This window comes from bacterium SCSIO 12844, from assembly GCA_024397935.1.
Taxonomy (GTDB): Bacteria; Pseudomonadota; Gammaproteobacteria; order Francisellales; family Francisellaceae; genus M0027.
On record CP073743.1, the window covers coordinates 2,189,117 to 2,304,459 of the forward strand.

Genomic DNA, 115,343 nt, shown 5'->3' on the forward strand with positions numbered 1-115,343 from the left:
CTTGAAGATATTAATCATTTAAGGCTTTTTTATAATTCAATCCCAGAAGAAACAAAAAACACGCTAATTAATTTTGGTTACTTTACTCCCGATGTAAATGTTTCTCTCAAACAAGAAGAAAACACATGGTTAATTGACATTAACATTAAGTTAAATCAACCAACGATCATCAAGAAAATTCAAATTACAACAACACCAAAAATCTACCATTTAGACCAAAAGTTATTAAAATCACTACCAATAAAAGAAGATACAGTTCTAATTCAAAATGACTATCTATCTGCAAAAAGCCAAGTTTTAACAACGGTTAATGAAGCAGGTTATCTTGATGCTGTTTTAGATAGTAGCAAAATTCTTGTCAATAAAGATAATCATACTGCTGAAATAGATTTTCATATTACCTTAGGTAAACGCTACCATTATGGCAAAATTACAATTATCCAAAAAAAATATCTCTTTGATACTGATTTTCTTAAAAAATTCATACCAATTAAACAAGGGCAAACCTATGATGCCAGTCAAATTAATAAAACACAAAAACAACTTGATCAAAGTGCTTATTTTTCAAGTGTATCGGTTATTCCAAACTTAAAAAAAAGAAACTCACATACAGGTGAAGTACCAATTAGAGTTGAAGTGGTTGCTCGTGAGTCACAAGCTTATTCGATCGGTCTTGGTTATGGTACATTTACAGGCCCAAGAATGACTTTAGGTGCCACCTATCCACATTTATCAGCTGATGGTCATAATGCATCACTACAATTACAAGTCTCAAAGATTAATACCTCTTTTTTAGCTCAATACTTAATCCCTGGTAAAGATCCTGTTCATACTTATTGGAGTATTAATGCGCAGCAAAGCCTTTATGATTTAATTCCCTATCAGGCATTAGAAACGTTAATCGGCATTAACTATATCGACAATATTACTAAAAGCATTTCAGTTAATTTAGGATTACATGAATATATTATACGCTATACCACGCCATTAAATAGCGATACATCTTCTGCTAATTATTTAGTACCAAGTGTTAATGTATCATACAGTCACCGCCAACCTGACGGTTTTTTTGACAATGGCTTTATGTTTAGCGATCTTGTTCAAGCAGCACCATCCATTAATCATATTTCAGATGAAGCATTTATAAGAAATCTAGCGACACTAAGGATTGCTTTGCCTATCTATGCTCAATGGACACGGTTTATTTCCAGTTATAATTTTGGTGCACTTTCTACAAATGATATTACAACCATTGCGCCTGAGTTTCGTTTTTATGCGGGAGGCATTGGAACGTTACTCGGTTATGCTTATTTAAGCCAAGGCCCTGAATTAGATGGCAATTTAACTGGTGGGCGCTATTTACTAACTGCTAGTGCAGGTATTGAGCAACGCATCTATGGTAATTTCAGCACCGTTCTCTACTATAATGTAGGTAATGCTTTTAACCAATTTAATGATGTTAGCCCGTTGCATGCCGCAGGAATTGGATTGAGCTGGCGTTCACCTTTAGGGCCAGTTGTAGGCTATTTAACACGCACATTAAATAGTGGTGATGAACATTGGCGATTTGATTTTAGTATAGGAACTTATTTTTAAATGAAGAAAACCATTAAATACTCTTCAACAATATTACTTAGCTTTTTAATTGGTATTTTCATATTTGGCGTTATGCTTTTTTATACTCATAGTGGCTTAAAAATCATTATCGCAGGTGCTAACTTTTTCTTAAATTCACATGGCATTGAAATCCAAAGTAAAGACCTAAAAGGAACATTAAGTAACTTTTATATTAGTAAAATTAATGTTCATATCGATGAAACATCAGTGGAGATTAAAGGAGCACAAGTCAAATGGTATCCACAACTTTTAATTGCTGGTACTTTTAATATTAATTCTATTATTGCTGATAATGTTAAAGTAACCGTTAATACAGATCATCATGACGACGACAGTCAAAATAAAAATGACGATGATCATGATAATGATTTTAATTGGCCAACCTACGCCAAAAGTATTCGTATTAAAAATATACAAGTCTATGTTGATCAGCATACTACAGTCCATGCTGAAAATTTTTACACCAAAGCACAATTAGTAAACCACCAACTTCGCATTTCAAATGGATCATTTTTTTATAAAGACATACCAACAGATGCCTATTCTGTAAATGGGACATTATTTCTTAAGCCTCCATTTAAATTTAAAGCAAATTTAAATTTAAGACCTGAAATTAGCAACACAAACATAATTGCAAATGCAGAAATTGATGCACCGCTTAAACACTACTTTGCAGCAAAAGTTATTTTCAATGGTACTGTATTTTCACAAGAATTATTTGCTAAAGCATATCTTAAAGCTTCAGATAAAAATGTTAGACTAGATGTTAAACAGTTTAATAGCACTATTGGATTAGGAAATGCTATATTTAACTTTACACCTGATACTAATGTTTTAAAAAGTGACTTATCTTTAAATATACCCAGATATAAATTTCCCGCTCAATTAGATACAGTCCAATTATCTATGGCAGTTGACCTTAGCCACATTATTAATTATAAAATTGATCAAACACAAACGATGAGTTTTACTGATTGCACGTTAACTGTGAATCGATATCGTCAAGCCTGCCAGTTTAGATTAGAACAGGCAGGTAAAAGTATTTTTCTTAGTCATTTTCTTTTAGGTGATCATAACCAATATATTAAAGCAAATGGCAAAATATACCCTCTTTTTGATTTTTCTTGGCAAGCAAATATAGATAATGTTAATCGATTCTTACCTGATATATCCGGCCACTTACAGTCTGATGGTTATTTATATGGCACATTATCAAATCCAGGCCTATCAACCTTAGTTCAGTTTAATAATGCTAAATACCTTAAACATTCCCTTGGAAATTATGATGCACGCATTAGCCTTAGAAATAATTATTTGGACTCAAGTTTAAAAATAAACACACCACAAGGTTTAACAGCAAAGATCAACCTTAAAGGTGAAAAAAAAGATAATATTTGGTCTTTTAGTCTTTTAGATAGCAAGATCAATGATAAAACATTAGGCCAATGGTTGCTTTATCAAAGCCATGCAATAACTTTTAATACTGATAGAGCATATTTAAGGGTACCAAATGTTTGTCTTTTATCAGGCAAACAAAGTATATGTAGTACATTTAGTTTATCAAACTACTTTGTCAAAGCTAGACTTCAAACACATACAAAACCCGACCCTTACTTTAAACTGCTACTTCCCAGACTAGAAACTGAAAATGGCCTACTTAACACAAAGATATTTTATTATAACGTAAAATGGTTTCCTACTTGGCTAACGATGCAAGCAGACCTTGATTCAATCAATTTACGTTTAGGTTCTTTATCTGATGCTTTAATTCAAAAAGAAAAGTATACGACTATTGATTTTATTGACTTTTCATTTAGTCAATTTGACCACGCAGCAACGGTTAATACTCATACAAGCATCAACCATAAATCTAATGTCAAATTAGACCTGCTTTTAACCAATATTCATCATTTTAATCAGCTTAATGAAATTAGAATGAAAGGCACATTAAGTACAGAGATTAATGATCTTGGATTCTTAAACTTCCTAACTAAATATCCTGTTAATATCTGTGGTAATTTAAATAGTCAGTTAGCGTTAAGCGGTGTACTTTCTGATCCAAATATCTCTGGTGTTGCTAATATCCAAAATGCTAAAGTTCAACTGTATAATTACAATAGTGAAATTAATCAAATTACACTAAGAGCACAAGGAAAAAATAAACATTGGCAAGTAACCGGCAGTGGCTATAGCAAAAATAAACCACTTAACTTTAATGCTGATATTAATTGGGATAAACAACTAATCATTCAAAGTACTTTAAAAGGCAATAATATTGAAATCGCCAATATTCCTCCTATCCAACTAACCATATCCCCTGATCTTGCATTAATATATGATTATGATAGCGAGTTTAAATTAAGTGGTCACATTTCAATTGATCATGCTAAAATCCATGGTGATGACTTACCTAACTTATCAAGTGCTAATCAGATGCAAGCCGATGTTGTCTATGTGAGTGCTGATAATCGACCAGTTGCTATAACAACTAAAATTCCATTAGCACTTAATTTACAACTTCTTTTAGGCGATGACACCAAACTTTATGGTTTTGGACTTAAGTCCTATTTTACGGGAAAATTAAATATTCAAGCTCAACCACATCAAAATGCAGTTGCAGCAGGTAAAGTTCGCCTAAAAGATGCCGTATATACTTTCTATGGCAAGCAATTTATGATTCAAGATAGTTCCGCTGTCTCATTCACCAATAGCCCACTTGATAATCCATATTTGAATATTACAGCTAATTATCAAATTCCAGCACAACAACAATTATCATTAAATTCACCAGATGTTATTGGTGTTCATGTACTTGGCACATTAAAAAGTCCAATTGTTTCTTTCTTTTCAACCCCTGCTATGTCACAAGCTAATATTTTAAGTTATATTGTTTTAGGTCAATCATTAGATAATAGTGATAACTTTTCTAAAGAGCAGCAGCAACAACTATCATCTGCAGCACTCGCATTAGCACTTAATGGTGGCAGCTCTGTTATCCTTCAAGATGTTCAAAGTAAATTTGGTATTACCGATATTTCATTTGGTACAATTCAACAAGGACAAATCTTAACTGATCAGCTTCAACCTACATCACCTGCTGCTACGCAAACTGGTAATCAAAATAATACAGCACTATTTATTGGTAAAGCATTAACGCCACATTTATACATTAACTATGGTGTTGGTATCTTTACTGGTGAACAACTAGTACAAGCTATCTATCGCTTAGATAAAAATTGGCGACTACAAGCAGATTACACCAACTTAGATACAGGTGCAGATATTATTTACCAGTTCTTAGTAGATTAAACTTTTCAATAAAGATAAAAAGCCAACATTAATCATAGTATTTTTTCTAGTATCTCGTAAAATACCTTTATCTTTCATCAAATTTTAAGGAAATTTGACTATTATGAATAAACCTTATGAGTTACTTATCTTTGATTGGGATGGTACATTAGTTAACTCAAGAGCAAAAATTTTCAACGCCGTACGACATGGCTGTAAAATACATAATTATCCAGACCCTAGTGACGAGCAATTAGCCAACCAAGTTGGTTTAGCACTAGAAAAATCCTTTCAAAACCTTTATCCAGATGAGACTAACTTGCCTATTCAATCAATGATTGATGGCTATGAAGAATATTTCTATAATAACCCCAATGAATCTCAGTTATTTGAAGGCACCTATGAAATTTTAAAGCAACTTGAGACATCAGATTATTTGTTGGCAATTGCTACAGGCAAACGCAGAGAACCATTAGAACATGATCTAAAAAACTTCGGTATTGATCATTTCTTTACCATCACGCGCACACCTAATGAGTCACCGTCAAAACCAAACCCACAAATGCTATTTGACATTTTAGATTATACAGGTCTTAACCCAAATCAAGCAATTATGATTGGTGATAGTATTTTTGATTTACAAGCTGCTGAAAATGCCAATATGGATGCGATTGCTGTTAGCTATGGCATTAAATCAATTGATGTATTAAAAGATTATCATCATAGTTATGTTTTAGATAAAATTACTGATTTACCTAAATTACTTCACTCTATTAACAATTAAACTGTCTCTATATTTATAAAATTGAAATAAAATATATTAAAAATTTCATATAAGAAACTAATTTACAGCATATTTTTAAAACTTAAATTGATACAAACTATTACTTATCACACATCAATTAATCACATACAATATCTGAACTCTAAATAATTCAAAAGGTATTCCTATGGGTGGTCGCAAATTTAAATATAATAATTATCAAACTAAGCCTAGTTATCAAAATAACTGGCAAAAAAAACAAAGCCAAAAATATAACTCTAGCAAAACAAATCAACAACAATATAAGCATAAACTTTCAAAAGTAGTAAACTCTAGCAGTTATACTATAAATAGTGATTTTGAAGGACTTTTTGCAAACAATAGTTATCACAATCAGAATTATTATCATCGTGGAAGAAGTATTTCATTTTCAGGTAACTATTCTAAATATTCATTAGTTTTCTTAATACTTTTAATGCTTGCTGGCAGTGCTTATGCTAATGCAACTGTATCCCTACCTACTAATGCACCGTTAATTAGATTAGACTCCCCCTTAACCACATGTACAGTAAAATCTGATGGTGTTAGTGCTGGAAAGTTATGCACAATCAATAATAATCTATTCGTCTTAAAAGCCCTAGAACAACCAAAAGAATTACATGTCTCTCCTGATATGCTCCAAGGATTTCAAAATTTAAATTATTTAAAAAAATCAGGTATTTCAGTACCTGAGAACACTTTTATCTATGAACCCTCTGGAACGGTTGATCACAGCGGAAAAACAATAAAAGCTGAGTATTATTTAGGATCAAAATTTGAAAAGGATTTTACGCCGGCAAGTAAAATTTCTAAACGAATACGTTCAAACTATCTTAAAGATCAAAAAAAAGGCTTCACTATTTTATCTGAAGCTGAGTATACAAGAGAAACTTACCTATCTAAAATAAGTGGAGAAAAAGGCCTCGCACAATTAGCTGTATGTGGCACAATTTTTTATGACATTACTAATAATGGCGGAAATTGGGGGTTTGCTAATAGTCGTTTAATGATTATTGATGCAGATCTATCACCTAAAAGTGCTGGAGAGTATCATACACTAGCTGGAGGAATGCCAGTTAATCTTAGCAGTGAGTTTAAACTTTACTTTTCTATTGAAACCCTAACTGAAATGCAATCTATCTATGAAGATATGCTAACTATACATCAAAGCAATCAATTTTCTGAAGAAATAGCAATTGAGTATGATACCTATGGAGAAATTTTAAATAGTTATGTAGATATTATTACCAAAGCTATTAAAAAATTTGAAAATGATTTCGAATATAGTGAACCTACAATAGAAATTAACCAATATTTATCTAAAGAATTTCACCAGCAAGGTATTTTATTCAGACAGTCACTAGAAGAGCCTGAAACAACACAACAACAAAAGCAGCCTGAAACCCTATTCAAAGATCAATACTCAATGATAGCACCCATAAACTTTGAAAGAAATCAATGTAACATATAATCAGCTATTCCCGCTTAATTTTTCATTTAATTATTAATTCCATTAGCATTCTCATTGACAATACTTACCGCTACAGCATATGCACCGTATATTAGATTTTTATGTCTCATTAATAAATAACCGGGTATAGTTAAAAACACGATGTTCATGGCAAAATATAATTAACCAGTGTCGATGATCAATTGGGCTTTAACTTTTCCTGATAGGTGTAAATATAGCGCTTCCCAACTATTAATCTGTGCTATAAAAAAAGCACTTCTTATTCTGTCCCATAAACGACTTCTTGTCTCTAATTTTTTTAATGCCGACTTAAATAATGGACAGCATAGTTCTTGAATTTGATCTACCAAAAATGCCAATAGCATCAAAAAGCCAAATACTGTACATAAGTTGTTTGCTCCATGACCAAAATTGTGTTCAAAATTATACCCTTGATTTTTTAATGTATTAAATGTCTCATTTTCAATTTTCCAGCGTGCACGTGCTCCTGTCATTATTTTAAATACATTGTTTGAATTAAGATCAAGGTCTGTCACCCAAGTAAAATGCTGTACTTTACCTTTTTTATTTGTCTGTTTATAAGACAAAAAGTTAACCTTAATATCACTTCTAGTTTCATTTAATTCAGCTTGATTAACCCACTCAAATTCATGTTTAACACCCTCTAGTGACATCGACAAAAACTCGGATTTACTTGCTTTAACCCAGTCAAAAAGCCAGGTATGATCACTTGGTTTTACTCCTAGAATATAATGAATATTATGTTTGTTTAGGTCATCAATATGAGGGCCATTGGCATATAAGGCATCTTCAACAAAAATCATTGCTAAGTGCGGGTGTTCTTGGCGAAGACGTTTAATTAAACGTTTCGCTGCATTTCGCTCACAATCATTTTTCTTTGTTCCATCACTTTTAATAATTGGCTCAGGCGCTAATGGAATCACTTGCTTTATATCAGGATGTACAATCGAAGCACACAACATTTGATGATAATAAGTTTTTGTTCCATTACGGTGATGTTTTACACAGCAATTATCACAATGCACTTCATGTGATGAAAACATCCCTGTGCCGTCACTGGAAATCAAATAATAATCATTATAAAAACAATATTGCTCTAGAACTTTACCTCTTTGTAGATTGCTTAGTAATGCATTAAATGACTGACGTAATTGAAGATAATCAATTTCATCTAAACGTTCACGTAAATATGTATCACATGGCACTTTTTCAACTTTATATAATGAGCTAATATTATTTTTAACCAAACTGCCCTCTGATCGCATATCTTTATCAAATTTAAGTAATGAAGGATACTTCATTCCAAATACTGCCATGCCACACATCAAACAATCAACAAGTGAGTAAATGCTGGATGACTTCCTATCAGTAGCTTTTGCAAAGCTATTTCTTAATGTGTGTAATAAACCTGGTATAGATAGATGTTTTTTAAATTGATTGTTCATTGTAAAATAACTAGGTTACGAAAAATAAATATATGATCGGTCTAAAAGTCTTTATTTGCAACCCGTGTCATTAATAGCGGGAATTGCTGACATATAATAAAGATAAAAATCAAGATGAAACAAATTTAATCACATTATTAATATTACAATTTGTTTAATAATAAATGGTTTATATATAACTTAAATTAATAGACTTCAGAACTAAAAAAGCCCCAATGAAGGAGGCTTTTTGAATTAAATCCCCGGTAATGCCCTACTTTCACATGGCAACTGCCACACTATCATCGGCGCAAAGTGGTTTCACTTCTGAGTTCGGCATGGAATCAGGTGGTTCACACTCGCTATACTCACCGGGAAACTTTTTAGGTTTGACCCTTAACAATCTAGTCTACTGATATAACCAATTCACTCGAATCATTAGTACTGGTTAGCTTCATACATTGCTGCACTTACACACCCAGCCTATCAACGTCCTAGTCTCGAACGTTTCTTAAGGGAATAAATTCCCGGGATGTCTTATCTTGAGGGAGGCTTCCCGCTTAGATGCTTTCAGCGGTTATCCCTTCCGTACATAGCTACTGGGCAATGCATCTGGCGACACAACCCAAACACCAGAGGTACGTCCACTCCGGTCCTCTCGTACTAGGAGCAGATCCTCTCAAACATCCGACGCCCACGGCAGATAGGGACCGAACTGTCTCACGACGTTCTAAACCCAGCTCGCGTACCACTTTAAATGGCGAACAGCCATACCCTTGGGACCTGCTTCAGCCCCAGGATGTGATGAGCCGACATCGAGGTGCCAAACACCGCCGTCGATATGAACTCTTGGGCGGTATCAGCCTGTTATCCCCGGAGTACCTTTTATCCGTTGAGCGATGGCCCTTCCATACAGAACCACCGGATCACTAAGACCTACTTTCGTACCTGCTCGAGCCGTCACTCTCGCAGTCAAGCGCACTTATGCCTTTATACTCTTGGTATGATTTCCGACCATACCGAGTGCACCTTCGTACTCCTCCGTTACTCTTTAGGAGGAGACCGCCCCAGTCAAACTACCCACCATACACTGTCCTTGGTATTTCTACCTAAGTTAGAACTTCAACCATACCAGGGTGGTATTTCAAGGTTGGCTCCATATAAGCTAGCGCCTATACTTCTAAGCCTCCCACCTATCCTACACAGATAGGGTCAAAGTCCAGTGCAAAGCTGTAGTAAAGGTTCACGGGGTCTTTCCGTCTAACCGCGGGTACGCAGCATCTTCACTGCGATTTCAATTTCACTGAGTCTCAGGTGGAGACAGTGTGGCCATCGTTACGCCATTCGTGCAGGTCGGAACTTACCCGACAAGGAATTTCGCTACCTTAGGACCGTTATAGTTACGGCCGCCGTTTACTGGGGCTTCGATCCAGAGCTTCACTTACGTTAACCCCTTCAATTAACCTTCCAGCACCGGGCAGGCGTCACACCCTATACTTCCTCTTACGAGTTCGCAGAGTGCTGTGTTTTTAATAAACAGTCGCAGCCACCTGGTATTTGCAACCCACTTCTGCTTAGAGAGTAAATCTCATCACATAATGTGGGCACACCTTCTCCCGAAGTTACGGTGTCATTTTGCCTAGTTCCTTCACCTGAGTTATCTCATCGCCTTAGTATTCTCTACCTGTCTACCTGTGTCGGTTTACAGTACGGTTTCTTGTGCTATAAGTTTAGCTGCTTTTCCTGGAAGCCGAGCATCAATCACTTCGTAAAACCTAAGTTTTACTTCGTCTCGTATCTCGTCTATAACATAGCGGATTTGCCTACTATGCCAAACTACATACTTTCACCTGGATAACCATTCACCAGGATGATCTAGCTTTCTCCGTCACAACATCACTAACACAATAAGTACGGGAATATTAACCCGTTTCCCATCGGATTCGCCCTTCGGCTACTCCTTAGGGGCCGACTAACCCTACGTTGATCAACATTGCGTAGGAAACCTTAGACTTCCGGCCAATAAGAATCTCACTTATTTATCGTTACTCATGTCAGCATTCGCACTTCTGATACCTCCAGCATGCTTCTCAACACACCTTCATCGGCTTACAGAACGCTCCCCTACCCAGTACTTAAAGTACTGCCGCAGCTTCGGTTGTTTGCTTTAGCCCCGTTGAATCTTCCGCGCATGCCGACTCGACCAGTGAGCTATTACGCTTTCTTTAAAGGGTGGCTGCTTCTAAGCCAACCTCCTGGATGTCTCTGCCTTCACACTTCGTTTTCCACTTAGCAAACAATTGGGGACCTTAGCTGGCGGTCTGGGCTTTTTCCCTCTCCACGATGGACCTTAGCACCCACCGTGTGTCTCCTATAATTAAACTTCATCGTATTCTGAGTTTGCATCGGTTCAGTAAGATACGAATATCCCCCTAGCCGATACAGTGCTTTACCCCGATGAGTTACTTATAAGGCTCTACCTAAATAGATTTCGGGGAGAACCAGCTATCTCTGTGCTTGTTTAGCCTTTCACTCCTATCCACATCTCATCCCATAATTTTGCAACATTACCGGGTTCGGGCCTCCAGGTGGTGTTACCCAACCTTCACCCTGGACATGGATAGATCGCTACAGTTTCGGGTCTATTCCCAGCGACTTAGACGCCCTATTAAGACTCGGTTTCCCTTCGGCTTCACTATTCGCTTAACCTTGCCACTGAAAATAACTCGCTGACCCATTATACAAAAGGTACGCCGTCACATTTCTTAAAAATGCTCCGACTGCTTGTACGCAAACGGTTTCAGGTTCTATTTCACTCCCCTTAAAGGGGTTCTTTTCGCCTTTCCCTCACGGTACTGGTTCACTATCGGTCAATTGGTCATATTTAGCCTTGGAGGATGGGCCCCCCATCTTCAGTCAAAATTTCTCGTGTTCCGACCTACTTATTCGTATGCTTAGTTCCTAATCAATACTTTCGTGTACGGGACTATCACCCTCTATCGTTAAGCTTCCCAACTTATTCCACTAACATCAATTATAAATCATACAAGGCTAATCCCCGTTCGCTCGCCGCTACTAAGAGAATCTCGGTTGATTTCTTTTCCTACAGGTACTTAGATGTTTCAGTTCCCTGCGTTCGCTTTCCAATCAAAGATTAGAATATCCACCTTACAGTGGATGGGTTCCCCCATTCGGACATCAACGGATCAACGCTCTTTTGCCAACTCCCCGTTGCTTTTCGCAGACTTACACGTCCTTCTTCGCTTCCAATTGCCTAGGCATCCACCGTTTGCGCTTTTACCCTTGGCTATATCAGTAAACTAAATTGTTAAAGATCAATATTAAACTCTTGAAATAATTTGGTGGAGCCAAGGAGGATCGAACTCCTGACCTCCTGCGTGCAAAGCAGGCGCTCTCCCAGCTGAGCTATGGCCCCATGGTGGGTCTGAGTAGACTTGAACTACCGACCTCACCCTTATCAGGGGTGCGCTCTAACCAGCTGAGCTACAGACCCAAATTCTTCTTCAAGACATAACAGTTTCATATGTAAACACTTAACGTTCTTTTGTATTTTTACCTTTAAGGAGGTGATCCAGCCGCAGGTTCCCCTACGGCTACCTTGTTACGACTTCACCCCAGTCATGAATCACACCGTGGTGACCGTCCTCTAATAGTTAGACTAGCCACTTCTGGTGCAACCCACTCCCATGGTGTGACGGGCGGTGTGTACAAGACCCGGGAACGTATTCACCGCGACATGCTGATTCGCGATTACTAGCGATTCCGACTTCATGTTCTCGAGTTGCAGAGAACAATCCGGACTACGAACACCTTTGTGAGTTTCGCTCCAAGTCGCCTCTTCGCTTCCCTCTGTAATGCCCATTGTAGCACGTGTGTAGCCCTACCCGTAAGGGCCATGATGACTTGACGTCGTCCCCACCTTCCTCCGTGTTAACCACGGCAGTCTCTATAGAGTGCCCAACTCAATGATGGCAACTATAAATAAGGGTTGCGCTCGTTGCGGGACTTAACCCAACATCTCACGACACGAGCTGACGACAGCCATGCAGCACCTGTATCTGAATTCCCGAAGGCACCGATCTATCTCTAAATCGTTCTCAGTATGTCAAGGGTAGGTAAGGTTCTTCGCGTTGCATCGAATTAAACCACATGCTCCACCGCTTGTGCGGGTCCCCGTCAATTCCTTTGAGTTTTAGCCTTGCGGCCGTAATCCCCAGGCGGAGTACTTAGCGCGTTAGCTACGCCACAAGAACCTTAACACCGATTCCTACAGCTAGTACTCATCGTTTACAGCATGGACTACCAGGGTATCTAATCCTGTTCGCTAACCATGCTTTCGTCCCTCAGCGTCAGTATTCGGCCAGAAAGTTGCCTTCGCCATTGGTGTTCCTTCTGATATCTACGCATTTCACCGCTACACCAGAAATTCCCCTTTCCTCTCCTATACTCTAGATACACAGTTTCAAATGACATCCCAAGGTTGAGCCCTGGACTTTTACATCTGACTTATTTATCCGCCTACGGACCCTTTACGCCCAGTAAGTCCGATTAACGCTCGCACCCTCCGTATTACCGCGGCTGCTGGCACGGAGTTTGCCGGTGCTTCTTCTGAAAGTAACGTCACAGTATTTAACTCTTAATCTAATACCTTTCCTCCTTCCTGAAAGTGCTTTACAACCCTAAGGCCTTCTTCACACACGTGGCATTGCTGGATCAGGGTTGCCCCCATTGTCCAATATTCCCCACTGCTGCCTCCCGTAGGAGTCTGGGCCGTGTCTCAGTCCCAGTGTGGCTGATCTTCCTCTCAGAACAGCTATGGATCGCAGCCTTGGTGAGCCCTTACCTCACCAACTAGCTAATCCAACGCAGGCTCATCTCAAAGCGCCAGGCCCGAAGGTCCCCAGCTTTGGTTCGTAAACTTTATGCGGTATTAGCACGAGTTTCCCCGTGTTATCCCCAACTTTAAGACAGATTCCTACGCGTTACTCACCCGTCCGCCACTCGCCATCAATCTAGCAAGCTAGATCATGCTGCCGTGCGACTTGCATGTGTTAAGCATGCCACCAGCGTTCAATCTGAGCCAGGATCAAACTCTTCAGTTTGTATCTCTGTAATTCATTGACAAGAACGTAAGTGTCTACATATCAATCTATTTTTTAACCATCTTTGCCGCTGACCACTCTCAGGCGACAAGGGTGAATTCTACCGATTCTGTAGGCTTTGTCAACTAGTTTTAATCATTTTTATCACAAAAAATCTGGCTAATATTTTGAAAGCCTCTAGGTAATAGCTTTCCTCTTGCTGCTCTACGAGCCTTATATTCACTTATATCTTTATAATTCAAAAGTTTAAACCTTTTACCCACTTGAATTTTCAGCTGATCTTCTTCTCCAATAATAAATACCCACTCTAACAACTCACCTGTAACTGTCTGAGATGGTAGATTAATTAACTTATTACCCTTGCCTTTACTTAATACTGGTAATTCATTTAAAGAAAAACTTAACAGTCGCCCCTGGTTAGTAATGCAGACTAGTAATAGGTTATCCGTTAAACTTTTTCTCGTTACTGGCGCAACAACACCAAAATCATCAGGAACGGTTAGAACTTGTTTGCCTGATTTATTTTTAGTTAATATAGAGGATACTTCTGAAATAAAGCCATAACCTGCTTTGGATGCTAAAACAATAAAGCCTTCATTAGAGCTAACAGAGACATTTTGAATCACTGTATTTGTATCCATATTAAAACAGCCTGTAATTGGTTCTCCCTGACCTCTTGCAGACGGTAGGTCAGATGCACGAGTTGAAAATATCCGGCCTTGTTTATCTGCAAAAATAACTAACTCATTTGATTTGCCTTTGGCTGAAGCAAGATAGTCATCACCAGAACGATAATTCATTTCTTGTGGCTTAATATCATGACCTTTTGCTGCTCTAATCCACCCTAGTTTAGATAAAATTACTGTGACATTTTCAGCTGGCATTAACTCTGTTTCATCTAATGCTTTAGCTTCTTCTCTTAACCTAACAGCTGAACGCCTTTTATCTGCATATTTCTTTTTAATTAATTTCAGCTCATCTGCAATTAGTTGTGTCATCTTTTCTTGGTCATTTAGATGGCCTTCAAGATAATCCTTCTCTTTTAATAAATCATCTTTTTCAGCTTTTAATTTAAATTCTTCTAATTTAGCTAAATGCCGTAACTTGGTATCTAAAATACTATCAGCTTGTTTCTCTGTTATATTAAATCGCTCCATTAAACAGGCTTTAGGCTCATCTTCAGTACGAATAATTCTAATCACTTCATCTAAATTTAGATAAGCAATCAATAAACCATCTAATATATGTAAGCGTTCTAATACTTTATCAAGCCTACTTTCTAAACGTCGTGTAACACATTGCCTTCTAAAATCTAACCATTGTGTTAAGATTTCTTTTAATGACATTACTTTTGGCTTGCCATCTAGTGCAATCATATTCAAATTCAATCTTACATTACGCTCAAGGTCAGTTGTTGCATAAAGATGAGACATCAAACGATTAACATTAACTCGATTGGAGCGCATTGCTAATACCAATCGAATTGGATTTTCATGATCAGACTCATCTCTAACGTTCGTTAGCCAAGGCATTTTTTTAGATTGAATTTGTGACGCAATTTGTTCAATAAGTTTTGAAGTTGATACTTGGTGTGGTAAAGCTGTAATGATAACTTCATCATCATCGATTTCATAAATGGCACGCAACTTAATACTACCATTTCCAGTCTGATAAGCTTTTAAACGTTCTTTCTCAGGGGTAACAATTTCTGCACCTCCAGGAAAATCAGGCCCCGGTATTATTTTAAATAGTGATTCATCTGTAACATTGGGATGTTTTAATAATTTTAAGCACCCTTCTATTACTTCCGTCATATTATGTGGTGGAATATCTGTTGCCATACCAACGGCAATTCCCATACCTCCATTTAATAATATATTTGGTACTTGTGCTGGTAATACTAATGGCTCTTTTAGCGTACCATCAAAATTATCTCCCCAGTCAACTGTACCAAATTTTAATTCTGACAAAAGTAAAGCTGCATAAGGGGAAAGTCTTGCTTCTGTGTAGCGCATTGCTGCAAATGATTTTGGATCATCAATTGATCCCCAATTCCCTTGACCATCAACCAATGGATAACGATAAGAAAAATCTTGTGCCATTAATACCATCGCCTCATAACAAGCGCTATCACCATGCGGGTGATATTTACCTAGCACATCACCTACAGTTCTTGCTGACTTTTTATGTTTGCTAATCGCTGATAGGCCTAATTCACTCATTGCATAAATAATACGCCTTTGAACTGGCTTTAAACCGTCACTAACTGATGGTAACGCACGATCTAAAATAACGTACATTGAATAATCAAGGTAAGCTTGGCGAACAAAATCTTTAATTGGCTTGACTTCAATACCATCAAATACTAATTGAGATTGCTCCATAAATATTTATTCCAATTTATTTTAATTTAATTATTTAGATACTTTTGACCAACCAAAAGTAAAGCTTTACAAACTCAACGTCAATCAAATTGTGCTTTTTAATAAAATCGCTACAATATGCTTATTATCTAAATAATCCAATGATGATCAAAGGTAAGATCATGGCTAAACTTTATTTTTATTATTCCAGCATGAATGCTGGTAAAAGTACAACCCTTTTACAATCCGACTATAACTATAAAGAACGCGGTATGAATACCCTATTATTAACCCCTGAACTTGATCATCGAGCAGGCCAAAATATAATTGCCTCTCGAATTGGTCTTGAAGCTAGTGCCATCGGATTTAATGCTAAAACCAATTTACTTGAAGTAACACAACTACATCATCATAAAAATACTATTCACTGTGTTTTAGTTGATGAAGCACAGTTTTTAAAAAAAGATCAAGTCTATCAATTAACAGAAATTGTTGATCAGTTAGATATTCCAGTACTCACCTATGGTATACGTAATGACTTTCAAGCTGAGCCTTTTGAAGGAAGCCTATATTTATTAGCATGGGCTGATAATCTTATTGAGATTAAAACCATTTGTCACTGTGGTAAAAAAGCAACTCATGTACTTCGCCATAATGATAAAGGTGAAGTAATTGATGATGGCAGTCAAATTCAAATTGGTGGTAATAGTAGTTATACTGCCGTGTGCAGAAAGCATTTTAAATCAAAGAATCTTAACTAAAATAAATCACCCCCACCAAAGTCACCACCATCGCCAAAGTCTCCAAACCCACCACCTAAATCACCTTGATTGAGAAAATCATCACCACCTGCGCCAAAGCCATCAGCAAGGCTTTGTGGGTCGTTAATAAACTCTTGAGATTGATTCATCATATCAGGTGCCATACCAGAAGCCATATCAGTTGCATTAGTAACCGCTTCATTACCGCCTGAAAATAAACTACTTACCCCTTCAAAAAGTGCCATACCACCAGCAACACCTACAGCTGTTGTAGCCGCTGACCTTAAAAAGCTTGAACCACCACCATAATGCATTTGTGGTTGTTGATAAGCACCTTGATTAAAGTTATTTTGATAACCCATTTGATTTGGCTGGTTTTGAAAATTTCTATAATTTTGGTTTTGACCACCACCAAATAAATTACTAAAAAAGCCACGTTTAGGCTGTTGGACTTGCATTTGTAAGGCTTGAACTTGTTGTTGTAATACTTGAATTTGATTTTGTGCATTTTGCAATGCATGCTCTTGCAGTAAAACTGCTTGTGTTAATTGATAAACTGCATTTGGTGCGCTTTCAATCTCACCTTTAATAATAACTTCTACCTCTGGGTCTTTTTGCAACTGGCTATTACCTTGATGTAACCGTTGTGCCAAATTAGTAATTAGTTGTTTATCCTGTTGATTCATTACGCATTACTCCAATGATATTTTAATTAATAATTTTTATATTATTTAGATTAATATGGCGTTTAATTTTGCTGTTTTCAAGCACTAAAATACAAATGATTTACTACATTGCTTGATCAAGTTCTTTAATGACTTCTTTACTGGCTTGTGTTAATGAATAACGGCTAGTTGAAAAATAACTAAAAAACGGCAAATTAACCGTAACAGTATGAGAAAAGTTCGTTAGTTCTAAAGCAATTTTTTGATTTGGAATCCAAGGATAAATCGCTTCAGCAATTTTAAAATGCAAGTTATCATTAATTAAATCTTGAAAAGCATGCTCTGCAGCTAATATACTTTTTTTATATTCACCTTCAAAACCTTCTTCTTTCTCTATAGTTAAGCAATTAACGACAGTTGCTATCATATGATCACGATACTGTATAATTTCACTATCTATACTGGTTTGCTTTTGACTTATCAATGCAGTTACAGGCTCTAACATTTCAATAAATTTAGCTATTTTATCAAAAACATCACTTCTCTCTGCTTTAGTTAATTTCGATAAAAACTCAAATGCCTTTTCTGGACTAGAGGCATAATTTAATATTATTTCACAATTTAATTGCTCATGAAGTATTTCACAAATTGGCAATACATCAGGTATATCTTTAAAATTATCAGCGTCAACTGAATAATTTACTAGCGATGCTCTAATTTTGTGATATTGATCAAATACATTTTCAAAAATAAATGATTCTTTTAAAAACGCTATTAAAACAGCATTATTTGCTGCAAAAAGTTTTTGAAAATTGACTTCTGAATGTTGAAGTTTTTTATTTAACAAATAGTCTAATGTAATTTTAATTAACCTTTCTCGATAACTGATGATTTCAGAATTCTTTATCGCTGGATACAAATCAAATAAGAGCATAGCTGGCTCTAACCTTTTAAATAGTGCTGCAATTTTTCTGTAATGCTCATCCGCTTTTACTCTATCTGCTTTTGCTAAAGACAGCATATAAGTTTTGGTTTCATCAACCTTTGATGCATATTTCTCGATCAGACCATCATCTAAAATTTCTAATAGTGATCCTTGAAATGGGGCAAGCTTTGGAATTTCAGCCATATATTTACCTTCTGGTGCCCACTGAGAAACTGAGTGTCTTAGTTTATGATAGTATGGATATATATCATCAAATAAATGTTCATTTTTTAAATATTCAACCAAACCATCATTAATCTCAGGGATGACCGTTGAGAAATATTTTTCACTATAAGGCTCAATTTCAGGATGTTTATCTGAAATCTGTTTGGCAATTTCCTTATATATATCCAAAAATATCTCATTAACTTCATCATCATTATTAACTTCAGTATTCAATAAAAAGGTGATGATTTTTTGTTTTTTCTCTATAGATAACGGCATAATGATAAAACTCCATCTCTATCAAACTTACCCTTTATTTTATCAAAGATATTATTATTAGTTTTAAGAGAATTGTTACAGGTTAATCACTGCATATTTTGCGGTGATTAGAAGTGATATTCGCCGCATAAGTTAATTAAACCACTGTTATAAAACGAATTTTTTATTATAATATTTACATATTTAGAAGATTAGAATAATTACCTATATCAATTAATATAATACTCTCACCTTCTATTTTAACATAAAGCAATAAATCATCTGGTTTTAAATGTAATTCTCTTATTCCTTTAAAATTACCTTTTAATTCATGATCTTTATACTTTTTTGGGATAGGTAATTCATTAACTAATAATCTAACAACCTTTTCTAATTCTATTAATACAGGTTTATTTGAACGATATTTTTTAAGCGATTTAATAAATTGCTTTTTTCTTATAACATCAAGCATTATCAATCATTTCATTTAATTCCTTTAAAAAATCTTCTGCTGAAGAATGCACATCACCATCTGTTTCCTTGAGTGCTTTTTCCAATGCTGAAAGTCTTTTATTATAAGCACTAGTTAATAATATTCTTGTATAAGAGCTAATTGATAAGCCAGCTTTTTTGGCACTTTTTTTTAAATTTGATGCAAGCTTATCATCAAGCATAACTTGTATCTTTTGCATATTAATCACCATGATTCAAAATTAATCATATATGATTTATAACAAGAACCATCAATACTTGAAAGTTTTATGCCGTTTAAAAGATTAATCACCGTATATTTTGCAGTAATTAGAGATGATATTCGCCACATAAGTTAATTAATCTATTGTTATAGAATGCTATTTTATAACATATTACGTCAAGTTAAAAATTTTATTACTCATTATGCTGGATTAGGGCTAGGTATCGTAGTAGCTCCAACTTCTATTGATGAAAACGGTAATGGCACACTAATATTAATATCAGCTCCTTGGAAAGGAAGATTACTTCCTCGTTGGTAAAGCATTAACGGCGTACGCTCGCTCTCATATAATTGCTTTATTTTTAAGTGAATATCATTACCATAATTTAAGCTTAATTGTATTATACCATCCACATTAGTAAATGAAATTGGAACTGGCTTCCCATACTCACCAATTTCCCTTAAATCACTAGAGTTAACTTCCTTAATTTTTTCAAATAAAGCATTATATAAACTATTATTAGTATCATCCTTAACTTGAGATATCTTTTTAAGAAAATTATTTAATTGCTCTATCCTATATGTCGATTTTGATGTTGGATTTACAGTGTATGATATTTTACCATCATTCCCAGTATTAACACTAATTTCTATCTTAAACTCTTTTAATAACTCTTTTAGCATAGTATGATCAACCTTTTTCTCAGTAACACACTGCAATGTCGCACGAGTAAGAATTTGATTAACTATATCTGCTTCTTGATACTCTAATGCCTTTTTATAATAGTAATTTTTAAGGCCTACTTTTAGTTGATCAATATTAAACTGGCCGAAAAGATCTGGAGCCAATTGAATTTTTAACCTACCTTCAGATAAATACTGTGGTTTAAATATCTTTGTAAATTCCTCTTGAAATATATCTAGCATCTGATGATGCACATCAAAATCTTTAAGATCATAAAATGAATATTGATTATCAAATAATAACAACCAGTTATTTATTAGATTAACACGATCGCTTAAAGTTAAAGATCCAGGCCAATTGGACTTTAAATCACTATTTGATTCAATCAAAAATAATTGCATGTCGCCTAAAAGCGGTAGTTTTTTAGATATTAGAGAATAAAAATAATTCTTACTTTCCTTACCAATACTATTTAAACAATTGATCACCTTATTTATAACTTCATAAAGATCTTCACATAGTTTATGATTAATTTGACTTAATTCTTCTTTTAAGCCTTGGTTGATTTCATTCTTATCATCTATAAGAATACTTAACCATACCAAATCATTGACTTCTAAAGAATCAATTTCATTAATTTTGTGAGGATTTTTCATAGCTATACAAAAATTCAGTAAAGTAGGGAGAGCTCTAGCTTTCTGCATTACATCTATAGTTTCATATATGTTTTTCGTACTTAAATCTCCATTTTGGTATTTTTCCATAACATTTCTATAATCTAATGAATAATTACCACACATAATTTTATTAATATCTGATTTGTAAGGATCATTCAACGATTGCAATTGCTCTTTAGTAATCACCTTACCAAAGAACTCTTTTAGAAATTTATAATTTGCAGGAAGTAAATTTTGATTTTCTTCTAGCTCATCTTGCTTTTGTTTGCCTCTATTATAAATTTCCTCTTTTAAGAAATTAATAATATATTTATTGTTTTGTTTACTCTGGGGATTATTAAATTTATTGAATATTTTCCATAATTCGTCAATATTTTTAACCTTATTAATATTTTTTTGTACCCAAACTAATCTATTAACCTCTTTATTTTGTTCGTTATAATTAGTCATAAATTTTTCAGCATCATAACTAACGCTACCACTCTGAGGTAGTGCTATATTTTCTGTTAAGGATGGACTTGCTGTAGTTGTAGTTGTAGTTGTAGTTGTAGTTGGATCAAGATGAGTTTTAAAATCAGCATATGTTGATACTTTTTGACCTTTTATCTCACATCGTTTTGTATACTCTGTATCAACTGAAGAATTGAGTGAGCTATCATTTGAAGCAGAAATACTACCCTCATTACCTCCTAAAGTAACTTGATGGCTTCTACGTCTAAGGGTTAGAAATTTAGCTCTTTTTGACTTATGGCTATCATTTGGTGTCTCTTTTGGTTTTTGTTCCAGAGTTTTTGGCTTTTCATCTGCAAAAGTACTATTATTTAAACAATCATCATGGGCTATTATTTTATTTAAAAAATTACAGCTTCTAAATTTAGCGTTTATGTTATAATTCTGATTTTCAGCTCCAAATTCACAATTAGAAAATGTACAGTTTTCAAATGCCACATTTTCCATATTAGAAGAGAATTTGACATTTTTGAACGTACAGTTTTTAATAATATTTTTTTGAAAACCACAAGATTCAAAATCAACATTACTAAAATTATAATTGCTTAACTGATTTGGTAAAATTACACTTTTAAAACCTATATTAGTGAAATTATAATTTTTATTTAATCGTCTATCTTCTATATTCTTTATATATTCTCTAATTTCATTTAAGCAATTATCCCTATTTAAAATAGGATAAAATGGAAATATATTATTCCAGCAATTTAATGCGGCTACATTAGTAGAGGAACTATTCTCAGCCTCATTTAATGGAAATGCATTATTAAATTCAGCCAATTTATCCTGAATAGATAACTCATTTAAAATACTACTATTAGATAAAGGAACTCTAAGGTTATTATCATCTATCAAATAATTTAAATGCGCAGCTCTTAAATCAAAGTCATTTAAATCAAACTCTATACCCTCAGGTAGCGATACTTTAGCCCCAGCATTAACAAGCAACCAATGAACTAAATTAACTACTTCACTTTTTACCTGATTTATTTTATTCAGTTTGTCATCTAATGAGTTTAAATCAATATCATCAGAAGCTATTTTCATTGCTAAAAGCTGCCCTTTATATTCAGTAAAAATAGTACTTTCAATATCAATTTCTATAATATCATTTATGATATTATTAGTAATATCTATTTGTTGTCTGATATTTTTAAATATTTCTCCATGAATAAGTTTCTTAGCTTCATCTAAATCAACTAATTGACTAGTAATAGATTGAATTTTAATCTCTATTTCGTTTGTAACATCACTAATATACCCTAGGGAGTTTTGTGAAAAAGCCAATAGCTTATTAGATTCTTTTTGAAAACTAGAAATTTCCTTTGTAGTTCTATTAATTTTACCCACACTTTCCTTTATTTTGCCTTCATTCTTTAATAAAGTCACAGCTCTTTGTATTAACGGATCAGTTTTTAATGACTTAATTGCCATTTTTAATTGATTAACTTTTAACTCTTGGGTAATTATTTCTCGTTGATTATTATTTTTATCTTGATATCGTTTTTTTTGATTTTCAATTTCATTACTAGTGGTCTTAATTTCTTTAACTTTAGATAATAATTTAGTGTTAATCACAACACTTTTTAAATCATTAAATGTAAAAAATTCTGACAATTTACCTTTATTTTTAGCTTTTTTATTAGCTTTCGCATATAACTCTTCAAAATCACTTGAGTTAATATTTAAAGATTCAAGACTTTTTAATAACTTGGACTCACTATCTGATTTTCTGCCTTTATTTTTTTGTATATCATGCCAAGTACCTAATAGTTCATAGACCATTCTTTCATCAGAATAATCATCTAAATAATTAAAGCTTATAAATCCATCAAACTTTTGATATGCTTGATCACTTCCTTTTTTTCCTAAGTTAGAATATTCTTTTTTAGCATCTAAAACTAGCCCAACCAACTTATCCCATTTAGCGTACTGTTTGTAATGTTGATTTTTTAATGAATCTAAATTAGCTTGTTCAGTTTTTAATTCTTCGTTTTTCTCTATATACTCACTAACTTTCTCTATAATAGTTTCAATATTTTTTAATTCATCATTACTTTCTAAAATACCTGCAAGACTATTTTTTAATTTCTTTAATTTATTAAAGTCTGTTTCTAATAAATTAATTGTTTCATTACTATCAGAACCATCAACTCTTTGATTAATTAAGTCTGTCAAATATACTTTACTCGATTCAAGAGTATCCTTTAACTCTGCTATTTGTGAAATAATTTTTTTTTCCTTATCTGCTATTTCACTTCCCTTATATTTTAAAATTATTTTTTTCTGATCTTCTTTAGCTTCTTCATCATTACTTAGCATTGATAAGCGTTCAAAATCACCTCTAAGTTCATTTTTTTCTTCTTCTAGTTTTTCCTTTTGTTGTTCTAATTCATTCAAACGAACTAATTCATCTTGCTGTAATATACCCAACTCTACTAAAAGTGCATTTAATGGCATAACAATCTCCCCTATCTTTCATTTTTCAAGCAATAATTTAGCATTACACAATTGCAACGCAATGCGCAATAAAAAATGAAGCTTTGCGTAACATTTGATTATTTATGAAGCAATTCTAATTAACTAGACGTAAAATTTAACACATTGATTTAAAATAATTAATTTTCTAGTTTAATTTAAAACTATGATTGAAACAAAAGTTAAGGATTTTTTAAATACTTTTACTGTTAATAATAAATTTCACGTTTTAAGCAAACAAATTAAAAATAAAATCAGTCATAATACTTGCAATATTAAACGCACTGCGTTATATTATACATAAGATAACTTAGGGTTGCAGACACAATGGTTATAACAATAATAAAAAATAAAACAATACTTAAATTTTTATCGAGTCTAAGTCTATTAATACCAGCAATTAATTATGCAAGTGATGTTAATAACTATAAGCTCTACAGTATATTTAGTCTAACAGAAACGACAGATATCCTTCCTGCAAAAGTACTTGATGTTGGACTTGGTAATATCAGTATTCAACATTGTGGCCAAGTTCTAAAAAATCATGGTACAGGTATTTTCTATGGGCCATGCCCTAAGCTTATTGATAATACCCTGTTTGATGTTTACTTTACAAAAACAAGTATAAGTTGTCATATTACCATTGATAATTATAATGCTACTATTGAACAAATTAACTGTGATAATGAAACCGTTACCTCATATACAATTTATAATAAAAAAACATCATTACCCAATCATCAAAATATTGTTTTTTTATGTCAGCAAATCAATGGTCAATCTAATGCATGTCCTTGGGTTACCGAAAAAAGCAATTCATAATTCATAATTAACTGTATTATCAATATATTTTAACCCAAGACGCGATGAATCGCGTCTCTACAGGGTTTTTATTATTTATGACTCAATAACTCATTATTTTGTTTAATTAAAACTTTGATATTTGCATTTAGTAATGCAATTTCATCCATAATCTGATTTTGCTGCTGTAATAATAAATTACGCTGTTGTGCTGATTTAATCTGTAAATACATAATTGCAATTTCACTATCAGGCATAGAAGATACTTTGGATGTTACTTTTTTAAATAATTGATTAACATCATGATTAAAATCATTCACCTGTTTAACAAATAAATCACTTGGCTTCTCTAATAATTGACTAACTGGCTTTACTTGAACCTTCGGTGCAACATTTACAGGTTCAGTTGAAGCCATTTGCTCATTTAAGCTTGATTGACTTTCACCGGATAACAAAACTTTTGGTTGTGGCGGTTGATCTAGCGCCCAAAGCGTTGATGTTACTAAAGTAAATAAGCAAAATAATGCTATAAATAATCGCTTCATTTAAGACAAACTATCCCTATTTTATAAAATAAGCATAGCATCACCATAACTGAAAAACCGGTATCGCTCAAGGACTGCATGTGCATAAGCGCGCTTTATTCGATCAGTACCAGCAAATGCACTGACTAACATAATTAAGGTTGATTTTGGTAAGTGAAAGTTAGTAATCATTTGGTCAACAACATGAAACTTTTTCCCTGGATATAAAAAGATATCGCTCTCACCCATAAAAGGTTTAATCTCACCTGATATTGCTGCTGTCTCTAATGAGCGTACTGTTGTTGTTCCTACAGCAATTATTTTATTGCCACGCGCTTTAGTTTCCCTAATTTTTTGACAAACATCTTCTGATACTTCAATTACTTCACTATGCATTTTGTGAGATGAAATGTCATCAACTTTAACTGGTTGGAAAGTACCAGAGCCAACATGTAATGTGATATAGGCTGTATTAACACCTTTTGTTTGTAATATATCTAACAGCTCATCTGTAAAATGAAGCCCTGCAGTCGGCGCAGCAACAGAACCTAATGGTTGACTATAAACTGTTTGATAACGCTCTTGATCAAGCTTTTGGTCTTCACGTTGCATATAGGGTGGTAATGGCATATGACCAAATAAATCCATCACTTGCCAAATTGTTTGAATTTTATCTGTCGGTATTAATTTTAATTTAAATAAAGTACCAGAAGTATGGCCTAACATCTGAAACTTTGTATCCTTATCCAAAAATATAAACTCACCAACTTTTGGCTTTCGTGATACACGAAGATGTGAAGAAATTGTCAAATCATCTATTATACGCTCAATCAATAATTCAACTTTACCACCTGTTTGTTTATGAGCAAATATTCTAGCTGGCATCACTTTTGAATTATTAAAAATAAGTAAATCACCTGAGTTAATCAATGAAGGCAAATCAAAGAAATGTTGATCATTAATTTCATTAGATTGATTCGTATTTCGATCTAAAACTAATAATCGACTGTGATCACGCTTATCTGTTGGATACTGCGCAATTAACTCACTCGGTAGTTGATAATTAAAATCATCTGTTTTTATCATTTATAGTAAACCTTTTTTGCCCATAGCTTGCGTCATAAAAAATCGTTTCAATAACGCCCTCCTATCAACAAAAGAAAGTCCATTTCCTCTTAAAAAACCTAAAAATTTTGACTCATTTGAAAAGCCAGATTTAAATGCAGCCATCATCCAAATCAATAATTGATTATGCCAACGTCGCTCTCTTTCATATTGCTGTAATGTCGAAAGATCACCTAAACTTCGCCCTTTTTGATGTGCGTTTGTTAATACATTAATCAATGAGCTTACATCTTTAAAACCAAGGTTAACACCCTGACCAGCCAATGGATGAATAACATGTGCAGCATCACCAACTAAAACAACACCATCTTTAGCATAGCGTTCAACATGCTGCTCAGTTAATGGAAATTTGACTCGCTTAGATTGAACTTTACAAATTCCTAAGTGATGATTAAGTGCATTCGTTAACTCAATATTAAATGCCTCATCATCTAGTGCAAGTAAACGTGTTGCCTCATGCTCTGTTGTACTCCAAACAATTGAACAGCGAAACGGATCAGCCAAAGGTAAAAATGCTAAAGGACCTGTTGCTAAAAAACGCTGAGTTGCACAATTTTTGTGTGAAAGTTCAGTCTCAATTTCAGCCACAATAGCATACTGATGATAAGCTCTTTTTTTTACTTGAAACTGACACTGATTACGTAACCAAGAGCTTGCGCCATCAGCACCAATGAGTAACTGTGTTTCAATTTTTCTACCATCTGACAGCGCTAATTGCCATTGATTGTCAAAACGATCTAACTTTTCGATCGTACATGGCACATAAAGTGCAGCATTTTTATTCATTAATGCTTGCCATAATGTTTTAACAATAATACGGTTTTCAATGATAAAACCAAGCTCACGCTCTGCAATTTCTGCAGCATCCATTCGAATTTGTCCCGAACTACCTTCATCAAACACAAACATTTGATTAAAGGCTGCAATTTCATGCTGATTGATTGCCTCCCAAACATCTAAATTATCTAATAATTGTTCAGAAAATCGATTAATCGCACTAACTCTTAAATCTTTGTCATTATTTGACCAATGTAATTTAGGTTGATTTCGTTCAACGATTGCAATATTAAGCCCTCGATCAATCAAGCCTTTGGCAAGCGCCAAACCAACCATACCGCCACCAACAATAACAGCTTGATATTCTTTTATATTTCCCATTGATGAATCCTTTGTTTTGCAAGCGATGGTAATTGATTCATATCGCCCATCATCATTCGATTAATCAAAGATTTACCAATAGGTAGACGTTCGGTTAAATGAAGTCCAAGACTGCGTGATACTTTGATCATTCGTTCGTTATTAGAAAATAAATTAACCAATTGATCACTTACCCAAGTTGTTTGCTTGTGATCTTTAAGCCTACGTTGTTCAAATGCTTTAAGTAGTTGTTCATTATCATCAGAAATTCCATAACAACTCACTAAATCTGCAAATACAGCAATATCACGTAAACATAAATTAAAGCCTTGTCCTGCAACCGGATGTAGTGAATGTGCAGCATTACCAAATAATAAGGTATTAGCTAAATAGAGTTTTTTAGCTACCATTAAATGTAATGGAAAAATATCACATTTACCAATTCTAATAAATCTGCCTAATCGATAGCCAAATAATTTTTGCAAATAGCCACACAACTCGTCAGCATTCATTAGAGCAATTTGTTCTTTTTGATCCTTTTTAAATGTAAATACACAGGCACTTCGATTGCCTTTCATCGGCAGCATTGCAACAATACCATCATCATAAAAACGCTCATAAGCATAGTTTTGATGTGAGCGCTTTAACTCAACATTACAAACCAAAGCATAGGATTGATAATCTGTATGTTCAACTTCAATACCAAGCTTACTACGAATAGCTGATCGCGCACCATCACAAGCAATTACTAGCTTTGCTGATATCTCTATTACATCTTTTGCTTGATTACGTACAGTTAATTGATTTGTTGCTGTATCTAATGAATCTAACTCAGCTGGTGCTATTAACTTTATGTTTTCTTTAGTTAATAACTTTTCATGCATTGCTGAGTAAATTCTTGGAAATGCACAAATTGCACCTAAGCAGGGCTTATGTTCTTTTTTATGATCTAATACAACTCGACCCAATAAGCCTTTATTAGAGACATGAACTCGATGAATAGGTTCACAATATTCGCTTAGCTCATCCCATAAATCTAAACCCTTTAAAATGCACAATGCATTATATGCTAAAGCCATTGCTCGCGCATCAAAGTTATCTAATGCCATCTCTTTTAAATCAATGCGGTCAATCAGTACAATTGACTCAACATATGGTGAGATTGCCAAAGCCAATGCTTGTCCAACTAAACCACCACCGACAATCGCAATCTCCGTTTTAATGTGTTTAGATATGGTTTGATCTGTAGCTGTCATATATTTATTCAAATTAATTGATTAATCATCTGTTAAATCACGCGCACTATGCAATGGCTTTGCCTTTGCTTGATTTAACGCACTTAATTCTGCATGTAGCAATAATGCTGCAACTTTTGCATATTCAACTAACTCATTATATGCTTTTTCTGACTCTTCATCACCTTCTTCTTCTTCATCATATTGTAATGCTGACATTTTAGATAAATCAGTAATTGCTTCTTTTATCTCTTGACTATGACTGGCTTCAAAAGCAAATCCCATTAAACCTAATCCAGATAAAAAACCCTGACACCACATAGCAAGGGCGTCAATACGCTGATGGAAACTAGTTGAATCATCCGGTAATAACAGCTCTAAATCATAAAAACCACTTTGGTATTGATTTTTAGTCGCTTCAAATACACCAGCAAGTACCACTAGTGCATTTTCAGCCATTATATCACCTTCTTCAACAAATGTTGTCAGCATTGAGTCAACCCAAGCACTGATGCGCACATCAGCTCCGCCACTGAAAAGTGCGCACAAAAGCCCATGGGATTCAGCAACTTCAGTCATTGCTTTTAAGTGTTTCAATGCCTTTGCGACCTCGTCAAACTCTGGCATTTTTTCTTCTTCATTAGACATTATTTTATTCACATTATCTATTAATACGCCTATCCTACCATTTTGTTACTAATTTGATAAATTAAAATGCAAGTATTTTTTTAAACTATTTTATTCCTGCATTACTTGCCTTTTAGGGTAAATTTATCATATAGTTCTTATTAAGAAGTTTGCTGCCTGAATTGTGCGCCAGTCTCTACAGTCTTGAGCCGATGCTTATAATTACGGGAGCTTAATTGAATGCGGGAGTGCAAGCTCGTCTATGATCGAGAAGCCCGATGTGTCCATGTAGCACCCACCTGGTTCTTGAGGGTTCAAGAGCCTTGTAGACAGCGCCAACTTTGGGTAGCTTACTTCTTTAAAAATCATATCTCAAAAACTATTGGTTAGCCATCAAATGGATGATAAAGTAAAGATTCGTAAAGCCATTCGTAAAAAACGCCGACAACTAGAAACCGTTGAACGATTTCAATTAAATGAAAACTTACTAAAAAATGCACTTGATATTATTGATAAAAACCAACCAAAATCAATCGCTATTTACTTTCCTAATGATGGTGAAGCTGATTTATGTAATTTAGTTGAGTACGCTAATTTTAAAGACATTACCCTATATTTGCCAGTTTTACATCCGATTATCAAACGTGGGCTTTGGTTTGCTAACTATAACCAAAATGAAATGCTTTATACGAATCGTTTTGGTATTTATGAACCTTTTTTTAATCTTGATTCACTAAAAGCACCCTGGGAGATGGATTTAGTTTTTATGCCTTTGGTTGCATTTGATTTAAATGGCAATCGCATTGGCATGGGTGGCGGCTTTTATGACTACACATTCCAATTTAAGTCAAATGTTAACACACCCACATTAGTTGGCTGTGCTTATGAATTTCAACAGATTGATCAATGTCCTAATGAACATTGGGATATGCCAGTTGATGGCATATTAACTGATGCTAAAGCGCGATGGTTTTAATCATTTCTCTATATTAACTAAAATTTGTTTGATTATTTATTCAAAAATATTCTATCATCTTATATTAAATGATTTACTAACTCAGAAGGATGCTGGTTATGTATGATGAAAAAGATAAAGATGAACATTTAAATATTGATGAAGCATATCAAGCGTTTATGTCATCCTGTATTGAAATACACTCAAAGGATGAAATACAAGCTCAAAAACAAGGTTTAGAAATCAATGCTGGCCATATAAATGATTTCTCATTAGTTGAAATACCTTTAAAAGAAGGCTATATTCTTCCTGCTGTGTGTAAAAAAACAAATGCAATTGAACCATTAGGATATCTTGAAATTTGGTTAAAACAGCTAACTTCTGGTTCATCAGATATCACAGCAAAGCTCTTTCAGTTTCAAATTTTTCAAAAGTCAAAAGGTAAACATAAAGAAAACCAATTACTATTAGACACACAAGATACACTCATTTATCTTACAGATGACAGTTTATTAAAAACAATTGAATTATTAATAGAAGAAATAAGACAACTGCATACTACATATAGTGATGACTTAATATTTTACATTTATATAGAGCAGCTTATTGATTTATCTAAAAATAGTCTTGAAATACCAAGTGTAGACGCTAAAGTAGGTAATAAAACTTTCTCTGATGATGAGGCTGACTATAATCAATTAAAAAGAAAAAGTTTAATCAATAAAACTCAAATGACATTAAATGAGTCATCTGCAAGGTGGGGTGGCGCAGAGAATTTTCAAATAGCTAACTCTAGCAATGTAGTTGTAAGATTATTTAATTACTCATCTAGCCTAAGCACATTAAATCGTTATTTTAATCAATTCAATACTGAAAAATTAAACATAATTAAAGAACAACTTAAAAATATCGCTTTATTTATATTTCACCAAAATATTGCAGCAATTGGTGCTAGTTTATATTATTTCGGGAATAATGTAAGGTTAATTGACCTTGCTCATTATATGTCTGCTGATCCAATTACTTCAGTTACTCAAGATGAAGTAAATTTAAATTACTATCATAAAAATTTACTAACTGCGATCAATGAACAAATAGATATTATTGATAGCGTTATCTCAAAAAAGCAATCAATCATTGAGCATGTACATACACAAAGCGAGCCACAATTGCCCTTCCAAAAGCTAGATACAAATATCGAAGAAATTAATAAAGGAGGTAATGATACTACTTGTAGCCTTGATTAGTCATTTAACACTTTAAGCCTTGGAAGAATTAACATTTGGTGATACCATCAAATTCTTAAGTTAAAGGATTTCCATGATGGTCATTATTTTATCAATCTTAGTTGGTTTTTTTGCAAGTTTTATGTCGAGTATTTTCGGCGGCGGCGCAGGTCTCATTTCAGTACCTGGAATCTATTGGATTGTGGTGCATTTTTATACTCATACTGATGATGCAATGCAAATGACTTTAGCTACAGGTAGCGGCATGGCAATTCCATTGGGTCTAATGGCAACATTAAGACAAAGAAAGTATAAAAATATTGACTATCCACTGTTAAAAAAAACCATCTGGTCAATGAGCATCGGTGGTGTATTAGGTGCACTTGTAATATCAAATATAGCAAGTGATTATGTAAAACTCTTTTTTGGCATTATGATTCTTCTGACTGCTATTTGGATGTGGCGTTATAAAATTAACCTTTCTAAAGCCTGGAATCCACACCCAATCACTTATAATCTATCAGGTGGCATTATTGGCACTATCTCTACAGCTTTAGGTGTTTCAGTTTTTACCGTACCTTTTTTATCTAAAGCAGGCCTTGATATAAAAAAAGCCATCGGGACATCAACAACCATTGTATTTACTTATTCAACCCTAGCTGGTATTGCCTTTATTATTATTGGAATATTTAAAACTGGTACATCGTTATCACATATCGGTTATTTAAATACTACAATTTTTCTATCTGCTGTTATTCCTTCTTTAATAGGCAGCATTGTTGGTGTTAAATTAGTGCATATCTTACCGCAAATTGTATTAAAGCGCTTATTTGTACTAATGATGTTTATTGTGGCGACTTTGATGTTGATACCTAAGTAGTTTTTATTCAAGTAACTCATGAGGCATTAAAGGTAATTTATCACCTAACTCTTGATGTAAATCTATAGATTTTTTATAAAATTTATAAGTTTGATATTCTCTTTGTGGATCAGAATCTCTATGTTTATGGTATCGGGTTAATACTCTATTCCACTCATCATCAGTCACCTGTAACAAAATTCTTGCTTTTTCAAAGTCTTCTTTTGCATGCATATAAGTTTTTGATGCAAATAATCCATTTTTATGGTGCATAGACCTAGCCGCATTTTTTAAGATAATTCTAGCATCATCTATAGTATTAACCTTATCTAATCGTCTTAATAAATATTCAGCAATTGTAGATTTAACTATATTATTTTTTTCATGAGCTTTATCAATTGCTTTATTTAGGCCTTTTTTTATTGCATCAATTATTTTATTTAACTCTTGATTATACTTAAGACGCTCCCTATAGTCATAATACTTCAAAAAGTATTTCTTATCATCATAATCAATTACAGCTAAATCATCTGGTTCACAATATTCAAAACCTTTAATCTGGTCCATTATGATTTGATAGAGTTCTATACAATCCTCTAGAGAAAAATTATAATCTTCATTTACTACATCAATTTCAAAGCTTTCATTAAGTGCTTGGGATACCATTTCAGCAATATTTTTAGGTAAAATACCTCTAAGCTTATCTTTTGTGATCTTATCTTCTTGAACATAATCATTACATAGAACATTTATAATTTTTCAGCAATTCCCGCTATTAATGACACGGGTTGCAAATAAAGACTTTTAGACCGATCATATATTTATTTTTCGTAACCTAGTTATTTTACAATGAACAATCAATTTAAAAAACATCTATCTATACCAGGTTTATTACACACATTAAGAAATAGCTTTGCAAAAGCTACTGATAGGAAGTCATCCAGCATTTACTCACTTGTTGATTGTTTGATGTGTGGCATGGCAGTATTTGGAATGAAGTATCCTTCATTACTTAAATTTGATAAAGATATGCGATCAGAGGGCAGTTTGGTTAAAAATAATATTAGCTCATTATATAAAGTTGAAAAAGTGCCATGTGATACATATTTACGTGAACGTTTAGATGAAATTGATTATCTTCAATTACGTCAGTCATTTAATGCATTACTAAGCAATCTACAAAGAGGTAAAGTTCTAGAGCAATATTGTTTTTATAATGATTATTATTTGATTTCCAGTGACGGCACAGGGATGTTTTCATCACATGAAGTGCATTGTGATAATTGCTGTGTAAAACATCACCGTAATGGAACAAAAACTTATTATCATCAAATGTTGTGTGCTTCGATTGTACATCCTGATATAAAGCAAGTGATTCCATTAGCGCCTGAGCCAATTATTAAAAGTGATGGAACAAAGAAAAATGATTGTGAGCGAAATGCAGCGAAACGTTTAATTAAACGTCTTCGCCAAGAACACCCGCACTTAGCAATGATTTTTGTTGAAGATGCCTTATATGCCAATGGCCCTCATATTGATGACCTAAACAAACATAATATTCATTATATTCTAGGAGTAAAACCAAGTGATCATACCTGGCTTTTTGACTGGGTTAAAGCAAGTAAATCCGAGTTTTTGTCGATGTCACTAGAGGGTGTTAAACATGAATTTGAGTGGGTTAATCAAGCTGAATTAAATGAAACTAGAAGTGATATTAAGGTTAACTTTTTGTCTTATAAACAGACAAATAAAAAAGGTAAAGTACAGCATTTTACTTGGGTGACAGACCTTGATCTTAATTCAAACAATGTATTTAAAATAATGACAGGAGCACGTGCACGCTGGAAAATTGAAAATGAGACATTTAATACATTAAAAAATCAAGGGTATAATTTTGAACACAATTTTGGTCATGGAGCAAACAACTTATGTACAGTATTTGGCTTTTTGATGCTATTGGCATTTTTGGTAGATCAAATTCAAGAACTATGCTGTCCATTATTTAAGTCGGCATTAAAAAAATTAGAGACAAGAAGTCGTTTATGGGACAGAATAAGAAGTGCTTTTTTTATAGCACAGATTAATAGTTGGGAAGCGCTATATTTACACCTATCAGGAAAAGTTAAAGCCCAATTGATCATCGACACTGGTTAATTATATTTTGCCATGAACATCGTGTTTTTAACTATACCCGGTTATTTATTAATGAGACATAAAAATCTAATATACGGTGCATATGCTGTAGCGGTAAGTATTGTCAATGAGAATGCTAATGGAATTAATAATTAAATGAAAAATTAAGCGGGAATAGCTGATAATTTTTAGACTTTCATTTGGTTCTATATTATTTAAACAAAGCTGAAAAACTAAATTTTCTATAAACTTAACTCTATTTATATCCTTATATTTCACTGTGCTATTTGCCATCAAAGGTGAAATAAAATGAACATATTCATTATTAATTTCATTCTGAGATAATCCTTCACAAAATTGACTAATTTGAACCTGTTTTCCAGCAAAGTGTATAGAATCTATCACCGTCACTTTTTGTGGATTCAAAGCCACTATTTCTTTGAATAATTCAGACATTTGCTCAAAATCATTAATATCAACTCGCTTACGAATTACATTATCTCTTTTAGAATCACTCTGATATTTTTTGTTATCTAAGCTATATAAACAATCATTACCTGCTAAAAATAAACTTTCATGCGCTTGATTAAAGCCAGAACCAAATAATAGAACTATCCGCACAACCCTATCCTATAACAATACATTTTATCTGTATAAGTTAAACCATTTTAAGCTAACAAATCACATCAAAAAATAATATAAAAACCATTAAAATAGTTACTGCACATAAACTGGCAAAGACTGCAAAATTGGATCTTGGTATGGAATTTTATCCGTACGTACTTTTGAACGCTTATCTGAGGCTTCTTTAATTGTAACAGGATATGATTGTGCCTGAGCTGTCACCAAAGGCATTGTCATTGGTGTTAAACGATAAGTTTTACCTTGATAGATATAAGCTCGATAAGTTGAAAAGTTATAGCGCATGACAAGTTTTTTATGCTCTGCTAATGCATCAAGTACTTTTAAATCATGTGTAGTATAAGTTAAGCTATCGGCTTCTTGTGGATATTTTAAACGGCTAGTTAATATACCCTTTAGTTCTACTTTATCAATTTTTCGACTCGTAACCATATCATGTTTAACAATTAAGACCTCTCTTACTGGTAATGATAAATTTTCAGGTAATGGAATCTGTCGATAAACCATTTTCCAATTAATTCTAGCTTCAATTGTTTTAGCTTGAACATAACGCTGATAGACTTCATTTTGAATTTCATTTTTTAAGGGTACAGGCAAAGCATTTTTTTCAATTAATTGATAGATTTCTGACACCAATTGTTTAATCTGTTGTTTGGTTTGATTGATTTGATTAACCACTTCTAATGATTGTTCATCTTTAATATTAATACTACCAGCAAGCGTTGTTGTCTCTCCTGGTAATAAATCATCCGTATAATGATAAGCTGTATATAAGCCAAAGATTTGATCAATTGTCACCGCATGATTTATCTCTATAATGGATGCAGTTTTCTTATAGCTTAATAACATCGTAAATAGCTGATTAAGCACACCAAAAGTTTCAATAATCTCATTTTTAAGTTTATTTAATGCAGTTAATTGATAGTCACTTAATGAGTCTAAAACTGACTTTCGTCCCATTATCTATCCTTTTTATATCAGTTTATATAATAGCTTCAGCTTTTTGATACGTTTTAAATGCTTCAGGAACAAAAAAACGACGTTTCCCCTGATAAACTTCAACACAAGTTGCTGTTAGATTAGCACTGACAACTAAACTTTCATTTTCATGGTAAATAGTTTGTTCAATTAAAATTTTAATTGGTCCATCAATAATAGGTTTAGTTAAAATATAAAACCGGTCATTTAAACGTAGACTTTGTTTAAATGAAAGACTTGCATCTGCTAGAATTAAATTCTTGCCATTTTCAGACCAGGCAACAAAATCAATACCTAAGACAGTTTCTAAAAAATGAATACGAGCGCGATCCAGATAAGCATAATATCGCACATTATTTACAATTCCCTGCCCATCAACATCATAAGGCTGAACTTGAAAGTCAATCCGCTGCATTAGTCCTTATCTCCTTTTTTACTTCCCTAACTCTTATTGCAGCAAATTTTTTGCTTAATTGCAATTATTGCTTTAGACGCGGATCATCTTTTTCATGGATATAGTAAATATTATCTCCGCCATGCAAATGAAGCTCAACAATCGTATTATCATCTAAAAAGTCTAATGCCTGAACTTGTTTTGATTTCACAGCTTTAAATTGGCCTTGATTTAACACAGTTTCACTTCTTTCATTTTTCTTTGCACCATGCGCTCCATACTCTATTAATTCAACGCTTCCATTTAATATCAATATATGCTCATCTCCATCATAATAATGCTTAGGAATCTTATATCCCATATTACCCCGAACACGTATAGCATAATGTCCACATGTTTTATCCGAATATAGCACTTCAACATCTGCTCCTTTAGGTAAACTCGTCCCTTCAGTGGGATACCATGTAAAGTGATTACTAGATAAAGGAATCATTTTGGCAAATAATTCAAATGGAACAAATAACAATACAATAACAAGAAAAAGTTTATTAATTCTACTAGTCTTATTACTCATAGCTAAACCATTTTTAATCTATCAATACATACTCTAAGGTATAGATTAATTTGCTAAAGAAGCAATATTACAGCAAAAAGAATTTTTAATAAGTATACTTATACTTTTTTGATTATCTGATAATACAATACGCATCAGCATCAATTTATTTTCTATTTCTATAATATAGCACACCAAGAATTATTAATTTTTTGCAGTTTATGTTCAGATTCTGATTCTACAAAACAAAGCTTAGGGTTTTGTTTATCATTATCGTCTATTGTCATTAATGAATCAATTTCCTTATCTGTCACATGCGCAACAGGAATACTACTAAAGCGCTGATGTCTATATTCGTCAGGCGTATAATTTTCATTATTATCTCTATTATCATGTATAAAAAACGCTTTACTTTTTATTCCTTTTTCCTGGAGTCTCCTTTCAATACCTATATCTATTATTTGATTATTAATATTATTACGAACCTCTGGCAAATGACAGCCCCCAAAGCAACCTATAATATGCTGATATCTATTTTTCTTATATAAATTACAGATTGTTTGAGATGCTACTTCATTAAAATTTATTAAGCGTTCATCACTGTCGCCATATATATTTTTAAGGCCAAAGATTTTTTTATTTATATCTGTATCATTTGAGGTGACATACACTTTTTCCTGCTCAGTCAATTCTAATTGCAATATGAGTTCTTGAAGCAATTTATTTTTGATTTTAATATCCATAGTAGTTTCTATTCTTGCAAAAGGATTTGATAAATCAGTTTCTATTTGAATTAAATCTACCCCTAATTTACTTAAACGTTGTTTAACTCTCTCCATACTAGGATGAAATATCTCTCCAGGGTACTCTTCTAATAAAATAGCTACATTTTTACCTAAAAACTCTGATTTATGCAGCTCTAAATGAAATATACCTCTGTATACGTCAAGGCCATGATTTTCACCCAGTAATATTACATTTGCACTTTCATTACTCATTTCAGATCTTATTAGATCGAATAAATTAATTGACATTTTTCTCCCCCCAGTAACTTATTAAAGATTACTTAAAATATAATCACACTACAAATAAAGCAGTGCATCAAAAATTACCACAATGCGTATTAAAAGTAAACAAAAAATACAAACTTTATATTTTAATCACTCATTAAACTAATATAATCTTTAAACAACTTTCCAGAAGGTGAAAAACGATTGATTGATTTTGCTAACTCTTGTTCATTAGTAAACTGAGTAATATGTTTTAGGTGTTCACATACGCAATGATAATTCATTTCATATAAAAAACGCACTGAATTGGTTGGCTTTAAATCATAAGGAAAGCCTTTTCTTTTACTTTGATACCACTGATTTAGTTTTAATTGATCATTACCACCAACAACAAGCAGCTTTTCTTTTGCTCTTGTAATGGCAACATAAAATAAACGACGCTCACTCTCTTGAGACAAGTAATGTTCTCCTGCACCAAAAAACGCACTTTCTGTTGCATCTAAAAGAATTACTTTTGACCATTCTAAGCCTTTTGCTCTGTGAATCGATAATACATTAACGCCATTTGTATGTAACTCATCTGAAGATGCTTTTTCTTTTAACTCAAGAAAATGAGCTAAAAAATTACTTGCATCTAATTGAACTGATTGTGCATATTGTACAACCGCCTCACAAATACAGTTATTATCATAGGCTTCTGTTAGACCATACTGCTTTGATTTAAAATAATAATCATACTCTAAAGCGTCAATAATTTTATTTAATAATTGTGCTGCACTTATTTGATCATTCATCAACGTTAATTCTTGCCATAGATAAGAACGCAAACGAATTCGCTCCGCTTGAAATGGTTTTAATGAATAATTAGCAGATAACCGTAATAGTACTTGCGCCCCCTCTTTAGGATGTTGCGCAATTTGATTAATCACAGTCTCTAGCATATTTTGACGCAAATATAGAGATGGACAAAGTAACATAGCACGTAAATAAGTTTTTCTCTCTTGAATCGTTAGTGGCTCAAAAAATGCCGTCTGCGATACTAATGCTAAATGCCCAATTAATGACAAAGTTACTTGTGCATGGGTAACGCCTTCATTACCTAAAATTTGATACGGTAACTTATGTTTTAAACAAGCTAATTCAAACAATGCTGCAGAACTGTATTTTCTTACTAAAATAGCAACATCACTTAAGCTCTTTTCAGGCTTGGCTTTAAGCCATTGCTCAATCATTGATGGTAGCTGATCAATACTGTGACTATAGGTAACTTCAATCTCTGTTGGTGGAGTTATATGATGCGAAATACAAAGATTTTTAAGTCGTTGTTTATTTTGAGTAATAATATAATTTGCCGCTAATGATAATTTATGCCCATAACGAAATGTATTTGAAAGCTTATAATTTGTCACATTGCCAAATTCTTTAGCAAAACCTTTTAACATATAATAAGGCTTTGAGCCTCGCCACTCATAAATCGTTTGATCTACATCACCAACAACCATAATTTCAGTAGTATCATTAACAAATAATTTAATTAGCGCTTGCTGAACTGCATTAATATCCTGATATTCATCAATAATAATATAAGGATATGTCCATGGAATATTATTTTTTTCTTCTGGGTTATCATTTAAAAGTTGAATGGGTTCAAAAATTAAATCATCAAATGTTCTTAGGCGCTCTGACTGCCTAAGTGTTTCATAATGAGTAAAAAATGCATTTAACAATATTTTTTCTTTCTTAGTTAGCTTAATATTAAAATCATCCATACCATCAGTTTCAAGTAACTGACTTTGAACATCTGACTTTATCAATGTTAAATAATTTTCATGTTGGTCGATTAACTCTGCATCAATATCATCTACCAACTGCCCTTCTCGTTTTAATTTTTCTAATGCAGTTTGAATTAATTTTCGATACTGCCAATTTTGCGTTATTAGCTGATAATTCGGCAGTTTTTTTAATTGAACAAAAAATCGAGTCAAGGAATAGCCTAAGCCATGAAATGTTTTAACTTGTACTTGATTTGCTTTAGAACCAATCACGGATGTTAATCGTTTTTGAAAGTCCATTTGTGCAGATTTATTATACATAACAACTAAGATTGTTTCTGGTTTAATATCTTGGTCAATTAAATGTTTAATACGTAACACCATTGTCTGTGTTTTACCACTACCTGCAACCGCTGAAACAATAGCATGACCTGATTGATGCGCAACGACTTGTTTTTGCTCATTTGTTAATTCCATTTTAATTATGCGCTTATATTTTTCTACTACTTTAAGATTTGCTTTATTAAACCTTTAATTAATTTCCATAGCAAGCTTATATTACCGATTAATAGATGCCAAAGGAAAAAAATAATCTCTTTTGTATCAAAAATTAATTGCTTAAAGTAAATAGAAAGTGAAACTTTGTTAATCGACACCAAAGCTCTTAAAGGCCAAAATAGCCAAATGAACAAAACAATAAATAATACCCATATTCCAAACGAACCAACAGGCACTCGATAACCACTTAACCAAATAAGAAAACTCAAAGGGATAACCACGACTATAATAAAAAGTACCAACAACTTTAATAGTAAAAATACCATATGTGATACTACTTTCACTTCAAACAAGCCCCTTACAAAATCAATTAAATCAATAACATTTGCTACTATTTTATTCTAGCAAATTTAAATCAATCTGCGTAAATGTTATACAAAAATGAAAACAGGCCATTGAAATAGAGTGCATGCTCTTATAGAATAGCCCTCTGTAATTAATTGTAATGAGAAGAAGTATGACAGAACAAAAAGAACAAGATTCAAAAAAAATATTAAACATTGCACTAGAAGCTTTAGATGATTTGCGTGCAGAGAATGTATCAACTATGTTAGTTGAGCACATCACAGACATGATGGAATATATTGTCATTGCAACTGCAACATCACGCCAACATGCTGTATCACTTGGTAAACACTTAAAAGAACAAGCAAAGCATAAATCAGTTGAGATCTTAGGCATGGAAGGCTTAGATAATGGCGAATGGATTTTAGTCGACCTAGGCGATGTTGTTGTGCATATCATGCTTGAAGCAACACGCACTTATTATGAATTAGAAAAATTATGGGATATCCCTAGATTAAAGGCTAATGAAGGTTAAATAATAAAATAAGCCTATATACTAAGCATATTCTTTTATTTCTAAAAGTAATGCTAACATTGCTATAGAAGGCTCAATTAATTTAATAGCAATCTGATTATCTATTAGCATTTTTTCTAGTTGCAAATGAAAATAACTAAAATGCGTACAGCCTAATATAACAGCTTCTACCCCCTTTTGAGCCATAATTTCTAACTGCAAAATCAAACCATGCTTAAGAATTAAAGTTTCGCAAGATAAATTATTTTCAATATCATCAACCAAATCCAAACAGCCAATACCATTAACATATTTTAACAAAGGACTTTGTTTATATAGAAATTGCTCAATTCTACCAGCACTCTGTGTATTAGCTGCTAATAATCCAATATGATTTAAACCTTTGATATTATCTAAATAACCATCTAAAGGTGAAATAATATTCAGCTTAAGTATTTGAGATAGCTTTTTTAAATCAATAGCAATACTTAGAGAATTACAATAAATAAAGATAATTGATTGATTAAGCTTATATTGATTTAATACTAAGTTAATTTTCTCTAATACAACATCAAAAAGTAATGCTGGATTATTTTGCAGCTGAGTTTGTTGATATGGACTCTCTGAAATAGGACAGGCAATTGAGTTAAAATCATGTTTTTTTAATAAATTAACACCCATATCAGCATCAACTTTAGTTCCTGCTACAACAATTATTTTTTGCATATTAATCTAATCTAATTATCCATCGTTGTATTAATTGAAAAATCCGGTAAATTTTCAATCATCTGTTTGCCATAATATTTATTAATAATACGATTATCCAAAATAACAATTTTACCACGATCACCTTCACGCCTAACTAAACGACCACACATCTGTGTTAATTTTAATGACGCATCAGGTAAAGCCAATTCAATAAATGCATTTTTACCTAAAGCTGTCACCCATTCTGATTTGGTTTTTTCTATCGGGTCGGTTGGTACTGAAAATGGTAATTTATGCAAGATAAGCAAATCTAAATAATTACCTGGTAAATCTAAACCTTCTGCAAAGCTATCTAAGCCAAATAAAATCGATGGTTGATCATTATCAATCGTTTTTTTATGTTTATTTATCATCACAGCTTTTGCATAATCACCTTGCTTTAATACAATTGACTGTATTGCACTAGGTAATAATTCATAAGTTTTTATCATTGCTCTAAAGCTCGTAAATAACACAAGTGCGCCTGTTTTAAGCTGATCTAAATAATTATAAATAATTTCTGATGATTCTATATTATGTGTTTCAAAATTTTGTGGTGTTACCTTCATTTTAGGAATAATTAACTGAGAATCCTTATAGTTTAAAGGCGATGTTAATGCAATTGTTTTGGTATCTTCTACTAATCCAGATGCAGCTAAAAATCGGTCAAATTTACCAACCGAACGAATCGTTGCTGAAGTCATTATGACACTATTTGTTGCCTGTGACCAAAATAACTTTTCTAACAAGTGGCCAGCTTCAATTGGTGACGCTGAGATCATATAATCTTGTAGGCGACTAAATAATGAATGCTCTTCTACTATTATTTCAGCTTCTTTTTTATACGGTTGATACCACTTAGCAATGGGTGGTTGCTCATAATTGATCATCAAATTCCATAAATTTAATAAATTAGAAAATCGATCAATCATAAACCCTAACTGTGAAAAAGTTTTCTCTAATGACTGATGATTATGCAATGTACTTTTTTCAGCAAAGTCATCAAGCTTTTCTTTTATTTCGGTTAAATTTCGATATAAATTTTCTGCATTTGATTTAATATTGATAGCCACTGAGTCAATTTGTTCTGATCGTTGAGTAATTCTTAAAGTATTATCTTGATAATGGGAAGTACTATTTGAAATATTCATTTTAGTATACAACTGATGAAAATAAATTTGCACTTCGTTTAAATCATTAATTAAAGCTTCTTTAGCATACTTTAAAGATGGCTGATTGACTTGTTTTAATACTTTTGATGGAATTAATTTTAATAATTTATCCAGATCATTAATCCAGCTTTGTGAGCTGACTAAGGTTGCTTGCGCTGAAAATGCTGCCAATGCTTTTTTAGGCAAATGATGACATTCATCAACAACAATCATTATTTCATCAAACTCAGGCAAAATAGCACCATTACCTAATGCTAAATGCGCCAATAAAAGATTATGATTAACAATAATTACATCACATTTTTTTAAATTTCTTCGTGCTTGATAAAATGAACAAGACTTATAAAACTCACAGCGATTTTTTGAACAACTAGCTGAGGTTGTTGATACATCACTCCATAATGCTTTATCTGGCTCTATTGAAAGCTCATCAATATCTCCTGACCAACCAGAATCTAAGTGATCCGAAAGCATTTTAAATACATCATCCTTGTGAATATCAATACTTGCAAATTTCCTTTGACAAAGATAGCGAGCACGCCCTTTTGCAATTTTATAATCAATGTTACGATTGAGTAGTTGCTCAACATAATTTAAATCTTTAAAAAATAACTGTTCTTGTAAAGCAATTGTTGCAGTAGAGATAACAATATTTAATTTTTTTTCAAGTTCATCATTAGCTAATAGCGCACCAATTAAATACGCAAAACTTTTACCTGTTGCAGTTGGTGCTTCAATGACTATTTTTTGTTGATTTAAAATAGCGTCTTTTACATGCAGAATCATATCTAATTGTGACTGTCGAATACTTAATCCTGCGTTTAAAAATAGACTTTTGAGATTAGAATGAGTTTTACTTTGTGGCATCAATATTCCATAAAAGGCCTTATATTGATGTTATGGTAACATAAAATTTAAACCTTTAAACCAATGAAACGATTGAAGCTATAGCTAATAAAAGACCAAAAGCACCTTTTAGTTTTCTTTGTGATAACTTAGCTGCAACTTTTGTGCCAACTGGTGCAAAAATTATTGCAGTTATTGCAAATGAAATCACTGCAGGCCAATAGATATATCCAGTACTAAAGCTTGGTAATGATGGATTATGAAAGCCTGCTATTAAATAAGTAACCGCTGCAACTGCAGTCACTGGCAAACCATATAATGCTGATGTGCCTATTGCATGATGAATCTTGCTGTGACGATTTAAATAAGCTGTCATTACTGAAACACCACCAACACCAACTAAACCTGAAACCAAAGCAATTAAAAAGGATAAAATACTATGTGCTATACCAGATATTTTCTTATTTAATTGATTTTCTAAACCAGGTTTTATTGCTTTATAAAGCATAATAAATGCGATCAGTAAAACAAACACACTGAAAAAGATTTTTAGCACAGTAGCGGGCACAAACCCTGCTAGGATTGCACCTACTACAGCACCAAGGACTCCCCCCAGGAGCAAATAACGTATAAATAGTGACCAATGTATATTTTTAAGGCGATGATGTTGAATTAATGCTGGAATGTTTGTAATTGTTGCGGTCATCACTGAAGTACCGATTGCTAAATGTAATGCGGTATAGGCACCAATATGTTTAGCAGCCAATAAAAAACTGACTAACGGCACAATAACAATTGCACCACCAATACCGAATAAACCAGTTAATAAACCAATGACAATACCTGAGAGAATTAATATTAAAAAAAACATGTTAATATTCCTTACTTTTTTATTGTTATATATTTAATTAAAAATGATTTTAAAATCATTAAAACTTTCAATATTGGTATATTAACGAAATTTAACTGAATAAAAAATTTTGCATTTTCAACAAAATATGTTAGTTTTATTTACATGAACACTTTAAAAACACCACCATTACGAGCGCTACAAATTTTTGAAGTAGTTGCACGCCACCAAAGCATTACTAAAGCTGCAGAAGAGCTACATTTAACACATGCATCAGTCAGTTTACAAATGAGGCAATTATCTGAATATTTAGGCATTACCTTATTTAAGCATGTAGGTAGGAATATACAATTGACAGCAAATGCTAAACTATATGCGCAATCACTCTCAAATGTATTTAATGAAATAAAGACTGCAACTGACCAACTTAGATATAATGAAAGTAAAGATTATACGCTTAATATTGCAATGCCTAATTTATTAGCCATGCAATTATTATGGCTGAAATTATCAGAGTTTAATCAATTGCATCCTGATATTAGTGTGCGCATTGTCACACCACCACCAAGAGAAGCAAATACCAATCTACGTAGTTTAAATCTTGATTTATTATTATTTTTTGGCAATGAAGTTTGGAGTGATTATACACAAGAAGTATTAGTTAATGAGTATGTTACACCATTAATCTCGCCTAGTTTACTTAACGATAATTATCCATTAAGTGAAATTAAACATATTATCCATTATCCTTTGATCACCACAACAATCCCTGCACGAAAAGGTTTATGGCAAAGCTATTTTGAACATAATAAAATTCCATTTAATCCGAAAAAACTTCAATTTATTCAAACAGAAGACTCCACCCATGCTTTAATGGCTGCTATATCTGGCCTTGGTATTGTCTTAATGGATAAAGCATTTGCTAACGAGTATTTATCATCAAATAAAATAATTGCACCAATTGATGAAACAATGCATTCAGGCGCTTATCAATTAATTTATGCAAAAGAAAGTTTAAAACTTGAAAAGGTTAAATTATTTAGGAAATGGTTGATGGATATTTTTGTAACAAAAAAGTTGGGATAAATGATTAATAAGGTCTTGCTTCTAATGAAGGATGCCTCATATTTAGTTCTCTTTCTAATTTTTGTTGATACTGTTGACCCGCATTAAACATTAATGGCGTTGGCTCTAGCGATTTTTGTTTTGATGGGTTGTTACCAAAACGTAGTTTATCAAAAATATTTTCAAGCTGTCTTTCTACACTTTTTTCTACAGCAAACTGAGGATTTTCAACCCTATCTTTTTGCTGATTAAATTGTTTTTGCTGTTCTTCAGTTAAGGACTTGCCCCTGCTTACTTTATAAGCTAACTCACGAAAACTTGGCATTTCAACTCCCCTAAAACAAAAATAAAATTCAACCTTACTTTATTGTAACAAAGCTTAGAATCACAGACAATAATTGGTGTAATTTTGAGTCGATTTATTGTAACAAAAATTTTGGAATTCCCCTTCTCTGAAGGGGTGGCAGCCGTAGGCTGGCGGGGTAGTCTAATAGAATTACATACATCGCTCTGCGACTTTAAATACCCCTAAAAGCCAATCATTCGTTTAAATTTTATGCTAACTCTGACCTTTCATTGTACCGACCTTGGCCTTTCACATATTATACTCTGACCTTTCACACACCCCGTCTGCTTCGCATCCACCCCTCTAAAGAGGGGAATTAAGTTATTAACGAGTCATTTGCTGTTGTTGAGTATATTCTTGCATAGCTTGACGTTCCATAGCAAGCTCTTGCTGTTGATAAAAAACAAAAGAAGGATCATAAGTATTAGTATTATTTTGAACATTAGGCGCCATATCGTAAGCTTTTAAAAAGCTTGCATACTGGCTTTCTGATAACTTATGACGAAACTCATCAAAATTCTCAGGACTTAACTCTCCGATAACCAAGTGTAAACCTCTTGCTCTTAAAAAAGATAACTCCATCTTACCTTTAAGTAAATCAATCATTGTTGCAAACTCATCTGGTGATAAAGGGACTGCATTTCTTCTATCTCTTGTTAATCGCTGACTAATTAACTCAATAGAGTCATCTTCATTATATCTATTTTTAGCTGTAGGACAGATTCTAGCAAACTCACGCAATGTAACAGTTTGATTGCTATCTAACTGATTATTATTCATATATTGCTCACTCACAACCTACTCCTTAACGCTAAGCTTTTGATATAAAAGCCACTCTACACAATTTAACAATATCATAGAATATTAATAATTACAAATGAATCATGTATGAAACAAATACAATAATACATCACAAAATGCTTTCGCTAGAAAAAATAAACATAAATGTTATCAGCTTAAGTTCCTATGGTGTACAATGCCTATACGCTTATATGAATCTTAATTTGATCATAATGAAAGGTTAAATAATGACTGAAAAACGTAATATTTTAGTAACCAATGCCTTACCCTATGCAAATGCCAAATTGCACTTAGGACATATCTTAGGCTATACACAATCTGACATCTGGTGTCGCTTTCAAAATATGAAAGGGCATAACTGTTATTATATTTGTGGTAGTGATATGCATGGCACACCAATTATGCTAAGAGCACAACAAGAAGGTATTACACCAGAAGAATTAACTAAAAAATCAGCCAAAGCGCATTTAAAAGACTTTACTGACTTTGGTATTTCATTTGATAATTATCACTCAACACATAACCCATTAAATCAAAAGCTTGTCGAAGAAATATATCTTAAATTAAAAGATAAAAATCTGATTCAAACTAGAGAAGTTCAACAAGCCTATGACCCTAAAGCTGATATGTTTCTGCCAGATCGTTATGTTAAAGGCACTTGTCCAAAGTGTAAATCTGAAGATCAATACGGTGATAGCTGTGAAGTATGCTCAGCAACTTATCTGCCAACAGAATTAATTAATCCAATCTCTGTTGTCTCTGGTGAAAAGCCAATTCTTAAATCATCAGAGCACTACTTTTTTCAATTAAGCCAATTACAAAATAAGCTTGAACACTGGCTTACTGAAAATAAGAAGCTACAACCAGAAGTTGTCAATAAATTAAAAGAATGGTTTGAACAAGGCCTACAAGATTGGGATATCTCTCGAGATGCACCCTATTTTGGCTATCAGATTCCAGATACTGACAATAAATATTTTTATGTCTGGCTTGATGCGCCAATTGGCTATCTAGCTAGCTTTTTAGATTTTTGCCAAAAGAATAATATTGATTACGATGCTTTCTGGTCAAAAGAAAATTACAATCACAGTGAGGTTTATCATTTTATTGGTAAAGATATTATTTATTTTCACACGCTTTTTTGGCCAGCTATGCTTGATAATGCTGACCTTAGAATGCCAACTTCAGTCTATGCTACAGGTTTTGTAACTGTTAATGGTAAAAAAATGTCTAAATCCCGTGGTACATTTATTCAAGCACGAACTTATTTAAATCACTTAAACCCTGAATATTTACGTTACTACTACGCTTCTAAACTAACTTCTCGCATTGATGATATTGATTTAAATTTAGAAGACTTTATCCAAAAAGTTAATTCTGACTTAGTTGGTAAATTAGTTAATATTGCTAGCCGTAGTGCCAATTTTATTGTTAAAAAATTTAATGCACAACTAGCTGATAATTGTTATGACCAGTCTTTATTAAATGAGTTTATCACCCAGGAACATACAATTTCTGATGATTATGAAAAACGTGAGTTTGCATCTGCAATTAGAAAAATAATGGCACTAGCTGATAAAGCCAATCAATTTATTGATCATCATAAACCTTGGCAGATGATTAAAGATGAAAATAATCATGCGCAAGTACATGGCATTTGCTCTTTAGCATTGAATTTATTTAAAATTTTAATTACTTACCTTAAACCTATACTACCTGAGCTTACAGTAAAAGCTGAACAATTTTTAAATGTAAATTCACTTGACTGGGCTAGTATTCATCAGCCATTAATTAGTCATGCCATTAACCCATTTAAACCTTTAATGGCACGTATTGAACAATCACAAATTGATGCCATTATAGAGGAGACTAAAACTGTGCTTGCTAAAGAAGCTGAAATTTCTGGTAGTCAACAACCTAAAAAGACTAATTCATTAAATATTGAAGATGAAATTCAAATTGATGATTTTATGAAAGTTGATCTACGTGTTGCTAAAATTATTCAAGCAGATCACGTTGAAGGCGCAGATAAACTATTACGTTTAACACTTGATTTAGGTGATATTCAAAAGCAAGTCTTTGCAGGAATTAAATCACAATATAAACCTGAAGATTTAGTCGGCCGCCATACCGTGATGGTTGCCAATTTAAAACCAAGAAAAATGCGTTTTGGCTTATCTGAAGGCATGGTACTAGCCGCAGGAGATGATAAAGGCATTTATTTAATTTCTCCTGATGAAGGTGCTAAAGCTGGCACAAAGGTGAAGTAAAAAAGTCTAATAATTCTCTATTTTCTCTACCCACTCTTTATCTGCAGATTGAATATATTCTTTAGAGTGTTTTAGCCATTTCTCTCGTACACTTTTACTGTAGTTTAAATAAAGTTTGTCATTAATAATCGACCAAGCTTGTGGGTCTGATGAAACGATAAAACCATAGTGCATAGCATAAGCACAGTAGCCGCCATATTGAGGTAAATACATTGTTGGGTTTCTTATAAATAATGTTTTATTGTCTTCGCTACTAAAGTGCCAAGTCGCACCATGGTAATTATAAACAATATCCTTTTTACCTTTAATAGCCTTATGCATTGTAAAATAACTAACTGGATCATAACCACCAATTGCACCTTGATCATCTGAGTAAGTTCTTTGATCTAATGTCGTACAACCTGTGATCAATATCAAAAGTAATAATAAACTATAGATTCTACATGTTATTTTCATTTAACATACTCCTTAACTCTATTACTTAAAGGTATTTATAATTTAGTTGTTATATGAAACTTAAACCACAAGAGATTAAGACATCATTTGTAAAGATATGTTATCAGAGCAAATTAATTTTATGGATACTGTTACTGTTTGTTATCTTTTGCTTAATTGGTTTTAAGTTTTTGAAACTCAATGCTCACTATAGTGTTTATTTCAATTTAAATGCACCGCTTTTAAAGCAACATGAAAAAATTAATCAAAAATTTAACACTAATGATCGATTAATCTTAATTTTAAATAGTCCAAATAACTCGTTATTTACGCCTAATAAGCGTAAAGTGGCTAAGCGTTTTATAACTCAGTTACAAACAGATAAACGTATTAAGCATTTGACATCTTATCTGGATTTTTTAAATAAATCGTTCATGACGAATAACTCAGTTCAAATATCAAGCAAAGCAAATGCAAAAACCTTATTACAAAATACCCAAAAACACCCCCGTGGTAAATATTTAATAACCTCAGATGGACACTATGGACTTATTATTTTAGATGTAAAATTAGAAAATAAACATAATGCCAAAGAAATTAAACAATTTATCGATTCAATCAAACAATTAGCAAATATATCATTTAATGATCATAATATTCCTATAACTGTTCACTATACTGATATTATTGCAATGAATGCTAGCTACATTGATACCGTTCGCCATGATTTAACACTATTTATTCCCATCATGCTGATCGTCTTTATTATCTTACTCTACTTTTTTACTCGAAACCTTAAACTCAGTGTTAGTACTTTATTGGTTGGTTTTTTAGCGATTATTTGCGCCATAGGTCTTGCTGGATGGCTACAGCTTGAGCTCGCTGCAATTACTGCTTTTACACCTGTTATTATCATGAGCTTAAGTATTGCTATATCTGTTCATATTTTAAATAATACTTTTCAATTAAAGCTAACTAAAAAATCAACTTATCAATCAGTTACAACAAGCTTAACCTATAACTTTACTGCTCTTGCACTAAGTGTCCTTACCACTGCTTTTGGATTTTTCTTACTAGCTTTTAGCCCATCACCACCAATTCAAGCATTAGGTTATATTGTTGCAGTTGGTATTATTTTTGCGTTTCTATTTAACTATATTATTCTATCAAGAATTCTAATTAGAATGAATATCAAACCGAAAACCTTTTTATTTAATAAAGCTCATTTTCTTAATCAGCTAATTAAGATCATACTTAAAAACAATAAAAAAATAATTACGCTATTTATCTTACTTTTTATAGGAAGCATTGTTTTTGTCAGTCAACTAAAAGTCAATGACAATGTATTTGAATATTTTCCTAAAAATCATTCATTTAGAAATGATACTCAATTATTAGAACAACACTTTTCAGGCATTAATAAGCTAGACTTTTTTATCGATGGTAAAAAAGACTACGCTATCTTTAATAAATCTTTACTGAAGCAATTGATTGCATTTCGAAAGTGGCTTAAACAACAACCTGAAGTATTACACGTAAGTTCAATATTAGATATTAAAGAAGCACTTAACTTATCATTAGCTCAATTAAAATTTAGAGCTCAATCTTATAATCCAAAAGAGATTAAGCTTGATAAAGAAATCTATGGTTTATATCAAGGTATGCTATTAAGTGTTTATTTAAAACCAATTTCATCTGCTGAAATACTTGCATTTAGTCAACGTAGTAATACTTATCTTAAAGCACATTTTAGTTATGCTCATTCACCTGCTATTGGCACCTCTATTTTATTTGCCTCATTAGGTAAAATAAATGCAATTAGCATGTTTTGGTCATTAAGTATTGCATTAGTATTAGTTGCTGTTTTATTAGCAATCATTAAGCGCTCTCTATTGATTTTATTCATTGGCTTATTTGTCAATTTTTTCCCAATACTTTTTGTTTTTTCAATTTGGCAAATTGCAGGTGGATTTATTAGCTTAGGCAGTGCGGTAGTAATGGGCATGATTTTAGGCATTGTAGTCGATGATACAATTCATTTTTTATTAAAATATCAACATAGAAACCAACAGCCAAAAATCGCAATTACAGCTTTAATTAATGATGTTGCTCCTGCAGTTATCATAACCAGTATTACATTAATTATTGGCCTACTCATTGGTTTATTATCTGATTTTCGCCCTATTTCTGATATGAGTATTTTATCAGCAGCAATTATATTTATAGCCTTAACAACCGATATCATATTACTACCTGCATTACTATTTATATTTTGGAGATGGCTATCACATGATTGAAAATAATAACCAACATTTGAAATGTTTTTCTCTACCAGAGATTACGATTGCACCACCTTCTATAGCCATTACTAACTGGTGGCAAAAATTTGCTAACACTCGTTTAATACTAAATGACCAACATGCTAACTATTTAGCTAAACTTTTACCTTTTTTACTCTGTGGTGAGCAATCTGCATTGTGTATTTTTGATAATGAAGTTAATAGACTAAAATCAAAGCCTATAACTAAAGCAATTACTGATTTACAAAAAGTTGTCAATGATGAATATTACCATGAGCAATTACTACAACACCTTAGTGGTAAGCTACCAAAACCACCTGAGGTAAATCGCATCAAAAAAAAGGCCAAACTATTTTATACTAAGCTTGGAAACAAGCATACTTTAGCAAATCACTTTTCTTTAATTTCTCAACTTGATAGATGCACTTGTAAAATTTTAAATGCAATGGAGCAAAGCCACTTAAATAAAAACCCAGCAATTACACACCTATTTAAAATTATTAAGCAAGATGAGGCTCGTCATGTATTTATTAGTAAACAGCATGCATCTAATCTAGGTAGCTATAATACTGATGAAACAATTACACAAGAGCTTATTAAGCTACTATCGATTCAAAGTGATACTTTTGAAGGGCTTGGAATTGATTTTGACTTACTGACTCAACGCTTAATAACAACCAAACTATGAGATTATACCTATAATGACTACTTATTTTGCACCACATTCTGTTAAATTACTTGCAACAGGTTCTGCATTACCAAAATATAGATTTAATAATGATACACTTTTAAGTGCACTATTAACTCATACTGATTTACAAACCGTTAAAAAAGCTAAACGTTTAATCAAAAAAATGGGTGTCACGGAGCGTTATTTATCTAGGCCTTTAGAGAAAGCGATTGAACCTGCATTACATAGCACTCCTGAGTTATGCCATAAAGCAGTCGCTAATACACTAGAAAGAGTCAAATCACCAATAGAGATTGGTTATCTAATCGGTCATACTGCAAGTCCTCATACATTAATTCCACCTAATATCGCTTGGGTTACTGAAAAATTACAATATAAAGGCCCTTTTATGGAGTTAAGGCAAGCATGCACAGGCTTTGCAAACGCGTTACAAATTGCTTCACCGATGCTTTATGCAAATCCAAAACTATCATCTATTATGATTGTTGGCAGTGAAGTTGGTTCTGTCTACTTTGACTGTGCTAAAGATCCTTATGATATAAGCCAGTTAATTAACTATGTCCAAATGGGTGATGGTGCAGCAACTGCTTTAATCGCTGCAAATGATGACTCTCAAGCACAGATTATTAGTGATATATTTTTAGGACATATTGGCCTTGATAAAGATAGTGGCTTTTATCTTGAAGGTGGTAGTCGTAAACCAAATTGTTCTGATAATCATACAACACAGCCGTTCCATCATAAAACTAACCAAGTATTTAATCATGGGGCAGAACTGTTTCTAAAAGGCTTAGATGCCATTTATCAACGAGGCTATCAACTAGAGCATTTTAATTATATTATACCACATCAGGCAAATGGCTATATGGCAAAATACATTAGCCATGCATTAGATATCCCTGAAGAAAAAATTATTCTCCATGCAAATAAAGTAGGTAATATGGGATCAGCTGCAATTTGGTATAGTTTAGATCAACTACTCAAATCAAATCGATTATCTCAAGGTGATAAGGTATTAGTACTAGGCGCTGAAGCAACTAAATATCTCTATGGGGGCTTTGTGTACCAACACTAATATTTTGATGGCTTAAAAATGGTAGCTCATCTAACAGCATACTACTTGGCATAACAGATACTTCTTGACTCACTTCATCTGGATAAGCTTTTCGTAACATTATTTGCTCTGAATTAACTTTTGCTTCACTAACTTGCTGATGCATTGTTGAATTTAATAATGTAAAAGCTTCATGATATTGCGGTAGTTTTCCAAATAGATTTTGACACAAAATCTGTAATTTATATTTATCTGTACGATTCGCATTTTCAGTTTTAACATCATTACCATTAAATACATGCCATAAATAATATCGACATGCCGATAAATGACTGACTGTCTGCTCTCTAAATGATTCTCCCATATTAAATAACAAACCATCGGTTAAAGTTTGTTGAAATTGTTCACTTTTCACCAAATCTGCTCGTTTTTGAGCTTTTAAACTACCAATTGACACTTGTTGTTCAGATGCTTCAAAGTGTTGATAAATACCCTGTGCTGACTGATATTTTAATGTTAATTCTTCTATTAAATTAATTAATGGCGCTATTGCTTTTTCACCACCATAATGTTTTGGATTAGCTTTTAAATCCTTTTTAACTTCATCCATTTTAGATAAAATTGTTTTAATTAATGCTTTATGCTGCATAAATATTGAACCATCTTTGTCAGGTTGTATATCAATACACTCCATTAATAAACCTATCTGACTAGATAAGTTTTCATTTATATTGTGTTGTTGTTCAATTTTTAATAATCCCATTAAACTTTTTAATGCATATTCATTTAATGGAGATAAATTTAATTTTTTATTCTTATACACTAAATCTAATGCATGAAAATGGCTCATTGTAAAATGATATAGTAATTCTGGTGATTGCTTTTGAAGGTCTTTTTCTCGTTGACTATGAAAGTGATGTTCAGCAAATAGTGAAATTGATAATCTTGCAATACCAGAGAGTGCTTCAAAGCCACCATTTAAAAAATGTCCTGATTGAATCGCATCAACTGCCAAAGGTAGTAATTCTGTATACTCTGGATGATGAGCAATAATTGTAACAGTAAAACGTATTAAACTCTCAACAACAGGATCTGCAATATTAGATAGCCAAAAGCCTGTATCAGAACCAACAACTGGTGGAATTCCAGTAATTTCACATAAATATAAATAAGCTTTCTCAATTTTTGGTAAATTTTTGGAATTAAATTGCCATTTTCGTAGTTGAAATAACTTTGGTTCTGCCAACTGATCCTTCTGCCTTTCCTTCATTAACTGTTCAAATTGGATACGTATTTGAGGATCTTTTTTTAATGTTTCAATTTTAGACTGTAATAAAGAAGTTAAATAAAAGCTTGCATCATAAGGTAAAATAACTGTTTCTAAAAGTTCAGCATATACACTGTAATACTGAAAAATATAAGTAAAGTGATTGATTAATGCTTGATCAGAGGGATTATCTCCTAACGATTGAGTACTTTGATCAATTTGTTTTTTTAAATTTAATAAACTCTGCGTATAAACACTGACATCACTTTTTTGTTTGTCTATCATTCCTTGAAGATTAACAATTAAGCTATCCATTTGTTCAAAAACATGACTTAATTTTGCTGGATTTGTCAAATCTTGACTAAAAATTGCATTAACTTGAGCTTCTATTAGCTTATTTAAAGGTAGTTCATTGGGTAAATTTGCTTTATAAATATCTAAATTATTTGATAGCTCAGTTAACACTTTCAACGCTTCAGTTAGATTTTGTTTCGTTTTTGATTTAAATGTTGCTTGAATTACTTGAGGGTTTTCTAAATCTCTAACAATTCTCTTTTTTTCAGTATTAATTTTATCTTGTAAATAATTAATCCAAAATAACTTATCTTCTTTTGATTTAGCATCAACTATTTTTGATTTAAATGTCTCTAGTTTAAATCGATTATTCAGGCTTGCTAAATAACTTAATGCATTTTTTTTACTTTCATTCGTTGTATTTGTTTCTAATCGTTGCTGAGATTTATCACTAATATTAAGAAGCTTAACTTGTACACCCTCCAATAAAGTTTCAATATCAGTTAATTTTTCTGTTGATTGATTCAATTTCTTTAATGCTTTTAATGACGATTGATATTTATAATAATCATAGCCTTCACTCGTTAGTTTCCTTGCCGTAATTGCTCCAGCTAAAGCAGCAATACCGTATGGATTTGATAAAACAACAGCATAAATTACACTGCCAATTGCAAAGTCAGCACCCAATGCTAAAAATTCAGCACGATTTCTTTTAAACCAGCAATTTCTTTGCAACCCTTTAACTCCACTATCAAGTGTTAAGCTTTTTTCATAAGCACGATCTAATATTTCTTCAAAAGTAGCCATAATCAAAACCCCTCGAATTATTTATTTGATTATTGCCTACGAGCATACTCCGATTAAATTTAAATACTTATGATTTTACAGCAGTGTTTTGTTACAGAATTGTATGTTTTACAAACAGACAAAAAGAGATAATTAAGTTAGATACTCTTAACCTCAATATGGTGCATACTTTGCGCTAAACATAATAAAATCTCCCCCTCTTTAATCATTGCAAGCGGAGATGATTTATAAGTTGCTTTGCCTTTAATTAGCTTACAGCGACAAGCACCACAAATGCCATTTCTACATTGAGAGTTTACTTTAATTTCACTTTGTTCTAATACTTCAAGTAGTGTTTTTGTTTGATCTGAATAGCTAATTAATTGATTGTTATATTTCAAACTTGGCATGATTATAACTCATCAAAGCCATCAAACGCACCTTGATTAATTGTGCTGTCGATTTGACCAACTAAATAAGCACTGATTTCAGTTTCTTGAGGCGCAACTTGCACATTATCTGAATTTAAATAGCTACTAATCCAAGGAATTGGATTACTTTTAGGTGCGTCAATATGATCGGCATTTAAACCAACCGCATGCATACGCTCTTTAGCTAAATAATCAATATATTGACATAAAATCTGTTCATTTAAACCTAAAATCGATCCTTTAGAAAATAAATACTTAGCCCATGCTTTTTCTTGGTTTATTGCTTTTTGGAAAATAGTTTGCGCATCTTGTTCTAATTCTTTTGCAATAGTTGTTAATTCGCTATCTCCATCCTCACCATTTAAAATGATACTAATCATATGCTGAGTACTGGTTAAATGCAGTGACTCATCTCTTGCAATAAGCTTCATGATTTTGCCACAACCTTCAACTTTTTTCTGCTCAGAAAATGCAAAAGTACAGGCAAAACTAACATAAAAACGAATTGCTTCTAATGCATTTACCGCATGTAATGCTAAATAAAGTGCTTTTTTAACTGATTTTAGTGATACATCAACATGCTTTTCATTAATGTGATAACTACCTTCGCCAACTGTTTGTAATAACTGAGTTTTTAAAATTAAATCATCATAATAATACGTAATATCACCAACTCGATCTTTAATCGCTTGATTTTCAATAATCTCATTAAAAACATAACTTGGTTCATCTAATAATGAACGAACAATATGCGTATAAGAACGACTATGAATCGTCTCTGAAAAACTCCAAGTTTCAATCCAGGTTTCTAATTCAGGTAAAGAAACTAAAGGTAAAAATGCAATATTAGGGCTTCTGCCTTGAACTGAGTCAAGTAAAGTCTGATACTGCAAGTTCGATAAAAAAATATGTTTTTCACTCTCTCTAAACTGTTGGAAATCAATTCGATCTCTAGTTAAATCAATTTCTTCCGGACGCCAAAAAAATGATAATTGCTTTTCAATTAAACGTTCAAAAATGCTATGCTTTTGTTGATCAAATCGTGCAACATTAACAGGTGAACCAAAAAACATTGGCTCCTTTAATGGATTCTTACTTTCTGTCTGAAATGTTGTATAGGTATAATTATTATTAATTATTTTATCCGTCATGATTATTCCTTATATTTTACAAGCACCCGATTCACAATCATCAACTACTTCTACTGTTTTTTGATCTGCATAATCTCGAGTATTGTGATAATAAAGTGTTTTTAACCCATATTGATAAGCAGTTAATAAATCAGCTAATAATTGTTGCATTGGTACTTTTTGGTCACTAAAGCAAAGTGGATCATAATTTGTATTCACTGAGATTGATTGATCAATAAACTTCTGAATAATAGCACATAGCTGTAAATATCCTTGGTTTTGTTGAATCTGCCATAATAATTGATAGTTACCTTTATACTTCTTAATCTCAGGTACAACTTGTTTTAAAACGCCATCTTTACTTTGTTTAATAGAAACCAAACCTCGAGGTGGTTCAATACCATTCGTAGCATTTGATATTTGCGAAGAAGTTTCAGATGGCATAATAGCCGTTAATGTCGAGTTTCTTAAGCCATGCGCTTTAATCGCTTCTCGCAACGTTTGCCAATCTAGTTTTAAAGGTGTATCACAAAATTTATCAACTGACTTTTTATAATGATCAATTGGTAATAAACCTTGTGCATATTTTGTTTGATCAAACCATTGACACGGTGCCTTTTCTTTTGCTATTTCATTTGATGCTTTTAATAGGTAATACTGAATCGCTTCAAATGTTTGATGTGTTAATTCATTGGCACTACCATCACTATAACGTACATTATTTTTTGCTAAATAATAAGCAAAGTTAATAACACCTACACCTAAGCTACGCCTGGATTTAGCACCAGTTTCAGCACCGATTAATGGATAGTTTTGGTAATCTAATAAATTATCCAACGCGCGTACAATCAGATTTGCTAATGGTTCTAATTCATCAAGTTTTTCTATTGTCCCTAAATTAAATGCAGATAAGGTACATAATGCAATCTCACCTTGATCATCAAAGACATGTGATAATGGCTTTGTTGGCAACGTAATTTCCATACACAAATTAGATTGCTTAATTGGTGCAACTTGAGGATTAAACGCAGAGTGTGTATTACTATGGTCAACATGGTGAATATAAATTCTACCTGTTTGCGCACGCTCTTGCATAATTAGTGAAAATAACTCAGTCGCTTTGATTGTTTTTTTACGAATATTAGAATTTTTTTCAGCCTCAGTATAAAGCTTTTCAAATAATGCCTGGTCTGAAAAAAATGCATCATATAAACCTTCAACATCCGATGGACTAAATAATGTGATATTTTCTTGATTAATTAAACGTTGATAAAATAACTTATTAATTTGAATACCGTAATCTAAATGTCGAATACGGTTATCTTCAACTCCTCGGTTATTTTTAAGCACAATTAATGACTCAACTTCTAAGTGCCAAATAGGGTAAAAAAGTGTTGCGGCCCCACCTCTAACACCACCTTGAGAGCAAGATTTTACTGCCGTTTGAAAATATTTATAAAATGGAATACAGCCCGTGTGTAAAGCTTCACCATTACGAATTTCACTACCTAATGCACGAATTTTCCCTGCATTAACCCCAATGCCTGCACGCTGTGAGACATATTTTACTATTGATGATGCAGTTGCATTAATTGAATCTAAACTATCGTCAGTATCTATTAATACGCAAGAGCTAAACTGCCTTGTTGGTGTTCTAACACCTGCCATAATGGGTGTTGGTAATGAAATTTTAAATTGGCTGATTGCATCATAAAATGACAATACATACCCCATTCTTTTCGCTTTATCTTCTTTAGAAAATAATGAAGCACTCACCAACATATACAGCATTTGAGGTGATTCATAAATCTCACCTGATACACGATTTTGAACTAGATATTTTCCTTGCATTTGATTAACTGCTGCATAGGTAAAATTCATATCTCGCCAATGATCAATATGCGCTTGCATTTGATCAAATTCATCATTTTGATAATCTTCTAATAAATGCTTATCATACTTGCCTAATTTAACTAAATTTTCTACATGGTCATAAATATGTGGTGGTTCAAACTGACCATAAGCTAACTTACGTAAATGAAAAATTAATAACCTTGCTGCCATATACTGATAATCTGGTGTATCTTCAGAAATCAAATCAGCAGCCGTTTTGATGATGATGGCATGGATATCTGCTGTTTTCATACCTTCATAAATTTGAATATGCGATTGAAGTTCTACTTGAGAGACTGATACATCTTCTAAGCCCTCGCTTGCCCAAGTTAATACTCGGTGAATTTTATCTAAATCTACTGGCTCAAGTTTACCATTTCGTTTAGTGACATTAACATTCATTACTTTCATCCCTTTCTTATTATCGTAAGAAAAAGTAAAACAAACGCAATGTGGAAAATAAAAAGACAATAGATATCCGCAACAAATTAAGGTATTTCATTAATTTTACTATATTTGTGCATTTAGCTATGTATATGCTTTGTCCCACGAAAGCTGTTTTACATACTTTAAAACCTAGATATGGCAGATATTCGGGCTTATGGACAAGGTGTCTGCTTAAATCAAACACCACCTACTTAACACCGCTTCCCAGAAAATATATTTACCAGTGCTTTCGTTTATAAAAATTATCATAAACTTTGTGTTGTTCGTTTCCATTTACCGCTGCGGGCCAGCTCTGGACTTTCACCAGATTCCCTCTTACGCAATGATAAATTTCTCTATCATTGACCAGCTGGTTTTATTGACTAGTTTAGCGCAAATTTTCTTGATGTATAGTCATTGTAAAAATTTTTTTACTATCTTTACAAACTGCTTAAGCCATAGGATCATAAGAAATAATATATAACATAACAAAAAAAATCATCTAACTTAAAGGATTTACTTTAAAATAGCCTACACAAGTTTAAAAAATAAAAAATTTATCTATACTTAGATTTGTGCAAAATAATTATTTTGCCTAAATTCAAAATAAGGGTTATACCTTGTATTTCTGAACTTAGACGCTATGATTGCATGGTTATGGATAAAAAGAGAATTTGTTTGTGATTACAACTGACTCTGAATTAAAAGCACTTTGCCAAATATTAAATAATGAACCATTAATTGGTATTGATACCGAATTTGACTGGCGAACAACCTATTTTCCAAAACTTTGTCTTGTGCAAATTGCTACTTTGGATGACGCCTATATTATTGACCCATTATCAATAGATAGTTTGCTCCCCCTAAAACCTATTTTAGAAAATGATAACATCATTAAAATCTTCCACTCACCTACTTATGATTTAAAACTTTTACATCAACATACAGGCGCAACCATTAATCATGTTTTTGATACACAGTTAGCTGCTGAATTTTTAGGTTTTGATCATCAACCTTCTTTAAATGATTTATTATCTTGGTTGATTCAAGTAACTTTAGATAAGAGTGTTAAGCTATCTAATTGGAATCAAAGACCTTTAACTGAAAAACAACTAAATTATGCATTAGAAGATGTTAAGTATCTAATTTCTGCATTTACTAAACTAACTGATAAATTAAGTGCATCAAAGCGACTTAAATGGTTTCATCATGAAATCAGTAATCGCTTTGATCAAGCTTTTTATCAACCAATTGATACTGCAGGCGCTTATTTAAAATTAAAACGTCATAAAAGCTATAAAAACGGTCAATTAGAATATTTAAAAGCATTGGCCACATGGCGAGAAGAAATGGCAATTAATTTAAACAAACCAATACGACGAATACTTGATGATCATTCTATTTACCAAATTATTTATAACCCACCGGCTGATTTAGAACAATTAGCTGACCGCTTTTACCAATTACATAAAAAACAACACCAACTCTATGGTGAAGCAATTCTTCAAATTATTGATACCACCAATGATCAATTAGTTAACCTCAAAAACCAAAAACCACCACAAATAGAAAAATCTCAACCATTTGATGATGAGCTTTTCCAACGTATTTATAATTATTTTAAAAATTTCTGCGAGCAGCACTCTATTATTAGCCAAATGATTGCAACACGATCTGAGCTAAAACAATTTGTAATCAAACCATCGAACCCAAAACACAAATTAAATCAAAGCTGGCGTTATGAATTTATTGGCAAGAAGTTAATCAATCAGCTTATAATGTATGGCGATGAATAAATTTTACTGTGGCTGATGGTGGCTTGTTGTATTTTCTTTTTTACCATTACCTCCAGAGAAAAATAGAGTAATACTTTGTGTTAATTGGTTTGTATCACGATAAGTTTTCATACTGGAGACGGCTTTGATATGTTGATCTGTTAAGCCATTAATATCTTTTAAAGCCTCATACATAACTGATTTTAATCTATCTCGATTATTATTCAGATCAATACGATCACTAAAATCTGAATCAATTAATCGAAGTTGTGCTTTAGATATTGAGTTTAATAATGCATCAGGCGTACACTTTACAAGCTTTGCAACAGTTTCTTTTAATGCTAAAGAAAGATCAGGGGCATCATAAATATTTAAACCAATTTTACAACAATAGAAATTTACATTAGCAAGAAAATTACAGGCTTCAGGTTTACTTTCTAATCCAGAAACATACACTTTATTGACAAGATTAATTACAGATTTTAGCTCATTTAAACGTTCATATGGAACTGAGAATAAAGTACCGCTTTTACCATATAATTGATCATTTGGTTTTTTAAAATCATTGCTTGGGAATAAAGTATTCATAGATTTTAAAATATCAATCATAACTTGATTTGTTACATGCAGGCAAAAATAAGATCGATTGGCATTGTCTTTTGCTGGCCTAATTTTCAATCCACTCGGCATATCTTTTGATATTACTTCACTTAAATTTTTCGATTGTGTCGTAACTAATACAATTGGTTCAATTTTACAGTCAGCCATATCTTGAGGTTTTACTCCAACATCACTTTTATAAATTTCAGAAGTTGTTGGATCTATAATTTGACGATCAACTGCGTAAATACCCTGATATTTTTTAATAAAAGCACCATCTGGGAAACTGCTTTTAGTTTCACCTTTTGTAAAATTAATCGGTGTTTGATCCGTTGTTATATTAACTGGCTGGATATTTTCAAAGTCAGCAGTTGGTGTATTTAAATCACCAATAAGTAGTGTTTTTTTAATCTTATCGTTATCATCACCTGATGAAATAATATCTGAAAAAATTTCTTCATTATTTACATGACGATACCATTCACCCCAAGTATTATGCAAATGAAAGGTTTCTTTAGAGTCATGGTTTGTAATCTCAAGACTTTGCAATCCCTTAACATAGCCATTACTAATCAGTTTTTTACCATCAAATGGTTTAACATCAAATTTATTTTTATTATAAATGCTAAAACAATCATGCTCGCCTATTAACTCAAAATCTGAATCTTGAAGCGCTTTTTTTAACTTATCGATTAAAGTTTCACCAACAACTTCCTGCATCAAATAAAAATCTAATTCATTTTTTTTAATTTGACTTAATATCGACTCTACAATACGGTCTTCTCGTTGGTCATTTTGTTTATCATCCTTTATGAATATATCTCCAAGCCCTGAGAAGGGAGTACACCCCATCACATTCCAAGAGCCAACTTTTAAGTCATCTATTTCATAATAAATTGGCAAATGATCAGAATAATACTCACTCATATCTTGTGGATAATTATCACCAATAATTGGATGTGGTATTAATGGATGAGATCGAGGTTTTTGTTGACATTTATGTGAATGACCTTCTTCAAACATATTAATTGGTATCCTAGTTTAAGTTAAATTGCCTAAATTAGAATATCAATAATTAATTACTTCAAATACGTATCAACTACGGTAACTTAAAAAAGTTAAGTAAAAATATAAGTAAACTATGCTTTCTGAGCATAATCTAAAGATACTAACTGAGTATATGAGTTACTTGCAGTTACAATCTTTATATGATGACTTTTTTGAAAGTAAATTAATGCCACCCCTGCAACAACCAATGCTACTATAATTAAGTAAATAACTAAATATGCTATCTTATTCATTTTGCTACCCTATAAATCGTTATTTTTGTCTTCGAATCTTAACTAAAAGCCTTACATGGCCTTTAGTTAGATTCTATGATTGCAACACCCCTAATAATTACTTTTATTATGAAATTGTTTAATTTATTATTAAGTTTTAAGCATAATATCACACAAATAATAATCAGCAATAGCAGAATTCAAGATTTTATGTTTTCTTTATACTTTCTATTTTTCTTTTTTTATAGAAAGCCTTAGAATTATATAGCCAAATACAGCAGATAATAATGAACCAAGTAGAATACCAACACGTTCATCAAAAAGCATATTATTACCAGATTGCTCAAATGCCAATGAGCCAATAAATAAACTCATCGTAAAACCAATACCTGTTAATATGGATAAACCATATAAATTGGACCAGTTCATATTAGATGGCATATTAGCTAGTTTAAGTTTAATGGTAAGAAAACAAAATAAAAATACACCAATTTGCTTACCAACAAACAGGCCTAATGCAATACCAAGCGGTACATGATGAAATATTCCATGAAACCCAACACCTGAAAAATTAACACCTGAGTTTGCAAAGGCAAAAATTGGTAGAATAAAATAAGCAACTGGCATATTTAATTTATGTTCTAAATTGATTAATGGGGTCACTGTTTTAGATTGTTTTGATTGATAAGGAATAAAAAATGCTAATATAAACCCTGTTAAAGTAGCATGCACACCTGATTTAATCATTGCAAACCACATAATCATACCGATAATCCAATAAACAGTTAAGCTTAAAACATTCAGCCTGTTTAAAACAAATAGTAAAATAATACATAGAGCAACAAATAACAATGCATGTATTGAAATACTAGGGGTATAAAAAACTGCAATAATAATAACTGCAGCTAAATCGTCAAAAATCGCAATTGACGTTAATAATATTCTAACTTCTTTACTTAATTTATTACCAAAAATCGCCAACAAACCAACGGCAAATGCAATATCCGTTGCTGCTGGTATTGCCCAGCCTTCTATCGCACTTTTATCATGGTAATTAAATAACAAATAAATAAATACTGGAAAAACAATGCCACCTAAAGCACCCATTAACGGTAAAACAATTTGTTTTTTCTCTTGAAATACACCTGCTAAAAACTCTTTTTTTAACTCAACACCAACTAATAGAAAAAAGATTGCCATGAAGCCATCATTAATCCAAAGTAAAATTGGTTTTTTAATACCATAGTTATTAACAGTTAAAACGATAGTCGATGATATCAGTTTATTATAAATTACACTTAATGGTGAATTCGCAATTACCATAGCCAAAATAGCCATTAATAATAGAATAACACTGGGTAAGACTGATTTATCAAGTAGTCTACTAAGCATTGATTTTTTCATAAAAAATAATTAGCTTTTAATCTATTTTAGACTAAGCCTATCAGTTTCAGCTTCTTGTATCTACAACAACATTCGCACTAGCCCCAACACGTAATGCAAGATGCTTTGGAATGGGCTCATCAAGTACAACTTTAACTGGGAAGCGCTGGGTTACTTTAACCCAGTTTCCTGTTGCATTTTCAGGCGGTAAAAGTGAAAATACCGTGCCTGAGCCATAACTAATACTTTGAACTATACCATGTAATTTAACACCTGGATACATATCAATTTCAACCGTTACCTTCTGTCCTGGCTTGATACGCTCCATATCCGTCTCTTTATAATTGGCATCAACCCACCAAGTTGTATCTGCAACTAAAACAAATAAATTTTGTCCTTCATTAATCATACTTCCATGACGAATGTTATCGAAATCAGTTACATAACCATCCGCTGGGGCCATAATTTTAGTATAAGATAAATTTAATTCAGCTGTATCAACTTGAGCTTGAGCTGATAAAACTTGTGTTTTAGCAACATCTAAAGCAGATCTAGCTTGGGCTAACTGTGCTTGAGATGCTCTAACTTCAGCATTCGCTTCTTTTAAACTTCCAACAACCTCATCACCTTCTTCTTTAGATGCATCACCTGATTTAACCAGTGCAACAATTCTATCTGCCTTCATTTTAGCAACCCAAGCTTGCGCTTGTGCTTTTTCAACATTTGCTTTATCGACATGAATGAGTTTTTCATCTGATATTACTTGTGCTTGAGCTACTTTTAATTGCGCTTGAGCATTTTCTAAGTCATACTGAAATGCTTGTGGATCTATCTTAAATAGCAGCGTACCCTTTTTAACATACTGATTATTTTCAACATAGACTTGATCAACTTTCCCGGAAACTTCTGCGGCAATATGAATGGCATGCGCATTTACATAGGCATCATCGGTAGAAGGATAAATACTACGATAATAAAAATATCCCCAACAACCAATCACAACAATAATAATAATGCCTAATAAGATAAAAAATTTCATCATGCTGTGATTTGATTTTTTAGCTTGATCTTTATCAGCTAGATTTTGAGTATTCTCATCAGACATAAACAAACCCTTGTATAAATGTATTCCCTATTGTATGAGTACCAATTATATCTTTCCAGTATTTTAAAATAATTAATACAATTTGTAGCCAAAACTTTTTAAGCTAGAATCACTTTCAGACCAGCCTTCTTTCACTTTAACCCACAGTTGTAGATAAACTCGACTATCAAGCAATTTTTCTATATCTATACGAGCCTGTGAACCAATTTTTTTTAATTTTTGTCCCTGTTTACCAATAATCATTACTTTCTGGCTTTTACGCTCAACAATAATTGAAGCACTAATATCAATTAATTGACGACTTTCATCTTCTTTGAAATGTTCAATTTCTACTGTTAATTGATACGGTACTTCTTGGCCTAAGCTACGCATTAGTTTTTCTCTTATAATTTCAGAGATTAAAAACCTAAGCGGTCGATCTGTGACCTGGTCTTTTTCAAAATGAAACTCACCTTCAGGAATATATTTTTCAATTTGTTGTTCTAATAAATTAACTGACTTACCACTTTTAGCTGATAATGGTATGACATTATCAAAAGGGTATTTTTTTGTTACTTGATCAACAAAAGGGAGCAGCTCCTCCTTATTTTTTACCATATCAACTTTATTAATCACTAATACAACAGGTATCTGAATCTTTTCTAAATGATCTAAAATCCATGTTTCTAGTTCAGTCCATTTCAAAGCTTCAACAACAAATACCACCACATCTACATCTCGAATACTTTGAAATGCAGCTTTATTCATAAAACGATTTAATGCTTTTTGCTGTTTTTGATGTAATCCAGGTGTGTCAACATAAATAACTTGTCTATTTTCATCAGTTTTAACACCTAAGATTTGGTGGCGTGTTGTTTGAGGTTTACGACAGGTTATACTAATTTTTTGTTGTAAAATGCGATTTAAAATCGTTGATTTACCAACATTAGGTCGCCCAATAATTGCAACATAGCCACAATAAGTAGTCTCTAATTCTTTATTCATTCATTATACTTAAAAGTAAATTTGATTTTATAAGCTTAAAATATGCCTTATGATACCATTATAAGGTCGCACGATCTAGTTTTGAGACTACCGTTTCACTATAGAAAGCTTTAAAACGTTCACAAGCAATTTCAAGTTTATCCATTGCTGTTGCTAATGACATCCTAAAATAGCCATCCATACCAAAGACACTGCCAGGCATAACACCAATACGAGCTTTATTTAATAGTTGTTCACAAAAATCTTCATCACTTTTAAAAATACCCTTATCAATCAAGGGTATAATTGATGGAAAAAGATAAAATGCACCTTCGGCTTTAGGAACAATTAAACCATCAAATTGGCTGAATGTATCATACATCATCTGATAACGTTGGTGATAAGACTCTACCTGACTTTGAAGTGCTTCACGAGGTAATTTCAAAGCTTCAATTGCTGCTTTTTGCGAAATAGAGGCAGGGTTTGACAGTGATTGTGATTGAAACTTTTTCATTGCTTGAATAATCATTTCTGGTCCTGCTGCAAAACCAATTCGCCAACCACACATGGCATAACTTTTAGAAACACTATTAATTAAAATAATTCTATGAGCTAAATCTGGTGCTACTTCCAAAATATTTTTTACTCGCGCTTCATTACCCCAATATAATTGATCGTAAATATCGTCACTGACAATTAATACCTCTGGATAATCACGTAAAACTTCTGCAAGTGCTCTTAACTCAGACTCTGAGTAAACCACACCAGTTGGATTCACCGGATTATTTAAGATAAATAATCGGCTTTTTGATGTCATTGCATTACGCAATTGTTTTGGCGTGATTTTTAGATCATTTTCAATGGTTGCTTTGATTGCTACAGGTCTTGCGCCAACAACCCTTGCCATATCAGGATAACTTACCCAATATGGAGCAGGATAAATTACTTCATCTTCTACTTCAGTAACACACTGTAGTAGGTTAAACAAACAATGTTTTGCACCAGTTGAAGTAATTACTTCATTAGATTGAAAAGATAATCCATAAAATCGCTGATACCACTCGATAATCGCTTCTTTCATCTCTGGAATACCATCGACTTGCGTATAACGAGTAAAATCATTCTCAATCGCCTCAATACCTGCATTTTTTGCAACTTCTGGTGATGGGTAATTAGGCTCTCCAGCAGTTAATGGAATGACATCAACACCTTCATTTAACAAGGCTAAAATACGTGCGGTAAATGCTAACGTTGCTGATGGTTTTATTGCTTGCACTCTTTTCGATAGCTTAATCATTCCATTTTCCTCTGTAGTGTTGAATTAGTTGCTGTATGTCATAACCATTTTCTTTATCATCTTGAATTTTTTTAACCACTGCCTGAGCTTTTTCAGTTTGACCCATTGCTTCTAATACGCCCGCATAATGAGATGCTACCGTACCAAAAGGCAAAATGTCATAAGCTTCTTCAAGATAGACTAAAGCTTCTTTATGATTTCCTTGTTTATACATCAACCATCCAAGACTGTCCAGAACTTGAGGTATTTTCGGTGCAAGTTTGTGTGCTTTTTTTAGTAGTTCATATGACTCATCAAAATTTGTATTCTCTGTTAAAATATATCCTAATGCACTCAGTGCCTCAGGATGATCTGGCTTTAAATCTAGTGCTGTTTGCATATCTAGTTGTGCTTTTTTATGATTGCCTTGATTGATATGACTTAATCCCCTTAAATAATAAAAATTAACATCATTTGGAAATTCAATAGTCCCTTTTTCAAATGTTGCAGCTGCTAGCTGATGTTTAGATAATACTAATTCTAATGTGCCTTTAATGTATAAAAAACGTTTACGATAGTGTTGGTTGTCAACATAAGGTAAGACCTTGGTAACTATAATTAATGCATATTGTGGGTTTTTCTTATGTACATATAACATCACTAAAGCTAACTGTGCATTATAATAAAGCGCGCCTTCTTTGACAGTTTTATAATAAATAATTGCCTCATCTACTTTAGCATCCATTAAGTATAACTTTGCGATAAAAATCGCTGCATTATTTTTATATTCAGAATGCATTAAAAGTTGCTTAAAATAGCCCATTGCCTTTTCATTTAATCTAAGATCAAATGCTAATAATCCTTTTAGAAAAATCACCTCATGTTGTAACTGTTCATCTGCTTTAATCTGATAAAGTACTTTTTCAGCTTCTAAGTACTTTCTTTCAAATAAATATAATTTAGATAAATAAATTTGAGCTAAAGTATTTTCTGGCTTTATTTCATTCCATTGAATAATTAATGGCTTAGCTTTACTTTTCAATCCTAAAGCAAATGCAAGCTCCATCGCATTTGCCTTTATAACATCATCTTCAGTTTCTTCAGCAAGCTTTAGATAGAGTGTCACTGCCTCAGGCCAGTATTGGCGATTCAGCGCAATTTCAGCAAGCATTAGTTGGAAAAAATGAATGGCTTGATAGCTTTTTTGATTTGTTGATACTGTTTGTGAATAACCGACTTTAATAAATGATGTAAGAATTATAATAGACACAAAAAGGCATAAAATACTTAGGCAATGATTATAAACACTATGAATCTTGCCCTTGATTATCTGAATTGTTTGCCTTCTCATTTTTCGCTGCCTCAAGCGTACGATCAATCGCATCTAAGCAAGCAGTGATTATTTTATCTAACGTTGTTTTATCCGATACTGTTTGATTGCCTATATATTCATTTAAATAAGCCTCTAACTCTCTGATTTTCTTTTTCAATATCGGAACGCCACAATAACAACAACCACCATGCAGTTTATGAACTACTTGCACTAGCGATTGATAGTCACCGTTTTTAGCATACAGTTTAATTTTTTCTTTTGCTTCATTTAGATCTATTAAAAGCATTTCAAACATTTCATAAGCTACTTTCTTTGATCCACCCGCTAACTGTACGCCTAATGCCATATCAATATACTTGTCTGACGATATTTTTATATCCTCATTTGTAATTTTATCAACTTTTTTAATATTTTTCCCAAGCCAGGTTTCAACTAGATAGTTAACTTTTTGTTCTGTAATTGGTTTTGATTGATAATCAGTAAAACCTTGATCTAATAGTTTTTTACGTTGGCCACCTAAAATATCTGCAGTTAAAGCTATGATTGGTGTAGTTTTATTAAGCTTAGTCCTTTGAATTCTTTGAGAAGCTTCGATACCATCAATCTCTGGCATTTGAATATCCATTAAAATCATATCAAATGATGTTTCTTTTGCATGTTCTATCGCCTCTTTCCCTCCAGAAGCTGGTATAACAGTCAAACCAATATTTTCAAGTAAAATTGTAATTAACCTAAGGTTAATCTTATTATCATCAACAGCTAATATAGTCTTATTTTGGTATGATTGTTCACCTGTTGGTGCGCTTAGTAAGGGCTGAGTATGTGATGAGATTGGCTCATAACGCTTAGTAATGACATCATAAAGCTGGCTTCGTTTATATGGTTTGACCAAATAGTATCGAATTTTAGCTGATTCAGCATAATGCTTAGCAATATTATCATCCATATTTAATAATAAAATAATGGGTGATTTGGTAAAGTTCTCAATATCATCTAATAATGATTTCCTCAATACAGGCGCATCTGGAAGATTGGTATAATCTAATATTATGACATCAATTTCATTTTGTTTATCAGCAACCAAGTCAATTAAAGCTTCATCTTTTAATATAAACTGAGTATTCGCTTGCCAATATTGTAGTATATGATTTAATGCAGATTTTGAAGTTTCATCATCATAACGAACAACAATTTGTTTACCTTTTAGGTCATCTTTTTCTCTAATTAATTCAGCTTGAGATATTTTCTTAAGCTTAATTGTAAACCAAAAAGTTGAGCCTTCACCTAAGCCACTTTTAAAGCCAATTTCACCATCCATCTTTTCAATTAAACTTTTACAAATAACTAAGCCTAGCCCCGTACCACCATAACGCCTTGATGTTGAGCTATCAGCTTGGGTAAATGCTCTAAATAATCTATCTTGCTGGCGATCTGATATACCAACACCTGAGTCTTTTATTTCAAAGTAAAGATAATAATGCGCATAATCTTCAGTTTTATATTTAGCTGTAACAATCACATCACCTTTTTCCGTAAACTTAATGGCATTACTAACTAAGTTCATTAGAATCTGCTTAAATCGTAAATTATCACCCATAACATACTCTGGCACATCTGGATGAATATCAATTAATAGATTTAGAGATTTTTCTAATGTGACTGGGCGCATTAAAATAATAATTTCTTCAATACTTTCATAAATATTAAATGTTGACACTTCAAGCTCTAATTTGCCTGATTCAATTTTAGAGAAGTCCAAAATATCATTAATAATTCGTAATAAATGGCGGGATGATTTTTGAATCGTATCAACGTAATCATATTGTTGTTGTGTTAAATCTGTTTTTAGTAAAAATTCAGTAAAACCAATAATCCCATTCATTGGCGTACGAATTTCATGGGACATATTAGCTAAGAAGTTACTTTTAATTTTACTGGCTTCTAATGCTTGTTTTCTAGCAATATCTAATTCAGCATTTTTAATTTCAATGGTCTCTAGCGTTTCTCTTAAATCAACCGTTGCCTGCTCAATATTCTTCTGCATCTCTTCATGTGATGTCTCTAGTGCTCGGGCCATTTGGTTAATACCACCTTCAAGAATCTGTAACTCACCACTGGCGCCAGTTTTAACTCGAGTTTGTAATTTACCATCACGAAGTAAGCTTACTGCACTAATAATACTAATTAGAGGTTCACTAACATCACGGCCCAGTCGAATACCAAATAACACACTAATTGCAAGCCCGATAAAACTAATAGCTAAAGTTGCAACAACGGCTTGATATTCATTAAGCGTTGTTTGTGTTCTACTTAAACCGACAACAACCCAACCAAGGCGACTATTTGTATCTCTTTTAAATCCTTTTGGCAGTTTAACTCCACTTATTTTATTAAAATCAGATAATAAAACTGAATGTAATAATACTGGAGAGACAAATAAGGTATTACCTTGCTCTTGAAATGTTAAAATACTTGCATGATGAATGTTTTGTAACTTTGAAAAAAAGTCATCATCTATTTTCGGTGCTTTACCAGTATAACCGACCACATGTCCATCTGAATCATAAATAGCAGCAACTTCAACATCAGTATGTGACATCATACTATCAGCTAATTTTTTTAATATCTCATGGTTATGCGTAATTAGTCCATATTCACTAGAAGCAACCAATTCTGTTGTTAATGTTCTGCCTCTAGTCATTAAATTACTATTTAAGTCAGAAATTCGCATACTAATAAAATAAATACCCAATAGCACACTAATTGTTAGTGTTGGCACTATCGTTAATAATACAATTCGTGTGCGAATTCCCCAACTTTTCATTTATTCTCATTCCTACTTAATCAAAGCCTGCCTAAAGTATATAGGTTAACACCACTAAAAATCACCTGCCACGCATAAAAAATTTATCTAAATCTTTAAAATCTAATTGAACCCATGTTGGTCTGCCATGATTACATTGATTACTTCGTACTGTTTTTTCCATTTGTCTTAAAATCTCATTCATCCCTTCAATGGTTAATTGATCATTTGCTCTAACAGCACTATGGCATGATATTGTTGCTAACAATTGATTAAAATAGGCTTCTAACTCTTTAGAAAAACCTAACATTTTAAAATCAGTTAATAATTGCACAATCAAGTTTTCCAAATCATTTATTTTTATAAAAGCTGGAATACTACGAATTACTATCTCTGATTGCCCAAGAAGTGACATTTCAAAGCCTAATTCACTAAAAATATCATTAAATTCTTCAAAAGTAATTAAAGCTTCTTGTGATAATGTTATTGTAATTGGAATCAATAAGGTTTCAATTTTACTCATCTGATCTTTTTGCCAGCTGGATTTTGCACTTTCATATAAAATTCGTTCATGTGCAGCATGCATATCAACTAACACCAAGCCTTTTTTATTTTCAGCCAAGATATAAATACCATGTAGTTGTGCTAAAGCAAAACCTAATGGATATGTTTCTTCTTCTATTAAAGCTTGTGATTTAGATTCTGTAGTCGTACTACTTAATTGCTGGTCTAATGATACTTGCTCTTTTAATAAGCTTTCAGCAGCAATGCCATTATTCTCTAAAGTATTAACATCTTCTGTGATTAACTCTGATTGATTTGGAAAGATCAAATCAAGTGAGTCATCAAAAAGCTCACTACGTTTACCTAGCTTATGATAAGCAGTAACTTGCTCATTAACTGAAACTACCTTATCATCTTGAGGTAGCTTTTTATTACTCTGATGAATTGTTGTTTTGTTATCTGTTTGATGGTCAGCTTCTTCAACTGTTTCAGTAATTGATGGCATGGTTTTGTCTAGAGCTTGATCAATCACTGAATAAATAAAACTATGTACTTTTTGAGAATTATGGAATCTCACTTCATTTTTAGTTGGATGAACATTAACATCTAATTGATCTGACTGTATTGAAAAATACAATACATAAACCGGATAACGGCCATGATATAGTACATCTTGATAGGCTTTTTTGATTGCATGAGTCACGACTTTGTCTTTAATCATACGCCCATTAATATAAAAATACTGCATATCTTGAGTAGCTTTGGCAATTTCAGGTTCCCCAATCCACCCCCAAAGTCTTATGCCTTCTGATGAAGTTTTATCAACTTGAATTGTGCGTGTTAAAAAATCTTTACGTCCTAGCTGACTGACTCGCTCTAGCTGTTTATCTATAGAATCGGCTATTGGTAACTGCTTAATCACTTTACCATTATGAATTAAAGTAAATGCAATATTAAAATAGCAAAGCGCAAAACGTTTGATCAATTCATCAATATGAGCAAACTCAGTTTTATCCGTTTTTAAAAACTTACGTCTTGCTGGCGTATTAAAAAATAAATTCTTTATTACAATGCTAGTACCTACTGGTAGTGCTGCGGGCTTTAGATCAAAACTATCTTTTTCTTTGCCTTTTTGTATCACTTCCCATGCCATATCAGCTTCACAATGCTTTGAAATGAGAGAAACTTCTGATACAGAAGCAATACTAGCTAATGCCTCCCCTCGAAAGCCCATTGTTTCAACGGATTCTAATTCAGAGAGTTCATAGATTTTGCTTGTTGCATGCGCTGATAAAGCCAAAGCCAAGTCATCTTTTAAAATGCCACTACCATTATCTTTAATGCAAATAAATGATTTACCACCAGCTTCAAGCTCTACTGTAATTTCGGTTGCTTGGGCATCAATACTATTTTCAATTAGCTCTTTTACAACTGAAGCTGGCCGCTCAACCACTTCACCTGCTGCAATTTGATTGGCTAATAAGCCAGGTAACGCTTTAATCCTACGCATAAACTTAAATTCCTCTCTCCTATTTATGCGCTTTATTGTAGCAGCCTAGCTATGTCCTTACAAATTCTTAAGTACTAGGCAATTTATCTAGTTGTAGCTTATTATGCTTATTCAAATAAGTATATAGCTTATGAGCTAATATAATTATAATAAACCCAACTAATGCACCATATTGCTTTAAAAAACCACCGACCGTTAATGTTTCAGAGACATCATAACTTTGGCCTATAATGATTAGCCCGATAAATACCATTGATATTAACGGTGCATAAGGAAACCATTTTGCCTTATAAACCAATTGTGACGTATCACCTTTTATAATTTTTTTCCTAAAGCAATAATGACTTAACGCAATCCCAAACCAAGCAATAAAGCCACATAATGAAGAAACATTAATAATAACTGCAAAAAACCTACCATTTCCAATGAATGAAGCTAAAAATATGCTAGAACCTACTAACGCTGTCGCTAAAAGCGCATAAACAGGAAGGCCATAAGATGTTGTTTTAGCAAATAATTTTGGCACTTGCCCTGAATTTCCCATATGCCATAATGTTCGTGTTGATGCATACATACTTGCATTTGCAGCTGAAATCAAAGCAACTAAAATTACTAAATTTAAAAAATTTGTTGCAAACCCAAGACCAAAATACTGTTGAAATACAAGTGTAAATGGACTCGATTCAATACTGTCTTGCTGCGCAAGTGCTGGATCATTAAAAGGAATTAAAAGACTAATAAAAAGTGTTGCTAATACATAAAATAAAAATAATCGCCAAAATACAGTTCTTACAGCCTTTGGAATACTTTTTTGCGGATTTTTTGTCTCACCTGCACTAATGCCAATTAATTCTGAACCTTGAAATGAAAAACCTGCAACTAAAAAAACTGCGACAAAACCAGCAAAACCATTATGAAATGGACCATCTGCAATTGTAAAGTTACCAACACCTAAATCATGATGCTTAAAAACAAGAAAACAACACAGCACAATAAATAGTACAATTACTGCAACTTTTATAAATGACATCCAGTACTCTGTTTCACCATAGACACGTACAGAGAATAAATTAACAAAAAAAACCAAAAAGAAAAATATAGCAGATAGTAAAAGGGTAGAACTTTCAGGAAACCAAAATTTCATAATAATTACTGCAGCTGAAATCTCTGCTGCAATGGTAATTGCCCAGTTAAACCAATAGTTATAGCTCATTGCCATTCCAAACGATGGATCAACATATAAAGATGAATACTCACAGAATGATCCTGAAGTTGGTCTATGCGTTGCCATCTCCCCTAATGATGTCACTAAAAAATAGACCATCACTGCAATTAACGCATAAGCTAAAATTGCACCACCTGGTCCTGCGACATGTAATGCATAACCACTGGCTAAAAAGATACCAGTGCCAATTGAGCCACCCAAAGCAATCATATTTAAATGACGAGTTCGTAATCTCCTTTTTAACATTATCTATATTTCTCCTTTTTAAAAACAAATAGATAGCTTTGTTTACTATAACTTGAACGCCAAACAAGAACAATCAGAATATTAATAGCGTTTATTTGATTAGATTATAAGCGAATTACTTTTGAAAGTTTTAAACATACGAGAGTAAAAATAGTATAACTTATATCAACAAAAAGAAGCCTAAAACACTTATACTACTAGCGCTTTTTCAACTATATTTCTGTCTACTTGATCAACTACTTCTGCTTGACCAATTGATTTTAAGATAACATAACGAATTTGATTATTTTTATTTTTCTTATCTCTCGCCATTGCATCAAATAGTGCATCTTTACTCACCTGAGAAGGTAGCTTAACAGGCAAATTAAAAAAGCTTAAAAAGTCAACCAGTGAATCTTCATCTGTTTGACTGACATAACCTAATAATTTAGAAAGACGTATTGCAATTACCATACCACAACTAACTGCCTCTCCATGAAGCCACTGACCATAACCTAATATTTGCTCAATGCCATGACCAAATGTATGACCAAAGTTTAATAGGGCACGTAAACCGCTAGTTTCTTTTTCATCATTTTCAACAACTTCAGCTTTAATCTTGCAACTTAACTTAATTGCATAAGATAAGGCTTTTTTATCACGGCTAATCAGTGCTTGTTTATTATCTATAAGCCAATGATAAAAATCTTTATCATAAATACAGCCGTATTTAATTACTTCTGCAATACCTGCATGATACTCTCGAGCAGGTAATGTATCTAAAGTATTTAATTCTGCAAATACTGCTGTTGGTTGATAAAAAGCACCAATCATATTTTTACCCAAGGGATGATTAATTGCTGTTTTTCCGCCAACAGATGAATCTACTTGAGCAAGTAAAGTTGTTGGTATTTGCATAAATGAAATACCACGTAAGTACGTTGCAGCAACAAAGCCAACCAAATCACCAATCACACCACCGCCTAGAGCAATTAACAACGATTTACGCGTAAATTTTTTATCTAATAGCTCGGTATAAAGTTCATGTAATGTTTCTATTCCTTTAGATGACTCACCATCTTGAATAACAATTACATGTGTATTTACAAACCCTAATTGTTTAAGACGATTCAACCACTGCTTAAGATATAATGGTTGAATGACTTCATTTGTAATCACTGCTACAGGTTCATTTGTATGGGGTCTAAACAAATCAATAAAGTCATTAAAATCAGAAATCGTATCATTAATTACAATTGGGTATTGGTTATCTTTTGTCTTAACGATGATTGATTCAATCACAAAGTTTCTTCCATTAATGCCTTCGTAATCTTATAAACAACACTTCTAACTGTCGTACTGCTTGTTTCTACAACATAATCAGCAACTTCGCTATAAAGTGCTTCTCGCGCATCCATCAACTCTTTTAGACGGCTTTCCTTATCATCACAGCCTTTTAACAGGGGACGACGCTTATCTCTAGCTGTTCGTTCTAACTGCTGCTTAATACTAGCTTGTAAATAAACAACTGTTCCACGAGATGATAATAAACTTCGATTTTCAGGCAATAATACTGCACCACCACCTGTTGCAACAACAATACCTTGCTGCTCACATAAATCTTCTAATACCATTCGTTCACGCTGACGAAAACCTGCTTCTCCTTCAATATCAAATATCCAATCTATATCTACGCCACAGCGTGTTTCTATTTCACGGTCTGAATCAAAAAAATCCAATTTTAATTCATTAGCTAACTGACGACCAATTGTACTTTTACCAGCACCCATTGGACCTACAAGAAAGATGTTTTGTAATCTTTTCATATCACTCTTTTTTATTAGTTTTAAAGTTGAACAAATAGCCCCATCAGTATTTTTTAATGACTGTGACAAAATACACAAAATCAAGCCAATACGCAAGCTTTTCGTCTCATTATGATGATTATTCGATGATACGCGGTGTTAAAAAGATAAGTAATTCACGATTAATTATACGATCTGAGCGACTACTAAATAACCAGCCTATTAAAGGCAAATCCCCTAATAAGGGTACTTTTGAACGTCTGTGAGCAATTTCCTTTTCATAAATACCACCTAAAACGATGGTTTCTTGATTTTTCATTAATAATCTGGTTTTAATTTCACGTTTACTTAATATTGGTGCACCACCAGCGACTTGTTCATTTGTTTTTTGATCTTTTTTAACTAAAATTGTCATCACTAAATAGTCATTTGGCGCTATTTGTGGTGTCACTCTTAGCTCTAAGACTGCATCTTTAAATGTCAATGATGCAGCACCAGAAGAAGTTGATTCAAGATAAGGAATTTCCTGACCTTGACTGATATAAGCCTCTTCATTATCTGAAACAACCAAATGAGGGTTTGATACTTGTTTGGCTTCACCTTCACTTTCTAATGCTAATAGTTCCATATTCAAGGAAATTGAACCTGGTAATCTTGCAAAACTAAGCCCTAAAGTACTAGAACCTGCAATAGGAGGAAGTGTTGGTGTTACAAAATTAGGATTAACATTTCCAGTTACCGTACCGCCTTTACCATCAATATTAACATTGGCACTACCTGAGTAATTAATCCCTAACTCATCAATGACAGATCGACTAATTTCAACAATACGTGCTTCAATTAAAACTTGCTGAGTTGGAATATCTAACTCATTGACTAGTAAGTTTATTTTATCAATATAAGATTGAATATCTTCAACAATTAATGTATTCGTTCTTGGGTCAACACTTAAACTACCACGTGCACTTAATACATCTTGTTTCTGCGTTGTTAATACACGATATAACTCTTTAACATCAGCATAATTAAGTCGAATAAACTCATTTCTTAAAGGTTCAGCAGCCTCTGTTGCATTTAAGGCTGCTAAAGCTTCCTCTTCTTGAACTGCAATCACTGTTGCTGGTGCGATATATAGTGTATTACCTATTTTTCGCTTACCTAAATTTTTAGCAACTAAAATAATATCTAATACCTCCTGCCAAGGCACATTTTTTAACTGTAGACTAATATTGCCAGTAACATTATCACTTGTAACTAAGTTAAATTTTGCAAAATCAGCCAATACTTGTAATGCCGCACGCACTGAAATATCTTGTAAATCTAGGGTGATTTTTTCATTATGACGAAAGAGTAAGTTTGCTTTATCTCCGCCTTTAATATCCATTGGTGTAAAAATAATTTTTAATACATTATCTTGAAGCTCTCGTTTAATATTAACCGCTTGTTTGGCAGTTAATATAAATTCACTCGTAGTAGTTTTTTGTTCTCCTTGGATACTACTAATTAAATTATCATTGGCTATTTTCATCAAATAATGCCATTTATCTGCTAACACTGTATCAAGTATTGAGACAATAATTTGATCTTTATCATAATGGAGTTTAACCTCACCATGCGATTTAGGTAAATTTACTTTAAAAACAAATGTATCTGGGGATAATTGCTGATAAGAAATCATATCAATTTTTTTATCATTTTTATCAGTAAGCGCCCAAGCCCTTGGAAGTGCCAATAAGCACAAAGCAATCAAAGCTATCGTAATGCTTTGTAATATTTTTATTATGCTTCTTACTACCACTTACTTATCTCCAAGCATCACTTTATAATTTAAGCTCTGATTTTTCTTCCTTCCAATTACCAGAAGCTGATTTTATTTTTTCAACTATGCTAACTTTTTTCGTATCAATTGCTTCTATTTTTCCATAACGGTTACCTATATAATCACCAACTGATACGGGATAGACCATTTTTGATGTTTTTATCTCAATTAAAGCCCAACGCTTTTCACCTTGGTTAATGACACCAACTAAACGCAAATCATCTAATGAATACTTCTCTAGTGGTGTTAAAAATTTTTGATTTTTTTGATCATTTATTAAAGACTCATCAATTACATTTGGTATGGCAAATGGATCTTTTGGCGTTTGAGTAAATACGATAGGCTGATAATTAATAAATTGAGGTACAGATGCAATCTTAACAACTTTAGCTTGCTCCTTTTCTTTATTAATAAAATGATCAATATCTTGATGAGATTGATCACATGCAACCAACAGAATAGATAATGCAAACATAAAGAGACTAAAAGATGTATATCTAATCACCATCAGTCTCCTTCTTTGTCGATTCATTATTAGAAATATACTGATAAGTCATTGTATTAAGGGACAAAATAAGATGATTGTTATTGATACTGCGTTTAAGTGTAAAATCTTTAATTGTAATAAGCCTAGGCATTGAAGCAATACTACCGATAAATCGACCGATTTGATTATATGTACCTTCAACAACAACTTCGATAGGTAATTCTCTATAAAACGCTTTTTCTTTTATCTCAAGCGGCTTTATTAAATGAAATTCTAAGCCTGCACTAAATGCTTGATCAGTCATTTCTTCAATTAAAGATGGAATTTCATTATCATTAGGTAATTGTTTTAGCATGATTTCAAATTGATTTTGTAATTGATCAATTTGTGCTGTGTATTTTTGTGCTTTTGCCAATATAACTAATTTATGTGTTATTTTTTCTTTATAAACGACTTCCTGTTGTGCTTTTAAATTTAGCTTATCAATTAAATTACTAATAAAAAACCAATAACCAATACCGACACATAGAATAAAAACAATAAAATAGATAACCAAGCGAGCATAGCGTGGCAAGGTAATAATTTTATCTAATCTTATGCTAAATTGAGTCAGTCTATCTAACAAAATTACTCCCCTTTAACAGATTGATTAGTCTTATTATTTTCTAGTTTAGCAATATCAATTGTCATACTAAATCGGCGATAATGACTATCACTTACATCACTTTGGCCCTCTGAGGTGATCTCATAGAGTATTGGGTTTTGCATCCAGCCTGTGGCAATAATATTGCGCATAAATTCAGCAATTTGAGTATTTGACTCAGTCATACCATATAAACTTAATAAATCGTTTTCTTTACTCATTTGTGTTAAATAAACACCCTCTGGTATAATTTTTGGCAATAAATCAAATACATAAATAGTTTCAAAACGATGATTCTGTAATTGATTAACCATTTTCATCTGATCTAATAAGGCTATTTGTTCTTTTGATGCATTCTCTTGAGCTTTAGCCATTGCACTATAATAAATTAGCTTTTCTTTTATATAGTTGTTACGTTGTATTTGCTGGTCAATTTTCCAATGATAAAATTGAGCGATTACGATAATCACAACGATAGCTATAAATACAGACAGTATAATTGCAATTAGAAATTGTTTTTTTAACTTCTGATAACGCTGTTGACGCCATGGCATCAAATTAATATGAAATTCCATCTTCATACCTCCTTAGCTAATAACAGAGCTAAAGGTATAAGGTATTGATATGGATTCTCAATAACAGTTGAACCTTCCATTTGAATCATTAAATATTCAAAGGGATTAAATAACTTGATTTCTTGATCCAATACTGATGATAAAGATATGCTTATATCAGCTAATGTGGGAACATCACCACAGAGATAAATTGATAGATTATTTATAGATCCCTCAACTGCAGATTGTGCCATATTTAACGTTCTTTTTAACCAAGGCAACTGTGCATTAATTAAATTATCATCCTCATATACTATTGGAGTCATTTCACAAAATGTTGGTATTTGATTATAAATTAACAAAGTCACAACAATGGATGATTTTTTAAAATCTATTAATATAACTGGCTGTTTTTCAGATAATTTAATTGACCATAATGTCTGATAGATTAAACGATAAAGTGCATAGTGATATACATCAAGTGTTGCAAGTTGCATATTAATCAGTTTTGATAAATCAATATATTGAGAGACTATATCTCGATGAGCTGCCACAAATAATAAAGCATCTTTTTTTTGATCCGATAATGAGTGAACAATTTGATAGTCATAATAAATCTGATTGGGTTGATATGAAAAATAAGTTTCAATGCTCTGTAATACTTTCTCTTCCAGTAAATCCTCTTCTAAGTGTTTGTCTACCTGAACACTCTGACTAATAATACGATTAACAGGTAATGATAATGACATAACGCCTGGCTTTATACTATTTTTTAAGAATAACTGTGAGATAACCGAAGCTAAAGACGTATTATTTTGAATTTTATCAGCTTGAAATACTGGTTCAGTTAAATTGGCTGTATCTATGTTTAATAATTGATACTGGCCATTTTTAAGTCTTCTCATACATAGCATATGTACTTGATCATCAGTAATTTCTAATGCTGTGTTTATTTGAGCCGACTGTCCTATAAATTCATCATAAATTAGTGATGCAATATTCTTAACATAGGCTTCAGATCTATTTAACCAACCATTCATGCTATTATCTCATTATATTTCAATTAAAAGCATAGTTGATAAAATACATTTTTACAAATAGAACAGCCTATTAAAATTTAAAAATACTTTTTATAATTTAAATATGTAAATTAGGTATTTAATTTACTTTTAAATTTCTGATATTACTGTATCTGTCATCACCTGAGTTTGTTTTGGCATTAAGTATAAATACCCCACAATAAAACTTAGTAATGATGATACAAATAGAATAACTACCATATGCAGTAATGTTGGTAATACCAAAGCTGCAATAAAGCTTAATAAAAATACACCGCCCATTTGAAGCGCGCCATATAACGCACCAGCTGCACCTTTATTCTTATCAAATAAATTCAAGGCACTGGCACCACTTGTTGGTAAAACAAAACCCGTACCAAGATAAAATACTGCCATAATTATAACTAAAACACTAAAGCTAACACTAACAGATAAGACTAACCCCAATAAAATAAGTGAAGAAACAAACATAATGGTTAACCCTAGAACAATAATCGCATCAGATTTCATAAAGCGCATTAAAACTGCTGAACAAATTAATCTACTTAAGATAATAATACCCAGTAATGACGTTGAGATAATACCAAACTGAAATGCAGTAAAGCCATATTGATTAATCAATACAAATGATCCAATTGCATCAAAAATAACACTACCTCCTAATGAGACAACAATACAAAGCATATAGACTAAAAATAATTTATTTTTACCAATCGTTATGTAATTGTTAATCAAATATTTAGCGTGTAAGGCATGCTTATTTTTCTGATCAATTGTCTCTGGTAATTTAAAAATAACAGTAACAACAAGAATAACTGCAAAAATAGCCATAAAAATAAAATTGCCATGCCAGCCAAAGCCGTTTTGTAATGCACCACCAATTAATGGTGAGACAGCTGGCGCCATTGAAAAGAAAATACTCATCCAAGCAATTATTTGTAAAAACTGCTCTTTTGATACTGAATCTTGAATTACAGTTCTAGCTAATACAATCAAAGCACCTGCACCTAGGCCCTGAATACCACGGCCTATAATTAGCGCATATATATTAGGTGCAAAAGCACATAATAAAGAGCCTATAAGAAAAACAATTGCACCAAACAAAACCACAGGTTTCCTACCATATTTATCTGATGCAGGTCCATAAGCTAACTGTGAAAATGCTAACACAAGTAAAAAGCTTGAAATTGTCATACGTGACAGTGATGAACCCACATCAAAATAAGTAGTAATCGCTGGTAATGATGGTGTATACATCAATGCACCAAAAAAGTACGCACAAGCAAGCATAATCGATAATATCGTCATTTTAACGATTCCAAATGATTTTTGATTCGTTTGCTGCATTGTACTTTCCTCATTTTTATTGTTATTTAACGTAATATTTACCGTTTAATTGAACGAATGTTCAACTATAGTAACACTGATTGAACGATCGTTCAATAAATTTTCTTCATTTTTTTTTACTTTTGATATATCCTTAGCAATAACTTTAAACTTAAGGTATTGTTTATCTTTATGAAAACAAATGAGAATCAAACACAAACAAAAATTATCACCTCAGCAAAAAAACTATTTGTTAAAAATGGGTTTAATGGCACATCCATTCGAGATATTGCCAAAGATGCTAAAGTTCAAGTTTCTTTGATTTATCACTATTATGAAAATAAAACAGCACTTTGGAAGGCTGTAAAAGAAGCGTTATTTACTCAAGAATTAGTTCAATCTTTAACTGAGTGTACTGAAGTAGATCACTTTAAAGATTATTTAGATCGCTTTATTCGCTTACGTTTTGAAGTGTATTTTAATAATCCAGAAATACTAAGGTTAATTGATTGGCAGCGATTAGAAGATAATGATGAACTCATTGGTATTAGAAGCTATAGTCATAATAGTATTTGGCAGAATTTAGAGAATATTATCCATAAATTTCAACAAGATGGACAAGTCATTAAAAAGTACCCACCGAAATATATCCTTTTAACAATTAATTCAGCAATTTTTGCGCCATTTATGCATAGTTATAAATTTGACTCTCAAGCGGAAAGAGAAGCTTTTGTTACCATGACAATTGACTCAATGGAGCGTGCGTTTGGGGTTATTAATTGATATTCAATAAAGATATTTATGTACAAAAATCAATTATTACCCACCAAATGCTTTACTAGCATTTGGGCTTACACTTGGCGCACTTCCTGAACTTGCTGATGCTGCTAAAAATGGCATTGTAGGATTCTTAGCACCTGCAAAATTAGCTTGCACATTATTTATAAAGTTATCATTTTGATTGTATTTTTCTTTCTGGGCTAAATGTAGCACAACCCCTAATATAAGCCCTGGAACACCAAGTTTACTTATTGCTTGATTAAATGCATGATCACTTTTCTTTTGAGCATCTATATTTTTTTCAGCATTAGTAAGAAAAGCTTTTTGTAAATTAACATTAGAAGGATCCTGCTTCAATGCCTTATATACATCAATTTGTGCTTGATTTCCATCAAATAATTTATCTTCAACCAAGCGATCAACTCGGTCAGAATCTTTCTTAGTTAAAGGAATCCCACTACGGATATTAGCCATATATTGACTTAATTCTTTTACTTCATCTACCGACAATTTTGATTTTGTTTTTCCCACAACCTATCTCCTTACCCGCTTATTTAAATATAACCTACACATAACTATTTATTTAAAACCTATATTAAACCATCATTGCTGCTTCACCAGCCTGTTTGGCTGTATTAGCAGAATCATTTGAAATTGCCATATTACGCTGCGCAGTTGACTGAGATACATCTTTTTGACCTTGTGCATAAGACGATGTATAAGATTTCTCAGCTTCAATACCTTGTGTCATTGATTGACCACCTGCCTGAGCAGCACCTTGTGAGTATTGCGCACCAGCACCTTTAAATTCTTGAATTTCAGCTTCACCTGCACGCTCACCACGTGTATTACCAATCCATTGTAAGACCTTATCAGGAATTACATAGATCAATGAGAAACACTTCATAAATGCCATTGACAAGAACGTTGCATATAAGAAGATGATCATACAAGAGAACACACCACGTGCATAACCAGCCGCATCTGTACCGTCAGATACTGGCATTAGATTTAATAGTGAGTCAGTAATGGCATGGAAGCCCTCTGCTGAATACTGAATTACTACATAGGTTAGACCAATACCAAAGATCATACCTAAGATCATAAATACAGGTCTTAATACCAAGTTCATACAAATTTGAATACCTGGCTCTGACTTACCAAAGACTTCATGACCCTCAGGATAAACCAAACCAAGAGAAACAAATGGCGCTGCTGCCATTGCTTCAATAACTAATAACAACCAAGCAGTTTTACCAGCCCAGAATAGAATATATGGTGTTAATGGTATAATTAATGAGAATGATATACCAATACTAAAGATACTCGATAAAACAAATAAGACTAAAGGCAACCACATTAAACTTAATGAGAAGGTTGCTAATTGCATGGTTACATCAAACATTGCTTTAGCAAATTCAAGGTTCGTTTGCGCCGAGAATGTACTACTAAATAAGCCTAATGTAAATGCATTTGCTACCGCATAACCTTTAGCATTATCTTCAGCCTGACCAAACTGCTGCTTGGCTGAGTTTTGAATCTGTTGTAACTCATCTTTTGCATGAGAGAAGATACCAATCATACTATTGATTGTACCTTCAATTAATGCCATACCAACAGCTTGAACATTTTGGACCATACTAAAGTTTTGTGCTGCAAATGGAGCATCTGGATCAGCAGGAGTACCAATATTATAAATTTGATCTAATAAGCCACCAGCTTCACCAGCACTTGTATTAGTACCTAGCATATTGAAAATTTTTGTTAATAGCTGCTGTGCTGGGTCTGTTACATTTGCAGTATCAATTGGATCTTTATTGGCACCAAAATCCACCCCATTTGCATAAAAGAATGAGAATAGATTTAGTGTTGGTATAATAATTGTATTTGTTAAGTTTGCAACATTTGCCCTAGTACTAGCAGGAATATCATCTGGTTTTGTCGTATCAGAGATATTGTATGTTGAGTAAACTGAGTTAGTTAACGAGTAAATAATATACAAATAATTCGCATACTGATATTGCATACCATCAGTTAACAAGGAATTTACTTCAGCATGCAACTGCGTTGGAGTATATCCACTTAATAGTTTACTCGAATCTGCATTATCAATCATTTTATTAAATAAATCTCTAACATTACTCATTGAAGTTGCAAATGAGCCACTATTATTTAACTGGCCATTTTGCTGATAAGTTGCTAAATCAGTCATCTTAGCAACATGTTCATATTTAGAGTCATTTAATGGTTTAAATGAAACATCTGCACCTGAAAGTAAGTCTGAGATTGAATTTGAATTCTCTACATAGTGTACATCAATCTCACTATAATCTACAGGTATTGAAGTTTGGTTCGCAACCTTACTTGCAGCAGTAGATAATTTCTCAAAATTATTATATAAATTTTGTAAATTTTCACTTAAAGCATTATCAAACTGCAAATAAATCTCATCAGCTGTCCACCAACCATCAGTTTTAGCAATTTGGCATATATTATTTGGGTCTTCAGAACACTCTTGAGTTACAGAGCCTGATTGAGTTTCTAAATAATTAATAATTGCTGTAGATGTGCCAGACATTGTATCTGCACCGTACTGATTTAATCCATTAGGGGTTGTAACTAAATTCACGCCTAAATATTGAGAGTTGCCTCCAGCGTTATATTGATTTAGGATACCTTGCACATCTTGATAAGTTGGCTGACCATACATCTGATTAACTTTAAATGAACCAATCCAATCAGTTGTATTTAATTGAAACTGAACGTAATTATCTCCTTCAACTTTAGACCAAGAAGTCAAGCCTTGACCTAAAATAGAAGAATAATCAGCAAATGGTTTATTGCTTTCATTACCAACTTCTACAGCATCCGCCATTGGTGCTTGATAAGCTTTAACAAAACCACCTGTTGCTGCAGTAGAGTAATTTACTTTACAAGTTATTAACTCAGAATCTTTTTCTTCTGTTTTATAACCAGTTAATGTTTTATTACCTTGAGCATCTGTTGTATATTGAGGCACTTTGACCGTAACGGTACTAGGTGCTTTTGTACAGGCAGGTGAGCTACCTGTATAAAATAGATTAGTATCTAATAAGTTTTGAGTTAAGTTACTCATCATATAAGTTGCAAGATAAGTATCAATATTATTAGAAACCTCAGAGCTAACTACTGGCGGGACATTACCATCTACAACTTGATCTACAACATTACTCCAAACGTAATCTGCAAATGAAATACCGGCTGTTACCATAGCAAAAATCAAATATTGAGCTACACAATAACCTGTACTAAATGGAACTGCACAAATTGTTCCAAAGATAGCTCTTAATGAAATCCAGTGGCCACTCCAATTTTTACCTAGAAATTGACCATCTCTTGCTGTATTAATCGTACCAATAATGATAATGAACGCATAAAGCACAAAAGTAATAGCTAAAAGGCCTGTGTTAAAATTTTGAAATGTAACACTAAATAAGGTGGTATTTACATGTGTTAAAAGATTGGTAACATCACCACCAAAAATAGTTGTTAATACCTCTTGCGACTTATCACCAACTGGTACTGTTCCCCAAATTGTTGAACTCATAGTTTAGCCCCCTTATTACCTAATAAAGAGTTAAACCATTCACCTACAGTACAACCTAATTTTTTACTTTTAATTTGAAACGCCCAAAAATGATATTTAAACGCATGCGCTAAAAACATTAATGATGCAGCAGCACCAACAATTGCGCCAAGTTGATAGCCTTTATAAAACAATGAAATTGTATATAGCAATACAATAATACCAATTACACCAAAAAAGCGATATAAAAAGGTAAATGTCGCTAAATTATCACGTAATTTCTTATCAGTAATTCCACGAGCAGCTAAATCTTCAAACTCGCATGGGTCTTGTTCTTTATCAATTTTAAATAAAGTTTTAACCAAACGATATAAGAAAAATTGCTGGCGCTTGATCCCATCAAAGTCAGTCATTTTTCTTGCTGCTGTTCTTGTGCGTTTAAACCAGGCCATTGTTGTTGCTCCCACCTATTTTTATTTATTAAATTTATTATGTTGTTCTATTTAAACTTTTACTTTTAAATTTCTTAAAATCTATCCCCAGTCATTCGTTCTACACTATTTTGACTAGATTTTTGCTTCATATCTTGTTGAGCTGTATAAAATAAAGTCATTGGAGATGATTGAGGTGCTGTACCAATTACTGCTCGTCTTTCATGCTTAAACTCATCATTCAATACTTTTTGAAATAGTTTAAAGTTTTCAGTATTATTAACTGCATCTTCAGGATAGGCATAATGAATTTGATCTTTAGTGTAGTGCTTTGCTTTTAACTCTTGAAAGAATTTTCGATATTCACCTTCAGTATTTGCAAAAGCATAAACCTTTTGATTGTCATTTGTTTTATCAACTACTCGATCAACTGCATCAACCATAGCTTTAGCAGTATATTTATTAAGCGTTCCGTTTTGACTAATATCCCTAACTATAATACCATCACTTTTATCTGCTTGCTTAATTTCAATTTGAACGTTTTTTTCAGGATTTTTATCTTTTTTCTCTAAACGATATAGTTTTGCATCTTTGTGATCTTCTCCTGAACGTATTGGAGACATATCTTTATCATACACTTTAAAATCATATTTTTTTGATGCAAATAAATTTGTTTGCTTTCCTTTACCATCATCTGTTAGATCTTCTTTAATTGCTTTAAATATATCAGCATGCTTACTAAAGTTTGTTTTAAGAAAAGCACTTTTAACTTCTGAATATGTTTGTTGAAGATAATTTTTATGATGATCATGATAAGCTCCTTGCCAAGTATTTCTTTCCCCCTCAGGTAAAGCATCAATCAACTCATAAAGTCTGTGTTGAGCCGCTTTATTTAAATTAAAGTGCAATAGCTTAGCTTTATCTTGATGAGTTAAAGCAGTTCCACTTGACTCGCCATCTGCTGTTGCATTCATTATTGCACCTAGTGCAGTTGAATCATATTGCTTTTTATATTTTGCCGTATCTCGTGCAGCATCATCCCCAATATAGATATCACTTGTATCATTTGGATCAAAGTATATTTTCAGTTCTGAAATATTTTTACCTTTAATAGCTGCATGAGCTTGATAGCAATTAGCAAACTCTACTTGCCATGGCTTAGAGCCATCTTTAACAGCATTAAAAATGGCATCACGTTTTAATTTTTTTTCTGGTTCACTACCACCAAGAATATCTTCATATAATTTTTTGCCAGAAACATCTGTCCAATCATTTAATGGAGAGGTAAACCCAGTCGGAGCCTGAGCAATATTTCCAAAATAGATTTTTCCTTGGACATTTAAGTGAAGGTCTGATTGCAAATCACCAATTTCAGCAGTTTTAAGTTGAGGCTTGGCTGCTGTATCTAATATACTGTCATAATCTTTACGTGCATTGGCTTGCCAAGCCTTGCCTTGGTCTAACCCATCATATAATTTTTTTAATGTATCGGCAGTATCACCTGCTGCACTAAGTTTACTAAAAAGGTCTGAACCATCATCTTTTGCTAGATTAACTTTAGCATAGCCTGCTGGAGCAGCATCCCCAACATAAATACTTTTCTTATCTTCACTTAAATATACTTTGTTTTGAACGTTTCCAGCAAAGTTATCTTCAGCAGCCATTGTTGCCAGAGTAGTTGTAAAAACCTTTTCTTGATAAGCAGTAATAAATTCATTTTGCCATGGAACTCTCTGGTCTGCTGGCTTACTTATAATTTGATCATAAACTGTTTTTCTCTGTTCATCACTTGTCAATTTAGTAGAAAATAACTCACCACCACTAGTAATTCCATTACCTATCGCGGTAGTAAAACCTTGTGGTGCATCAGCTTGATCTCCAAAAAAGACACTCTTACCATCAGCAGTAAAATGTAATTTATCATCTAAATTACCGATAACTGCAGCATTATGTAGCTGAGTCTTGGCTTGTGCTGTTACATGCTCTTGGTACTTATCAACAAACTCCTTACGCCAATGTGTTGAAACCCCTCCATTATATAATTGATCATTTAATGTTTTTAATCTGGCTTCTTTTGGCTCATCACCAGCCATGATCTTTGTATATAATGCTGCGCCAGTAGCTGCATCATCAATATCAAGCTGAACAAAACCCTCAGGTTTCTGTCCAGTCTCACCAACATAGATTGATTTGCCATCAGGGCTAAAATGAATTTTTTCTTTTAAGTCACCATGCTGTAAATTATTCTGCCCTTCCATAGATACTTTAGCTGCAGCTGTTACTTCAGCTTCAAAATCTGCTTTAAATTGTATAACCCAATCAAGGCTATCTAGTCTAGCATTAGTATTATCTTCTTCAGCTGCATTATCTACTAATAATTTATAAAGGATTTTCTTATGTTCAGCATTAAAATTAGCAGCACCAATTAACGGAGCCCCATTGTTAATTTGAACATTAGTATGGCCACCCTCTGCAACATCTGCATTTAAGATTGTAATTGCACTACTATTATCAGCAATTTTAAGCCATAATCCAGCTCCACCTCGCCATGCTCCAGCATCTTTTAAAATATTTAAAAACTGACCTGGATTAGTATAAGCCATATTCGCGCCCCTATTTTACAAAACCTTACTCGCAAAAAAATTGTTACAACCCAAGATAACAATATTTATACAACCCGAAGGTTAACACATTAAACCTTTCGAACCATTATAAAATATAATCACACGCTGATCACGGCCACTTTTGTATCAGCTACTTTTAAAGATAACTACTTGATATAAGTTAAGTTAATTTTGAGAAAAAAATTTAATATTACAAAATGATACAAAAATTCAAGCAAAAAGTCTTTTTGGATAGCGTTTTTGCTGCTCTATACCACTTATTACTAAATTGCGAAGTATTATAACATAAATAATCAAAGAAAATATAACTAATTATCAAATATTACGCATATTACCTAACATCAATCATCACACCTTCTTTTGATCCATTTTAAGCTAAAACACAATGCGATCAAAAATTAATCATTTATTTATATTTATTACAAAAAATACATATACTGGCGTGATTATTGATTGAATATTCCTTCTTCACCCTATATCTAGGCAAATATGGAATTTGCCCAACCCATTTTAAAAATATCAATCATCATTCAACCATACGGGCAGAATCTATTTCTGCCCTAATAATCATTTCCGCCCTTATTAATTTATTTTGATTAATTTGCTACAATAGCTGACTCTATGCTCTTATAATCATTAACATCAGAAATAGATATTTTAAGAACTTTATTATCATTATGAATAAAATCACACTCTCTAATATTTATATAATAATTATAGAAATTAGACTGACCAAACATCTTTTCATAAATATATAATCGAATCATTTTCTCAATATTAATATCCATATTAGATGATTCATTCGCGCATTTTTCCCATTTAACAACAGCCACATGAGATTCTGAAACAACTTTAGACGCAAAATCTCTTAAAGTCATTGAAAAATAATGTCTAATAAATTTAATTTGATTACCTGTAAGCCTACTTGTATGACTTGCTAATGCTTTAACTGCTTCTTTAGCAACTTTTTCAACATCAACAATAGGCGCCCATCCGTCAAGTAATTTTTCCAACTTAACTTCTTCTAACTCGACAGGAAAGCCTAAACCTTCATAAAGGTAGTTTTTTATAGTTTTTGTTTCCATCACTTACCTCTTAAATCAATTTAATTACTGTAATTATAGGCATTAAGTCCCCTTCAAAAGTAACAATAACTCTTATATGTTCATCATCCATATTTATACCCTCAATACAGTACTTCCAATCCTCTCTACCTTCTTGATAGCTATCTTTACTTTTATTTCTTCTACGATTATATCGTCGTTCACCTTTTAGTATTTTTATTACATCAACTTCAGTTATACTTCTATCTTTTTGCCTTTTTCTTGCATGCAACAAAAAGCGATACTGCTTTTTATTAATTTTTTCTTCTAACAAAGAAAAAAGTACTTTATCATCCTTTTTAGGTGGCTTCATATTTAAAGCAATACCTTATTTATTCAATCACTTAATAATAAGTATATCATAAATCAATTAAAAATGGTAACTAAGTTACCAAAATTAAATCTATATTAACAAACATATAAAACACACCTCAATTAAATATTTTCTTCATTTTATATCTGGGCAAATATGGAATTTGCCCCAACCCATTTAAAAAATATCAATCATCATTCATTTGTACGGGCAGACCTACGTGTCTGCCCTAATAATCCATTTACGCATTATATAAATTTATAACAATAAACACCTTTAATTAACAAAATAACTATCTATTTTTGATCAATCAAACTATCCTGCACACTAATGAATTAAAATATGAATGATATATAAAATTATGAACTTTGCATCACTTAAGCTTATTCAACCATTACTTGAGGCACTAAAAACTCAAGGCTATAGTCAACCAACCCCAATCCAGAAAGAGGCAATCCCTGCTATTTTAAAAGGCAAAGATGTAATGGCCTCTGCACAAACAGGCAGTGGAAAAACTGCTGCATTTACCTTACCAATCATTCAAAAGCTTTCACAAGGTAATAATGTTCGCTCAAATCAAACTCAAGCACTTATTCTAACACCAACTCGAGAGCTTGCTGCACAAATCGCACAGAATATTGAAGCCTACGGTCAAAATTTACCATTACGCTCCACTGTTGTATTTGGTGGTGTTAAGATAAATCCTCAAATGATGAAACTACGCCGTGGTGTAAATATCTTAGTTGCGACACCAGGCAGGTTATTAGATCTCTACCAACAAAATGCTATTAAATTTGATCAATTACGCTATTTTGTTTTAGATGAAGCTGACAGAATGCTTGATATGGGATTTATTCACGATATTAAAAAGATTATAAAGCTACTACCTAATAAACGCCAAAACTTAATGTTTTCCGCAACCTTTTCAAATGACATCATCAAATTAGCCAAATCTATTGTACAAAACCCAGTGGAAATATCTACTTCACCAGTTAATAAAGCCACACCAACGGTTAAGCACTGGGTTGCCCCTGTTGATAAAAAACAAAAAACAGCCCTTCTAATTCATTTAGTCAAATCAAACAACTGGCAACAAGCCTTAGTTTTTACTAAAACCAAGCATGGAGCAAACACACTATCAAGAAAACTTAATCAAGCTAAAATAAAAGCTGATGCCATTCATGGCAATAAAAGTCAAAATGCACGAACAAAAGCATTAACTGACTTTAAAGACAACAAACTTCAAATTCTTGTTGCAACTGACATTGCTGCTCGCGGTTTAGATATTCACCAGCTGCCACAAGTTGTTAATTTTGATTTACCCCATGTAGCAGAAGATTATGTACATCGAATTGGACGAACTGGTCGTGCTGGCGCAACAGGAGAAGCCATTTCACTTGTTAGTGCTGACGAGTATAAGCAATTACAAGCAATTGAACGCTTAATAAATAAAATTCTTAAACGTGTGATTGTTGATGGATTTAATCCCATTCATTCATTACCAGAGTCAAATATAAGCATATTATCTGCTAAAGTTAAAAAACCTAAAAAGCCTAAATTACAAAAATATGAACATCGTGATGGAAAAAAACCTGTGCGTAAAAATTCAAAACAACGCAATATATGACGTTAATAAATCTTCTTAACTGGTGTCACAAATAAATAACCTTTGTTACGTACTGATTTAATGTGATTAACTTGGTCTGTTGATTCGAGCTTTTTGCGTAGACGTGAGACAGCCACATCAACAGCTCTTAAACCAGCTGCATCATCTTTAAACCCTAGATTTTCACCAATCACTTCACGAGATAAAACTTCTGAATCACGCTTAACAAATAAAGTTAATAAGCGCACTTCGTTTTTTGTCAACGATACACTTTGATCACCATAACGTAATTGACCAGAAGTTGATGCAAAACTCCACAAATAAAAGCGATAAGTCACTTGACGTTGAGATAGGTACTGTTGATAAGCACTTTCTAAGCGCATATATTCTCTTAGACGTGCACCTACCCTCGCTAAAAGTACTGCTGAAGAGCAACGTACATCTAAATAATCATCTACCCCTGCTTTAAAACTTAAACACTCAACAACTTCACTATGTATATCTGAATAAAGAATAACGGGATAATAAGGCTTAATCTGTTTTAACTTTTTACACACATCAACACCTCGCTGATCTGGTAAATCGGCACTAATTAAAAAAAGTGAGAACTCTTTAGATAAAACAGACTTGTTAAATAAGTCAACTGTATTTTCAGCCACAGTAATTTTTCTATAACTACCGCTTAATATCTCTTTAAGATTTTCCGTGCGATCTTTTCTGGCGTCTAAAATCACAAGCTGAACATTATCACCTACTTCTAGCATTATCACACACCTGGGTATCTAACATCTTAATTTTTAAACTACTATAGCAAACCCTATGCAAATAGTAATCACTTTTCTTAGTCTTCGGCTGATAATAATGGTATTTTATTTAGCTCTTGACAGGCGCCCATTATTATAGAAAATAGCCTATACGTCAAGAAAACTGTTAAATATAATCAAATATATGTTGCAAAAAAATCGCATGAAATATTACAATAATTTGACGTTTAAAATCAATTAATTAACCAAAATAAAAAACACATTATATTACAAAATTAAATTTCTATTTGTTGCAAAAATATCATAGTTAACGGTACGATCTGCTTTATCAATTTTTGATTTTGAGTTTGAAAAATCGAAAAGTTTAAATTAGGGGCGAAGCAAAATTATGAGTTATAACGGACAAGTGTGTGTTTTACCACCCGATGCATCATTTCCACAGTATGCTCAATATGCTATATGTAATATTGGAAATCCTAACTGGGGTTTGTATACACTAGTTGTTACATTTGGTACACTTGCAGGTCTTTTGTTGGTGATCACTGGTTTTTACCGTTTACAGAAACACGGCAGACAACAACAGATGTTTCGTTATCATTCACCATTAGCTACTTTTTTCTACCTGCTCTCAGGTGTAGCGCTTCTATCTTATACTGGCTTTTTCGAAATGCTTAGTTATACATTTTTTAGTAATTATGACTTTGCCAGTAACCCAATTGCACAGTATATGAAACCAATTGACTCTGGTGATACTGAAACAGCATTACAGTATTTAACTTATACCTGTTTAATTGTTATCGGCGCTATTGCAGTAATACGTGGCATGCTTTCATTAATTAAACTTGGCGAAGGCCAAGGCGGTACTTCAGAAATAGCTTCTACCGTTACTTATATATGTGCTGGTGCCTGCGCCTTAAATGCACAAGTACTATTAAGCTTTTTTGGTATTTGGACAACAGGCGGTGGTAGTTAACAATAATTAAAATTAATTTAGTTAAAATAAGTTCAATCAACAACAAGCAACAACACTAAAGGAGTGTCAAAATGAAAAAACAACTAATCATGAAGTCGATATTTGGTCTAGGCTTAATGGGTGGTCTTAGCTCTGCAGCATTAGCTGATACTGGCGGCAGTTTCTCAACTGGTAACTTCCAAACTTGGGCTACCAACATGATGACTACATTCAGTCAAGCGTCAACAGTTGCATATGGTACAGCACTTACAATTGGTATTTTCTGTATTATGCTTGGTTTAATGGCCTGGAGAAAAGCTCACACAGCACAAGGTGCGCAAGGTGATCACGTTAAAAACGGTGGTGGTTTAATTGCTATCGGTATTTTCCTAGTCAGTTTAGTGCCGTTAACTCAGATGGTACAGGCGACATTAATGTCAGGCGCAGGTACTGATCAATCAATGTTTACTGTAGATACTACAATCGATGGCGGCAGTACTCCTAGCTAGTAATTAATAATAATAGGTTGCTTTTAATAACCTATTTATAAATACGCAGGGAAGCTATAACCCAAGTTTAATTTGAAATTAGGTTATAGCTTTCTACTATATGAAACGATAGAATAATTTTAATAAAAACTAAAATATCGGACATAATAACGATGAAAAAAACACTGATAATACTTGGGATGATGACTCCACTACTTTATGGTTGCGCTTCTAATCCTAGTAATGACAAAAGCCTTGAGTATGGCCAACAGCAGCATTTAAATACCGTTGTGTTAAATAACATTTATTTATCTGCGCAACAAATTCAAGACTCTGTTAATACGCTTAATGGAGTAGAAAAGGCTCGTTATGGTTCTTCTGCATTGCCATTAGAAAACGTTAATGCACCTGAACTTGCAAGTAAAGAATTATCGGTTAGTTGGTATGGTCCGATTGAACCTTTATTAAAACAAATTACTGACCTTATTGGTTATAAATTACAAGTCTATGGCAAGAAACCACCGTTTCCTGTCATTGTCAACTTAGGCAGCTCCAATAAAAATGAGAAAGCATCTGCCTTAAGTATTTTAAGAAATATTGATATACAATCAAAAAGTCAGGCTAAACTTTATGTTGATCCTGAAAATAAAATTATTAGTTTGAGGTATGTGAACAATGCTGTCAGCTGATAATTACTCCTTACAAGATTTAACCAATCTGCCAAATCAAGCTTATTATCAAAAAGATGAGCAAAAAGCAGATGATAATATTCGTATGAAAGCAATTCAGCAAGCAGCTTTAGAGCTTGGCACACAAGCTGCGCTTGCCTGGAGTGCTAAAGTTATTGATAAACGCCTAGAGTCTATGGCTCAAACGCTTAATCAAATGTATAACTTTAATAGCCTAATGCTTAAAAACCACGTTATGCCTCCTGTTATTGTACAAAGTAACAACTTAGTCAACATGGGACCTAATGGTGATAAAATACGCTTAGGTGGAAAAAGCTACCGCATTGTTAAACAAGCAAGACTAGTCTCAGTAGCACCTACTTGGCGCGACTATCTGTGGATGAGTTACAAAACGCCTGAATTACCTAATAGAGTTTTAATGCCAGAAAATAATAATGAAAAGAAAGTCTGGGATGAAACCATTCAAAAAGCATGGTATATGGGCATTCAGCAAGCAGAAGCAATTTATAAAATTAAAGTTAATGAGATTACGCGAGATTATAAAGGTATGTTACTATACCGTAATTTACTTGCAAAACGTATGGTAAATCCACCATATGTAGAAAAGAGTCTTAAAGGTATTACTGGTAACGGTAATCAAATGGTGATTGATGATCAAAGCTGGACATTAACTGACAAGCCACAACTTCAAACTGATAGTAACTTGTGGACACCAATTGTTGTTAATGACAGTAAAAAACCTCAAATTCAAGCACCGACTACTAAACAAAGTGATAAAAACACTAAAAAATAAATAAAAAAATAACAAACAAATTGATAACATATCACTAGAATAACAATAACTAAAAAGGTTGTATCAATGCAAACACTACACGTTCCAAACGAACCGGTTTATTTCACACCGCCTACATTTGATGATCTTTTGATTCACTGCTGTAGTAGTAATGCTTCAGATATTACCATTCAAAGTAACCATGCAATTATGGCTGAATGCCATGGTAAATTACATCGCGTCACTAAAAGAGATTTAACATTACAGGAAGTAAGTGATATTGCAAACCATATTTATGGTGCCAATGCTGTCTCAAAAGTATTTAGCGGTACAGATGTTGACTCAAGTTATGAAACACGTAATCGTGCTAAAAATTATAAACAACGCTATCGTGTTAATATGACTGCATGTCAAGTGCATGGGCATAAAGGCATACAAATTACTTTAAGGACGATACCTGATATACCACCAACATTAGAGTCAATGAACCTACCTGAAGAATTAATTGATTCACTTGATATTCCACAAGGTTTATTTATTGTTAGTGGCGCAACAGGTTCTGGTAAAAGTACATTAATGGCGTCATTAGTTCGAAGCCTTGTTGAAAAACCTGAAAGTCATCTAAAAGTACTAACTTATGAATCTCCTATTGAATATGTATATGATGATGTCTATGGCGAAAATGCAATTGTCAGTCAAACTGAAATACCACGTTATTTACCAAGTTTCGCTTCTGGTGTTCGTAATGCACTACGCCGTAAGCCAGGCTTAATTTTAGTTGGTGAAGCAAGAGATTATGAGACAATTTCATCTGTAATGGAGGCATCATTAACTGGACACCCTGTTTATACAACCGTTCATAGTAATGGTGTTGCAGATACTTTTAGACGTATGGTGACATTATTTCCACATCTTGAACGTGATTCACGCTATTATGATTTAGTACAATCAACTAAAGTGATAATATGGCAAGCATTAGTGATAGGTAAAGATGGTAAACGATTACCCGTTAGAGAGTATCTTGTTTTTACTAATGAAACAAAACGCAAAATGCTTTCAAGTTCAATTGATGATATTTACCCAACAATTAACCAGTTGCTTGATGAAAATAAAACAGATATTAAATCTCAATCACAAAAATTGTACGAAAGTGGTAAAATTGATGAAACAGTCCTACAGCGATTTTGTTAATTAAATGATAAATACGTAATATTAAGGTTATATGAAAAATGATAAAAGATATTGGTGCCCACTGGCGAGACTCTGGTAGAAAGCCAAGATTATTTTGGATTGATGCCCGCGCATTTATTCCCATCGTCTTTACAATCTTTCATTTCCGTGTTTGGACATTGATTTTATGTGCCTGTATTGTTATATTTTTTAGCATATTAGAGCGTTTTCATATCCCTTTGACCGTTTTTATTAGATTATCGCGTGAGTTTTTTACTGGTCGCAAAAAACAGCGAGTTACACGTTTATGATGAGAAAAAGAAAAACATTTAGAGGCCTAAGCAAGGCCCAAGAGTCTAAACCTGATTTTAGTGTCCGCGATACCAGACCATTACTTGAGCGTTTTAGTGATTTTATACTTCACCGCATGTGGGGATCGGTTGCTATTATTGCATTAGCACTTTTGATGTTAATACCGATGGTATCAATGTTTGCCGATGTTATTTTCATTATAATTATACTTTTATTTTGGTATGCTTATTGGGATATGCCAAGTCTACCTTTTAAGTTACCACTAGGCACTCGCTTTAAAGATAAAAATAACCCTGTCCCCGGTAGTAGCGATCCAGGTGAAGCCAGTGGTTTATATTTCTTTGGTAACGAATTTAATACTGATCACCAGATTTGGTTTAATAATTCAGATATGCGTACACACTGCTTAATCTTTGGGTCAACCGGTTCAGGTAAAACAGAAGCGCTTATTTCAATATCTTATAATGCACTATCACAAGGTAGTGGCTTTATTTATGTTGATGGTAAAGGTGATAACTCACTTTATGCTAAAGTATTTTCAATGACTAGAAGTCTAGGACGCGAAGATGACTTATTAGTTGTTAACTATATGACAGGAGCCGCCGATATTATCGGGCCACAGAAAAAAGCAATTTCAAATACTCTAAACCCCTTTGCTATTGGATCATCTAGTATGTTAGCGCAACTTGTTACAAGTATGATGGGCAGCTCTGGCCAAGGTGGTAGCAGTGATGGTGATATGTGGAAAGGCCGTGCTATTTCCTTTGTTGAAGCTTTAATGCGTGTCTTAGTATATCTTCGTGATGAAAATTTATTATTACTCGATGCAAGTCTTATTAGAAAATATTTTGTTTTAGATGTTGTTGAAAATTTAATAGATGGTAATGCAATTGATCAATATGACAATACGGTTAAAATACCGCCATTACCACACTCCGTTACTGATCCAATGAATAACTATCTTGCAACACTTCCTGGTTATCAACGTAAAAATAAAGGTAAACAATCAGATAAGACATTTGAACAACATGGTTATATTACCATGCAGCTAACCCGTATTTTTGGTTCACTTGCCGATGTATACTCCCATATTATGCGCACAAACTTAGCTGAAGTTGATTTTAATGACGTTGTATTAAATCGACGTATTCTAGTTGTGCTATTACCAGCACTAGAAAAATCACCAGATGAATTAGCTAACTTAGGTCGCTTGATTATTGCATCATTAAAAGCGATGCTTGCAACAGGTCTTGGTAGCCATATTCAAGGCGACTACCGTGATGTTATTGAATCAAAACCAACAAACTCAGATACGCCTTATTTATGTGTACTCGATGAGTATGGTTATTATGCAGTTGAGGGTTTTGCAGTTGTACCTGCACAGGCGCGTTCACTGGGTTTCTCCGTGATTTTTGCTGGACAAGATTTACCAGCCTTCCAAAAAGCTTCAAAAGAAGAAGCAGCATCCATTGGTGCAAACACTAACATTAAAATTTGTATGAAGCTAGAAGATCCAACTGAAACGTGGGAGTTCTTCCAAAAAGGTGCAGGAGAGGCATTTGTCTCTGTTGCTAAAAGCTTTAACATGGGTAATGAAGGCAATGCAATGGGCTATCGAGATACCAAAGAAGCTACCATTGAAAAACGTGCTCGTATTGACTTAATGGATTTGAAAGATCAACGTGAAGGTGAAATGCATGTATTTTTCAAATCTCAAATTATACGTGGTCGTTTCTTCTATGCAAACCCGCCAAAAACAAGAGAGCTACGCCTAAATCAGTTTTTAAAAATTGAACCACCTTCAGATGAAGCAGCTCGTTCATTAGTTACTTTATATAATAAAGGCATTCATCCAAATGATAGTATCTCTTATGAAACGATACAATTATCAGATAACTTACAGTCAATCGTTAATGCTGCCAAAGAGCTAGGAAAAAATTCTGAAAACTTTGCACAAAAATGTATTCAACTACTTCAAAGTAATGCTAGTGAAAGTGATAATACACAACCACAAACATCTACTATTGCAAAGAATAAAGCACAAACAATCATGGATGAGAATGCTCTTGATTTAAGTAAAACACTTATGTTTATGCAAATTCCATTATCTGAGCGATTAGATAGTAGTTATCATGATATTGATGTATCTAATTTTGATGATGTTCTAGTCAGTGAAACAGTTGCTAAACACATTGCTTATAAATTTGCTGTTTGTGCTGGTGAAAGTATTAGCCAATCTCAAGCAATTTTCCAAAAAGTTGCCGAGCATATTATTGATAAAACAACTGTTAAATATTTATTAAGAGACCCTGATCATAAATTAAGTGATGTTATTCAGGCTACAAAAAATGCATTTAAGGGAGAAGGTTAATGAAATTTATCAGTGATGTCTTATCTACCTTAGCAAAATCTAGGGAATTAACCTTTACTAGAGGTGGAGAAACAGTTGAGCCTGAAATTGTTTTTGCTGATAATGGTATTTTGCCTTATATGACAGATGAAGCGAATAAACTCTGTGATTTTATTTTTGGCTGGCGTGCACAAGCTCAAGAATTTCCTGATTCATCTGGATTTCACGGGCGAAAAGTACAATTAAATGATGATTTAGATAGGTTATATATTTTATGTATGTTTTTATACGATCAGCTACTAAACTGGCAAGATCAAGCACCCGATAAAGTAATTAACCTAGATAATTTTTAGATAAAAGAGGTAAGCGATAATGTCACAAGGACAACAAAGTAATGATTCAGGCTTAGCCCCATTATATATTGTTTTTATCCTATTTATATTACTAGCTGTATTATATCATTCATTTCATGAATCGATTGTACGTATCTTTTTTATCATCAAATCATTTGAGTTAAAGCTTGTATCCTTTTTTAACCCTAATTTTGAGTTATTACTTAACTGGTCTGATAAGACATTACAAAGTACAGTTAGTGCTGAACAATTATATTATTTAGCACTAAACGTTGGCTTAGCCTTACGTTGGCCATTTGCTATTATTTCTATTTTGCTTGCTATTTTATTATACTTTCGTCATCCTCAAGCTAAATTCAAAGACGCTTATTCTACAACCGACCTTGCAAATAAAATGGCTAATTTTTTCCCAGCAGTCTTACCTGTTTTAGGTAAAAATTTGCATAACGTGCCTCTATTGGAAGGTGAATGGTCTATGGCATTGACACCTGTTGAGTTTTCCCAAAAATACCATCTTATTCACTCTGAAAATGGCAAAAACACCATTATTCAAAGTAAAGCATATTTAGTGCTTGTTAAACAATTAGGTGAACGCTTTATTGGTAGCTTTGAATTACCAATGCATCGACAAATGCTCTTTGCTGCTTTTGCTGCTTATATTAATAAGGATCGAAAAGCTGCTGATAGCTTTCTGAAAGAAGTAGCACAGTATCAATCAAACCCAACACGCAAAAAAGAAATTCTTATCAATAAAAAAACACAAACGCTGTTAGAAAAATATGGTCAATCGCCAAGCATTAATAAAATTCTTGCAACACATGCTTATACTTATACAGTCTTTACCGGTTTAATTCTAGGTGCTAGAGGAAGTGGGATTGTATCAACATCTTCATTCCTTTGGCTTAAGCCATTAGATCGAGAACTATGGTATGTTTTAAATAACGTTGGTCGCCGTGCAGTTTATGCTGAAGCTGGTGCAGTCCATGCACATTGGCTTGCTGAATCTCGCTTGAAAAAAGCCATTACTTATCCAATGGTTGCTAATGCCGTTACAGCATTACAAGGCGCACTTGATATGGTAATATTAGAGGATGATGAGTAATAAAACATGAGTAGTAGTAATTTATTAGACTTACAATTTGAAGCAACACCTGGCAACTATCAGCGCTTTTCAGCTCGTAAAAAAAGCACTTTATTTCAAAAAATAAGCACTGAAGTTATTGAACGCTTTCATAATAGCTGTGCATACTGTGGTATCTCTCTAGCACCTGAAGAGTTTGAGATTGTTAATATTAACCATAATTACACTGATAATCATAAAAAGAACTTTGCACCTGCATGTCGCTTATGTACTCAATCATTACTTATGGATCAATATAGCACAAACTATGATGGTAATGATCGTATGATTTATTTTCCAACAATGACGCAACCACAATTGAATAATTTTTATCGTGCATTGTGGTATCATATCAAAAATAAAACCAAAGATGCTGCGTTTAAATCAAAAGAGTTATTTGCAGAATTAACTGATGCATCAAAAACATTAAATCAAGTTGTTGGTACCGAACTAAGCCACCCAGGTGTCTTTGTTCATTATCTCTACGGACGCAGTTCAGATCGCCAATTACTTAAGAAAATTCGCTGGCTACCAGGCTTAGATCGTATTGAGCAGCTATTAGATGATATTCCTCCGCCTGAATCGAATAACCCACCTCAAGAACAACAACAGTCTAATAATAATGAATAAATAATCATTGATCATTTATCGCCAAACGAGTATAACTTAAAATTATCTTTGATAACTACAATTAATTACTTATTCAGTGGCTAAGAAAAAATTAACAAAACAACAAAAGCGTCGTATTGATCAAAATATACAACGACAGCTTCTGGATGATAACTTACCTCAACATAAAGGCAGAGTTATCTCTAATTTCAATGAAACAGTTGATGTTGAAACTTACACTGGTGAAATAATACGTTGCTTTCAAAAACGCAACCTTGGCAGCATAGTCACTGGTGATTATGTTCTCTACACCTATGATAATTCAAAATCACCTGACGGGCTTATTCATGCAGTATGTAAACGTCAAAATTTATTAGAACGTCCCCAAACTTATGGCAAAAATAAAGCCATTGCTGCAAATATTGATCAAATTTTTATCGTAATCGCTACTAAACCAGAACCTATAGGCCATTATATTGATCGTTATTTAGTTGCAACTCACACTCAAAACCTTTTGCCAATTATTATCCTCAATAAGATAGATCTAGGTATTGATGATTCCATCAAGCAATTGATTAAACGTTATGAGTCACTTAACTACCAAGTTCTTTTAACTTCAGCGACCAATCAAAATGAATTAACACCTTTAGAGAGTGTATTAAAAGATAAAACTTCAATTTTTGTTGGTCAATCTGGTGTTGGTAAATCTGCTTTATTAAATACACTTTATGGTAAAGAAATAACAAAAACAGGCAATATATCAGAAATTAACAAGCGTGGAAAACATACAACAACTTCTGCAAAGCTATATCACCCACCTAAAGGAGGCAGTCTAATTGACTCTCCTGGTATTCGTGAATTTGGTATTTGGCATTTATCTGAGGCTGATATTTTAAACGGCTTTATTGAGTTTCGCCCCTTCATTGGCTTATGTAAATTTAGAAATTGCAATCATCAATTATCGACACCAGGATGTGCAATTGCCCAAGCTGTAAACGATGGAAAAATCAATCAGCAACGATTAATTAATTATCATCGTTTGATTGCTGAAATTAATGAAAATCAAAGAGCTTAAAAAGTATCAGGGTCTAATCATTTCATTGATTTATTCTTAAATACAGCAACAATTTTAATCCACATCTTAAACGCGATAAATCGCGTTTCTACAAAATATTATATAACCTTTATGTTTGTAATTGCTCCATATACTCTAATAACAAACGCCTACTTTCCAGTTGACGCCCTTGCAATAAATGGTTTATATATAACTTGTGAATTAATTTAATTGACTGAAGTATATTTTTAATATTTTCTAAATCTTTAACTTTATTAAACTTAGAACAATACGTTAAGGTATCTCCTGCAAATATCAACTGTTGGATATTCTCACTTAAGGCATCTACTTTCTGTGGTAATGACATCGGTGTTAATTGATAAAAACCACCACCATCAATAGGATGGCCATGCTGATCTACTTCAAACTCAACACCATAACCTAATGCATTTAATAAAGATGATTCAAAAATTCTTAAACTTAATTCATGCTGATCGTTTTTAATCATATCCGATAGTGTTATTTGATAAGCCTTAAATAACCCCTCCTCCACAACTGAATTAGGGTATAAATAATAGATTAATTCATTCATATAATAACAACACATCTGCTTTATATAAGTTAGTTTCTGGTAGCGATTAAGCTGATAAATCTCAGATTTATAAATCGTATATAAGCCATCAGTAGATCTTGGTTCCTTCATTTGTAATGCCAATAAGAAATTCGATTCAAATAAACTAAACTGCTTTTGATTCTTACGGTAATAACCTTTAACTATGGCATTAATTTTTCCATGATTTTCAGTAAATAATGTTATTAATAAAGAAGATTCTCGATATTTTTTTTTATAAAGCACATAACCAATATCACTAACTAACATGATTTCTCTATTTTCTCAATTAATGACAATAAAGTTAATGCGCAATGGCGTTTAGTCTGGGGTAAGTCAAATACTTGATTAATCGTACTAATATTAATTTTAGATAATTGATTAATATGCTTTTTATGTACTGCCTCAACAAACCAGGAAACCAAAGCAATCATATAACCACAGCCTAATACTTGATAACGACAATCAATAATTTGTTGCTTTTTATTTAATTTAAACTGAAAAATAACATACTCACCTGCTGAATAACTGCCAGAACTTAGTGTAATTACATCAGTTTCATCATCTGGCCACAAAACCATAGCTTCAGGGACTTTTTTATAGTACTTGATGACTTCTTTTGAATACAACACCCTACTTCTCCTCCCAAAGTGGAGATAAATGGCGTAATTTCTGTACTTCTTTAACAATTAAGTTACTAGCAAAATCAACTTCTTTTTCAGTTGTATAACGCCCAATTGAAAAGCGAATACTACTGTGTGCATCTTGTGCTGATAAACCTAATGCCTGTAGTACATATGAAGGTTCAACCGTTGCTGAATTACAAGCTGATCCTGCTGAAACCGCTAATTGATTTAATGCCATCATTAATGCTTCACCATCGACAGCTTTAAAGCACAAGTTCATAATACCATTAACCGTATTACCACCGTTTATTAATACTTTATCAAGTGATAGCACTTTATCTAAAAATCGCTTACGTAATTGTTTGATTCTTCTTGCATCTTCTTTTAAGTTTTCTTTGATCAAACGTGCCGCTTCTGCCATACCAACAATTTGATGCGTTGGTAACGTGCCTGATCTAAATCCACGCTCATGGCCTCCACCATGAATCAATGGCTCAAGCAAAACTTTAGGCTTTCTTCTGATATATAAGATACCTATACCCTTTGGACCATATAGTTTATGTGATGATAAAGATAAAAGATCAATATTTTGTTTATGAACATCAATTGGTAAGCGAGCGCCTGCTTGAGCAGCATCAACATGAAAAAGAATTTTTTTACTTCTTAAATAAATACCAATTGCTTCAACTGGATTAATACTACCTAATTCATTATTAACATACATTAATGAAACTAATGCTGTACGCTCAGTAATTGCATCAACAACCTGCTCTAGTTTAATACAACCATTATGATCAGGCTCTAAATAAGTTACTTTAAAGCCTTGCTCTTCTAAATAATGACAAGGGTCTAAAACTGCCTTATGCTCAACTTTTGATGTAATAATATGATCTTTATTCTTATCTTTATTTTTTAGTATCGAAGCAACGCCTTTAATTGCTAAATTATTTGATTCTGTCGCCCCCGATGTCCAAATAACTTCACGAGGATCAGCACCGATTAAGCCAGCCATTTGCTCTCGTGCTAAATCCACTTTTTCTTTCGCTTGCCAACCATAATAATGGGTATTGGATGCAGGATTACCAAAACAGCCATCTAAGGTTAAACACTGTGACATCTCTTTTGCAACTTCAGGTGCTACAGGCGTTGTTGATGCATAATCTAAATAAACAATTTTCACCACTAAAACTCTTAATTTTGCTTAATTAATTTTACTTTATTTTAAAGTATATAATTAGGCATGTATTTTAGCATAAGTCTTGGTGTTAGTGGGATGGTTTTGGTGGGAAATAATTTATTATTCGTGTTCGAATTGATGTTCAACTTGAGATCCTCTTTCATAATTATTTTTTTCATAAAATAAATAGCTTGAACTATCGAACTTGAAATAATCCTCTTTATTAGCTAATCGCTTATTAGCATTAAAATAAAAACTATCTGATAGCGCAAGACGTAAATCTTTTACTTCAAGCTTATTTTTTTTAGTTATACCTAAATAATTTTTCAAATTTTCATTACCCCTTTCATTTAATTTTTTAACTAAAAATTTAGCTGTAGTAGAAGTGCAGTATCCTGTATTTTCACATAGTTTCTTAACCATTTTCTTAAAATCTTCCTTCTTAAAATGATTTTTTTCATTATCCTTAGAATTACTTTTATAATCCAAATTATCTTGAATAGATTTAATTAATTTTTGTTTAAGTCTAGATTTTGTATTACAAAGTGCAATCATTTTTATTATTGTTACTTGCTGCTTATGATGATATTTTTTAGTATCATGACTATTATTTTCAGGCTTATTATCTTCCTTTTCAGAAACCCTAATTTTATCTTGATAAAATTTCTTATAATGACTATATAGCGAGTCATCAATCTTTTTATCAATAATACTAACTTCTCCTGTAGCTGCATACTCTCTTAAATTTGAATTAGTAAACTTCTTAGGTATACCTACAAGTTCTAAATAATTTTGATATTCAGGCCTTTTTAGAACTTTTACAAGCTGGCTAAATGTCGATGAATCATGCCATGTCTGTGATGCATTCTTATGCAGTGATGCTACTTTGATTAATTCTTGAAGATTGTTTGCTTGTGCTATTTTATCTATTTTCCAATGCTTCTTACCTATAGCGTCCTGAAGTTTAGATTTTATACTTTTAAGCGTACTATCTTCTTTTTCGGCCTCATTATGATTGTTATGTATTTGATTTAAGTCTTTATTATCATATTGAACGCTAATTCCCTTTAATTTAGAAATCTTTTGACAACATTTATCAATAGCCTCTTGATTCGTTGAACTTAATTTATCTAGCTCAGTTTGAAGCGTTTTAATATATTTTGCTCTCGTATCATCCTTTAGACTCTTATTCTTATCTAGCTGTTTATTGCACATAGTTAAAATATCTGATTTAACTTGATTTAGTTCTCTTTTTTCTTTTAAACCTTTTACTATATGATTACTTGCATACTTAAGCACTCTTAAGAGTAAGTCTTGATCCTTTGATTTTGCTAATTTATTAAGATAATCATCATTATAAATAGCTGGATTTATTTCTTTTAGGATATTTAATTCAGCTTGTTTTAAAATGGTTACGGAGTCACCTAAACTACCACTACGAGCTACCCTACCTCTTTCCTGGATCAATCTTTCCATCGGAGCTTCAGCAGATCCATCAGGCATAGTAAAATAAGTTTTAATTTCATTGATAGAACCTGCTTTAAAATCAGAGCCTCGATTTAATTGATTTGTAATTAAAACCTTAAATTTATTGCCTATTTCGCCAATTTCAGTAATTTTCTTTTGACTTGCATGATTTCTTTCTTCAGCTGTCTGTTTAAAGCTACCATAATAAGCGTCTAAATTTAGTTGCTTGTTTTCTAATAATTTTTTTAATTCATTACCTTCCTTTGCATCTTTAACATGAATAATTAAATTTCTTTTTTGTTCATCATTTTTTTCTTTATTAAACTTATTTTGGAATAAAAGTACTTCTTTTTGAATTTGTTTTAAATGATCATCATTTTTAGATATTAGAATTTTATCCTTTCTTTTTGAAGTTTGATGTGGTGGTATTTTTACATGATGCCCGTATTCAGTTACTACTGGCGATCCTGTAAATCCTCTAACTGTTTTATCATGTGTATAAGATTGAAATGTATTAATACTGATCGGTTCATCAGGACGGATAAGACGAACTAAAAGGCTATCATTTTTTTCAAGTTCTGCATTTACCCTTAATCTTAAAATTAAATCAAAATCACCTGAAAATGTCATGCCAACTTTTGGCTCACCATCTTGAACTGGAACTAATTGTGAATAAGCTTTTCCCTGATAGTGCTCTGCACCTTCAACTAAATACATTGCTTTATTTTGATCAATAGGTAAATATTCTTTAGAGTCATGGATAGCTTGAAATAAACTTTTTATTTTTTCTTCAGTTTTCCAGAGTTGATTAATCTTTTGGTACAATTTTTGATTATTTGGATAATCTTTTTGCAGTTTCTCAAAAAAATCTTGATGCCTAATAGTATGATTTGAACTAAATTGTTTATCATATACCGCTAATAAAGCTTTGCATGCTTCAATATATTCTGTTGAATAATGTGATGATTTTCCTGAATTACCCAAGTAATAGCTTGTATCATTGACAAACATATCATATTCATCAACAATAACCGTTGTTTTAGGCAAATCCTTTTTATGTCTTTTAAAATTTGCATCTGCTTGTATCATTGCTAAGGGTGTACCAAAATTGATACCCGATTTTTTAGTTGCACTTACATTTTCATCAGTAGCCTCACTAGAAGATGTTCTAACATAATTAAATTTAACTCCGGCACTTTTATAAAAATTTTTATATATTTCATAATGCTCTTGGGCTAAGGGCTCTGTCGTTTGTATGATATCTACTGGAGATTTATCATCTTTAGATACTAGAAATGCTGCCATCACTGCTGAAATAAGTGATTTACCTTGACCTGTATCAATAGCATTTTGAATGAGTTCTTCATCTTTATTATGTTTCAAATTATATAGTAATGCTGCAAGTTGAACTTCCCTTAAGAAATAACCTACTTTAGTTGATTGTGCCGAATTTCTATAAGCTAATACATTTAATAGAGCTAATCGGTTAACGTCATCAATTTCCTTGTTTTTTAATAAATTTTGTATATCATCCGTTGATTTATTTAAATAGTTTATTGTTTGTTTTTTGACTTTATTTATATCTTCGGCAATATTTTTTACAGTGTTTTCAGACTCGTAAGTAAGGTGCTTTAAGTTTGCTATTTTCTTTAGTTTATCTTCTAACAGCTTATTATCTGCAAAATTAAAGTACTCACAAATAGTTGAATACTTTTTCTTTGCTTCTTCACTGTCAATATCTAACTTATTTTTTTTAAAGATTAATTTTCCAGATGGATCAATAGAATGCTTACAAATAAATTGATCAATATCACCCTTAAAATTTAGTGGAAATGTCAGTTCTTGTTTTTCAACAATTGTTTGTAATGAGTTGATTTGATTTTTGTTAAGGTTGTTTAAATTGTTTAAATTTTCCTCTGTGATTTCTTCGACATTTTCACTATTTAATATTAAAACAGTTATTAACTTAAATAATGGTTTATTAAACTCATTTTCAGATTGAGCTTTTTCATATAAAGCTTTAAGCACTGTTTCATTACATTTAGATAATTTAGATATAATTTTATAATCATTTAATAACTTGCTTTCTTCTATTAATTTTTTATCTATATCATATTGATCTAATTTTGTTAATAATGTTAAAGTTTGCAAAAGATAATTAGGATCTGATTTTTTAATTAAGTCATAATACTTCTCATGTATCCGAATTAAATCAGGGTTAGTAAAAATAGAATTTGATAGTCTTTGATTAAGTTCTATAGCATTTTTGACTTTATTTTGAGTATCTAAATTTGTTTCTACAAATTTTTTCTTATCATTGCAGCTTGAAATTGATAGATTAAGAAGCAAGTTAATATACTCTTGTTTATTATTAACTTCATCCAAACCTACTGGTAATGGATTGTTCTCCCCTACCGTATTTTTACAAATGTATTTGTTAAATGTATCATTGATTAATTGTTGGTATGCCTGATAGAGCGCTTCACTTGACTTAAATGATTGCCTATTGTTATATTTTTTTAACTTACCAATTATCTTTTTAACAATACCAAAATCACTTTCTCCCCCTACATTACTTTTAATTTGCTTTATTAATTCCTCATCATTTCCCTGACACTGTTCAAAATTAATATTATTAAATATCTGACTATTGATTTTATCCGTTAATAAATCAGTTACTTGTTTAATCTGCCTAGAAATATCTTTAGAGCTATCTAATAATGAAGTTAAGTCTTCTGTTTTAATGAGTTTTTTAACAACATTTGCAAATAATGTACCTAATAATTCACCCAATAAACCATCTTTTAAATCACCACAAAGTTTTTTGATCGCAGCATTAATTTTTTGCTTATCTTCATTAAGGTTTTGATTAATTTGTTCTGATATCAGGTTATTTAACTCTAGAAGCGTAGTTTCTAAAGTTTTGTTGATATTATTATTATTTTTTTCCAGTTTATTATTATAATTTAAATTTATTGGAAAATTTTCTAATACTAATGGATTTTCTTTTAACTTATTCTCAATTGACTCAGCTAATTGCTTTAATTGCATAATATTTTCAGATCCATTAAACACATGATGTTGTCTAAAAATTTTTGATGAATCTTTATCTCTCTCAAGTAAATCATGTAATTTAAGTGTATCTGTGAAAAAATTTTCAATAATTTGATCTTTAAACTGACTAAAACCAATGCTGTAAGATACATTATCTAACGCCAAATTAAGTATTTCATGTATTTCTAATGCTTTAGGTTCCTTGTTTAATTTAGCTTCTTGTACTGCCTTTAAAATTTGCTGAGATGTATAAAATAAAATATCTTTATCATTTCTTTTGATTTTTTGTAAGTTATTTAAAATTTCTTCGTTTAAATAACCTTTGTTATAAAGATCTTTAAAACTGTCAACCCAACTTTGATTAATAAAAACTGGCAATTCACCATTAAGATATTTATTTTTTATAGCTTGTTTACTTGGTATCGCTAATTCTAAAAATTTTAATAAATATGGATTATTATGCTTGCCATCATCAAATTCAATACGTGCACTTATAGGATTTTCCAGCTTAGTAATATAACTTTCATTAGGTTTAAAATCTGTTTCTTTAGTCTCCAAATCTAGAACCAAATGCATTTGACCATAGCCATCTGTTACACGTTTGATTTGTAATCCTTTTGGTAAATTGATAAGATTTATAAAATCTAAATAGGCTCTAGTTAAAATATCATCCTTAGAATAATGATTCTTAATTTTATCCATCAGCCGTTTTGATATTAGATGAATCGTTTGCTCATTTTCTAAATTTGAAATACTTATACGGCCAAAGTAATTATTGAAAATAGCACCATCTTTTTTAACATTAAAAGATGAGTACTGATCTCTTAATTGTTGCTGTTGCTGTTGCTGTTGCTGTTGCTGTTGCTGTTGCTGTTGCTGTTGCTGTTGCTGAAGGTTAACTTTATTTTTATTTTTTAGATTTATTTTTATATCTTTATTATTGGGATCAATATTTTGAAAATTAATAATTTCTTGATTAAGTTCTATGTTTTCTGTACTAAGTACTAACCGATAATTATTCTGAATTGCATCACTTATAGAATTTAACACTTTAAGATAGTTCGACAGCGTTATATGTTCTTTACGATTCAGAATTAATTGATTATACACATCATTTGATTCTTTATTTAATTCTTTTTCAAGATCCGATACTGATTCATCTTTAATCAAGAAAGCACTACAAAGTTGCCCTCTAATTTCCTTTACTATTTTATTGATATTATTAATTTCTTTTATATCAGCTGAGATAGAAGTGATCTTGAAATTTTGATAGTCATCATGATCTAATTTTTTTAAATTTTCTAAATCTAGAGGCAACTCCAAAGAGTATTCTTGTGGTTTGTTGTTTATTGTATAAGTTATCTTCATATCTGCAACCCATCTGTTATTAATTTAGTTTTATTCAAATATTATTTTCTTGATTGATATTTATATTTTCTTGTTGCTGATGTAAAAACACCTGTTCTGGCTGTTGAACCAAACCCACAGGCATTGCATGACTAAACTCAACATGATTAATAATTTCATTAAATCTATCTTGCGTCAGATGATTCTCTTGCTGAATTAAATCGACTATTTCATCAGCATAATCCCGATTTAAATAAACAGACCTTAAATTGCCCTCTATTAAATTTTCATGCTCCAACAGGCCATGTTGATGTATTAAATTAAGCACTGGTTGCATTTGTTGAATAATCTCAGGGTCATCAATTTCTTCTCCATTCAACTCAAATCCTTCAAAATTAAACCCCGTAGAAGCATAACTAGAATTTCCTTCACCAGGTGAACTATCAGGTGGATATTCATATTGTAGTTGCTCTTGTAGTTCTGGATTAGCATCATAGTTTAAAGGCACACCCATTTCATTTTGTAGTATTTCAATAATTTGTTGTACATTTTCATTGATAAATAAGTTCTGATTATCATCTATCTGTTCTATAAACTCTTGTTCGAATGAATTACTACTCTCAGCATCCATATAGTTATGCTTGTTGAATTTATTATTATTTAAATCTGGCATATTAATAACCTCAAAATATAACTTTGATGTTTTACTATGCCATTATGTTCGATTATTTAATAATTCAAATAAGTTATAAATGTTATTGCTAATTGTTATATGCTTAATTTAAGCTATTCAAAACGCATATAACCCACATCATAAAAACAAATTATAATAATCAAACTATCTTAGTTATCTTAATTCATGTGGAATCAAAAATAATAAGTGAGAATAAAGATGATTACAGAACAACACCATAGCCCCATTGCACTTTTTGATACAGACAAATTTCTACTATCAACTGAATCAGAAACAAAATCTGTATTAAATATAAAACATAAAAATGATTACCATCACACTAAAAATTTTCTAGCTCAATATGCTAGTAAAATTGGAACGTTTACATCCTATAGACGTGAAGTTGAACGGTTTATTCACTGGTCATGGTTAATTAAAAATAAATCACTGAATCAAATTCAACTCAATGATTTAGAAGAATATGCAACCTTTTGCCAATCACCACCTAAGTCATGGATAAGCCATAAAAAGTCACCACGTTTTTTAACTTATAATGATTTACGTATACCGAACCCTCAGTGGCGACCATTTTTACAATCAAATACAAATCAAAGTAATAACTACCAAATTAAAAAGTCTTCGTTAAAAGAAACTTTTACTATTTTAAGAACATTTTATAACTACTTAACCAAATGCCAATACGCTACAACTAACCCTTTTCTTCTTTTTTCAAGTCAATTACCAAAAGTTGAATATACAACCTCAAAACTAGATAAAGGTATCACTAAATTTCAGTGGCAATCTATCTTAAAAACCATTAACCAATCGATTTCTATATCACCAGATACCTACCAACGAGCACATTTTATATTTAATATAATTTATCATTTAAAGTTAAAACTATCTGAATTATCTGCTAATAATAATATCACACCTAAAATGAGTAATTTCAAACAAAATTCAGATGGTAAATGGTACTTTATTTCTAGTGAAAATCGCCAAGTTTTTACTAATACTCATACGCTTGAAGCACTCATTCGCTGGAGAAAGTACCTTGGTTTATCTGATCTACCTACAGATGATGAGCAGATTCCATTAATACCATCATGCCGAGGCTCTAATGGATTAACTACAGATACACACTTACGTAGAATAATCAAAGATATTTATCATTTAACTGCAAGTAAACTAAAGCAAAATGGTCATTTGAAAGATGCTAAAAAAATACATTCTGCTACAGTAACAATGCTTAAATACCACCTTCCATAACTTGTTAATTTTTAATAGCTAAACCATACTTTAGTTATATTAATATAAAAAAATCAATAATATGAAATATCGTCAACTATCTATTTTATATATTCCATCATTACTATTTGGATTTGATATTATTGCTCTAGGGATGTTAATTCCATATTTTTCTGAAACGTTTAATATCTCAATCCCAATAGCACAATTATTTATTTCACTTAATTCATTTATCCTTGCATTAAGTTTAATTCCGGCAGGAAAACTATGTGATTTTATTGGTGATAAAAATA

At 32.5% G+C, this 115,343-nt stretch carries 92 protein-coding genes, 2 tRNA genes, 3 rRNA genes, 1 other RNA gene and 1 riboswitch (2 of these 99 running past the window's edge); of the genes, 33 read left to right on the plus strand and 65 right to left on the minus strand.

Annotated features, from left to right (window positions below):
• The 4 genes from KFE69_09805 to KFE69_09820 all read left to right on the plus strand — a co-directional run.
• Nucleotides 1-1,596, plus strand: the 3' portion of a protein-coding gene (locus KFE69_09805; protein ID UTW41799.1) for a BamA/TamA family outer membrane protein. Its footprint begins 273 nt before the window's first position; the window shows 1,596 of its 1,869 coding nt (coding positions 274-1,869); its start codon lies beyond the left edge, outside the window; the stop codon is at nt 1,594-1,596.
• A complete protein-coding gene (locus tag KFE69_09810) occupies nt 1,597-4,926 on the plus strand; it encodes a translocation/assembly module TamB domain-containing protein (GenBank protein UTW41800.1) in 3,330 nt (1,109 codons plus the stop codon).
• A gap of 103 nt (nt 4,927-5,029) precedes the next feature.
• Nucleotides 5,030-5,689, plus strand: coding sequence for an HAD family hydrolase (locus KFE69_09815; protein UTW41801.1), 660 nt, complete (start codon nt 5,030-5,032; stop codon nt 5,687-5,689).
• A 166-nt stretch (nt 5,690-5,855) separates the two neighbouring features.
• Nucleotides 5,856-7,178, plus strand: a complete 1,323-nt coding sequence (locus KFE69_09820; GenBank protein UTW41802.1) for a hypothetical protein — start codon at nt 5,856-5,858, stop codon at nt 7,176-7,178.
• A 161-nt stretch (nt 7,179-7,339) separates the two neighbouring features.
• On the opposite strand, the gene KFE69_09825 is transcribed toward KFE69_09820, so the two are convergent.
• The 7 genes from KFE69_09825 to parC form a co-directional block, all read right to left on the minus strand.
• A complete protein-coding gene (locus KFE69_09825; GenBank protein ID UTW41803.1) occupies nt 7,340-8,644 on the minus strand; it encodes a transposase in 1,305 nt (434 codons plus the stop codon).
• 240 nt (nt 8,645-8,884) lie between these two features.
• Nucleotides 8,885-8,999: ribosomal RNA gene (rrf, locus tag KFE69_09830) — 5S ribosomal RNA — on the minus strand.
• 41 nt (nt 9,000-9,040) lie between these two features.
• Nucleotides 9,041-11,932, minus strand: a 23S ribosomal RNA gene (locus tag KFE69_09835).
• A 51-nt stretch (nt 11,933-11,983) separates the two neighbouring features.
• Nucleotides 11,984-12,059 (minus strand) — tRNA-Ala (locus KFE69_09840).
• 1 nt (nt 12,060) lies between these two features.
• Nucleotides 12,061-12,137 (minus strand) — tRNA-Ile (locus KFE69_09845).
• Nucleotides 12,138-12,203: 66 nt separating this feature from the next.
• A 16S ribosomal RNA gene (locus KFE69_09850) occupies nt 12,204-13,746 on the minus strand.
• Together the 16S, 23S and 5S rRNA genes with 2 tRNA genes alongside form the textbook arrangement of a ribosomal RNA operon.
• Before the next feature lie 131 nt (nt 13,747-13,877).
• Nucleotides 13,878-16,130 carry a DNA topoisomerase IV subunit A gene (gene parC, locus KFE69_09855; protein ID UTW41804.1) on the minus strand — a complete coding sequence of 751 codons (2,253 nt, stop codon included), beginning with the start codon at nt 16,128-16,130 and terminating at the stop codon, nt 13,878-13,880.
• Nucleotides 16,131-16,291: 161 nt separating this feature from the next.
• Between parC and KFE69_09860 the strand changes: the two genes are divergently transcribed.
• Nucleotides 16,292-16,870 carry a thymidine kinase gene (locus tag KFE69_09860; GenBank protein ID UTW41805.1) on the plus strand — a complete coding sequence of 193 codons (579 nt, stop codon included), beginning with the start codon at nt 16,292-16,294 and terminating at the stop codon, nt 16,868-16,870.
• Here the strand turns inward: KFE69_09860 and KFE69_09865 are convergent.
• The 5 genes from KFE69_09865 to KFE69_09885 form a co-directional block, all read right to left on the minus strand.
• Nucleotides 16,867-17,556 (minus strand): DUF2076 domain-containing protein, encoded by a 690-nt coding sequence (locus tag KFE69_09865; protein ID UTW41806.1) that lies wholly within the window; start codon nt 17,554-17,556, stop codon nt 16,867-16,869. The genes KFE69_09860 and KFE69_09865 overlap by 4 nt on opposite strands.
• A 103-nt stretch (nt 17,557-17,659) precedes the next feature.
• Nucleotides 17,660-18,964 carry a hypothetical protein gene (locus KFE69_09870; GenBank protein UTW41807.1) on the minus strand — a complete coding sequence of 435 codons (1,305 nt, stop codon included), beginning with the start codon at nt 18,962-18,964 and terminating at the stop codon, nt 17,660-17,662.
• A gap of 175 nt (nt 18,965-19,139) precedes the next feature.
• The gene (locus tag KFE69_09875) at nt 19,140-19,415 is read right to left on the minus strand and encodes a type II toxin-antitoxin system YafQ family toxin (GenBank protein ID UTW41808.1); all 276 of its coding nucleotides are present in this window, start codon (nt 19,413-19,415) and stop codon (nt 19,140-19,142) included.
• A complete protein-coding gene (locus KFE69_09880) occupies nt 19,408-19,635 on the minus strand; it encodes a hypothetical protein (GenBank protein UTW41809.1) in 228 nt (75 codons plus the stop codon). Before KFE69_09880 ends, KFE69_09875 begins: the two co-directional genes overlap by 8 nt.
• Before the next feature lie 203 nt (nt 19,636-19,838).
• Nucleotides 19,839-23,969 carry a hypothetical protein gene (locus KFE69_09885; protein ID UTW41810.1) on the minus strand — a complete coding sequence of 1,377 codons (4,131 nt, stop codon included), beginning with the start codon at nt 23,967-23,969 and terminating at the stop codon, nt 19,839-19,841.
• Nucleotides 23,970-24,314: 345 nt separating this feature from the next.
• Here KFE69_09885 and KFE69_09890 point away from each other — a divergent pair, with 345 nt between their 5' ends.
• Nucleotides 24,315-24,809, plus strand: a complete 495-nt coding sequence (locus KFE69_09890) for a hypothetical protein (GenBank protein ID UTW41811.1) — start codon at nt 24,315-24,317, stop codon at nt 24,807-24,809.
• Nucleotides 24,810-24,880: 71 nt separating this feature from the next.
• Here the strand turns inward: KFE69_09890 and KFE69_09895 are convergent, their stop codons facing one another.
• From KFE69_09895 to KFE69_09915, 5 genes are read right to left on the minus strand one after another with little or no spacing between them, the layout of a single operon-like run.
• Nucleotides 24,881-25,333, minus strand: a complete 453-nt coding sequence (locus KFE69_09895) for a hypothetical protein (GenBank protein ID UTW41812.1) — start codon at nt 25,331-25,333, stop codon at nt 24,881-24,883.
• Nucleotides 25,334-25,354: 21 nt separating this feature from the next.
• The gene (queA, locus tag KFE69_09900) at nt 25,355-26,395 is read right to left on the minus strand and encodes a tRNA preQ1(34) S-adenosylmethionine ribosyltransferase-isomerase QueA (protein UTW44051.1); all 1,041 of its coding nucleotides are present in this window, start codon (nt 26,393-26,395) and stop codon (nt 25,355-25,357) included.
• 3 nt (nt 26,396-26,398) lie between these two features.
• Nucleotides 26,399-27,595: a UbiH/UbiF/VisC/COQ6 family ubiquinone biosynthesis hydroxylase gene (locus tag KFE69_09905; GenBank protein ID UTW41813.1), complete on the minus strand. Its 1,197-nt coding sequence runs from the start codon at nt 27,593-27,595 to the stop codon at nt 26,399-26,401.
• Nucleotides 27,583-28,830 (minus strand): FAD-dependent monooxygenase, encoded by a 1,248-nt coding sequence (locus KFE69_09910; GenBank protein UTW41814.1) that lies wholly within the window; start codon nt 28,828-28,830, stop codon nt 27,583-27,585. Before KFE69_09910 ends, KFE69_09905 begins: the two co-directional genes overlap by 13 nt.
• A 21-nt stretch (nt 28,831-28,851) precedes the next feature.
• Entirely contained in the window at nt 28,852-29,457 is a 606-nt protein-coding gene (locus KFE69_09915; protein UTW41815.1) for a UPF0149 family protein, read from the minus strand.
• A 150-nt stretch (nt 29,458-29,607) separates the two neighbouring features.
• Here KFE69_09915 and ssrS point away from each other — a divergent pair.
• From ssrS to KFE69_09935, 4 genes are all read left to right on the plus strand, one after another.
• Nucleotides 29,608-29,788, plus strand: a non-coding RNA gene (gene ssrS, locus KFE69_09920) — 6S RNA.
• 45 nt (nt 29,789-29,833) lie between these two features.
• Nucleotides 29,834-30,412, plus strand: coding sequence for a 5-formyltetrahydrofolate cyclo-ligase (locus KFE69_09925; GenBank protein UTW41816.1), 579 nt, complete (start codon nt 29,834-29,836; stop codon nt 30,410-30,412).
• Between the two features lie 98 nt (nt 30,413-30,510).
• The gene (locus KFE69_09930) at nt 30,511-31,638 is read left to right on the plus strand and encodes a hypothetical protein (GenBank protein ID UTW41817.1); all 1,128 of its coding nucleotides are present in this window, start codon (nt 30,511-30,513) and stop codon (nt 31,636-31,638) included.
• 73 nt (nt 31,639-31,711) lie between these two features.
• Nucleotides 31,712-32,497: a sulfite exporter TauE/SafE family protein gene (locus tag KFE69_09935; GenBank protein UTW41818.1), complete on the plus strand. Its 786-nt coding sequence runs from the start codon at nt 31,712-31,714 to the stop codon at nt 32,495-32,497.
• Between the two features lie 3 nt (nt 32,498-32,500).
• Here the strand turns inward: KFE69_09935 and KFE69_09940 are convergent, their stop codons facing one another.
• Entirely contained in the window at nt 32,501-33,142 is a 642-nt protein-coding gene (locus KFE69_09940) for a hypothetical protein (GenBank protein ID UTW41819.1), read from the minus strand.
• A gap of 183 nt (nt 33,143-33,325) precedes the next feature.
• Here KFE69_09940 and KFE69_09945 point away from each other — a divergent pair, with 183 nt between their 5' ends.
• Entirely contained in the window at nt 33,326-34,630 is a 1,305-nt protein-coding gene (locus KFE69_09945; GenBank protein UTW41820.1) for a transposase, read from the plus strand.
• A gap of 66 nt (nt 34,631-34,696) precedes the next feature.
• Here KFE69_09945 and KFE69_09950 read toward each other — a convergent pair whose 3' ends face one another.
• From KFE69_09950 to KFE69_09980, 7 genes are all read right to left on the minus strand, one after another.
• Nucleotides 34,697-35,230, minus strand: a complete 534-nt coding sequence (locus tag KFE69_09950) for a hypothetical protein (protein UTW41821.1) — start codon at nt 35,228-35,230, stop codon at nt 34,697-34,699.
• Between the two features lie 96 nt (nt 35,231-35,326).
• A complete protein-coding gene (locus KFE69_09955; GenBank protein ID UTW41822.1) occupies nt 35,327-36,211 on the minus strand; it encodes a hypothetical protein in 885 nt (294 codons plus the stop codon).
• A gap of 22 nt (nt 36,212-36,233) precedes the next feature.
• Nucleotides 36,234-36,644, minus strand: a complete 411-nt coding sequence (locus KFE69_09960; protein UTW41823.1) for an acyl-CoA thioesterase — start codon at nt 36,642-36,644, stop codon at nt 36,234-36,236.
• Between the two features lie 64 nt (nt 36,645-36,708).
• Nucleotides 36,709-37,197 carry a hypothetical protein gene (locus KFE69_09965; protein ID UTW41824.1) on the minus strand — a complete coding sequence of 163 codons (489 nt, stop codon included), beginning with the start codon at nt 37,195-37,197 and terminating at the stop codon, nt 36,709-36,711.
• A 158-nt stretch (nt 37,198-37,355) separates the two neighbouring features.
• Nucleotides 37,356-38,210, minus strand: a complete 855-nt coding sequence (locus KFE69_09970; protein UTW41825.1) for a hypothetical protein — start codon at nt 38,208-38,210, stop codon at nt 37,356-37,358.
• Between the two features lie 122 nt (nt 38,211-38,332).
• Entirely contained in the window at nt 38,333-40,435 is a 2,103-nt protein-coding gene (locus tag KFE69_09975) for an ATP-dependent helicase (GenBank protein ID UTW41826.1), read from the minus strand.
• Between the two features lie 26 nt (nt 40,436-40,461).
• Complete coding sequence (locus KFE69_09980; GenBank protein ID UTW41827.1) at nt 40,462-40,800, minus strand: hypothetical protein; 339 nt, start codon at nt 40,798-40,800, stop codon at nt 40,462-40,464.
• A 173-nt stretch (nt 40,801-40,973) separates the two neighbouring features.
• Here KFE69_09980 and rsfS point away from each other — a divergent pair, with 173 nt between their 5' ends.
• Nucleotides 40,974-41,336: a ribosome silencing factor gene (rsfS, locus tag KFE69_09985; GenBank protein UTW41828.1), complete on the plus strand. Its 363-nt coding sequence runs from the start codon at nt 40,974-40,976 to the stop codon at nt 41,334-41,336.
• A 21-nt stretch (nt 41,337-41,357) separates the two neighbouring features.
• On the opposite strand, the gene KFE69_09990 is transcribed toward rsfS, so the two are convergent.
• From KFE69_09990 to KFE69_10000, 3 genes are read right to left on the minus strand one after another with little or no spacing between them, the layout of a single operon-like run.
• On the minus strand, nt 41,358-42,041 hold the full coding sequence (locus KFE69_09990; GenBank protein ID UTW41829.1) for an aspartate/glutamate racemase family protein: 684 nt from the start codon (nt 42,039-42,041) through the stop codon (nt 41,358-41,360).
• A gap of 11 nt (nt 42,042-42,052) precedes the next feature.
• Complete coding sequence (gene dinG, locus KFE69_09995; protein UTW41830.1) at nt 42,053-44,101, minus strand: ATP-dependent DNA helicase DinG; 2,049 nt, start codon at nt 44,099-44,101, stop codon at nt 42,053-42,055.
• 55 nt (nt 44,102-44,156) lie between these two features.
• Nucleotides 44,157-44,951 carry a sulfite exporter TauE/SafE family protein gene (locus KFE69_10000; protein UTW41831.1) on the minus strand — a complete coding sequence of 265 codons (795 nt, stop codon included), beginning with the start codon at nt 44,949-44,951 and terminating at the stop codon, nt 44,157-44,159.
• A 144-nt stretch (nt 44,952-45,095) separates the two neighbouring features.
• Here KFE69_10000 and KFE69_10005 point away from each other — a divergent pair, with 144 nt between their 5' ends.
• Nucleotides 45,096-46,016, plus strand: coding sequence for a LysR family transcriptional regulator (locus KFE69_10005; GenBank protein ID UTW41832.1), 921 nt, complete (start codon nt 45,096-45,098; stop codon nt 46,014-46,016).
• A gap of 4 nt (nt 46,017-46,020) precedes the next feature.
• Here the strand turns inward: KFE69_10005 and KFE69_10010 are convergent, their stop codons facing one another.
• Together KFE69_10010 and KFE69_10015 are read right to left on the minus strand one after the other, a co-directional pair.
• Entirely contained in the window at nt 46,021-46,320 is a 300-nt protein-coding gene (locus tag KFE69_10010; protein ID UTW41833.1) for a hypothetical protein, read from the minus strand.
• A gap of 345 nt (nt 46,321-46,665) precedes the next feature.
• On the minus strand, nt 46,666-47,136 hold the full coding sequence (locus KFE69_10015) for a hypothetical protein (GenBank protein ID UTW41834.1): 471 nt from the start codon (nt 47,134-47,136) through the stop codon (nt 46,666-46,668).
• A gap of 233 nt (nt 47,137-47,369) precedes the next feature.
• Here KFE69_10015 and metG point away from each other — a divergent pair, with 233 nt between their 5' ends.
• Nucleotides 47,370-49,412, plus strand: coding sequence for a methionine--tRNA ligase (metG, locus tag KFE69_10020; protein ID UTW41835.1), 2,043 nt, complete (start codon nt 47,370-47,372; stop codon nt 49,410-49,412).
• 6 nt (nt 49,413-49,418) lie between these two features.
• Here the strand turns inward: metG and KFE69_10025 are convergent, their stop codons facing one another.
• On the minus strand, nt 49,419-49,868 hold the full coding sequence (locus KFE69_10025; GenBank protein ID UTW41836.1) for a YHS domain-containing protein: 450 nt from the start codon (nt 49,866-49,868) through the stop codon (nt 49,419-49,421).
• A gap of 170 nt (nt 49,869-50,038) precedes the next feature.
• Here KFE69_10025 and KFE69_10030 point away from each other — a divergent pair, with 170 nt between their 5' ends.
• The 3 genes from KFE69_10030 to KFE69_10040 are packed head-to-tail and all read left to right on the plus strand — an operon-like array spanning nt 50,039 to nt 53,913.
• Nucleotides 50,039-52,144, plus strand: coding sequence for an MMPL family transporter (locus tag KFE69_10030; protein ID UTW41837.1), 2,106 nt, complete (start codon nt 50,039-50,041; stop codon nt 52,142-52,144).
• Complete coding sequence (locus KFE69_10035; GenBank protein UTW41838.1) at nt 52,137-52,835, plus strand: hypothetical protein; 699 nt, start codon at nt 52,137-52,139, stop codon at nt 52,833-52,835. The genes KFE69_10030 and KFE69_10035 overlap by 8 nt, the downstream gene beginning before the upstream one ends.
• A 13-nt stretch (nt 52,836-52,848) precedes the next feature.
• On the plus strand, nt 52,849-53,913 hold the full coding sequence (locus KFE69_10040; protein UTW41839.1) for a 3-oxoacyl-ACP synthase: 1,065 nt from the start codon (nt 52,849-52,851) through the stop codon (nt 53,911-53,913).
• Here the strand turns inward: KFE69_10040 and KFE69_10045 are convergent.
• From KFE69_10045 to nrdA, 4 genes are all read right to left on the minus strand, one after another.
• Entirely contained in the window at nt 53,876-56,260 is a 2,385-nt protein-coding gene (locus KFE69_10045; protein UTW41840.1) for a hypothetical protein, read from the minus strand. The genes KFE69_10040 and KFE69_10045 overlap by 38 nt on opposite strands.
• A gap of 137 nt (nt 56,261-56,397) precedes the next feature.
• Complete coding sequence (locus tag KFE69_10050) at nt 56,398-56,649, minus strand: 2Fe-2S iron-sulfur cluster binding domain-containing protein (GenBank protein UTW41841.1); 252 nt, start codon at nt 56,647-56,649, stop codon at nt 56,398-56,400.
• A 2-nt stretch (nt 56,650-56,651) separates the two neighbouring features.
• Nucleotides 56,652-57,821, minus strand: a complete 1,170-nt coding sequence (nrdB, locus tag KFE69_10055) for a ribonucleotide-diphosphate reductase subunit beta (GenBank protein UTW41842.1) — start codon at nt 57,819-57,821, stop codon at nt 56,652-56,654.
• A 9-nt stretch (nt 57,822-57,830) separates the two neighbouring features.
• Nucleotides 57,831-60,095 (minus strand): ribonucleoside-diphosphate reductase subunit alpha, encoded by a 2,265-nt coding sequence (nrdA, locus tag KFE69_10060; GenBank protein ID UTW41843.1) that lies wholly within the window; start codon nt 60,093-60,095, stop codon nt 57,831-57,833.
• 164 nt (nt 60,096-60,259) lie between these two features.
• Nucleotides 60,260-60,505, minus strand: a riboswitch (cobalamin riboswitch).
• A 294-nt stretch (nt 60,506-60,799) separates the two neighbouring features.
• Here nrdA and KFE69_10065 point away from each other — a divergent pair.
• Nucleotides 60,800-61,915 carry an HRDC domain-containing protein gene (locus KFE69_10065; GenBank protein ID UTW41844.1) on the plus strand — a complete coding sequence of 372 codons (1,116 nt, stop codon included), beginning with the start codon at nt 60,800-60,802 and terminating at the stop codon, nt 61,913-61,915.
• Between the two features lie 3 nt (nt 61,916-61,918).
• Here KFE69_10065 and KFE69_10070 read toward each other — a convergent pair whose 3' ends face one another.
• The 18 genes from KFE69_10070 to KFE69_10155 all read right to left on the minus strand — a co-directional run bounded on the left by KFE69_10070 (nt 61,919) and on the right by KFE69_10155 (nt 83,814).
• Nucleotides 61,919-63,517: a hypothetical protein gene (locus KFE69_10070; protein ID UTW41845.1), complete on the minus strand. Its 1,599-nt coding sequence runs from the start codon at nt 63,515-63,517 to the stop codon at nt 61,919-61,921.
• A gap of 116 nt (nt 63,518-63,633) precedes the next feature.
• Nucleotides 63,634-63,795: a hypothetical protein gene (locus KFE69_10075; protein ID UTW41846.1), complete on the minus strand. Its 162-nt coding sequence runs from the start codon at nt 63,793-63,795 to the stop codon at nt 63,634-63,636.
• Between the two features lie 207 nt (nt 63,796-64,002).
• The gene (nhaA, locus tag KFE69_10080; GenBank protein UTW41847.1) at nt 64,003-65,178 is read right to left on the minus strand and encodes a Na+/H+ antiporter NhaA; all 1,176 of its coding nucleotides are present in this window, start codon (nt 65,176-65,178) and stop codon (nt 64,003-64,005) included.
• 46 nt (nt 65,179-65,224) lie between these two features.
• Nucleotides 65,225-66,262 (minus strand): HlyD family secretion protein, encoded by a 1,038-nt coding sequence (locus KFE69_10085; protein ID UTW41848.1) that lies wholly within the window; start codon nt 66,260-66,262, stop codon nt 65,225-65,227.
• A 72-nt stretch (nt 66,263-66,334) separates the two neighbouring features.
• Complete coding sequence (era, locus tag KFE69_10090; GenBank protein ID UTW41849.1) at nt 66,335-67,246, minus strand: GTPase Era; 912 nt, start codon at nt 67,244-67,246, stop codon at nt 66,335-66,337.
• A gap of 58 nt (nt 67,247-67,304) precedes the next feature.
• Nucleotides 67,305-68,522: a pyridoxal phosphate-dependent aminotransferase gene (locus KFE69_10095; GenBank protein UTW41850.1), complete on the minus strand. Its 1,218-nt coding sequence runs from the start codon at nt 68,520-68,522 to the stop codon at nt 67,305-67,307.
• Nucleotides 68,515-69,771: a tetratricopeptide repeat protein gene (locus KFE69_10100; GenBank protein ID UTW41851.1), complete on the minus strand. Its 1,257-nt coding sequence runs from the start codon at nt 69,769-69,771 to the stop codon at nt 68,515-68,517. Before KFE69_10100 ends, KFE69_10095 begins: the two co-directional genes overlap by 8 nt.
• A 37-nt stretch (nt 69,772-69,808) precedes the next feature.
• Nucleotides 69,809-72,658 (minus strand): response regulator, encoded by a 2,850-nt coding sequence (locus tag KFE69_10105; GenBank protein UTW41852.1) that lies wholly within the window; start codon nt 72,656-72,658, stop codon nt 69,809-69,811.
• A gap of 61 nt (nt 72,659-72,719) precedes the next feature.
• Nucleotides 72,720-74,651, minus strand: a complete 1,932-nt coding sequence (gene mutL / locus KFE69_10110) for a DNA mismatch repair endonuclease MutL (GenBank protein UTW41853.1) — start codon at nt 74,649-74,651, stop codon at nt 72,720-72,722.
• Between the two features lie 67 nt (nt 74,652-74,718).
• The gene (locus KFE69_10115; GenBank protein UTW41854.1) at nt 74,719-76,122 is read right to left on the minus strand and encodes an amino acid permease; all 1,404 of its coding nucleotides are present in this window, start codon (nt 76,120-76,122) and stop codon (nt 74,719-74,721) included.
• A 189-nt stretch (nt 76,123-76,311) separates the two neighbouring features.
• Complete coding sequence (gene aroB / locus KFE69_10120) at nt 76,312-77,403, minus strand: 3-dehydroquinate synthase (GenBank protein UTW41855.1); 1,092 nt, start codon at nt 77,401-77,403, stop codon at nt 76,312-76,314.
• Complete coding sequence (gene aroK, locus KFE69_10125) at nt 77,400-77,927, minus strand: shikimate kinase AroK (GenBank protein ID UTW41856.1); 528 nt, start codon at nt 77,925-77,927, stop codon at nt 77,400-77,402. The genes aroB and aroK overlap by 4 nt, the downstream gene beginning before the upstream one ends.
• A gap of 118 nt (nt 77,928-78,045) precedes the next feature.
• Nucleotides 78,046-79,704: a type IV pilus secretin PilQ gene (gene pilQ, locus KFE69_10130; GenBank protein UTW41857.1), complete on the minus strand. Its 1,659-nt coding sequence runs from the start codon at nt 79,702-79,704 to the stop codon at nt 78,046-78,048.
• Between the two features lie 22 nt (nt 79,705-79,726).
• Entirely contained in the window at nt 79,727-80,230 is a 504-nt protein-coding gene (locus KFE69_10135; protein UTW41858.1) for a pilus assembly protein PilP, read from the minus strand.
• Entirely contained in the window at nt 80,223-80,837 is a 615-nt protein-coding gene (gene pilO / locus KFE69_10140; GenBank protein UTW41859.1) for a type 4a pilus biogenesis protein PilO, read from the minus strand. Before pilO ends, KFE69_10135 begins: the two co-directional genes overlap by 8 nt.
• Nucleotides 80,838-80,839: 2 nt before the next feature.
• Nucleotides 80,840-81,430: a PilN domain-containing protein gene (locus KFE69_10145; protein UTW41860.1), complete on the minus strand. Its 591-nt coding sequence runs from the start codon at nt 81,428-81,430 to the stop codon at nt 80,840-80,842.
• A 2-nt stretch (nt 81,431-81,432) separates the two neighbouring features.
• A complete protein-coding gene (gene pilM / locus KFE69_10150; GenBank protein UTW41861.1) occupies nt 81,433-82,449 on the minus strand; it encodes a pilus assembly protein PilM in 1,017 nt (338 codons plus the stop codon).
• A 129-nt stretch (nt 82,450-82,578) separates the two neighbouring features.
• Nucleotides 82,579-83,814 carry a multidrug effflux MFS transporter gene (locus KFE69_10155; protein UTW41862.1) on the minus strand — a complete coding sequence of 412 codons (1,236 nt, stop codon included), beginning with the start codon at nt 83,812-83,814 and terminating at the stop codon, nt 82,579-82,581.
• Nucleotides 83,815-83,985: 171 nt separating this feature from the next.
• Here KFE69_10155 and KFE69_10160 point away from each other — a divergent pair, with 171 nt between their 5' ends.
• Nucleotides 83,986-84,576 (plus strand): TetR/AcrR family transcriptional regulator, encoded by a 591-nt coding sequence (locus tag KFE69_10160; GenBank protein ID UTW41863.1) that lies wholly within the window; start codon nt 83,986-83,988, stop codon nt 84,574-84,576.
• Nucleotides 84,577-84,612: 36 nt separating this feature from the next.
• On the opposite strand, the gene KFE69_10165 is transcribed toward KFE69_10160, so the two are convergent.
• The 6 genes from KFE69_10165 to KFE69_10190 all read right to left on the minus strand — a co-directional run bounded on the left by KFE69_10165 (nt 84,613) and on the right by KFE69_10190 (nt 92,609).
• Nucleotides 84,613-85,104 (minus strand): hypothetical protein, encoded by a 492-nt coding sequence (locus KFE69_10165; GenBank protein UTW41864.1) that lies wholly within the window; start codon nt 85,102-85,104, stop codon nt 84,613-84,615.
• Nucleotides 85,105-85,168: 64 nt separating this feature from the next.
• Entirely contained in the window at nt 85,169-88,159 is a 2,991-nt protein-coding gene (locus KFE69_10170; GenBank protein UTW41865.1) for a DotA/TraY family protein, read from the minus strand.
• Nucleotides 88,156-88,590, minus strand: coding sequence for a hypothetical protein (locus tag KFE69_10175; GenBank protein ID UTW41866.1), 435 nt, complete (start codon nt 88,588-88,590; stop codon nt 88,156-88,158). Before KFE69_10175 ends, KFE69_10170 begins: the two co-directional genes overlap by 4 nt.
• Nucleotides 88,591-88,664: 74 nt before the next feature.
• Nucleotides 88,665-91,172, minus strand: a complete 2,508-nt coding sequence (locus KFE69_10180; protein ID UTW41867.1) for a hypothetical protein — start codon at nt 91,170-91,172, stop codon at nt 88,665-88,667.
• Nucleotides 91,173-91,789: 617 nt separating this feature from the next.
• Nucleotides 91,790-92,278 (minus strand): hypothetical protein, encoded by a 489-nt coding sequence (locus KFE69_10185; protein ID UTW41868.1) that lies wholly within the window; start codon nt 92,276-92,278, stop codon nt 91,790-91,792.
• Between the two features lie 10 nt (nt 92,279-92,288).
• A complete protein-coding gene (locus KFE69_10190; protein ID UTW41869.1) occupies nt 92,289-92,609 on the minus strand; it encodes a DUF4258 domain-containing protein in 321 nt (106 codons plus the stop codon).
• Between the two features lie 361 nt (nt 92,610-92,970).
• On the opposite strand from KFE69_10190, the gene KFE69_10195 reads away from it, so the two are divergent.
• The gene (locus KFE69_10195) at nt 92,971-94,236 is read left to right on the plus strand and encodes a DEAD/DEAH box helicase (GenBank protein UTW41870.1); all 1,266 of its coding nucleotides are present in this window, start codon (nt 92,971-92,973) and stop codon (nt 94,234-94,236) included.
• Between the two features lie 2 nt (nt 94,237-94,238).
• Here KFE69_10195 and KFE69_10200 read toward each other — a convergent pair whose 3' ends face one another.
• Nucleotides 94,239-94,979, minus strand: a complete 741-nt coding sequence (locus KFE69_10200; protein ID UTW41871.1) for a response regulator transcription factor — start codon at nt 94,977-94,979, stop codon at nt 94,239-94,241.
• Nucleotides 94,980-95,367: 388 nt separating this feature from the next.
• On the opposite strand from KFE69_10200, the gene KFE69_10205 reads away from it, so the two are divergent.
• From KFE69_10205 to rsgA, 11 genes are all read left to right on the plus strand, one after another.
• Nucleotides 95,368-95,952 (plus strand): hypothetical protein, encoded by a 585-nt coding sequence (locus KFE69_10205; protein ID UTW41872.1) that lies wholly within the window; start codon nt 95,368-95,370, stop codon nt 95,950-95,952.
• 71 nt (nt 95,953-96,023) lie between these two features.
• Entirely contained in the window at nt 96,024-96,440 is a 417-nt protein-coding gene (locus tag KFE69_10210; GenBank protein ID UTW41873.1) for a hypothetical protein, read from the plus strand.
• 152 nt (nt 96,441-96,592) lie between these two features.
• Nucleotides 96,593-97,108, plus strand: a complete 516-nt coding sequence (locus KFE69_10215) for a DotD/TraH family lipoprotein (GenBank protein ID UTW41874.1) — start codon at nt 96,593-96,595, stop codon at nt 97,106-97,108.
• Entirely contained in the window at nt 97,095-97,901 is an 807-nt protein-coding gene (locus tag KFE69_10220; GenBank protein ID UTW41875.1) for a type IV secretory system conjugative DNA transfer family protein, read from the plus strand. The genes KFE69_10215 and KFE69_10220 overlap by 14 nt, the downstream gene beginning before the upstream one ends.
• Nucleotides 97,902-97,967: 66 nt before the next feature.
• Nucleotides 97,968-99,071 carry a Flp pilus assembly complex ATPase component TadA gene (gene tadA / locus KFE69_10225; protein ID UTW41876.1) on the plus strand — a complete coding sequence of 368 codons (1,104 nt, stop codon included), beginning with the start codon at nt 97,968-97,970 and terminating at the stop codon, nt 99,069-99,071.
• Between the two features lie 38 nt (nt 99,072-99,109).
• Nucleotides 99,110-99,361, plus strand: a complete 252-nt coding sequence (gene icmT, locus KFE69_10230; protein UTW41877.1) for an IcmT/TraK family protein — start codon at nt 99,110-99,112, stop codon at nt 99,359-99,361.
• On the plus strand, nt 99,361-101,733 hold the full coding sequence (locus KFE69_10235; GenBank protein ID UTW44052.1) for a TraM recognition domain-containing protein: 2,373 nt from the start codon (nt 99,361-99,363) through the stop codon (nt 101,731-101,733). Before icmT ends, KFE69_10235 begins: the two co-directional genes overlap by 1 nt.
• Nucleotides 101,733-102,065, plus strand: a complete 333-nt coding sequence (locus KFE69_10240) for a hypothetical protein (protein UTW41878.1) — start codon at nt 101,733-101,735, stop codon at nt 102,063-102,065. The genes KFE69_10235 and KFE69_10240 overlap by 1 nt, the downstream gene beginning before the upstream one ends.
• A gap of 19 nt (nt 102,066-102,084) precedes the next feature.
• Nucleotides 102,085-103,167 (plus strand): type IVB secretion system coupling complex protein DotM/IcmP, encoded by a 1,083-nt coding sequence (gene icmP, locus KFE69_10245; protein UTW41879.1) that lies wholly within the window; start codon nt 102,085-102,087, stop codon nt 103,165-103,167.
• A 6-nt stretch (nt 103,168-103,173) separates the two neighbouring features.
• Nucleotides 103,174-103,815 carry a type IVB secretion system protein IcmJDotN gene (gene icmJ, locus KFE69_10250; protein ID UTW41880.1) on the plus strand — a complete coding sequence of 214 codons (642 nt, stop codon included), beginning with the start codon at nt 103,174-103,176 and terminating at the stop codon, nt 103,813-103,815.
• A 76-nt stretch (nt 103,816-103,891) separates the two neighbouring features.
• Nucleotides 103,892-104,869 carry a small ribosomal subunit biogenesis GTPase RsgA gene (gene rsgA, locus KFE69_10255; protein ID UTW41881.1) on the plus strand — a complete coding sequence of 326 codons (978 nt, stop codon included), beginning with the start codon at nt 103,892-103,894 and terminating at the stop codon, nt 104,867-104,869.
• Between the two features lie 109 nt (nt 104,870-104,978).
• Here the strand turns inward: rsgA and recO are convergent, their stop codons facing one another.
• From recO to KFE69_10280, 5 genes are all read right to left on the minus strand, one after another.
• The gene (recO, locus tag KFE69_10260) at nt 104,979-105,728 is read right to left on the minus strand and encodes a DNA repair protein RecO (protein ID UTW41882.1); all 750 of its coding nucleotides are present in this window, start codon (nt 105,726-105,728) and stop codon (nt 104,979-104,981) included.
• Nucleotides 105,722-106,090, minus strand: a complete 369-nt coding sequence (locus tag KFE69_10265; GenBank protein UTW41883.1) for an iron-sulfur cluster assembly scaffold protein — start codon at nt 106,088-106,090, stop codon at nt 105,722-105,724. The genes recO and KFE69_10265 overlap by 7 nt, the downstream gene beginning before the upstream one ends.
• A gap of 1 nt (nt 106,091) precedes the next feature.
• Complete coding sequence (locus KFE69_10270; GenBank protein ID UTW41884.1) at nt 106,092-107,264, minus strand: IscS subfamily cysteine desulfurase; 1,173 nt, start codon at nt 107,262-107,264, stop codon at nt 106,092-106,094.
• Nucleotides 107,265-107,381: 117 nt separating this feature from the next.
• The gene (locus KFE69_10275; protein UTW41885.1) at nt 107,382-113,150 is read right to left on the minus strand and encodes a hypothetical protein; all 5,769 of its coding nucleotides are present in this window, start codon (nt 113,148-113,150) and stop codon (nt 107,382-107,384) included.
• Nucleotides 113,151-113,184: 34 nt separating this feature from the next.
• Complete coding sequence (locus KFE69_10280; protein UTW41886.1) at nt 113,185-113,802, minus strand: hypothetical protein; 618 nt, start codon at nt 113,800-113,802, stop codon at nt 113,185-113,187.
• 219 nt (nt 113,803-114,021) lie between these two features.
• On the opposite strand from KFE69_10280, the gene KFE69_10285 reads away from it, so the two are divergent.
• A complete protein-coding gene (locus tag KFE69_10285) occupies nt 114,022-115,071 on the plus strand; it encodes a hypothetical protein (protein ID UTW41887.1) in 1,050 nt (349 codons plus the stop codon).
• A gap of 61 nt (nt 115,072-115,132) precedes the next feature.
• On the plus strand, nt 115,133-115,343 hold the start of the coding sequence (locus KFE69_10290; GenBank protein UTW41888.1) for an MFS transporter. It continues 1,109 nt past the right edge of the window; only the first 211 of its 1,320 coding nucleotides appear in the window; its start codon is at nt 115,133-115,135; its stop codon lies off the right edge, out of view.

Bases quoted from the DNA above. Each gene is read 5' to 3' on its own strand.
- KFE69_10025 (UTW41836.1), bottom strand. From the start codon at position 49,868: ATGAAAATAACATGTAGAATCTATAGTTTATTATTACTTTTGATATTG.
- KFE69_10205 (UTW41872.1), top strand. From the start codon at position 95,368: ATGAGTTATAACGGACAAGTGTGTGTTTTACCACCCGATGCATCATTT.
- tadA (UTW41876.1), top strand. From the start codon at position 97,968: ATGCAAACACTACACGTTCCAAACGAACCGGTTTATTTCACACCGCCT.
- KFE69_09820 (UTW41802.1), top strand. From the start codon at position 5,856: ATGGGTGGTCGCAAATTTAAATATAATAATTATCAAACTAAGCCTAGT.
- KFE69_09880 (UTW41809.1), bottom strand. From the start codon at position 19,635: ATGCAAAAGATACAAGTTATGCTTGATGATAAGCTTGCATCAAATTTA.
- KFE69_09940 (UTW41819.1), bottom strand. From the start codon at position 33,142: ATGGTATCCCAAGCACTTAATGAAAGCTTTGAAATTGATGTAGTAAAT.
- KFE69_10235 (UTW44052.1), top strand. From the start codon at position 99,361: ATGAGAAAAAGAAAAACATTTAGAGGCCTAAGCAAGGCCCAAGAGTCT.
- icmJ (UTW41880.1), top strand. From the start codon at position 103,174: ATGAGTAGTAGTAATTTATTAGACTTACAATTTGAAGCAACACCTGGC.
- KFE69_10220 (UTW41875.1), top strand. From the start codon at position 97,095: ATGCTGTCAGCTGATAATTACTCCTTACAAGATTTAACCAATCTGCCA.
- era (UTW41849.1), bottom strand. From the start codon at position 67,246: ATGAATAAAGAATTAGAGACTACTTATTGTGGCTATGTTGCAATTATT.
- metG (UTW41835.1), top strand. From the start codon at position 47,370: ATGACTGAAAAACGTAATATTTTAGTAACCAATGCCTTACCCTATGCA.
- KFE69_10045 (UTW41840.1), bottom strand. From the start codon at position 56,260: ATGGCTACTTTTGAAGAAATATTAGATCGTGCTTATGAAAAAAGCTTA.
- KFE69_10075 (UTW41846.1), bottom strand. From the start codon at position 63,795: ATGAATAAGATAGCATATTTAGTTATTTACTTAATTATAGTAGCATTG.
- KFE69_09870 (UTW41807.1), bottom strand. From the start codon at position 18,964: ATGCCGTTATCTATAGAGAAAAAACAAAAAATCATCACCTTTTTATTG.
- KFE69_09905 (UTW41813.1), bottom strand. From the start codon at position 27,595: ATGGGAAATATAAAAGAATATCAAGCTGTTATTGTTGGTGGCGGTATG.
- KFE69_09965 (UTW41824.1), bottom strand. From the start codon at position 37,197: ATGAGTAATAAGACTAGTAGAATTAATAAACTTTTTCTTGTTATTGTA.
- KFE69_10040 (UTW41839.1), top strand. From the start codon at position 52,849: ATGACTACTTATTTTGCACCACATTCTGTTAAATTACTTGCAACAGGT.
- KFE69_09910 (UTW41814.1), bottom strand. From the start codon at position 28,830: ATGACAGCTACAGATCAAACCATATCTAAACACATTAAAACGGAGATT.
- KFE69_10280 (UTW41886.1), bottom strand. From the start codon at position 113,802: ATGCCAGATTTAAATAATAATAAATTCAACAAGCATAACTATATGGAT.
- KFE69_10160 (UTW41863.1), top strand. From the start codon at position 83,986: ATGAAAACAAATGAGAATCAAACACAAACAAAAATTATCACCTCAGCA.
- KFE69_09935 (UTW41818.1), top strand. From the start codon at position 31,712: ATGATGGTCATTATTTTATCAATCTTAGTTGGTTTTTTTGCAAGTTTT.
- dinG (UTW41830.1), bottom strand. From the start codon at position 44,101: ATGCCACAAAGTAAAACTCATTCTAATCTCAAAAGTCTATTTTTAAAC.
- KFE69_10195 (UTW41870.1), top strand. From the start codon at position 92,971: ATGAACTTTGCATCACTTAAGCTTATTCAACCATTACTTGAGGCACTA.
- KFE69_09825 (UTW41803.1), bottom strand. From the start codon at position 8,644: ATGAACAATCAATTTAAAAAACATCTATCTATACCAGGTTTATTACAC.
- KFE69_09890 (UTW41811.1), top strand. From the start codon at position 24,315: ATGGTTATAACAATAATAAAAAATAAAACAATACTTAAATTTTTATCG.
- aroK (UTW41856.1), bottom strand. From the start codon at position 77,927: ATGAAAAGATTACAAAACATCTTTCTTGTAGGTCCAATGGGTGCTGGT.
- KFE69_09810 (UTW41800.1), top strand. From the start codon at position 1,597: ATGAAGAAAACCATTAAATACTCTTCAACAATATTACTTAGCTTTTTA.
- KFE69_10005 (UTW41832.1), top strand. From the start codon at position 45,096: ATGAACACTTTAAAAACACCACCATTACGAGCGCTACAAATTTTTGAA.
- KFE69_10215 (UTW41874.1), top strand. From the start codon at position 96,593: ATGAAAAAAACACTGATAATACTTGGGATGATGACTCCACTACTTTAT.
- KFE69_10095 (UTW41850.1), bottom strand. From the start codon at position 68,522: ATGATTAAGCTATCGAAAAGAGTGCAAGCAATAAAACCATCAGCAACG.
- KFE69_10170 (UTW41865.1), bottom strand. From the start codon at position 88,159: ATGAGTTCAACAATTTGGGGAACAGTACCAGTTGGTGATAAGTCGCAA.
- nhaA (UTW41847.1), bottom strand. From the start codon at position 65,178: ATGAAAAAATCAATGCTTAGTAGACTACTTGATAAATCAGTCTTACCC.
- KFE69_10010 (UTW41833.1), bottom strand. From the start codon at position 46,320: ATGCCAAGTTTTCGTGAGTTAGCTTATAAAGTAAGCAGGGGCAAGTCC.
- KFE69_10210 (UTW41873.1), top strand. From the start codon at position 96,024: ATGAAAAAACAACTAATCATGAAGTCGATATTTGGTCTAGGCTTAATG.
- KFE69_09975 (UTW41826.1), bottom strand. From the start codon at position 40,435: ATGGAATTAACAAATGAGCAAAAACAAGTCGTTGCGCATCAATCAGGT.
- pilM (UTW41861.1), bottom strand. From the start codon at position 82,449: ATGAATGGTTGGTTAAATAGATCTGAAGCCTATGTTAAGAATATTGCA.
- KFE69_09815 (UTW41801.1), top strand. From the start codon at position 5,030: ATGAATAAACCTTATGAGTTACTTATCTTTGATTGGGATGGTACATTA.
- KFE69_10115 (UTW41854.1), bottom strand. From the start codon at position 76,122: ATGTTAAAAAGGAGATTACGAACTCGTCATTTAAATATGATTGCTTTG.
- KFE69_10275 (UTW41885.1), bottom strand. From the start codon at position 113,150: ATGAAGATAACTTATACAATAAACAACAAACCACAAGAATACTCTTTG.
- KFE69_09925 (UTW41816.1), top strand. From the start codon at position 29,834: ATGGATGATAAAGTAAAGATTCGTAAAGCCATTCGTAAAAAACGCCGA.
- KFE69_09885 (UTW41810.1), bottom strand. From the start codon at position 23,969: ATGCCATTAAATGCACTTTTAGTAGAGTTGGGTATATTACAGCAAGAT.
- KFE69_09915 (UTW41815.1), bottom strand. From the start codon at position 29,457: ATGTCTAATGAAGAAGAAAAAATGCCAGAGTTTGACGAGGTCGCAAAG.
- recO (UTW41882.1), bottom strand. From the start codon at position 105,728: ATGTTAGTTAGTGATATTGGTTATGTGCTTTATAAAAAAAAATATCGA.
- KFE69_10050 (UTW41841.1), bottom strand. From the start codon at position 56,649: ATGCCAAGTTTGAAATATAACAATCAATTAATTAGCTATTCAGATCAA.
- KFE69_10105 (UTW41852.1), bottom strand. From the start codon at position 72,658: ATGAAAAGTTGGGGAATTCGCACACGAATTGTATTATTAACGATAGTG.
- KFE69_09930 (UTW41817.1), top strand. From the start codon at position 30,511: ATGTATGATGAAAAAGATAAAGATGAACATTTAAATATTGATGAAGCA.
- KFE69_09865 (UTW41806.1), bottom strand. From the start codon at position 17,556: ATGAATCAACAGGATAAACAACTAATTACTAATTTGGCACAACGGTTA.
- KFE69_10155 (UTW41862.1), bottom strand. From the start codon at position 83,814: ATGCAGCAAACGAATCAAAAATCATTTGGAATCGTTAAAATGACGATA.
- rsfS (UTW41828.1), top strand. From the start codon at position 40,974: ATGACAGAACAAAAAGAACAAGATTCAAAAAAAATATTAAACATTGCA.
- KFE69_10070 (UTW41845.1), bottom strand. From the start codon at position 63,517: ATGTTTGAAGAAGGTCATTCACATAAATGTCAACAAAAACCTCGATCT.
- parC (UTW41804.1), bottom strand. From the start codon at position 16,130: ATGGAGCAATCTCAATTAGTATTTGATGGTATTGAAGTCAAGCCAATT.
- KFE69_10180 (UTW41867.1), bottom strand. From the start codon at position 91,172: ATGGCTTATACTAATCCAGGTCAGTTTTTAAATATTTTAAAAGATGCT.
- KFE69_09875 (UTW41808.1), bottom strand. From the start codon at position 19,415: ATGCTTGATGTTATAAGAAAAAAGCAATTTATTAAATCGCTTAAAAAA.
- KFE69_09990 (UTW41829.1), bottom strand. From the start codon at position 42,041: ATGCAAAAAATAATTGTTGTAGCAGGAACTAAAGTTGATGCTGATATG.
- KFE69_10175 (UTW41866.1), bottom strand. From the start codon at position 88,590: ATGGCCTGGTTTAAACGCACAAGAACAGCAGCAAGAAAAATGACTGAC.
- KFE69_10285 (UTW41887.1), top strand. From the start codon at position 114,022: ATGATTACAGAACAACACCATAGCCCCATTGCACTTTTTGATACAGAC.
- KFE69_10200 (UTW41871.1), bottom strand. From the start codon at position 94,979: ATGCTAGAAGTAGGTGATAATGTTCAGCTTGTGATTTTAGACGCCAGA.
- KFE69_10035 (UTW41838.1), top strand. From the start codon at position 52,137: ATGATTGAAAATAATAACCAACATTTGAAATGTTTTTCTCTACCAGAG.
- KFE69_10190 (UTW41869.1), bottom strand. From the start codon at position 92,609: ATGAAGCCACCTAAAAAGGATGATAAAGTACTTTTTTCTTTGTTAGAA.
- KFE69_09960 (UTW41823.1), bottom strand. From the start codon at position 36,644: ATGCAGCGGATTGACTTTCAAGTTCAGCCTTATGATGTTGATGGGCAG.
- KFE69_10145 (UTW41860.1), bottom strand. From the start codon at position 81,430: ATGGAATTTCATATTAATTTGATGCCATGGCGTCAACAGCGTTATCAG.
- KFE69_10185 (UTW41868.1), bottom strand. From the start codon at position 92,278: ATGGAAACAAAAACTATAAAAAACTACCTTTATGAAGGTTTAGGCTTT.
- nrdA (UTW41843.1), bottom strand. From the start codon at position 60,095: ATGAATGTTAATGTCACTAAACGAAATGGTAAACTTGAGCCAGTAGAT.
- mutL (UTW41853.1), bottom strand. From the start codon at position 74,651: ATGCGTAGGATTAAAGCGTTACCTGGCTTATTAGCCAATCAAATTGCA.
- KFE69_09970 (UTW41825.1), bottom strand. From the start codon at position 38,210: ATGTCAATTAATTTATTCGATCTAATAAGATCTGAAATGAGTAATGAA.
- KFE69_09955 (UTW41822.1), bottom strand. From the start codon at position 36,211: ATGGGACGAAAGTCAGTTTTAGACTCATTAAGTGACTATCAATTAACT.
- KFE69_10085 (UTW41848.1), bottom strand. From the start codon at position 66,262: ATGTCTGATGAGAATACTCAAAATCTAGCTGATAAAGATCAAGCTAAA.
- KFE69_10240 (UTW41878.1), top strand. From the start codon at position 101,733: ATGAAATTTATCAGTGATGTCTTATCTACCTTAGCAAAATCTAGGGAA.
- KFE69_09895 (UTW41812.1), bottom strand. From the start codon at position 25,333: ATGAAGCGATTATTTATAGCATTATTTTGCTTATTTACTTTAGTAACA.
- KFE69_09860 (UTW41805.1), top strand. From the start codon at position 16,292: ATGGCTAAACTTTATTTTTATTATTCCAGCATGAATGCTGGTAAAAGT.
- KFE69_10000 (UTW41831.1), bottom strand. From the start codon at position 44,951: ATGTTTTTTTTAATATTAATTCTCTCAGGTATTGTCATTGGTTTATTA.
- icmT (UTW41877.1), top strand. From the start codon at position 99,110: ATGATAAAAGATATTGGTGCCCACTGGCGAGACTCTGGTAGAAAGCCA.
- KFE69_09945 (UTW41820.1), top strand. From the start codon at position 33,326: ATGAACAATCAATTTAAAAAACATCTATCTATACCAGGTTTATTACAC.
- icmP (UTW41879.1), top strand. From the start codon at position 102,085: ATGTCACAAGGACAACAAAGTAATGATTCAGGCTTAGCCCCATTATAT.
- nrdB (UTW41842.1), bottom strand. From the start codon at position 57,821: ATGACGGATAAAATAATTAATAATAATTATACCTATACAACATTTCAG.